Annotated in this window: 103 protein-coding genes, 2 tRNA genes and 2 pseudogenes (2 of these 107 running past the window's edge); 53 read left to right on the top strand and 54 right to left on the bottom strand. The window is 64.4% G+C overall.

Features of this window, described 5'->3' with window-relative positions:
- The 10 genes from accB to PSEEN_RS22510 all read left to right on the top strand — a co-directional run.
- Positions 1-373, top strand: the 3' portion of a protein-coding gene (accB, locus tag PSEEN_RS22465; RefSeq protein WP_011535871.1) for an acetyl-CoA carboxylase biotin carboxyl carrier protein. The gene continues 95 nt to the left of window position 1, outside the view; 373 of the gene's 468 nt are visible here — the last part of the coding sequence; its start codon lies beyond the left edge, outside the window; its stop codon occupies positions 371-373.
- 17 nt (positions 374-390) lie between these two features.
- A complete protein-coding gene (gene accC, locus PSEEN_RS22470) occupies positions 391-1,746 on the top strand; it encodes an acetyl-CoA carboxylase biotin carboxylase subunit (RefSeq protein ID WP_011535872.1) in 1,356 nt (451 codons plus the stop codon).
- A gap of 308 nt (positions 1,747-2,054) precedes the next feature.
- A complete protein-coding gene (gene prmA / locus PSEEN_RS22475; RefSeq protein WP_011535873.1) occupies positions 2,055-2,933 on the top strand; it encodes a 50S ribosomal protein L11 methyltransferase in 879 nt (292 codons plus the stop codon).
- A 43-nt stretch (positions 2,934-2,976) separates the two neighbouring features.
- On the top strand, positions 2,977-4,305 hold the full coding sequence (locus tag PSEEN_RS22480) for a DUF3426 domain-containing protein (protein WP_011535874.1): 1,329 nt from the start codon (positions 2,977-2,979) through the stop codon (positions 4,303-4,305).
- Positions 4,306-4,616: 311 nt separating this feature from the next.
- Complete coding sequence (gene dusB / locus PSEEN_RS22485) at positions 4,617-5,630, top strand: tRNA dihydrouridine synthase DusB (protein WP_011535875.1); 1,014 nt, start codon at positions 4,617-4,619, stop codon at positions 5,628-5,630.
- Positions 5,627-5,947: a DNA-binding transcriptional regulator Fis gene (fis, locus tag PSEEN_RS22490; RefSeq protein ID WP_011535876.1), complete on the top strand. Its 321-nt coding sequence runs from the start codon at positions 5,627-5,629 to the stop codon at positions 5,945-5,947. The genes dusB and fis overlap by 4 nt, the downstream gene beginning before the upstream one ends.
- Before the next feature lie 79 nt (positions 5,948-6,026).
- Positions 6,027-7,634, top strand: a complete 1,608-nt coding sequence (purH, locus tag PSEEN_RS22495) for a bifunctional phosphoribosylaminoimidazolecarboxamide formyltransferase/IMP cyclohydrolase (RefSeq protein WP_011535877.1) — start codon at positions 6,027-6,029, stop codon at positions 7,632-7,634.
- Between the two features lie 133 nt (positions 7,635-7,767).
- Positions 7,768-9,063 (top strand): phosphoribosylamine--glycine ligase, encoded by a 1,296-nt coding sequence (gene purD, locus PSEEN_RS22500; RefSeq protein WP_011535878.1) that lies wholly within the window; start codon positions 7,768-7,770, stop codon positions 9,061-9,063.
- A 135-nt stretch (positions 9,064-9,198) separates the two neighbouring features.
- On the top strand, positions 9,199-11,973 hold the full coding sequence (locus tag PSEEN_RS22505; protein WP_011535879.1) for a hybrid sensor histidine kinase/response regulator: 2,775 nt from the start codon (positions 9,199-9,201) through the stop codon (positions 11,971-11,973).
- Positions 11,974-12,102: 129 nt separating this feature from the next.
- Positions 12,103-12,699, top strand: coding sequence for a MarC family protein (locus PSEEN_RS22510; RefSeq protein ID WP_011535880.1), 597 nt, complete (start codon positions 12,103-12,105; stop codon positions 12,697-12,699).
- 10 nt (positions 12,700-12,709) lie between these two features.
- Here PSEEN_RS22510 and PSEEN_RS22515 read toward each other — a convergent pair whose 3' ends face one another.
- The 5 genes from PSEEN_RS22515 to cobG form a co-directional block, all read right to left on the bottom strand.
- On the bottom strand, positions 12,710-13,396 hold the full coding sequence (locus PSEEN_RS22515; RefSeq protein WP_011535881.1) for a hypothetical protein: 687 nt from the start codon (positions 13,394-13,396) through the stop codon (positions 12,710-12,712).
- Positions 13,397-13,494: 98 nt separating this feature from the next.
- Positions 13,495-15,186 (bottom strand): precorrin-3B C(17)-methyltransferase, encoded by a 1,692-nt coding sequence (cobJ, locus tag PSEEN_RS22520; protein ID WP_011535882.1) that lies wholly within the window; start codon positions 15,184-15,186, stop codon positions 13,495-13,497.
- A complete protein-coding gene (locus PSEEN_RS22525) occupies positions 15,183-15,914 on the bottom strand; it encodes a precorrin-2 C(20)-methyltransferase (RefSeq protein ID WP_044488494.1) in 732 nt (243 codons plus the stop codon). Before PSEEN_RS22525 ends, cobJ begins: the two co-directional genes overlap by 4 nt.
- Positions 15,914-16,540, bottom strand: coding sequence for a precorrin-8X methylmutase (locus PSEEN_RS22530; RefSeq protein ID WP_011535884.1), 627 nt, complete (start codon positions 16,538-16,540; stop codon positions 15,914-15,916). The genes PSEEN_RS22525 and PSEEN_RS22530 overlap by 1 nt, the downstream gene beginning before the upstream one ends.
- On the bottom strand, positions 16,533-17,858 hold the full coding sequence (gene cobG / locus PSEEN_RS22535) for a precorrin-3B synthase (RefSeq protein ID WP_011535885.1): 1,326 nt from the start codon (positions 17,856-17,858) through the stop codon (positions 16,533-16,535). Before cobG ends, PSEEN_RS22530 begins: the two co-directional genes overlap by 8 nt.
- A 216-nt stretch (positions 17,859-18,074) precedes the next feature.
- Here cobG and PSEEN_RS22540 point away from each other — a divergent pair, with 216 nt between their 5' ends.
- From PSEEN_RS22540 to cycA, 13 genes are all read left to right on the top strand, one after another.
- Positions 18,075-19,286 carry a bifunctional cobalt-precorrin-7 (C(5))-methyltransferase/cobalt-precorrin-6B (C(15))-methyltransferase gene (locus PSEEN_RS22540; RefSeq protein WP_011535886.1) on the top strand — a complete coding sequence of 404 codons (1,212 nt, stop codon included), beginning with the start codon at positions 18,075-18,077 and terminating at the stop codon, positions 19,284-19,286.
- Positions 19,279-20,373, top strand: a complete 1,095-nt coding sequence (locus tag PSEEN_RS22545; protein WP_011535887.1) for a cobalt-precorrin-5B (C(1))-methyltransferase — start codon at positions 19,279-19,281, stop codon at positions 20,371-20,373. Before PSEEN_RS22540 ends, PSEEN_RS22545 begins: the two co-directional genes overlap by 8 nt.
- On the top strand, positions 20,370-21,098 hold the full coding sequence (locus PSEEN_RS22550) for a cobalt-precorrin-6A reductase (protein WP_011535888.1): 729 nt from the start codon (positions 20,370-20,372) through the stop codon (positions 21,096-21,098). Before PSEEN_RS22545 ends, PSEEN_RS22550 begins: the two co-directional genes overlap by 4 nt.
- An 82-nt stretch (positions 21,099-21,180) precedes the next feature.
- Positions 21,181-21,411, top strand: a complete 231-nt coding sequence (gene vapB, locus PSEEN_RS22555) for a type II toxin-antitoxin system VapB family antitoxin (RefSeq protein WP_011535889.1) — start codon at positions 21,181-21,183, stop codon at positions 21,409-21,411.
- Positions 21,411-21,821 (top strand): type II toxin-antitoxin system tRNA(fMet)-specific endonuclease VapC, encoded by a 411-nt coding sequence (gene vapC / locus PSEEN_RS22560; protein WP_011535890.1) that lies wholly within the window; start codon positions 21,411-21,413, stop codon positions 21,819-21,821. Before vapB ends, vapC begins: the two co-directional genes overlap by 1 nt.
- A 73-nt stretch (positions 21,822-21,894) precedes the next feature.
- Complete coding sequence (locus PSEEN_RS22565; protein WP_011535891.1) at positions 21,895-22,332, top strand: NfeD family protein; 438 nt, start codon at positions 21,895-21,897, stop codon at positions 22,330-22,332.
- A 27-nt stretch (positions 22,333-22,359) separates the two neighbouring features.
- Positions 22,360-23,214, top strand: a complete 855-nt coding sequence (locus tag PSEEN_RS22570) for an SPFH domain-containing protein (RefSeq protein WP_011535892.1) — start codon at positions 22,360-22,362, stop codon at positions 23,212-23,214.
- Between the two features lie 257 nt (positions 23,215-23,471).
- Positions 23,472-23,861 (top strand): DUF2946 domain-containing protein, encoded by a 390-nt coding sequence (locus tag PSEEN_RS22575; RefSeq protein ID WP_011535893.1) that lies wholly within the window; start codon positions 23,472-23,474, stop codon positions 23,859-23,861.
- Between the two features lie 47 nt (positions 23,862-23,908).
- Positions 23,909-24,391 carry a copper chaperone PCu(A)C gene (locus tag PSEEN_RS22580; RefSeq protein WP_011535894.1) on the top strand — a complete coding sequence of 161 codons (483 nt, stop codon included), beginning with the start codon at positions 23,909-23,911 and terminating at the stop codon, positions 24,389-24,391.
- A gap of 24 nt (positions 24,392-24,415) precedes the next feature.
- The gene (locus PSEEN_RS22585) at positions 24,416-24,847 is read left to right on the top strand and encodes a DUF2946 domain-containing protein (protein WP_011535895.1); all 432 of its coding nucleotides are present in this window, start codon (positions 24,416-24,418) and stop codon (positions 24,845-24,847) included.
- Between the two features lie 69 nt (positions 24,848-24,916).
- The gene (locus PSEEN_RS22590; protein ID WP_011535896.1) at positions 24,917-26,983 is read left to right on the top strand and encodes a TonB-dependent copper receptor; all 2,067 of its coding nucleotides are present in this window, start codon (positions 24,917-24,919) and stop codon (positions 26,981-26,983) included.
- Between the two features lie 58 nt (positions 26,984-27,041).
- The gene (locus tag PSEEN_RS22595) at positions 27,042-28,406 is read left to right on the top strand and encodes a PepSY-associated TM helix domain-containing protein (RefSeq protein WP_011535897.1); all 1,365 of its coding nucleotides are present in this window, start codon (positions 27,042-27,044) and stop codon (positions 28,404-28,406) included.
- Between the two features lie 374 nt (positions 28,407-28,780).
- Entirely contained in the window at positions 28,781-30,196 is a 1,416-nt protein-coding gene (cycA, locus tag PSEEN_RS22600; protein ID WP_011535898.1) for a D-serine/D-alanine/glycine transporter, read from the top strand.
- A gap of 180 nt (positions 30,197-30,376) precedes the next feature.
- Here the strand turns inward: cycA and PSEEN_RS22605 are convergent, their stop codons facing one another.
- Positions 30,377-30,676 (bottom strand): hypothetical protein, encoded by a 300-nt coding sequence (locus PSEEN_RS22605; protein WP_011535899.1) that lies wholly within the window; start codon positions 30,674-30,676, stop codon positions 30,377-30,379.
- A gap of 516 nt (positions 30,677-31,192) precedes the next feature.
- Here PSEEN_RS22605 and urtA point away from each other — a divergent pair.
- The 7 genes from urtA to PSEEN_RS22640 all read left to right on the top strand — a co-directional run bounded on the left by urtA (position 31,193) and on the right by PSEEN_RS22640 (position 37,941).
- Complete coding sequence (gene urtA / locus PSEEN_RS22610; RefSeq protein WP_011535900.1) at positions 31,193-32,458, top strand: urea ABC transporter substrate-binding protein; 1,266 nt, start codon at positions 31,193-31,195, stop codon at positions 32,456-32,458.
- 141 nt (positions 32,459-32,599) lie between these two features.
- Positions 32,600-34,087 (top strand): urea ABC transporter permease subunit UrtB, encoded by a 1,488-nt coding sequence (urtB, locus tag PSEEN_RS22615; RefSeq protein ID WP_044488496.1) that lies wholly within the window; start codon positions 32,600-32,602, stop codon positions 34,085-34,087.
- Positions 34,087-35,166, top strand: coding sequence for an urea ABC transporter permease subunit UrtC (urtC, locus tag PSEEN_RS22620; protein ID WP_011535902.1), 1,080 nt, complete (start codon positions 34,087-34,089; stop codon positions 35,164-35,166). The genes urtB and urtC overlap by 1 nt, the downstream gene beginning before the upstream one ends.
- The gene (gene urtD, locus PSEEN_RS22625; RefSeq protein ID WP_011535903.1) at positions 35,163-36,020 is read left to right on the top strand and encodes an urea ABC transporter ATP-binding protein UrtD; all 858 of its coding nucleotides are present in this window, start codon (positions 35,163-35,165) and stop codon (positions 36,018-36,020) included. Before urtC ends, urtD begins: the two co-directional genes overlap by 4 nt.
- Positions 36,021-36,147: 127 nt before the next feature.
- Positions 36,148-36,846: an urea ABC transporter ATP-binding subunit UrtE gene (gene urtE, locus PSEEN_RS22630; protein ID WP_011535904.1), complete on the top strand. Its 699-nt coding sequence runs from the start codon at positions 36,148-36,150 to the stop codon at positions 36,844-36,846.
- A 31-nt stretch (positions 36,847-36,877) separates the two neighbouring features.
- Positions 36,878-37,402, top strand: a complete 525-nt coding sequence (locus tag PSEEN_RS22635; protein ID WP_011535905.1) for a GNAT family N-acetyltransferase — start codon at positions 36,878-36,880, stop codon at positions 37,400-37,402.
- A gap of 5 nt (positions 37,403-37,407) precedes the next feature.
- Positions 37,408-37,941 carry a GNAT family N-acetyltransferase gene (locus tag PSEEN_RS22640; RefSeq protein ID WP_011535906.1) on the top strand — a complete coding sequence of 178 codons (534 nt, stop codon included), beginning with the start codon at positions 37,408-37,410 and terminating at the stop codon, positions 37,939-37,941.
- Between the two features lie 177 nt (positions 37,942-38,118).
- Here the strand turns inward: PSEEN_RS22640 and PSEEN_RS22645 are convergent, their stop codons facing one another.
- Complete coding sequence (locus PSEEN_RS22645; protein WP_011535907.1) at positions 38,119-38,424, bottom strand: chaperone modulator CbpM; 306 nt, start codon at positions 38,422-38,424, stop codon at positions 38,119-38,121.
- Positions 38,425-38,426: 2 nt separating this feature from the next.
- The gene (gene cbpA / locus PSEEN_RS22650) at positions 38,427-39,392 is read right to left on the bottom strand and encodes a curved DNA-binding protein (protein ID WP_011535908.1); all 966 of its coding nucleotides are present in this window, start codon (positions 39,390-39,392) and stop codon (positions 38,427-38,429) included.
- Positions 39,393-39,555: 163 nt separating this feature from the next.
- On the opposite strand from cbpA, the gene PSEEN_RS22655 reads away from it, so the two are divergent.
- Positions 39,556-40,827, top strand: a complete 1,272-nt coding sequence (locus tag PSEEN_RS22655) for an Hsp70 family protein (protein ID WP_011535909.1) — start codon at positions 39,556-39,558, stop codon at positions 40,825-40,827.
- 120 nt (positions 40,828-40,947) lie between these two features.
- On the opposite strand, the gene PSEEN_RS22660 is transcribed toward PSEEN_RS22655, so the two are convergent.
- From PSEEN_RS22660 to PSEEN_RS22670, 3 genes are all read right to left on the bottom strand, one after another.
- A complete protein-coding gene (locus tag PSEEN_RS22660; protein WP_011535910.1) occupies positions 40,948-41,955 on the bottom strand; it encodes an AI-2E family transporter in 1,008 nt (335 codons plus the stop codon).
- A 70-nt stretch (positions 41,956-42,025) separates the two neighbouring features.
- Positions 42,026-42,319: a PsiF family protein gene (locus tag PSEEN_RS22665; RefSeq protein WP_011535911.1), complete on the bottom strand. Its 294-nt coding sequence runs from the start codon at positions 42,317-42,319 to the stop codon at positions 42,026-42,028.
- A 63-nt stretch (positions 42,320-42,382) separates the two neighbouring features.
- Positions 42,383-43,171: an AraC family transcriptional regulator gene (locus PSEEN_RS22670; RefSeq protein ID WP_011535912.1), complete on the bottom strand. Its 789-nt coding sequence runs from the start codon at positions 43,169-43,171 to the stop codon at positions 42,383-42,385.
- 204 nt (positions 43,172-43,375) lie between these two features.
- On the opposite strand from PSEEN_RS22670, the gene PSEEN_RS22675 reads away from it, so the two are divergent.
- A complete protein-coding gene (locus PSEEN_RS22675; RefSeq protein WP_011535913.1) occupies positions 43,376-44,248 on the top strand; it encodes a DMT family transporter in 873 nt (290 codons plus the stop codon).
- A gap of 134 nt (positions 44,249-44,382) precedes the next feature.
- Here PSEEN_RS22675 and PSEEN_RS22680 read toward each other — a convergent pair whose 3' ends face one another.
- Positions 44,383-45,273, bottom strand: a complete 891-nt coding sequence (locus tag PSEEN_RS22680) for a lipase family alpha/beta hydrolase (protein ID WP_011535914.1) — start codon at positions 45,271-45,273, stop codon at positions 44,383-44,385.
- A gap of 123 nt (positions 45,274-45,396) precedes the next feature.
- On the opposite strand from PSEEN_RS22680, the gene osmE reads away from it, so the two are divergent.
- Complete coding sequence (gene osmE / locus PSEEN_RS22685; protein ID WP_011535915.1) at positions 45,397-45,738, top strand: osmotically-inducible lipoprotein OsmE; 342 nt, start codon at positions 45,397-45,399, stop codon at positions 45,736-45,738.
- Between the two features lie 27 nt (positions 45,739-45,765).
- The gene (locus tag PSEEN_RS22690; protein ID WP_011535916.1) at positions 45,766-46,293 is read left to right on the top strand and encodes a ferritin-like domain-containing protein; all 528 of its coding nucleotides are present in this window, start codon (positions 45,766-45,768) and stop codon (positions 46,291-46,293) included.
- A gap of 111 nt (positions 46,294-46,404) precedes the next feature.
- Here PSEEN_RS22690 and PSEEN_RS22695 read toward each other — a convergent pair whose 3' ends face one another.
- Positions 46,405-48,465 carry an AsmA family protein gene (locus tag PSEEN_RS22695; protein ID WP_011535917.1) on the bottom strand — a complete coding sequence of 687 codons (2,061 nt, stop codon included), beginning with the start codon at positions 48,463-48,465 and terminating at the stop codon, positions 46,405-46,407.
- A gap of 341 nt (positions 48,466-48,806) precedes the next feature.
- Here PSEEN_RS22695 and PSEEN_RS22700 point away from each other — a divergent pair, with 341 nt between their 5' ends.
- The 4 genes from PSEEN_RS22700 (at position 48,807) to PSEEN_RS22715 (ending at position 51,653) form a co-directional block, all read left to right on the top strand.
- Positions 48,807-49,307 (top strand): hypothetical protein, encoded by a 501-nt coding sequence (locus PSEEN_RS22700; RefSeq protein ID WP_011535918.1) that lies wholly within the window; start codon positions 48,807-48,809, stop codon positions 49,305-49,307.
- Between the two features lie 122 nt (positions 49,308-49,429).
- Positions 49,430-50,062 (top strand): TetR family transcriptional regulator, encoded by a 633-nt coding sequence (locus tag PSEEN_RS22705; protein ID WP_011535919.1) that lies wholly within the window; start codon positions 49,430-49,432, stop codon positions 50,060-50,062.
- A gap of 150 nt (positions 50,063-50,212) precedes the next feature.
- Positions 50,213-51,301: an AGE family epimerase/isomerase gene (locus PSEEN_RS22710; protein WP_044488499.1), complete on the top strand. Its 1,089-nt coding sequence runs from the start codon at positions 50,213-50,215 to the stop codon at positions 51,299-51,301.
- 73 nt (positions 51,302-51,374) lie between these two features.
- A complete protein-coding gene (locus PSEEN_RS22715; protein WP_011535921.1) occupies positions 51,375-51,653 on the top strand; it encodes a hypothetical protein in 279 nt (92 codons plus the stop codon).
- A 49-nt stretch (positions 51,654-51,702) separates the two neighbouring features.
- On the opposite strand, the gene PSEEN_RS22720 is transcribed toward PSEEN_RS22715, so the two are convergent.
- The 6 genes from PSEEN_RS22720 to PSEEN_RS22745 form a co-directional block, all read right to left on the bottom strand.
- Positions 51,703-52,470, bottom strand: a complete 768-nt coding sequence (locus PSEEN_RS22720; RefSeq protein WP_011535922.1) for an SDR family oxidoreductase — start codon at positions 52,468-52,470, stop codon at positions 51,703-51,705.
- A gap of 625 nt (positions 52,471-53,095) precedes the next feature.
- A complete protein-coding gene (locus PSEEN_RS22725) occupies positions 53,096-53,812 on the bottom strand; it encodes an ABC transporter ATP-binding protein (protein WP_011535923.1) in 717 nt (238 codons plus the stop codon).
- Complete coding sequence (locus tag PSEEN_RS22730) at positions 53,809-54,684, bottom strand: ABC transporter ATP-binding protein (RefSeq protein WP_011535924.1); 876 nt, start codon at positions 54,682-54,684, stop codon at positions 53,809-53,811. The genes PSEEN_RS22725 and PSEEN_RS22730 overlap by 4 nt, the downstream gene beginning before the upstream one ends.
- Positions 54,681-55,982 carry a high-affinity branched-chain amino acid ABC transporter permease LivM gene (gene livM / locus PSEEN_RS22735; RefSeq protein ID WP_011535925.1) on the bottom strand — a complete coding sequence of 434 codons (1,302 nt, stop codon included), beginning with the start codon at positions 55,980-55,982 and terminating at the stop codon, positions 54,681-54,683. Before livM ends, PSEEN_RS22730 begins: the two co-directional genes overlap by 4 nt.
- A 2-nt stretch (positions 55,983-55,984) precedes the next feature.
- A complete protein-coding gene (locus tag PSEEN_RS22740) occupies positions 55,985-56,899 on the bottom strand; it encodes an ABC transporter permease subunit (protein WP_044488501.1) in 915 nt (304 codons plus the stop codon).
- A gap of 157 nt (positions 56,900-57,056) precedes the next feature.
- Complete coding sequence (locus PSEEN_RS22745; RefSeq protein WP_011535927.1) at positions 57,057-58,193, bottom strand: branched-chain amino acid ABC transporter substrate-binding protein; 1,137 nt, start codon at positions 58,191-58,193, stop codon at positions 57,057-57,059.
- A 469-nt stretch (positions 58,194-58,662) separates the two neighbouring features.
- Between PSEEN_RS22745 and pncB the strand changes: the two genes are divergently transcribed.
- Together pncB and nadE are read left to right on the top strand one after the other, a co-directional pair.
- Positions 58,663-59,868 carry a nicotinate phosphoribosyltransferase gene (gene pncB, locus PSEEN_RS22750; RefSeq protein ID WP_011535928.1) on the top strand — a complete coding sequence of 402 codons (1,206 nt, stop codon included), beginning with the start codon at positions 58,663-58,665 and terminating at the stop codon, positions 59,866-59,868.
- 3 nt (positions 59,869-59,871) lie between these two features.
- Positions 59,872-60,699 carry an ammonia-dependent NAD(+) synthetase gene (gene nadE, locus PSEEN_RS22755; RefSeq protein ID WP_011535929.1) on the top strand — a complete coding sequence of 276 codons (828 nt, stop codon included), beginning with the start codon at positions 59,872-59,874 and terminating at the stop codon, positions 60,697-60,699.
- Between the two features lie 129 nt (positions 60,700-60,828).
- Here the strand turns inward: nadE and azu are convergent, their stop codons facing one another.
- On the bottom strand, positions 60,829-61,278 hold the full coding sequence (gene azu, locus PSEEN_RS22760) for an azurin (protein ID WP_011535930.1): 450 nt from the start codon (positions 61,276-61,278) through the stop codon (positions 60,829-60,831).
- A gap of 348 nt (positions 61,279-61,626) precedes the next feature.
- On the opposite strand from azu, the gene PSEEN_RS22765 reads away from it, so the two are divergent.
- Positions 61,627-62,214, top strand: coding sequence for an LOG family protein (locus tag PSEEN_RS22765; RefSeq protein ID WP_011535931.1), 588 nt, complete (start codon positions 61,627-61,629; stop codon positions 62,212-62,214).
- Between the two features lie 129 nt (positions 62,215-62,343).
- Here the strand turns inward: PSEEN_RS22765 and PSEEN_RS22770 are convergent, their stop codons facing one another.
- The 8 genes from PSEEN_RS22770 to rnr all read right to left on the bottom strand — a co-directional run bounded on the left by PSEEN_RS22770 (position 62,344) and on the right by rnr (position 72,069).
- Positions 62,344-64,641: a YgiQ family radical SAM protein gene (locus PSEEN_RS22770; RefSeq protein ID WP_011535932.1), complete on the bottom strand. Its 2,298-nt coding sequence runs from the start codon at positions 64,639-64,641 to the stop codon at positions 62,344-62,346.
- A gap of 256 nt (positions 64,642-64,897) precedes the next feature.
- Positions 64,898-66,295, bottom strand: coding sequence for a replicative DNA helicase (gene dnaB / locus PSEEN_RS22775; protein WP_011535933.1), 1,398 nt, complete (start codon positions 66,293-66,295; stop codon positions 64,898-64,900).
- Between the two features lie 113 nt (positions 66,296-66,408).
- Positions 66,409-66,855 carry a 50S ribosomal protein L9 gene (rplI, locus tag PSEEN_RS22780; RefSeq protein WP_011535934.1) on the bottom strand — a complete coding sequence of 149 codons (447 nt, stop codon included), beginning with the start codon at positions 66,853-66,855 and terminating at the stop codon, positions 66,409-66,411.
- A gap of 20 nt (positions 66,856-66,875) precedes the next feature.
- Positions 66,876-67,742 carry a hypothetical protein gene (locus tag PSEEN_RS22785; protein ID WP_011535935.1) on the bottom strand — a complete coding sequence of 289 codons (867 nt, stop codon included), beginning with the start codon at positions 67,740-67,742 and terminating at the stop codon, positions 66,876-66,878.
- A gap of 35 nt (positions 67,743-67,777) precedes the next feature.
- Positions 67,778-68,008, bottom strand: a complete 231-nt coding sequence (gene rpsR, locus PSEEN_RS22790; protein ID WP_003249563.1) for a 30S ribosomal protein S18 — start codon at positions 68,006-68,008, stop codon at positions 67,778-67,780.
- A 28-nt stretch (positions 68,009-68,036) separates the two neighbouring features.
- On the bottom strand, positions 68,037-68,462 hold the full coding sequence (rpsF, locus tag PSEEN_RS22795) for a 30S ribosomal protein S6 (RefSeq protein ID WP_011535936.1): 426 nt from the start codon (positions 68,460-68,462) through the stop codon (positions 68,037-68,039).
- A 293-nt stretch (positions 68,463-68,755) separates the two neighbouring features.
- Positions 68,756-69,499 (bottom strand): 23S rRNA (guanosine(2251)-2'-O)-methyltransferase RlmB, encoded by a 744-nt coding sequence (gene rlmB / locus PSEEN_RS22800; RefSeq protein ID WP_011535938.1) that lies wholly within the window; start codon positions 69,497-69,499, stop codon positions 68,756-68,758.
- On the bottom strand, positions 69,496-72,069 hold the full coding sequence (gene rnr, locus PSEEN_RS22805; protein ID WP_011535939.1) for a ribonuclease R: 2,574 nt from the start codon (positions 72,067-72,069) through the stop codon (positions 69,496-69,498). Before rnr ends, rlmB begins: the two co-directional genes overlap by 4 nt.
- 271 nt (positions 72,070-72,340) lie before the next feature.
- Here rnr and PSEEN_RS22810 point away from each other — a divergent pair.
- The 4 genes from PSEEN_RS22810 (at position 72,341) to PSEEN_RS22825 (ending at position 75,452) form a co-directional block, all read left to right on the top strand.
- Positions 72,341-72,427 (top strand) — tRNA-Leu (locus PSEEN_RS22810).
- Between the two features lie 87 nt (positions 72,428-72,514).
- Positions 72,515-72,601 (top strand) — tRNA-Leu (locus PSEEN_RS22815).
- 272 nt (positions 72,602-72,873) lie between these two features.
- On the top strand, positions 72,874-73,887 hold the full coding sequence (locus tag PSEEN_RS22820; protein ID WP_011535940.1) for an extracellular solute-binding protein: 1,014 nt from the start codon (positions 72,874-72,876) through the stop codon (positions 73,885-73,887).
- The gene (locus tag PSEEN_RS22825; RefSeq protein WP_011535941.1) at positions 73,887-75,452 is read left to right on the top strand and encodes an ABC transporter permease; all 1,566 of its coding nucleotides are present in this window, start codon (positions 73,887-73,889) and stop codon (positions 75,450-75,452) included. Before PSEEN_RS22820 ends, PSEEN_RS22825 begins: the two co-directional genes overlap by 1 nt.
- A gap of 65 nt (positions 75,453-75,517) precedes the next feature.
- Here the strand turns inward: PSEEN_RS22825 and PSEEN_RS27410 are convergent, their stop codons facing one another.
- From PSEEN_RS27410 to hflC, 5 genes and pseudogenes are all read right to left on the bottom strand, one after another.
- Positions 75,518-76,402, bottom strand: coding sequence for a methyl-accepting chemotaxis protein (locus tag PSEEN_RS27410; RefSeq protein ID WP_420806631.1), 885 nt, complete (start codon positions 76,400-76,402; stop codon positions 75,518-75,520).
- Between the two features lie 21 nt (positions 76,403-76,423).
- A pseudogene (locus PSEEN_RS27415) lies at positions 76,424-77,572 on the bottom strand (methyl-accepting chemotaxis protein); the annotation flags it as partial.
- Positions 77,573-77,715: 143 nt separating this feature from the next.
- Positions 77,716-79,008, bottom strand: a complete 1,293-nt coding sequence (locus tag PSEEN_RS22835; protein WP_011535943.1) for an adenylosuccinate synthase — start codon at positions 79,006-79,008, stop codon at positions 77,716-77,718.
- Between the two features lie 56 nt (positions 79,009-79,064).
- On the bottom strand, positions 79,065-80,252 hold the full coding sequence (locus tag PSEEN_RS22840; RefSeq protein WP_011535944.1) for an ATP phosphoribosyltransferase regulatory subunit: 1,188 nt from the start codon (positions 80,250-80,252) through the stop codon (positions 79,065-79,067).
- Positions 80,253-80,521: 269 nt separating this feature from the next.
- Positions 80,522-81,391, bottom strand: a complete 870-nt coding sequence (hflC, locus tag PSEEN_RS22845; protein WP_011535945.1) for a protease modulator HflC — start codon at positions 81,389-81,391, stop codon at positions 80,522-80,524.
- Between hflC and mprA the strand changes: the two genes are divergently transcribed.
- Complete coding sequence (mprA, locus tag PSEEN_RS27420) at positions 81,384-81,464, top strand: MprA protease, GlyGly-CTERM protein-sorting domain-containing form (protein WP_353620507.1); 81 nt, start codon at positions 81,384-81,386, stop codon at positions 81,462-81,464. The genes hflC and mprA overlap by 8 nt on opposite strands.
- A gap of 43 nt (positions 81,465-81,507) precedes the next feature.
- Here the strand turns inward: mprA and hflK are convergent.
- From hflK to PSEEN_RS22885, 8 genes and pseudogenes are all read right to left on the bottom strand, one after another.
- Positions 81,508-82,569 (bottom strand): annotated as a pseudogene (gene hflK / locus PSEEN_RS22850) (FtsH protease activity modulator HflK); the annotation flags it as partial.
- Positions 82,570-82,665: 96 nt separating this feature from the next.
- Complete coding sequence (gene hflX, locus PSEEN_RS22855; RefSeq protein WP_011535947.1) at positions 82,666-83,967, bottom strand: ribosome rescue GTPase HflX; 1,302 nt, start codon at positions 83,965-83,967, stop codon at positions 82,666-82,668.
- Between the two features lie 18 nt (positions 83,968-83,985).
- Positions 83,986-84,246 (bottom strand): RNA chaperone Hfq, encoded by a 261-nt coding sequence (hfq, locus tag PSEEN_RS22860; protein ID WP_011535948.1) that lies wholly within the window; start codon positions 84,244-84,246, stop codon positions 83,986-83,988.
- Positions 84,247-84,339: 93 nt separating this feature from the next.
- Positions 84,340-85,311 carry a tRNA (adenosine(37)-N6)-dimethylallyltransferase MiaA gene (miaA, locus tag PSEEN_RS22865; protein WP_011535949.1) on the bottom strand — a complete coding sequence of 324 codons (972 nt, stop codon included), beginning with the start codon at positions 85,309-85,311 and terminating at the stop codon, positions 84,340-84,342.
- Between the two features lies 1 nt (position 85,312).
- Positions 85,313-87,211, bottom strand: a complete 1,899-nt coding sequence (mutL, locus tag PSEEN_RS22870) for a DNA mismatch repair endonuclease MutL (RefSeq protein WP_011535950.1) — start codon at positions 87,209-87,211, stop codon at positions 85,313-85,315.
- Positions 87,208-88,638 (bottom strand): N-acetylmuramoyl-L-alanine amidase, encoded by a 1,431-nt coding sequence (locus PSEEN_RS22875; RefSeq protein ID WP_011535951.1) that lies wholly within the window; start codon positions 88,636-88,638, stop codon positions 87,208-87,210. Before PSEEN_RS22875 ends, mutL begins: the two co-directional genes overlap by 4 nt.
- Before the next feature lie 12 nt (positions 88,639-88,650).
- On the bottom strand, positions 88,651-89,124 hold the full coding sequence (tsaE, locus tag PSEEN_RS22880) for a tRNA (adenosine(37)-N6)-threonylcarbamoyltransferase complex ATPase subunit type 1 TsaE (protein WP_011535952.1): 474 nt from the start codon (positions 89,122-89,124) through the stop codon (positions 88,651-88,653).
- Complete coding sequence (locus tag PSEEN_RS22885; protein ID WP_011535953.1) at positions 89,112-89,963, bottom strand: NAD(P)H-hydrate dehydratase; 852 nt, start codon at positions 89,961-89,963, stop codon at positions 89,112-89,114. The genes tsaE and PSEEN_RS22885 overlap by 13 nt, the downstream gene beginning before the upstream one ends.
- A gap of 65 nt (positions 89,964-90,028) precedes the next feature.
- On the opposite strand from PSEEN_RS22885, the gene queG reads away from it, so the two are divergent.
- Positions 90,029-91,093 carry a tRNA epoxyqueuosine(34) reductase QueG gene (gene queG / locus PSEEN_RS22890; RefSeq protein WP_011535954.1) on the top strand — a complete coding sequence of 355 codons (1,065 nt, stop codon included), beginning with the start codon at positions 90,029-90,031 and terminating at the stop codon, positions 91,091-91,093.
- Between the two features lie 306 nt (positions 91,094-91,399).
- Here the strand turns inward: queG and PSEEN_RS22895 are convergent, their stop codons facing one another.
- The 3 genes from PSEEN_RS22895 to orn all read right to left on the bottom strand — a co-directional run bounded on the left by PSEEN_RS22895 (position 91,400) and on the right by orn (position 94,449).
- On the bottom strand, positions 91,400-92,578 hold the full coding sequence (locus PSEEN_RS22895; RefSeq protein ID WP_011532562.1) for an integrase core domain-containing protein: 1,179 nt from the start codon (positions 92,576-92,578) through the stop codon (positions 91,400-91,402).
- 624 nt (positions 92,579-93,202) lie between these two features.
- Positions 93,203-93,814, bottom strand: a complete 612-nt coding sequence (locus PSEEN_RS22900; RefSeq protein ID WP_011535955.1) for a trimeric intracellular cation channel family protein — start codon at positions 93,812-93,814, stop codon at positions 93,203-93,205.
- Between the two features lie 92 nt (positions 93,815-93,906).
- On the bottom strand, positions 93,907-94,449 hold the full coding sequence (gene orn, locus PSEEN_RS22905; RefSeq protein WP_011535956.1) for an oligoribonuclease: 543 nt from the start codon (positions 94,447-94,449) through the stop codon (positions 93,907-93,909).
- A gap of 271 nt (positions 94,450-94,720) precedes the next feature.
- On the opposite strand from orn, the gene rsgA reads away from it, so the two are divergent.
- On the top strand, positions 94,721-95,752 hold the full coding sequence (gene rsgA, locus PSEEN_RS22910; protein ID WP_011535957.1) for a small ribosomal subunit biogenesis GTPase RsgA: 1,032 nt from the start codon (positions 94,721-94,723) through the stop codon (positions 95,750-95,752).
- Between the two features lie 211 nt (positions 95,753-95,963).
- Entirely contained in the window at positions 95,964-96,443 is a 480-nt protein-coding gene (locus PSEEN_RS22915) for a hypothetical protein (protein ID WP_011535958.1), read from the top strand.
- Positions 96,444-96,569: 126 nt separating this feature from the next.
- Here the strand turns inward: PSEEN_RS22915 and motB are convergent, their stop codons facing one another.
- Together motB and motA are read right to left on the bottom strand one after the other, a co-directional pair.
- Positions 96,570-97,595 (bottom strand): flagellar motor protein MotB, encoded by a 1,026-nt coding sequence (gene motB / locus PSEEN_RS22920; protein ID WP_011535959.1) that lies wholly within the window; start codon positions 97,593-97,595, stop codon positions 96,570-96,572.
- 3 nt (positions 97,596-97,598) lie between these two features.
- Positions 97,599-98,450: a flagellar motor stator protein MotA gene (gene motA / locus PSEEN_RS22925; RefSeq protein ID WP_011535960.1), complete on the bottom strand. Its 852-nt coding sequence runs from the start codon at positions 98,448-98,450 to the stop codon at positions 97,599-97,601.
- 130 nt (positions 98,451-98,580) lie between these two features.
- Here motA and PSEEN_RS22930 point away from each other — a divergent pair, with 130 nt between their 5' ends.
- The 3 genes from PSEEN_RS22930 to asd are packed head-to-tail and all read left to right on the top strand — an operon-like array spanning position 98,581 to position 101,844.
- Positions 98,581-100,116 carry an HDOD domain-containing protein gene (locus PSEEN_RS22930; protein ID WP_011535961.1) on the top strand — a complete coding sequence of 512 codons (1,536 nt, stop codon included), beginning with the start codon at positions 98,581-98,583 and terminating at the stop codon, positions 100,114-100,116.
- A gap of 45 nt (positions 100,117-100,161) precedes the next feature.
- Positions 100,162-100,971, top strand: coding sequence for a rhodanese-like domain-containing protein (locus tag PSEEN_RS22935; RefSeq protein WP_044488505.1), 810 nt, complete (start codon positions 100,162-100,164; stop codon positions 100,969-100,971).
- Between the two features lie 9 nt (positions 100,972-100,980).
- The gene (gene asd, locus PSEEN_RS22940) at positions 100,981-101,844 is read left to right on the top strand and encodes an archaetidylserine decarboxylase (protein WP_011535963.1); all 864 of its coding nucleotides are present in this window, start codon (positions 100,981-100,983) and stop codon (positions 101,842-101,844) included.
- Positions 101,845-101,979: 135 nt separating this feature from the next.
- Here asd and serB read toward each other — a convergent pair whose 3' ends face one another.
- Positions 101,980-103,194, bottom strand: a complete 1,215-nt coding sequence (serB, locus tag PSEEN_RS22945; protein WP_044488506.1) for a phosphoserine phosphatase SerB — start codon at positions 103,192-103,194, stop codon at positions 101,980-101,982.
- A 136-nt stretch (positions 103,195-103,330) separates the two neighbouring features.
- Between serB and PSEEN_RS22950 the strand changes: the two genes are divergently transcribed.
- Complete coding sequence (locus PSEEN_RS22950; RefSeq protein ID WP_011535965.1) at positions 103,331-104,782, top strand: histidine kinase; 1,452 nt, start codon at positions 103,331-103,333, stop codon at positions 104,780-104,782.
- Positions 104,783-104,930: 148 nt separating this feature from the next.
- Here PSEEN_RS22950 and PSEEN_RS22955 read toward each other — a convergent pair whose 3' ends face one another.
- The 7 genes from PSEEN_RS22955 to cpdA all read right to left on the bottom strand — a co-directional run.
- Complete coding sequence (locus PSEEN_RS22955; RefSeq protein WP_044488508.1) at positions 104,931-105,641, bottom strand: PqiC family protein; 711 nt, start codon at positions 105,639-105,641, stop codon at positions 104,931-104,933.
- A 175-nt stretch (positions 105,642-105,816) separates the two neighbouring features.
- Positions 105,817-108,072, bottom strand: a complete 2,256-nt coding sequence (parC, locus tag PSEEN_RS22960; protein WP_011535967.1) for a DNA topoisomerase IV subunit A — start codon at positions 108,070-108,072, stop codon at positions 105,817-105,819.
- Between the two features lie 10 nt (positions 108,073-108,082).
- Entirely contained in the window at positions 108,083-108,601 is a 519-nt protein-coding gene (locus tag PSEEN_RS22965; protein WP_011535968.1) for a retropepsin-like aspartic protease family protein, read from the bottom strand.
- Positions 108,598-109,584 (bottom strand): esterase-like activity of phytase family protein, encoded by a 987-nt coding sequence (locus tag PSEEN_RS22970; RefSeq protein ID WP_011535969.1) that lies wholly within the window; start codon positions 109,582-109,584, stop codon positions 108,598-108,600. The genes PSEEN_RS22965 and PSEEN_RS22970 overlap by 4 nt, the downstream gene beginning before the upstream one ends.
- On the bottom strand, positions 109,581-111,485 hold the full coding sequence (gene parE / locus PSEEN_RS22975; RefSeq protein ID WP_011535970.1) for a DNA topoisomerase IV subunit B: 1,905 nt from the start codon (positions 111,483-111,485) through the stop codon (positions 109,581-109,583). The genes PSEEN_RS22970 and parE overlap by 4 nt, the downstream gene beginning before the upstream one ends.
- A gap of 33 nt (positions 111,486-111,518) precedes the next feature.
- Entirely contained in the window at positions 111,519-112,127 is a 609-nt protein-coding gene (locus PSEEN_RS22980) for a YqiA/YcfP family alpha/beta fold hydrolase (RefSeq protein WP_011535971.1), read from the bottom strand.
- A 182-nt stretch (positions 112,128-112,309) separates the two neighbouring features.
- Positions 112,310-113,065, bottom strand: partial view of a 3',5'-cyclic-AMP phosphodiesterase gene (cpdA, locus tag PSEEN_RS22985; RefSeq protein WP_011535972.1) — the 3' portion only. The gene runs 48 nt beyond the window's last position; the window shows 756 of its 804 coding nt (coding positions 49-804); its start codon lies beyond the right edge, outside the window; its stop codon occupies positions 112,310-112,312.

Raw genomic sequence — 113,065 nt, forward strand, 5'->3', positions numbered from 1 at the left:
CAGCCGTCACAGCAAGACCCCGGCCGGCGCCCAGTACTTCGCCGCCCCGGCGCCGATGGCCGCTCCTGTCGCCGCCGCTGCCCCGGTTGCCGCTGCCGCCCCGGCCGCTGAAGCCGCTGCCGCCGCGCCCGCCCTGAGAGGCACCGTGGTTCGCTCGCCGATGGTCGGCACCTTCTACCGCAAGCCTTCGCCCACTTCGTCGAACTACGCTGAAGTCGGCCAGACCGTGAAGAAGGGCGACACCCTGTGCATCGTCGAAGCCATGAAGATGATGAACCACATCGAAGCCGAGCTCAGCGGTGTGATCGACGCCATCCTGGTGGAAGACGGCCAGCCGGTTGAGTTCGACCAGCCGCTGTTCACCATCGTTTGATTCGCGGAGAACCAACGATGTCTGGGAAGCTTGAAAAAGTCCTGATCGCCAACCGCGGGGAAATTGCCCTGCGGATCCTGCGTGCCTGCAAAGAGCTGGGCATCAAGACCGTCGCCGTGCACTCCACGGCCGACCGTGAACTGATGCACCTGGGCCTGGCGGACGAGTCGGTCTGCATCGGCCCGGCATCGTCCAAGGAATCGTACCTGCACATCCCGGCGATCATCGCCGCCGCCGAAGTGACAGGCGCCACCGCTATCCACCCAGGCTACGGCTTCCTCGCGGAAAACGCCGACTTTGCCGAGCAGGTGGAAAAATCCGGCTTCGCCTTCATCGGCCCGAAAGCCGACACCATTCGCCTGATGGGCGACAAGGTCTCGGCCAAGGACGCAATGATCAAGTCGGGCGTGCCGACCGTACCAGGCTCCGACGGCCCGCTGCCGGAAGACGAAGAGGTTGCCCTGGCAATCGCGCGTGACGTCGGCTACCCGGTGATCATCAAGGCCGCCGGTGGCGGTGGTGGTCGCGGCATGCGCGTGGTGCACAAGGAAGAAGACCTGATCGAGTCGGCCAAGCTGACCCGTACCGAAGCCGGTGCCGCCTTCGGCAACCCGATGGTCTACCTCGAGAAGTTCCTGACCAACCCACGCCACGTGGAAGTGCAGGTACTGTCCGACGGCCAAGGCAACGCCGTGCACCTGGGCGACCGTGACTGCTCGCTGCAGCGCCGCCACCAGAAGGTGCTGGAAGAAGCCCCGGCCCCGGGCATCGACGAGAAGGCCCGCCAGGAAGTCTTCAAGCGTTGCGTCGACGCGTGCATCGAGATCGGCTACCGCGGTGCCGGCACCTTCGAGTTCCTGTACGAGAACGGCCGCTTCTACTTCATCGAGATGAACACCCGCGTCCAGGTCGAGCACCCGGTCTCGGAAATGGTCACCGGCATCGACATCGTCAAGGAGATGCTGAGCATCGCCGCTGGCAACAAGCTGTCGTTCCGCCAGGAAGACGTGGTCATCCGTGGCCACTCGCTGGAGTGCCGGATCAACGCCGAAGACCCGAAGAAGTTCATCCCGAGCCCAGGCAAGGTGAAGCACTTCCACGCCCCGGGCGGCAACGGCGTGCGCGTCGATTCGCACCTGTACAGCGGCTACTCGGTTCCGCCGAACTACGATTCGTTGATCGGCAAGCTGATCACCTACGGCAAGGACCGCGACGAAGCCATGGCGCGCATGCGCAATGCCCTGGACGAGATCGTCGTCGACGGCATCAAGACCAACATCCCGCTGCACCGCGACCTGGTGCGTGATGAAGGTTTCTGCAAAGGCGGCGTCAACATCCACTACCTCGAGCACAAACTGGCCAACCAGGAGTGATCGCGTTAGCGTGATGAAAAAACCCCGGCCCCGTGCCGGGGTTTTTTATTGCCCTTCAGAAGGCTTTCCCGGTCGCTGTGGGAGCGGCCTTGTGTCGCGAAAGGGCTGCAAAGCAGCCCCGGCAAGCCATGCATCGACTTTGAAATCCTGGGGCTGCTCCGCAGCCCTTTCGCGACACAAGGCCGCTCCCACATGGCGTGCGGCATCTTCAGCCCCACCGTTCTCTACAAACCCCCCGCACTCGAGTAAACTGGCGGCCTTTCGCGCAGCCTCGGGCTGCCCCTGTCGATTTACCAAAGGTGCCCGCCATGCCCTGGCTGCAAGTACGCCTGGCCATCAGCCCGGAACAAGCCGAAACCTACGAAGACGCCCTGCTCGAAGTGGGCGCCGTCTCGGTGACGTTCATGGACGCCGAAGACCAGCCGATCTTCGAACCCGACCTCAACACCACCCCGCTGTGGTCGCACACGCACCTACTGGCGCTGTTCGAGGCCGATACCCAGCCTGAAGCGGTGTTCGCCCACCTGCAGTTGCTGACCGGCCACGACCTGCCCGAACACCAGGCCGAAGTGATCGAGGACCAGGATTGGGAACGCAGCTGGATGGACAACTTCCAGCCCATGCGCTTCGGCCAGCGCCTGTGGATCGTACCGAGCTGGCACGAGGCACCGGAGAAGGACGCGGTCAACCTGCTGCTCGACCCGGGCCTGGCCTTCGGCACCGGCACCCACCCGACCACCGCGCTGTGCCTGGAATGGCTCGATGGCCAGCAGCTCGAAGGCACACAAGTGCTGGACTTCGGCTGCGGCTCGGGCATCCTCGCCATTGCCGCGCTGCTGCTCGGCGCCCGTGAAGCGGTCGGCACCGACATCGACGTACAGGCCCTGGAGGCCTCGCGTGACAACGCCCAGCGCAACGGTATCGCCGACGACCTGTTCGCCCTGTACCTGCCCGAGCACATGCCGGCGATGCAGGCCGACGTGCTGGTCGCCAACATCCTGGCCGGCCCGCTCGTGTCGCTGGCGCCGCAACTGTCCGGCCTGGTCCGCCCCGGTGGCCTGCTGGCGTTGTCGGGCATCCTCGCCGAACAAGGTGAGGAAGTGGCCGCCGCCTATGCCGCCGACTTCGAGCTGGACCCGATCGTCGTTCGCGATGGCTGGGTACGCATCAGTGGCCGCCGCCGCTAAGCGCGCCTAGACTCAACTCCTGCACAGCTCCCCGGATCGCCGCATGACCGACAGTTTCGTCACCCAGTGCCCGCATTGCCAGACCAGCTTTCGCGTCACCCATCATCAGTTGAGCGTGGCCCGCGGCGTGGTGCGCTGCGGCAACTGCCTGCAGGTGTTCAATGCGGCGAAGCAGCTGCTGGAGCAGAACCGCACCGCCAGCGACCGGGGCAGCGCGGCGCCCGCCGAGCCTGCACCCGCTGCGCACCCGCTGCCCGTGGCACCGCCGGTCGCCGAACCTCCCGCAGCGGGCGAAGACGACTGGGCCGTGACCGCCGAGGAGCTGGACGCCCTCGACCTGGACTCGGAACTCGCGCGCCTGGAGCGTCGCAGCCCGGCCGAGCGCCAGGCGGCGATCACCGCTGGCACGCTACATGCCCGCCGTGACGACCAAGGCAGCGAGGAACCGGCAGACGAGCTGTTCGGCACCGCCACCGACGACGACCTCGCCCCGACACCCGAGCGCGAAACGGCCCCAGTGCTGGTGGAACAGGCGCCACTTGAGCTGGAACCGGACATCGACGAACGCACCGAACCTACCCTGGGCACGACGGATCTCGACCTGGACGACGAGCCACCGGTACGCCACCAGGCGCTGGATGACGACCTCGACACGCCGAGCACGCCGCTCTCCACTCACGATGAGCCGCTACCTGAAAAAGGCTTGTCCGCAGTGGACGATGAGGTGCGTGGCGAGCGCCTGTCGGCCCATGACGAAGACGAGCTGGACGATCACCCCGTCGAGCGCCTGGAACCCAGCCTGCTGGGCAAGCCCGAGCGCCCGAACAAGGAGCCGCTGGTCGATGTGGTCGACGACCCGTTGCAATTGGCCTGGGAAAAACCTGCCCCCAACTGGGGCAAGCGCCTGCTGTGGGGCTTCCTGACCCTGCTGGCCGCTGGCCTGCTGGCATTCCAGTACGTCTGGTTCCATTTCGACGAGATGGCCCGCCAGGACCAGTACCGCCCCTGGTTCCAGCAGCTGTGCCCGATGGTCGGCTGCCAGGTGCCGACCCGTGTCGACATCTCGCGAATCAAGAGCAGCAACCTGGTCGTACGCAGCCACCCAGACTTCAAGGGCGCGCTCATCGTCGACGCGATCATCTACAATCGCGCGCCCTTTGCCCAACCCTTCCCCCTGCTGGAGCTGCGCTTCGCCGACCTCAACGGCCAGCTGATCGCCAGCCGGCGCTTCAAGCCCAGCGAGTACCTGTCGGGTGAGCTGGCGGGCCGTGGCGAGATGCCCAGCCAGACGCCGATCCACATCGCCCTGGACATCCTCGACCCGGGGCCGAAGGCGGTGAACTACAGCCTGAGCTTCCGTTCGCCGGAGTAGCCGACGGACGGCAAGGCCCCGGGTAACAACGCGCTCTGTAGGAGCGGCTTCAGCCGCGATGCGGGTATCACGCTGCCGAGCACCCGCTTCGCGGGTGATCGCGGCTGAAGCCGCTCCTACAGAGGTCGCGTCAGGCCAGTGGGGCCCCGGATGCGCATGAGCGGCTGAAAACCCAGGCCCACGCCCTCGTGTCATAACGCCGCAACTGTTCAGATTTTATCCAGATTCATCTTTATCCGGTCATCGAGAGCGGGTATCATGCCATCCCTTTTTCGAACTCCAATGATTCGGCCCCACAACAGGGAACACCTATGTCGGCGGTACGCATCGGCCCATACACACTGCAGAACAACCTGATCCTCGCGCCCATGGCCGGGGTCACGGACCAGCCTTTCCGCACACTTTGCAAACGCCTCGGGGCGGGCATGGTGGTGTCGGAAATGGTGACCAGCGACATGAGCCTGTGGAACAGCCGCAAGTCGAGCCTGCGCCGCATCCATGAAGGCGACGCGGAGCCCCGCTCGGTGCAGATCGCCGGTGGCGACGCGCAGATGATGGCGGCGGCGGCCCGGGCGAACGTCGAAGCCGGCGCGCAGATCATCGACATCAACATGGGCTGCCCGGCAAAAAAAGTCTGCAACAAAGCCGCAGGCTCTGCTTTATTGAGAGATGAAGCCTTGGTCAGCGAGATCCTCCACGCCGTGGTCGGCGCAGTGGAGGTCCCGGTGACGCTGAAGATCCGCACCGGCTGGGACCGGGCGAACAAGAACGGTCTGAACGTGGCGAAGATCGCCGAACAGGCCGGTATCCAGGCGCTGGCGGTGCATGGCCGCACACGCGCCGACCTGTACACCGGTGACGCCGAGTACGACACCATCGCCGCGATCAAGCAGGCGGTGTCGATCCCGGTGTTCGCCAACGGCGACATCACCTCGCCACAAAAGGCCCGGGCGGTGCTGGACGCCACCGGCGCCGACGGCCTGCTGATCGGCCGCGCCGCCCAAGGGCGGCCGTGGATCTTCCGCGAGGTCGAGCATTACCTGCGCACGGGCGAGCACCTGCCTGCACCGGCGCTGGACGAAGTGGAACGCATTCTGCTGGAACACCTGGCCGCGTTGCATGCCTTCTATGGCGATGTGATGGGCGTGCGTATCGCCCGCAAGCACGTTGGCTGGTACCTGGCGACCCGACCCGGCGGCAAGGAGTTCCGCAGCCGGTTCAACGCCTTGGAAGACACACAAGCGCAGTGCGCCAACGTTCAGGCCTTTTTCGCCGAGCGTCGACAGAGCCTTGGGACAGAGGACGAACAAGGGGTGGCCGCATGACGATGATGACCGAGACATTAGTGAGTGGAACAACGCCCGTGAGCGACAACGCCAACCTCAAGCAGCACCTGAACACGCCGAGCGAGGAGGGCCAGACGCTCCGCGACAGCGTCGAGAAGGCGCTGCACAACTACTTCGCCCACCTGGAAGGCGCCACCGTCACGGACGTGTACAACCTGGTGCTCTCGGAAGTCGAGGCGCCCTTGCTCGAATGCGTGATGAACTACGTCAAGGGCAACCAGACCAAAGCCAGCGAGATGCTCGGGCTCAACCGAGGCACGCTGCGCAAGAAGCTCAAGCAGTACGATCTGTTGTAAGGCCAGAACCCCAACCAGAAAAGGCGCTCATGCAAAGAGGCGCCTTTTTTGCTGACTCCACCGCGTTATGGAATCTGAAATGACCGACCAGACTACCCGCCTGCCGATCCGCCGCGCCCTGATCAGCGTCTCCGACAAGACCGGTATCCTCGAATTCGCCCGTGAGCTGCAACAGCTCGGTGTCGAGATCCTGTCCACCGGCGGCACCTACAAGCTGCTCAAGGATAACGGCGTAAACGCGGTGGAAGTGGCCGACTACACCGGCTTCGCCGAAATGATGGACGGCCGGGTCAAGACCCTGCATCCGAAGATCCACGGCGGCATCCTCGGCCGTCGCGGCACTGACGACGCCATCATGAACGAACACGGCATCAAGCCGATCGACCTGGTCGCGGTCAACCTGTATCCGTTCGAAGCCACCATCAGCAAGCCGGGCTGCGACCTGCCCACCGCCATCGAGAACATCGACATCGGCGGCCCGACCATGGTCCGTTCGGCGGCGAAGAACCACAAGGACGTCGCCATCGTGGTCAACGCCAGCGACTACGCCGGCGTCGTCGAAGGCCTGAAAGCCGGTGGCCTCACCTACGCCCAGCGCTTCGACCTGATGCTCAAGGCCTTCGAGCACACCGCCGCCTACGACGGCATGATCGCCAACTACATGGGCACCATCGACCAGTCTAAAGAGTCCCTGTCGACCGAAGACCGCAGCGAGTTCCCGCGCACCTTCAACAGCCAGTTCGTCAAGGCCCAGGAAATGCGCTACGGCGAGAACCCGCACCAGAGCGCGGCGTTCTACGTCGAGGCGAAGAAAGGCGAAGCCAGCATCTCCACCGCCATCCAGCTGCAGGGCAAGGAGCTGTCGTTCAACAACGTGGCCGACACCGACGCCGCGCTGGAGTGCGTGAAGAGCTTCGTCAAGCCGGCCTGCGTGATCGTCAAGCATGCCAACCCGTGCGGCGTTGCGGTCGTCCCCGAAGACGAAGGCGGCATCCGCAAGGCCTACGACCTGGCTTACGCCACCGACACCGAATCGGCGTTCGGCGGCATCATCGCCTTCAACCGCGAGCTGGATGGCGAAACCGCCAAAGCCATCGTCGAGCGCCAGTTCGTCGAAGTGATCATCGCCCCGAAAATCTCCCAGGCCGCCCGCGAAGTCGTGGCCGCCAAGCAGAACGTGCGTCTGCTGGAGTGCGGTGAGTGGCCAGCCGAGCGCGCCGCCGGTTGGGACTTCAAGCGCGTCAACGGTGGGCTGCTGGTGCAGAGCCGCGATATCGGCATGATCACTGCCGATGACCTGAAGATCGTCACCAAACGCGCACCGACCGAACAGGAAATCCACGACCTGGTGTTCGCCTGGAAAGTGGCCAAGTTCGTCAAGTCCAACGCCATCGTCTACGCCAAGAACCGCCAGACCATCGGTGTCGGCGCCGGCCAGATGAGCCGCGTCAATTCCGCGCGCATCGCCGCCATCAAGGCCGAGCATGCCGGCCTGCAGGTGCAGGGCGCGGTCATGGCCTCGGACGCGTTCTTCCCGTTCCGCGACGGCATCGACAATGCGGCTAAAGTGGGTATCAGCGCCGTGATCCAGCCGGGTGGCTCGATGCGTGACGCTGAAGTCATCGCCGCCGCTGATGAGGCTGGCATCGCGATGGTATTCACCGGCATGCGCCACTTCCGCCACTAATCAGATACCAGGCCGGTCCCGGGCCCTGTAGGAGCGGATTCATCCGCGATTGCGATGCTGGATTCTCCGCCGCCATCGCGGATGAATCCGCTCCTACAAGGGCCGGGGATCGCCGCCACACAGAGGTTTTGACATGAAAGTTTTGATCATCGGCAGCGGCGGCCGCGAGCACGCCCTGGCCTGGAAAGTCGCCCAGGACCCCCGCGTCGAGAAAGTCTTCGTCGCCCCGGGCAACGCTGGCACCGCCATTGAAGCCAAGTGCGAGAACGTCGCCATCGACGTTACCGCCCTGGAACAACTGGCCGATTTCGCCGAGAAGAACGTCGACCTGACCATCGTCGGCCCGGAAGCACCGCTGGTGCTCGGCGTGGTCGACCTGTTCCGCAGCCGTGGCCTGGACTGCTTCGGCCCGACCAAGGGCGCGGCCCAGCTGGAAGGTTCAAAAGCCTTCACCAAGGACTTCCTGGCTCGCCACAAGATCCCCACCGCCGACTACCAGAACTTCACCGAGATCGAGCCGGCCCTGGCCTACCTGCGTGAAAAAGGCGCCCCCATCGTGATCAAGGCCGACGGCCTGGCCGCGGGCAAGGGCGTGATCGTCGCCATGACCCTGCAGGAAGCCGAAGACGCCGTGCGCGACATGCTCGCCGGCAACGCCTTCGGTGAGGCCGGTTCGCGCGTGGTCATCGAGGAATTCCTCGACGGCGAGGAAGCCAGCTTCATCGTCATGGTCGACGGCCACAACGTACTGCCCATGGCCACCAGCCAGGACCACAAGCGCGTCGGCGACAAGGACACCGGCCCGAACACCGGCGGCATGGGCGCCTACTCGCCCGCACCGGTAGTCACCGCAGACGTGCACCAGCGTGTGATGGACCAGGTGATCTGGCCGACCGTGCGCGGCATGGCCGAGGAAGGCAACGTCTATACCGGCTTCCTCTACGCAGGCCTGATGATCGACAAGGCGGGCAATCCCAAGGTCATCGAGTTCAACTGCCGCTTCGGCGACCCCGAGACGCAACCGGTCATGCTGCGCCTGGAGTCGAGCCTGGTGCTGCTGGTGGAAGCCGCATTCGCCAAGGCCCTGGACAAGGTCGAAGCCCAGTGGGATCCGCGCCCGAGCCTGGGCGTGGTGCTGGCCGCCGGTGGCTACCCGGGTGACTACAATAAAGGCGACGTGATCAGTGGTCTGGACGCTGCCGCCAAGCTAGAAGGCAAGGTGTTCCACGCCGGTACCGCACTGAAGGACGGCCAGGTAGCCACCGCAGGTGGTCGTGTGCTCTGCGCCACTGCCATGGGTGACACCGTCGAGGCCGCCCAGCAGCAGGCCTACCGCCTGGCCAAGGAAGTGACCTGGAACGGCAGCTTCCACCGTACCGACATCGGCTACCGGGCCATCGCCCGCGAGCGCGGTGAACACCAGCAGTAATACTGCGCCGAATGGCCGCCGCGCCCGGTGCGCGCGGCCTTCGGCTCGTCGACAAGGCCCTTCGGGGCCTTGCCTTCGCCTTGGCGCGCCGCGCATAGTTGTTACCCGGCACATTAGCTAAGAAGGGATTTCGTCGTGCGTCGGCTTCGGATTGCCACTGCCCTGATCGTCAGCCTGCTGACCCTGCTCTGCCTGCTCCCGGCCCACGCCGACCAGGCCGGGGGCTGGTCCGCGCTGCTCGATGAACAGGCCAACCTGCAGCTGTCCGACGTACGCTCCGAGCGTTACCGCAACCAGTTCAGCCCACTGGCCCTCGAAGAACTGGATGCCGCCCTCCCCGACCAGGCCCTGTGGCTGCACTACCGCCTGGAACCGAACGACCAGGAGCAACTGGTCCGTATTTTCGCCCCCGACCTGTCACGCCTGGACCTCTACGCCCTCGAAGGCGGCAAGCTGCTGCGCCAGCTGCATCACGGCAGGCAGGGTGATGGTGTCAGCCCCACCCAGCGCGGCAGGGACCATGTGCTGCCACTGCCGCACAGCAATCAACCGCTGGACATCTACCTGCGGTTGGTCTCCGAGCACCAGTTGCGTCCGGCCATCAGTGTCGAGTCCACTGCCCACGCTGCTGCCGACCAGCGCCAGTCGCTGCTGTTCGGCCTGCTGTTCGGCGGGCTGGTGATGCTGATCCTGCACAACCTGATCCGCTTCGCCTACACCCGCTCCAACACCACCCTGGTGCTGGCGCTGTACCATGCCCTGATGCTGCTCAGCGCGCTGATCCTGCTCAACCTCAGCGGCCCCTGGTGGCACCTGTGGTACAGCGCCCAGACCCCGGCCGCCTATCTTACGCTGGTGCTGGCGGGCCTGGCCGGCCTGTACTTCACCGTGCATTTCTTCTCGCCATGCGGCTCGGCACGGCTCACCCGCTTACTGCACCTGGAAATGCTGGTGGCGGGTGTCAGCGGCCTGGTGTTGCTGTTCGTCGATACATTGCCGCTGAACCTGATGACCTATGCCCTGCTCGCCATCGGCAGCCTGAGTATGTTGCTGGTCAGCTGCTATCACTGGCACCGGGGCTACACGCCAGCGCGCTTGTTCGCCGTGGCCATGCTGGTCTACAACCTCGGCGGCTTGGTGCTGCTACCGGCACTGCTGGGCCTGACCCGCACCCCGACGCCGTGGCTGCTGTGCATCCTGATGGCCTTGACCGTGGCCAGCGGCCTGCTGCTCAACCTGGCCGTCAGCGAACGCCTGCGGCGCATCAGCGAGGAACGCTTCCGTGCCAGCCGCGCCCTGGCCGCCAGCGATGCCGAAATCAACGCCAAGGCCGAGTTCCTGGCCAAGATCAGCCACGAAATCCGCACCCCCATGAACGGCGTACTGGGCATGACCGAGCTGCTGCTGGGCACGCCGCTGTCGGTCAAGCAGCGCGACTACGTGCAGACCATTCACAGTGCCGGCAACGAACTGCTCACCCTGATCAATGAGATCCTCGACATCTCCAAGCTCGAGTCGCGGCAAATCGAGCTGGACGATGTGCAGTTCGACCTCAACGCCCTGATCGAAGACTGCCTGAACATCTTCCGGGCCAAGGCCGAGCAGCAGAACATCGAGCTGATCAGCTTCACCCAGCCACAGGTACCACGGGTGGTCAGCGGCGACCCGACGCGCTTGCGCCAGGCCCTGTCGAGCCTGCTCGACAACGCCTTGAAGAACACCGACCAGGGCGAGATCCTGCTGGTGATCGCCCTCGATCAACGCGGCGACGCTCCGCGCCTGCGCATCGCCGTGCAGGACAGCGGCGAGCCCATGCCACCGGCCGAGCGCGACGCCCTGCTGCAAGCCGAACTGCACAGCCGCCACTTCCTCTCCAGCAACAAGCTCGGCGGCCACCTCGGGCTGGTGATCGCCAAGCAACTGATCGGCCTGATGCAGGGCGAGTTCGGCATCAAGACCAGCACCAGCATGGGCAACACCCTGTGGCTGACGCTGCCGCTCGACCCGCTGCGTCTGGAGCAACCGCCCACCGACCTCGACGGCCCGCTGCGCGACGCGCGGGTGCTGGTGGTCGACGACAACGACACCTGCCGCAAGGTGCTGGTGCAGCAATGCAGTGCCTGGGGCATGAACGTCAGTGCCGTGCCGTCGGGCAAGGAAGCGCTGGCGCTGCTGCGTACCAAGGCGCACCTGCGCGACTACTTCGATGCCGTGCTGCTGGACCAGAACATGCCCGGCATGACCGGCATGCAGCTGGCGGCCAAGATCAAGGAAGACCCGAGCCTGAACCACGACATCCTGGTGGTCATGCTCACCGGCATCAGCAACGCGCCCAGCAAGGTCATCGCACGCAACGCCGGGGTCAAGCGCATCCTCGCCAAGCCGGTGGCCGGCTACACGCTCAAGACTACCCTCGCCGAAGAGCTGGCCCTGCGCGGTCGCGAACAAGTACCCCCGGTTTTGCCGGGCAGCATCCCGCAGCCATTGGACCTGCCCAGCGACTTCCGCATCCTGGTGGCAGAGGACAACAGCATCTCGACCAAGGTCATCCGCGGCATGCTCGGCAAGCTCAACCTCGAGCCGGACACCGCCAGCAATGGCGAGGAAGCCCTGCAAGCGATGAAGGCCAGGCGCTACGACCTGGTGCTGATGGACTGCGAGATGCCGGTGCTCGATGGCTTTTCCGCCACGCAACAGTTGCGCGCCTGGGAATCCACCAATGGCCGACCGCGCACGCCAGTCGTGGCATTAACCGCGCATATCCTCAGCGAACACAAGGAACGCGCGCGCCTGGCAGGCATGGACGGACACATGGCCAAGCCGGTGGAGTTGTCGCAGTTGCGTGAGCTGATCCAGTTCTGGGCAGGACAACGCCAAGTGGTGTCCGACGACACCACGCAGATCCTGTAGGAGCGGCTTCAGCCGCGATCACCCGCAAAGCGGGTGCCACGCACCGAGATGGCTGCTTCGCGGCTGAAGCCGCTCCTACAAGTTCCGTGCTATACAGGTGCCACCCATTCCCGCCGCGGACTCAGCGCCATGCTCCATGAGTTGTTCAGCGTCTACCTGAAGATGCTCGTGCTCTACAGCCCATTCTTCGTGCTGTCGTGTTTCATCGGCCTCACCCGTGGCCACTCAAGCAAGGAACGCAAGCAACTGGCTTGGCGCGTGGCCATCGCCACGTTGGTGGCCAGCGTGCTGCTCTATCTGTTCGGGCGGGTGATCTTCGGCGTATTCGGCATCACCGCCGACGCGTTCCGCATCGGCGCCGGCTCGGTACTGTTCATCTCGGCGCTGGGCATGGCCCAGGGCAAGTCGGCCGTGCAAACCGACAACGTGCAGCAGGATGTGACCATCGTGCCACTGACCATCCCGCTGACCGTCGGCCCCGGCACCATCGGCGCGCTGCTGGTGATGGGGGTGGGCCAGCCGCATTGGGACGACAAGCTACTGGCCATCGTCAGCATCGCCCTGGCCAGCTTCACCGTCGGGTTGGTGCTGTACCTCTCGCACCGCATCGAGCGACTGCTGGGTGACCAGGGCTTGCAGATCGTCAGCCGGCTGATGGGGCTGTTCGTCTGCGCCCTGGCGGCGCAGATCATCTTCACCGGCATCAAGGGTTACCTGGTGCCTTGAGAACAGCGCTTCAGATTTCGTACTCGCTGACATTCTTGCGCGTCAGGTCACCCAGGCGAGTGGCCACATCTTCGCGCACACGGGCGTAATGCTCGGTGTTGAAGCTCAGCAGCGCGGCACCGGAGTAGCTGTAGGCCCCGGTATTCTTCCATTCGAACACCAGGGTGTCCGTGTTCTTTTCCATGCCATCGGTGCTGACTGCGGTCAGCAACATGAGCACTTCGCCCTCCGAGTTCTCAAGGCAGGTCACCAGGCCGATGGAACCGGTCTCCCTTTCCTCAAGGTTGCGCTTCAACACTTCCTGAGGCTCGGTGATACTGCCGAGCGACTCCAGGGCATCGCCCGCCAGCTTGCCCAGCGCCTCACTGACAGGACCACCAAATGCAGCCTGACCTACTGCCTTCATGGCCTTGAAGGCGATGCTGCCTAGGGTGAGCGACTGGGACTCGGAGTGCTCGCGTTCATAGGTGCGGCGGATGGTCAGCCAGCCCAGGTCTTCCATGACCTCGAGCGCCCTCTTGTACCACTCCTCGCTCTGCTCCTTGGTGGGGAACTGCTTGGATGCCACTCGAGAAGCAAACTGGTACGAGTGCAGGATGTCGGAGCGTGTTTGCGCCTTAATGCCCGCAGCAAAGGCCATCAGCGATTGCTCGACGACGGCGGCGGAATTGGTCTCGGTCACTAGAATGTTGCTCATGGTGTATTCCTTCAAGTCTGCCCCGGCATAAGCGCCGGGTGAGACTTAAAGCTATACGGTTGAGCAATATGTATAAGCGGGCCGGTTTTCCCTTACGGTCAGGCTTTCACCGGGTACCAGCGTGGTGTGTACACCCACTCGGCGCCGTCGGCACGAGGGAATGTGCAGGTGGTCGAGGAGCCAACCAGCACCATGGTGCGCATGTCGACCATCGTCGGCTCCAGCTCCCCAAGGGTGACCACACGCAGCGTCTGCCCCGGCCGTCCGATGTCACGGCCCAGGACCACCGGCGTGCTGGCGTCGCGATGCCGACGCACCACCTCCAACGCCTGCCCCAGTTGATGAGGCCTGGCCTTGGAGATCGGGTTGTAGAAGGCCAGGACCAGGTCAGCCTCGGCGGCCAGGTCCAGACGCTTCTCGATGATCGACCACGGCTTGAGGTTGTCCGACAGCGACATCACGCAGAAGTCATGCCCCAGCGGCGCCCCCGCTTGCGCGGCGGTAGCCAGCGAGGCCGACACGCCTGGCAGGATCTCCAGGTCGACGCGCTGCCAGGCCGGATCGCGAGACTCATGAAGCGCTTCGAGTACCGCGGCGGCCATGGCGAACACGCCCGGATCACCCGACGACACCACCACCACCGAACGGCCCTGAGCCGCCAGTTCGAAGGCATGGCGGGCACGCTGCATCTCTTCGCGGTTATCAGTGCAGTGCAGCACCTGGTCCGCCCGGAACGGGCCTGCCATGCGCACGTAGGTTTCGTAGCCGAGCACATCCTGGGCCCGCGCCAACTCAGCCTTGACCACCGGCACCATCAGCTCGGCTGCGCCGGGGCCCAGACCGATCACGGCCAGGCGGCCGCGGCGACGGCCGATGCGCTCGACGTCGACAGGCGCGACGGTAACGGCATGGGCAAGCCCCGTAGACGAGCCTACGCACGCTTGCGGCAGTGCATCGGCCAGCATTTGCTCGAGGCTCTCGGCGGCTGGAACAAAACGCAGGGCAACGTTCAACGCCTGCGCGGCCTCGTGCAGGGCGGGCTCCGCCATCTCGCCCTCGCTTGCCAGCAAGCACGCCAGCGCCGGCTCGGCGATGTTCGCCCGCAGCAATTCCTCACGCACCTGTTGCACCAGGTCTGGGGCACCGACCGTGACCGCCACCACCACGCAACGCGCATGGATCAGCAGCTCGTCACGGCTGGCCGGGCGCAGCGCGCTCCCCACATGGATGGTGCGTTGCGCATCGTCGCTGGCGGGCAGTTGCGCGTGCTCGAGCCACGGCGCGTCGCCTTCGACACGCACCGCTTCGCCGGCCAGCAGGTCGGAAACGAAGCGCTTGCCCTGTTCGAGATCCGCCAGCGCATAACCCTCGGGCGGGTTGAGCAGGCAGGTGCCGAAGCGCAGCTCGCCACTGGTGGTGATCGCCGCGTTCACGCCCAGCACTTCGCCGATTTCGCGGGCCATGACATTGACCCCACCCAGGCCACCGAGCAGTGGCACCACGGCACTGCCGTCCTCGGCCACCGCCAGCACCGGCGGCTCGACGCCTTTTTCGTTCAGCAACGGCGCCAGGGTGCGGATGACGATACCCGCCGCGCACAGGGCGATGATCGGCGTGTCCTGCTGATAGAGCGCGCGCAAGGTATCGCCGAAGGCCGCGTAGTAACGGTCAGCCCCCTCCACGCGCCCTTGCAGGCCATGGATCACGGCCTGTGGATAACATTGCTGGACACGCTGCGCGGTGGCCAGGCTGCCCGGGCCGAGAATGACGATTGCCGGTGCGTTGTTCATCCCTGCCATTTCTCACCCGGCACGATGATCAGCGAGAAGTACGGCGAGGACTGCGGGTCGACTTCGTCCAGCGCGACGATCTTCTGGTTGGCCATGGTCGCCCGCTCCACATAGAGCGCACGCCCATCCAACCCCAGATCCGCCAGCACCTGGCGGACCTTGGGGAAATTGCGGCCCAGCTTCATGATCACCGCCGCGTCGGCGTCGGCCAGGCGACGCTTGAGTTCCTCGTGGGGCAGTACGCCGGAGAGCACGGTGAGGGTCTGGTTGCGGTACACAAGTGGCGCACCAAGCACCGAGGCGCCACCAAGCATCGAACACACGCCGGGGATCACCTGGGCCTCGTAGCGCGTGGCCAGGCGGTCGTGCAAGTACATGTAGGAGCCGTAGAAAAACGGATCACCTTCGCAGATCACCGCCACGTCGCGGCCGGCGTCCAGGTGCGCCGCCACCTGCAGGCTGGCTTCGTCGTAGAAGTCGCTGATCACCTGTTCGTAGGAGAGCGGCGCGGGCAGTGCCTCGGTGGTCACCGGGTACACCAGCGGCAGCAAGGTCTGCTCGGCTTGCAGATGCGCTTCGATGATGCCGAAGGCGTTGCCGCGCTTGCCCTTGGCCACGAAGTACGCCACCACGGGCGCCTCGCGCAGCAGGCGCAAGGCCTTGAGCGTAATGAGTTCAGGATCGCCAGGGCCGACACCCAGGCCCAGCAGTCTTCCGCGCGCGTGCATCATTCCACCTCCGTGGCCAGGGCGTTGACCGCGGCGGCGGCCATCGCACTGCCGCCCAGGCGGCCCTGCATGATCACGAACGGCACGCCACGGCTGTCGGCGGCGAGCATCGCCTTCGATTCGGCGGCGCCGACGAAGCCGACCGGGAAGCCGAGGATCAGCGCCGGTTTCGGTGCACCGGCATCGAGCATTTCCAGCAGGTAGAACAAGGCGGTCGGCGCGTTGCCAATCACCACCACACTCCCTTCCAGGTGCGGGCGCCACAGCTCCAGGGCCACCGCCGAACGGGTGTTGCCCTCAGCCTTGGCCAGGTCCGGTACGCTCGGGTCGCGCAGGGTGCAGATCACCGGGTTGTTCGCCGGCAGCCTGGCGCGGGTAATGCCCTCGGCGACCATGTGCGCGTCGCAGAGGATTGGCGCGCCCTTGGCCAGGGCTTCGCGACCAGCGGTACCCGCGCCTTCGGAGAACTGCAGGCCATCGATGGCCTCGACCATGCCGCAGGCATGGATCACGCGCACGGCGAGCTTTTCAAGATCGGCGGGGATCCGCTCGAGCCGGGCCTCCTCGCGGATGATCCGGAAGGAATTGCGATAGATCTCCTGACCATCGCGGATGTAGTCAATCATCAAGGTGCTCCGTCGGCAGGTCGAGCATGGCGCCTGCTTCTTCTGGGGTGAGGTCGGCTGCGCGCAGCCTGCCGAAGCCCGGCAAGCGCGCGTCGCGCAAGTAAAGGTCATAACGGCCCGGGGCGCGGGCCAGCAGGGTGGCTGGGGCGGCATGGGCCATGGCGCAGGAGCGTGGGCAGGCTGTCAGGTGCACGCTGCCCGGGGCACCGTGGTGCAGCAGGGCGGCCAGGGCAATGGCGTCGGCCTTGGTGTCGGCCTGGGCCTTGGCGCAACCGCTGGAGCCGGTGCAAGCGACGACCCGCGCCAGTGGATGTTCGTTGTGGCAGAGCATGCCGGATGCCGTCAGTTGCGCGCGTGCGTTTTCCAGCTCGGTCGGCTCGAGGGAAGTCAGCACCAGGCTCTGCCAAGGCGTCAGGCGCAAGCTGCCATCGCCCCATTGCCGGGCGATGCGCGCGGCACAGCGAAGCATTGCGGCCGTCAGGCGCCCGAGGGGCGGCGCGACGCCCAGGGCCACGCCCTGGCGCTGGGGCAGCACGCCCAACCAGGGGCTTGTCGTCGCCAGGCGTTGCCAGGCCATCGACGTGGTATCGATCTGAATCGCCAGCCCTTCCAGGAAGTGCTCAACCGGGCACACCTGCAGCAATTGACGCATGCGCGACTGCTCGGGTGTCGCCAGATCAAGGAAGCGCTCCAGCACCGCGCGCACCAACGCCGGCCCCTGCTCCATCGGTACCGCACCCAGCGCCTGGCCATTCGACAGGCTGCTCGCGAGGCCGAACCGCAACCAGATGCGCCCTTCGCGCTGCATCGCGGACAACCACAGGTCGTGGGGGTGCTCGAGCATCGCCAGGCTTTCGCCGCCATCGAGTTGCACGGCGAACTTGGCCGACAGCTTGTGGAACCTGGGAGTGCTCTCCAGCAGCGCGAGGATCTGCCCGGCCAATGGCCGGGTGTCGAACAGCATGGCCGGGTCGAGACCGGCCAACGGACTGAGCATGAGGTTGCGCACATCGTCACCTGCCGCGTCACGCGGGCCAAGTCCTGCGGCCAGCAGATGCTCGACCAGGCCACGGTGGTTTTCACCGATGCCTCGAATCTGCAGATTGGCCCGGTTGGTCGCCTCGATCACTCCACCGGCGAAGCGCTCGGCGGCGTCGGCCACGGCATCGGCCTGGTCGGCCAGCAGCAGGCCGCCGGGCAGCTTGATCCGGCAAATGCCACCGTCACGCGCGGCAACGATGCGCCACAACCCCGGACAGGCCGAGGGACGGGGCGAAACTTCGGGGGACGGGGGCTGCGTCAAGGGGGCATCCGGCAATCGTGAAAGTGCGCTTCTAGTGTAGAAGGCGCGGTATTATGCCTGCTTTGTCCGGCGGCATGAAAAACCGGTGGTCGAACGTTCAATTTCGGGGTTGCTGCGCAGCCCTTTCGCGGCGCAAGGCCGCTCTCACGGGGTTTGCGCTGTACCTGTAGGAGCGGCCTTGCGCCGCGAAAGAGGCACGCAGTGCCCCCATGCGGTGTTGAAGAGGACACGATGGCCCCCTGGCTGACAGTAATAGGCATCGGCGAAGACGGCTTCAGCGGCCTGGGCAAACAGGCCCGCCGCGCCCTGCTATCGGCCACGCGAATCATCGGTGCCCCACGCCAACTGGCGCTGCTGCCCCGCTGCGTGACCGCCGAGCAATTGCACTGGCCCAGCCCTTTCTCCCTGGCCCCGGTCATGGCCCTGCGCGGCGAGCCGGTGTGCGTGCTGGCCAGCGGCGACCCGATGTTCTACGGCGTCGGCGCCAGCCTGGCGCGCCAGCTGCCCGCCGAGGAACTGCAGGTGCTGTCGATGCCCTCCTCGTGTGCACTCGCGGCCGCCCGTCTTGGCTGGCCGCTGCAAGATGTGCAGGTGGTCTCGGTGGTGGCCCGTCCGCTGGCCGCGCTCAATGCCCACCTGTATAGCGGTGTGCGCCTGCTGGTGCTGAGCAACGATGAAAGCAGCCCGGCCGCCATTGCCGCGCAGTTGCGCGAGCGTGGCTTCGGCCCCAGCCGTCTCCAGGTGTTCGAACACCTCGGCGGCCCACAGGAGCGAACGCTGAGCGGCACCGCCGACGACTGGCCACGCACCGACATCGCCACGCTCAACCTGGTCGCCATCGAATGCCAGGCCTCGCCCGACACCCCACGCCTGCCTCGCGTGGCTGGCCTGCCCGACAGTGCCTTCCGACATGACGGCCAACTGACCAAACGCGACGTGCGCGCCATCACCCTGGCCCGCCTCGCCCCGCAACCCAGTGAACTGCTGTGGGACGTGGGCGCCGGCTGCGGTTCCATCGGCATCGAGTGGATGCGCGCCCACCCCAGCTGCCGCACCCTGGCCATCGAAGCCGACGAAGGCCGCCAGGGCTTCATCGAACACAACCGCGACACTTTGGGCGTACCCGGCCTGCAACTGATCCGTGGTAAAGCGCCCGACGCGCTGACTGGGTTGGAGCGCCCAGACGCAATTTTCATCGGCGGCGGCGTCACCCGCGAAGGCGTGCTCGACCTGTGCTGGGAGCGCCTGCTGCCGGGCGGGCGCCTGGTGGCCAACGCCGTCACGCTGCAGAGCGAGGTCGCCCTGGCGCAGTTCCGCGACCAGCATGGCGGCGAGCTGACCCGCATCCACATCGCCCACACACAACCGCTGGGCAGCTTCGACACCTGGCGCCAGGCCCTGCCGATCACCCTGCTCGACGTGGTGAAGCCCTTCGATGCGTGAAGAAACCCGCGAACAGGCCGCGCCGCTGCGCAGCGGCCTGACCACCGGCAGTTGCGCCACCGCCACCAGCCTGGCGGCGGCGCGCCTGCTGCTGACCGGGCAACGGCACGACGCAGTGGAGATCACTCTGCCCAAGGGCAAGGTGGTGCAGATGCGCCTGGAGTTCTGCCACCTCAAGGGCGACATGGCCGAGGCCGGCACCTTGAAGGATGCCGGCGACGACCCCGATGTCACCCATGGCGCACTGCTCTTCAGCCAGGTGCGCCTGCGCGCCGAGCCCGGCGTTCGCTTCGTCGCGGGCGCGGGCGTGGGTACCGTGACTCGCCCGGGGCTGGTGCTGGCGGTCGGTGAACCGGCCATCAACCCGGTACCACGCAAGATGATCAGCGACCATCTGCTGCAACTGGCGGGCGATTGCGGCTACCACGGCGGTTTCGAAGTGACGGTCAACGTGCAGGGCGGCGAACAGCTGGCCCTGAAGACCATGAATCCGCGCCTGGGCATCCTCGGCGGGCTGTCGATCCTGGGTACCAGCGGTATCGTCCGGCCGTTTTCCTGCTCGGCCTACATCGCCTCGATCCACCAGGGCATCGACGTCGCCCATACCAACGGCTACACCCATATCGCCGCCTGCACCGGCAACGCCAGCGAAGACACCATGCGCCGGGTCTACAACCTGCCGGAGATCGCCCTGATCGAGATGGGCGACTTTGTGGGCGCCGTGCTCAAGCACCTGCGCAAGGTACCCGTGCCGCGCCTCACGCTATGCGGCGGCTTCGGCAAGATCAGCAAACTGGCCGCCGGGCACATGGACCTGCACAGCCGCCATTCGAGCATCGACCTGCCGCAGCTGGCGGGCTGGGCGGCGGCCATTGGCGCGGACACGGCGCTGCAACAGGCGATCATCGCCGCCAACACCAGCCAGCAGGCCCTTGCTCTCGCGCATGCCGCCGGCATCGCCCTGGGTGATGAGGTGTGCCGCCATGCCCTGGTTTTCGCCCGCAGCGTGGTGCCGGCCCAGGTGCAGGTGGAAGTATTCGCCATCGACCGCCAGGGCGGCATCGTCGGCAAGGCAGGCGTGGCATGAACGGCCGCATCCTGCTCCTCGGCGGCGTCACAGAAGCCCTGGCTATCGCCCGCCAGCTCGGTCCGCAGCATGTCTACAGCCTCGCCGGCATCGGCCGCATTCCCCAGGACCTCGCCTGCCAGGTGCGGGTCGGCGGCTATGGCGGCGCCGAAGGCCTGGCCGAGTACCTGCGCGCCGAAGGCATCGACCTGCTGATCGACGCCACCCATCCCTATGCCGCGCAGATCAGCCGCAACGCCGCCCTCGCCGCACGCAGCGCCGGCATTCCCTGCTGGGCCCTGCGCCGCCCGGCGTGGCAGGCGCAGCCCGGTGATGACTGGCGCGAAGTCGAGGACTGGGCCGGGCTGATCGAGGCGCTGGCCCCGTTCCAACACCCCTTGTTCACCCTCGGCCGCGAACCCCTGCAACATCTGGACGAAATCCCGCCACACCAGTTCTGGACCCTGCGCGCCCTCGAGGCGTGCCCCGGCAATGACCGCTGCGAGGTGATCGGTGCTCGCGGGCCATTCCTCATAGACGATGAACGTGCCCTGTTCGAACGTCGGCAGATCGACGTGCTGGTGAGCAAGAACAGCGGCAGCACGGCCACCGAGCCGAAGCTGGAAGTGGCGCGGGAGCGTGGGGTTCCAGTGCTGGTGCTCAAGCGACCGGTGCTGCCGGAGGTGAATCAGGCGTTTCAAGATACAGGGTTACTGCTAGAGGCGCTCGGCCTGCCCAAGGCCTGATCTCGCCACGTATATCCCATTGACATATCCATTCCCGGAATTAAACTCCGGACATACATTTGCGCTTTCAAGGAGGCCCATCATGGAGCAAGGTGCAGTCTTCAAAAGCAACCGCAGCCAGGCTATCCGCATGCCAAAAGCCCTCGCCCTTCCAGAAGACGTCACCCGCGTGGACATCGTCGCGGTGGGCCGTTCCCGTATCATCTCGCCTGCCGGCGAAAGCTGGGACAGCTGGTTCGAGGGTGACGATGTGAGTGCGGACTTCATGGCGAGCAGGGAACAGCCAGCCGACCAGGAGCGCGAAGGATTCTGATGCTCAGGTACATGCTCGATACCAACATCTGCATTTTCACCATCAAGAACAAGCCACAGGTAGTGCGCGAGGCGTTCAATCGCTACCACGGCCAGCTGGCCATCAGCACAGTAACCCTGATGGAGTTGATCTACGGTGCGGAAAAATCCGCCGCGCCGGAACGTAACCTGGCCATTGTCGAGGGGTTCGCCGCACGGCTCGATGTGCTTGACTACGACATTCAGGGCGCCGCTCACACTGCGCAGCTACGTGCGGAGCTGGCCAAGGCCGGCACGCCCATCGGCCCCTACGACAGAATGATTGCCGGCCACGCCCGCGCTCGCGGCCTCACACTGGTGACCAACAACCTGCGCGAGTTCCAGCGTGTTCCGGGGTTGCGTGTGGAAGACTGGGTGACGTCCCCACGCTGACCGTCACGAGATGGCCCTGTGCCTTGCTCCTGCCGTAGAATTACCTCTCCCCCTTCTGGAAGGCTCCACCCATATGGAAATGCAATGGTGGATCTGGCTCGTCTTCGGCGTGGCCCTGATCCTGCTGGAACTGGTGCTCCCCACCTTCTTCATCCTCTGGTTCGGTATTGGCGCCGTGCTGGTGTCGCTCGTCTCGCTGCTCGCCCCCAGCCTGCAACTCGATATGCAAGGCCTGCTGTGGATCGTGTTCTCATCGATCACCACTGCGCTCTGGTTCAAGGTGTTCCGCCGCAAGAAGCCGGACGTGCGCTGGACCGCCGACAGCGTGATCGGTGAAGTCGGCCTGTTGACCGCCAACGTGTCGCAGTTCCAGAAAGGCCGGGTGCGCTTTCAGAAACCCATCCTCGGCAACGAGGAGTGGACCTGCGTCTCGGACAACGACATCCCCGCCGGCGAGCGCGTGCGCCTGGCCGCCATCGAAGGCAACACCGCCCGGGTCACCCGGGCCTGAATCCGCACTAAAAGGAAGTTCGCAAGCATGACCAGCCTCATCGTCATCGGCACCCTCGCCGCATTCGTACTGATCACCGTGTTCAAGGGGGTACGCATCGTGCCCCAGGGCGAAGAATGGATCGTCGAGCGCCTGGGCCGCTACCACAGCACCCTCAAGCCAGGCCTGAACATCGTCATCCCGTACATGGACGTGGTCGCCTACCGCCTGCCGACCAAGGACATCATCCTCGACGTGCAGCAGCAGGAGATCATCACCAAGGACAACGCGGTGATCGTCGCCAACGCCCTGTGCTTCGCCAAAGTCGTCGACCCGCAGAAAGCCTCGTACGGCGTGCAGAACTTCTCGTTCGCCGTCACCAGCCTGACCATGACCTCGCTGCGCGCCATCGTCGGCGCCATGGACCTGGACGAAGCCCTGTCCAGCCGCGAGCAGATCAAGGCGCGCCTGCGCGAGGCGATGTCCGAACAGACCGAAGACTGGGGCGTGACCGTGCGCTCGGTGGAAATCCAGGACATCAAGCCCTCGCCGAGCATGCAGAGCGCCATGGAGCGCCAGGCGGCCGCCGAGCGTGAGCGTAAAGCCGACGTGACCCGCGCCGAAGGCAACAAGCAGGCGGCGATTCTCGAAGCAGAAGCGCGCCTGCAGGCAGCCAAGCTGGATGCTGAAGCCCAGGTCAACCTGGCCGAAGCGTCGGCGCGGGCGATCACCTTGGTCAAGGAAGCGGTGGGCAGCGAGACCGTGCCGGCCATGTACCTGCTGGGTGAGCGCTACATCGGGGCGATGGAGAACCTGGCGGCCAGCGACAATTCGAAAGTCGTGGTGTTGCCGGCCGACCTGCAAGAGACCGTTCGTGGGTTGCTGGGCCGCGGCAAGGCCTGATAGCGCCCGCTCCGACAACCGTAGGAGCCAGCCTTGCTGGCGAACCGAGCGACGCGGTGCATGGCACCGGCTGCGCCGGTGTTCGCCGGCAAGGCCGGCTCCTACGTCGATCGCGCCAGTTTTCAAACATTGGATAAGGCAGTTGCTCCACTTGGCGCGACGTGCTCTGCCCCAGGTGCGGCACTTCACCGCACCCCGGCATTTTTACCTATACTCCACCGTACAATAGCCACCACGATTCCTGACCGGATCTCTCCATGCCCCCACGTCGGCACATCGCCTGGATAGCCTGCTTCGCTGTGCTGTTCAACCTGCTGGCCATGCCGCTGTCTTCTGCCGCGCCGAAAGGCCCGGCCGAACAGCTGCTGTGGGGGGCTTTCTGTTCCAGCATGGCCAACAAGGCCAAGGTCGATGTCCAGGCCCTGGCCAAGATCGACCTGGGTACACAAAGCGACGACAGCGCCAGCATGATGAACTGCTGGTGCTGCCTGGGCGCCGCGCCCCTGCTGGCCCTGCCCGGCTACCCGCCGCAGTTGCACAACCCGCCCGTGCTGCCTGCGGACCACTCGCCACAACTCGCCGACTACCAGCCCACGCCGCGCCAGCTATGGCCCGCGCTCAATCCCCGTGCCTCTCCCCTGGCCTGAGTTCACTACGCTGTCTGCCTGAACCTCAACAGATCGGAGACTCACCCATGCTCAAGCAAGCCCTCGTCCTGGCCGCCCTGCTGCTGCCCGGCGCCTATGCCAACGCCCACGAATACAGCAAAGGCGACCTGCACATCGCCCACCCCTGGTCGCTGGAGCTGCCGCCGAACGCGCCCAACGTCGCGGCCTACTTCGTCGTGCACAACAACGGCAAGACCGACGATCGCCTGCTCTCGGCTGACACGCCGATCAGCGCCGACGCCCAGTTGCACGAGCATACGATGAGCGCAGCCGGCGCCATGAAGATGCAGCAGGTGCAAAGCGTGGTAGTGCCCGCCGGCAAGGACCTGACCTTCGCCCCCAGCGCCTACCACGTGATGATCATGCAGCCCAAGGACCGCAGCCTGCTGACCGACGGCAAGCGCTTCCCGCTGACCCTGCACTTCGAGAAGGCCGGTGACATCACAGTCGAGGTCGCCGTGCAGAAGCAGCCGCCCGCCGACCAGGCGCAGCACGAGCACACGCACTGATCCGATAGCTGACTGGCGCTCGCCATGAGCCTGCCGCGCTACAGCTCCGTCCGCACTACCCGCCCTGATCGCAGGCGCGTCGGTGGCGGCTGGCTGAGCCTGTTCGCCATGTGGATGATCTTCATCGGCCCGCTGGTTTCCCAGTCGATGCCGATGGAGCACCACGCCGGCATGTCCATGCCCATGGACATGTCGATGAGCATGCCCATGGCGCACGGTCACGACGAGCACCACGGCCACGGCAACGATGGCCAGCTGCATGTCATGTGGGAAAAGTGCGGCTATTGCAGCCTGCTGTTCAACTGCCCCGCCCTGCCCCAGACCCTCAGCCCGCTCAGCGCAGGCAGCGTCACCCCACCCAGCCACCTCACCGTCGCCACGCGCCAGGGCCATGCCCGGCAGGCTGTATTCCCCGGCGCCCGCAGCCGCGCGCCGCCCCGTTCGATCGTCGCCTGAACACCACACGTTAAACGCCCGAAGCCAGGAGGCTTCGCGCTGACTCACGACTGATCGACTGGAATCATTATGTCCGGCTGCACCCCTGTTTTTGCCCTTTCCCTGCGTGGCACCATCGCCGTGCTCTGCGGCTCGCTGCTCGCGCCACTGGCCTTTGCTGCCGAAACCGGCCATGAAGGCCATGTTCATGACCCGGCCGAACTGAGCCCGACGGTGATCACCGCCATCGCCCCAAGCTCGCCGCTGACCGTCGTCACCAACCCTAAAGATCCACGCCAGCCCGTACCGGCCAGCGACGGCGGTGACTACCTCAAGACCATCCCCGGCTTCTCGGTGATCCGCGCTGGCGGCACCAATGGCGACCCGGTGCTGCGCGGCATGTTCGGCTCACGCCTGAACATCCTCACCAATGGCGGCATGATGCTCGGTGCCTGCCCTGGCCGCATGGACGCCCCGACCTCATATATCTCGCCGGAAACCTACGACCGCCTCACGGTGATCAAAGGCCCGCAGAGCGTGATCTGGGGCCCGGGTGGCTCCGCTGGCACCATCCTGTTCGAGCGTGAGCCGGAGAAATTTGGCGAACTGGGCAGCCGGGTCAACGGCAGCGTGCTGGCCGGCTCCAACGGCCGCTTCGACAAGGTGCTCGACGCCGCAGCCGGCAACCAGCTCGGCTACGTGCGCTTCATCGGCAACCAGTCGCACTCGGACGACTTCGAGGACGGCAACGGCGACACCGTGCCTTCGCGCTGGGACAAGTGGAACGGCGATGTCAGCCTCGGCTGGACCCCGGACGCCGACACCTTGCTGGAACTGACCGCCGGCAAGGGCGACGGCGAGGCCCGCTCCGCCGGGCGCGGCATGGACGGCTCGCAGTTCAAGCGCGAAAGCCTGGGGCTGCGCTTCGAGAAGTCCAACCTCGGCGAAGTGCTCGACAAGGTCGAGGCGCAGGTCTACTACAACTACGCCGACCACGTGATGGACAACTACACCCTGCGTACCCCATCGGGCACCGGCATGATGGGCATGCCCATGGTCAGCAACGTCGACCGCCGCACCATGGGCGCGCGGATCAAGGCCACCTGGCGCTGGGCCGACGTGCAGTTGATCAGCGGCATCGACGCGCAGACCAACGAGCACCGCCAGCGCGGCGGCATGGGCGTCAACGCGCACAAAGGCAAACCCTGGACGAAGGACGCCGACTTCCACAACTACGGTGCCTTCGGCGAGCTCACCTGGTATGCGACCGGCGAGGACCGCCTGGTCACTGGCGCCCGCCTGGACCGTGCCTCGGCCCGAGACTTCCGCAAGGGCAGCGCCACCGAAGGCGATACCCGCGCCGACACCCTGCCCAGCGGCTTCGTGCGCTACGAGCACGACCTGGCGGCGATTCCGGCCACCACCTACATCGGCCTGGGCCACACCCAGCGCTTCCCCGACTACTGGGAGCTGTTCTCGCCCAAGCGTGCCCCGGCCGGCTCGGTAAACGCCTTCGACGGCATCAAACCGGAGAAGACCACCCAGCTCGACTTCGGCATCCAGTACCACGACGAGCGCCTGGAAGCCTGGGCCTCGGGTTATGTCGGCCAAGTGCGCGACTACATCCTGTTCGACTACCAGCGCAACATGATGGGCTCGCTCACCTCCCAGGCACAGAACATCGACGCCCGCATCATGGGCGGCGAACTGGGCGCGGCCTACAAGCTGACCGAGAACTGGAAGGCCGACGCCACCCTGGCCTACGCCTGGGGCAAGAACAGCAGCGACGGCAAGGCCCTGCCACAGATGCCGCCGCTGGAAAGCCGCCTGGGCCTGAGCTACAGCCGCGACACCTGGAGCGTCGGTGCCCTGTGGCGCCTGGTCGCCGAGCAGAACCGTATTGCCAAAAACCAGGGCAACGTGGTCGGCAAGGACTACGACACCAGCTCGGGCTTCGGCGTGTTCTCGCTCAACGGCGCCTACAAGATCAACAACAACCTCAAGCTCAGCGCGGGCGTCGACAACCTGTTCGACAAGGCCTACGCCGAGCACCTGAACCTGGCCGGGAACGCCGGGTTCGGCTACCCGGCCAACGCCACGGAACCGGTGAACGAGCCAGGCAGGACCTTCTGGACCAAGGTCGACTTCAGTTTCTGACAACAACAAACGGGCGCGGGACCTGACCGCGCCCACTTAAGGTCTACGGGAGGCTCCCATGAGCAAACCAAACGTTTCCTTCTACAACCTTGCGTGGCGCTGGCATTTCTATGCCGGGCTGTTCGTGGCACCGTTCATGATCCTGCTGGCGATCACCGGGATCATCTACCTGTTCAAGCCGCAGCTCGATCCGTTGATGTACCGCGAGCTGATGGTGGTCGAGGCCGGCCATCACCGGCAAAGCGCCGACAAGCTGCTGGCCAACGTGCGCCAGGCTTATCCACAGGGCCATGTCGGCCAGTACCTGCCGCCGCTGAATGCCGAACGCAGCGCGCAGTTCGTCGTGCACGATGGCGGTCGCGAGCTGAACGTGTTCGTCGATCCGTACAGCGGCAAGGTGCTGGGCGAACAGGACGGCAAGCAGAACCTGCAGGCCATCGCCCGCGCCCTGCATGGCGAACTGATGGTCGGCACAGTCGGTGACCGGCTGGTGGAACTGGCGGCCGGCTGGGGCATCGTCCTGGTCGTGTCCGGCCTCTATCTCTGGTGGCCACGCGGGCGCAACAGCGCGGGCGTGCTGTGGCCACGTTTCAGCGCACGCGGCCGGGTGCTGTGGCGCGACCTGCATGCCGTCACCGGCTTCTGGGGCTCGGCCTTGTTGCTGTTGATGCTGATCAGCGGCATGACCTGGACCGGGCTGTGGGGCAAGCAGTACGCCGACCTGTGGAACCGGTTCCCGGCGGCCATGTGGAATGACGTGCCCAAGTCCGATAAACAGGCACGCGAACTGAATGAAGCTCATCGCCAGACCGTGCCGTGGGCCATGGAGAACACCCCGATGCCGGTGTCCGGTGCCCATGCCGAGCATGCCGGGCATCACATGATGGATCACGCCCCCGCGGCGCCGCAGGTGAGCCTGCAGCAGGTCGAGGATGTCGCCACCCTGCGCAAGGTCGCGCCGGGCTACAGCATCACCCTGCCGACCAGTGCCGACGGGGTATTCACCATCGCGGTGTTTGCCGACGATCCGCGCAACGATGCCACCCTGCATGTGGACCAGTACACCGGAAAAGTGCTGGCCGATGTGCGCTGGCAGGACTACAGCCCGGTGGCCCGTGCCACGGAACTGGGGGTGATGCTGCATGAAGGCAAGATGTTCGGGCCGTTGAACCAGATTGTCATCCTGCTGGTGTGCCTGATGATCCTGCTGGGCTCGGTGAGCGGGCTGGTGATGTGGTGGAAGCGCAAGCCGGCCGGTGGGCTGGGCGTGCCGCCGCTGCGTCATGACTTACCGCGCTGGAAGACGGCCGTGGGGGTGATGGTGGTGCTGGGGGTCGCCTTCCCGCTGGTTGGGATCTCGATGGTGGTGATGTGGGTGGTGGATAGCCTGGTAGTGAGACGCCGAGTTCTGGTTCGGGCTTGAGATTGCCGGGGGCGCGTTGCGCCCCTTTCGCGACACAAGGCCGCTCCCACATGGACCGCGCCAAGCCTGAGCTTCACTGCAAACCTGTAGGAGCCAGCCTTGCTGGCGATGCCCGGCAAGGCCGGGCCAGCGTCCACAAAGAAGACAGTTGTTCCCACAGGAGGTCGCATTCCCCTGTGGGAGCGGCCTTGTGTCGCGAAAGGGCTGCGCAGCAGCCCCAGGATGTGTGATCCATCCATTGACCGCGATCATGTCCCCGCCCCCGCTGCACCGCCAAGATCGTGTCGATCTGCCACGCCCGTGATCGGAACACGACGTGATAGCCTACGCGGCTTTCGCTCACAAAAAGACTGACCCTCAATGGAATGCAGCCTATGACCCGGACCTCCCAGACACCCTCTGAAGAGCAGCACCTGCAACGCAACCTGACCAACCGCCACATCCAGCTCATCGCCATCGGCGGCGCCATCGGCACCGGCCTGTTCATGGGCTCGGGCAAGACCATCAGCCTGGCCGGCCCATCGATCATCTTCGTCTACATGATCATCGGCTTCATGCTGTTCTTCGTCATGCGCGCCATGGGCGAGCTGCTGCTGTCGAACCTCAACTACAAGTCGTTCATCGACTTCTCCGCCGACCTGCTCGGCCCCTGGGCCGGCTACTTCACCGGCTGGACCTATTGGTTCTGCTGGGTGGTCACCGGCATCGCCGACGTGGTGGCGATCGCCGCCTACACCCAATTCTGGTTCCCCGACCTGCCCCAGTGGATACCGGCGCTGAGCTGCGTGGCCCTGCTGTTGTCGCTGAACCTGGTCACGGTGAAGATGTTCGGCGAAATGGAATTCTGGTTCGCCCTGATCAAGATCATCGCGATCATGGGCCTGGTCGCCACCGGCCTGTACATGGTCGTCACCGGCTTCCAGTCGCCAGCAGGCCACACCGCCACCCTGGCCAACCTGTGGAATGATGGCGGTATGTTCCCCAACGGCATGCTGGGCTTCTTCGCCGGCTTCCAGATCGCCGTGTTCGCCTTCGTCGGCATCGAGCTGGTGGGCACCACCGCCGCCGAGGCGAAGAACCCCGAGCGCACCCTGCCGCGGGCGATCAACTCGATCCCGATCCGCATCATCGTGTTCTACGTGCTGGCGCTGATCGCCATCATGGCGGTCACCCCATGGCGCGACGTGGTGCCGGGCAAGAGCCCGTTCGTCGAGCTGTTCGTGCTGGCCGGCCTGCCGGCGGCGGCGAGCATCATCAACTTCGTGGTGCTGACCTCGGCGGCCTCGTCGGCCAACAGCGGCGTGTTCTCTACCAGCCGCATGCTGTTCGGCCTGGCCCAGGAGGGCGATGCGCCCAAGGCGTTCGAGAAACTCTCGCGCCGCGCGGTGCCGGCCAACGGCCTGTACTTCTCCTGCACCTGCCTGCTGCTGGGCGCGGTGCTGATCTACCTGGTACCCAATGTGATCGAAGCCTTCACCCTGGTGACGACGGTGTCGGCGGTGCTGTTCATGTTCGTGTGGACGCTGATCCTGCTGTCGTACCTGAGCTACCGCAAACAGCGCGCGGCGCTGCATGAGCAATCCACCTACAAGATGCCTGGCGGGCGCTTCATGTGCTATGTGTGCCTGGTGTTCTTTGCCGGCATCCTGGTGCTGTTGAGCCTGGAGGCGGATACGCGCTCGGCGCTGGTGGTGACGCCGATCTGGTTTGTGATTCTGGCGGTGACCTATCAGTTCGTGCGCAGCAGGCGTCAGCCGCGTGCGGCGGTGCGTGAAGCGTCTAACAACTGATCCGGCCAATGGGGCCGCTGCGCGGCCCTTTCGCGACACAAGGCCGCTCCCACAGGAAATTGCGATCCCCTGTGGGAGCAACTGTCTTGCTCAATTTTTTCAAACTGACGCGTCAGCCTGTGGGAGCGGCCTTGTGTCGCGAAAGGGCTGCGCAGCAGCCCCAGGATTTTCAGTCAGGCACTAAGCCTGCTCCAATCCCTCGAGCACCGCCTCGGCCAGCGCCAGGCCTTTCTCCAGCGAGTTCTCCGTCGCCGTCAGCAAGCTGCGCAACGGCTCCCCCGCCTTCTCCAACGCGGCAGCATTGGTCTCATACGCCGCCTTCAACGCCGCCACCGCGCACACCAGCGCATCCTCGCTATCAACGCCAGCACGTACCGAGAGAATCGGATCATGGGCGTGATTGCAGGTGCCAAAGTGGGAACAAGCGGTGACGGGACGGGATTTGCGGGGACTGTGGTTGACCAGCGATTCCTGGTTCATGGCTGCACCTCTCGATGAAAGGTGGCGATCTCGACAAATGCGAACGGTGGATCTGGAACGATCTTCTTGAGCATGGTGCGACTCCTTGCAGCCTTCTGAAGTGTCTCTCCGTGCCCATACGCCAATATGGGTGGACGGAGCCGTGCGGGTTGGCGTTGCCGGTCAGAAGGTCCGGTGAGCCCGAAGGCTCCCACACACGGCTCCGCCCATAACGGGTGCAACCATGCAGGACACGCTATCGCAGGTGCGATGTGCCCGGTTCTGACAGCGGGACGCCAATCCCGAACCGCAGAAACTACTGCGGTGCGGCACGGTACTCAAGTAGCGCTTTTGTGTCAAAAGTGTTCATCGCCCCCGGCCCCAATCCTGTGCAGGCCCAACCTGCAAGCACCATCCTGGCCCCACCTCGCGCCCCGATTCGTCGCACAACCGCTCTACCAAGCACCTTCCACCGCTCGGCACAGCCCTTGCAATCTCCGACCTGGCCAACACCCACCATCACATCGGAGTGAGCACATGAAGCGACGCAGTCTGATCAAGGCCTTCACCCTCAGCGCATCGATCGCCGCGATGGGCCTGAGCTGGAGCATCCAGGCCGCCGAGACCATCAAGGTCGGCATCCTGCATTCGCTGTCCGGGACCATGGCGATTTCCGAGACCTCGCTCAAGGACATGGCGCTGATGACCATCGACGAGATCAACGCCAAGGGCGGGGTCAACGGCAAACAGCTCGAGGCGGTGGTGGTGGACCCGGCGTCCAACTGGCCGCTGTTCGCCGAGAAGAGCCGCCAGCTGCTCACCCAGGACAAGGTGGCGGTGGTGTTCGGCTGCTGGACCTCGGTGTCGCGCAAGTCGGTGCTGCCGGTTTTCGAGGAGCTCAACGGCCTGCTGTTCTACCCGGTGCAGTACGAGGGTGAAGAGATGTCGCCGAACGTGTTCTACACCGGCGCGGCGCCCAATCAGCAGGCGATCCCGGCGGTGGAGTACCTGATGAGCGAGGACGGCGGCGGCGCCAAGCGCTTCTTCCTGCTGGGCACCGACTACGTCTACCCGCGCACCACCAACAAGATCCTGCGCGCCTTCCTGCACAGCAAAGGCGTGGCCGACAAGGACATCGAAGAGGTGTACACGCCGTTCGGCCATGCCGATTACCAGACCATCGTCGCCAACATCAAGAAGTTCTCCGCGGGCGGCAAGACGGCGGTCATCTCCACGGTCAACGGCGACTCCAACGTGCCGTTCTACAAGGAGCTGGCCAACCAGGGGCTGAAGGCCACCGACGTGCCGGTGGTGGCGTTCTCGGTGGGCGAAGAGGAGCTGCGCGGCATCGACACCAAGCCGCTGGTGGGGCACCTGGCGGCGTGGAACTACTTCGAGTCGGTGGATAACCCGGTCAACCAGAAGTTCGTCGCCGACTGGAAGGCCTATGCCAAGGCCAAGAACCTGCCGGGGGCCGACAAGGCGGTGACCAACGACCCGATGGAAGCCACCTACGTGGGCATTCACATGTGGGCGCAGGCGGCGCAGAAGGCCGGCAGCACCGATGTGGACAAAGTGCGCGAGGCGCTGGCCGGGCAGAGCTTCAAGGCGCCGTCGGGCTTCACCCTGACCATGGACAAGAGCAACCACCACCTGCACAAGCCGGTGATGATCGGCGAGATCCAGGATGACGGGCAGTTCAGCGTGGTGTGGCAGACCGAGGAGCCGCTGCGGGCGCAGCCTTGGAGCCCGTTCATTCCGGGAAATGACAAGCGGCCGGATTATGCGGTGAAGGGTAATTGAGTGCATTGGGGCCGCTTTGCGGCCCTTTCGCGGGACAAGCCCGCTCCTACAGGATCCCCACTGCCCTCTGGACCGGTGAAAAACCTGTAGGAGCGGGCTTGCCCCGCGATGAATCCACCGCCGATTTCCAGGACTGCCCGCATGCTCAGACTCCTGCTCACCCTCATGTTGTTACTGCCCCTGGCCACCCAAGCCAGCGAAGGCGAGTTCTTCCTCACCGCCAAACCCGCCGAACAGGCCAACCTGCTCGAAACCTGGGCCGCACAACCCGATGCCGCCCGCCTGCCGCTGCTGGAAAACCTGCGCCAGGGCCGCATCGCCGAAAATGACACCCGCAAGCTGCGCCTGAACAACCGCCTGCGCGGCCTGATCGACAACGCCCTGGCCAGCCATCAGTTGCTCAGCGACCAAGCCAGCGTGCGCCTGGCCGCCGCCCAGCAACTGCAAAAAACCGCACAACCGGCGCAGATGGCCTTCCTCGACCGCCGCTTCGCCAGCGAGCCGGACGCCGCCGTGCACGCCGCCCTCGGCCTGGCCCTGGCCAACCTGCAACTCGGCGCCAGCGAGCCTGCGGTACGCCTGGCCGCCGTGCGCCTGCTCGGCGAAACCGGCGACCCGCTGGCCCGCACCCGCCTCGAAGCGCTGCTGCAACCCGACGCCGAAACCGACGCCGCCGTGCGCACCGCCGCTGAAACCAGCCTGGCCCAGGTACAGCGCAAGCTGCTGGTCGGCGAACTGCTCGGCCAGGCCTTCAGCGGCCTGTCACTGGGCTCGATCCTGCTGCTGGCGGCGCTGGGCCTGGCAATCACCTTCGGCCTGCTCGGGGTGATCAACATGGCCCACGGCGAGATGCTGATGCTCGGCGCCTACAGCACCTACATGGTCCAGGTGCTGCTGCAGCGTTATGCCCCGGGCGCCATCGAGTTCTACCCACTGATCGCCCTGCCGGTGGCCTTCGCCGTCAGCGCGGGCGTCGGCATGGCCCTGGAACGCACGGTAATCCGCCACCTGTATGGCCGCCCGCTGGAAACCCTGCTGGCCACCTGGGGCATCAGCCTGATCCTGATCCAGGCCGTGCGGTTGATCTTCGGCGCGCAGAACGTCGAGGTGAGCAACCCGGCCTGGCTGTCCGGCGGCATCCAGGTGCTGCCCAACCTGGTGCTGCCGTACAACCGCCTGGTGATCATCGGCTTCGCCTTGGCCGTGGTGGTGCTCACCTGGCTGCTGCTCAACCGCACGCGGCTGGGCCTGAACGTGCGCGCGGTCACCCAGAACCGCAACATGGCGGCCTGCTGCGGGGTGTCCACCGGGCGCGTCGACATGCTCGCCTTCGGCCTCGGCTCGGGCATCGCCGGGCTTGGTGGCGTGGCCTTGAGCCAGGTCGGCAACGTCGGCCCTGACCTGGGCCAGAGCTACATCATCGACTCGTTCCTGGTGGTGGTGCTCGGCGGCGTCGGCCAGCTGGCCGGTAGCCTGTGGGCGGCCTTCGGGCTGGGTATCGCCAACAAACTGCTGGAGCCGCAGATCGGTGCGGTGCTGGGCAAGATCCTCATCCTTGCGCTGATCATTCTGTTCATCCAGAAGCGCCCGCAAGGCCTGTTCGCCCTCAAGGGACGGGTAATCGACTGATGAACCAGCCATTGATTGTCACTGCCACGCGCAGGGCCGGCACACGGGTGTCGCTGGCCGTCGGCGCCGTTGTCGTCCTGGTGCTGCTGGCCCTGCCGCTGCTGTCGCTGCTGCCCGACGGGCACGCCTTGCAGGTCTCGGCCTATACCCTGACCCTGGTCGGCAAGATCCTCTGCTACGCCATCGTCGCCCTGGCCCTGGACCTGGTCTGGGGCTACGCAGGCTTGCTGTCTTTGGGCCACGGCCTGTTCTTCGCCCTGGGCGGCTATGCCATGGGCATGTATTTGATGCGCCAGGCGGCTGGCGACGGCCTGCCCGGATTCATGACCTTCCTGTCGTGGAGCGAGCTGCCCTGGTACTGGGCCGGCACCCAGCATTTCGCCTGGGCGCTGTGCCTGGTGGTGCTGGCGCCGGGGCTGCTGGCGCTGGTGTTCGGCTTCTTCGCCTTCCGCTCGCGGATCAAGGGCGTGTACTTCTCGATCATGACCCAAGCCCTGACCTTCGCCGGCATGCTGCTGTTCTTCCGCAACGAAACGGGCTTTGGCGGCAACAATGGCTTTACCAGCTTCCGCACCATCCTCGGCTTCGACATCGCCGCCCAAGGCACCCGGGCCGTGCTGTTCCTGCTGACGGTCGGCCTGCTGCTGGGCAGCCTGTTCCTGTGCTGGCGCCTGACCCAGAGCAAGTTCGGGCGCCTGCTCACTGCGGTGCGTGACGCCGAGAACCGCCTGATGTTCTGCGGCTACGATCCGCGCGGCTTCAAGCTGCTGGTGTGGGTGCTCAGTGCCGTGCTGTGCGGCCTGGCCGGGGCGCTGTACGTGCCGCAGGTGGGCATCATCAACCCCAGCGAGATGTCGCCGACCAACTCCATCGAAGCCGCCGTGTGGGTGGCGCTCGGTGGGCGCGGCACGCTGATCGGGCCGCTGCTTGGCGCAGGCGTCGTCAATGGCATGAAGAGCTGGTTCACCGTGGCGTTCCCCGAGTTCTGGCTGTTCTTCCTCGGCGCGCTGTTCATCCTTGTCACCCTGTACCTGCCCAAGGGCGTGGTCGGCCTTGTGAAGAAAAGGAGCCAGCCATGAGAAGCGTGCCACCGGTGCATCCGGAATTCATGCTGGAACCGATCTTCGACCAGATCGGCAGCGGGCGCGAGGCGATCGGCCTCGGTCGGCGCCGCGAGGCCGGGCTCGACACCCGCCACGGCACCGTGCTGAGCCTGGAGGGCATCAGCGTCAGCTTCGATGGCTTCAAGGCGCTCAACGACCTGAACCTGTACATCGGCGTCGGCGAGCTGCGCTGCATCATCGGCCCCAACGGCGCCGGCAAGACCACGATGATGGACGTGATCACCGGCAAGACCCGACCCGACAGCGGCACGGCGTATTTCGGCGACACCCTCGACCTGACGCGCATGAGCGAGTGCCAGATCGCCCAGGCCGGCATCGGCCGCAAGTTCCAGAAGCCCACGGTGTTCGAGGCGCTGACGGTGTTCGAGAACCTGGAGCTGGCGCTCAAGGCCGACAAGTCGGTGTGGGCCAGTTTGGTGGCGCGGTTGTCCAGCGAGCAACGCCTGCGCATCGAGGAGGTGCTGACCACCCTGCGCCTGCTGCCCCTGGCACAGCGCCAAGCGGGGTTGTTGTCCCACGGGCAGAAACAGTTCCTGGAGATCGGCATGCTGCTGGTGCAGGAGCCGAGGTTGCTGCTGCTCGACGAGCCGGTGGCGGGGATGACCGATGCCGAGACCGAATTCACCGCCGAACTGTTCCGCTCGCTGGCAGGCAAGCATTCGCTGATGGTGGTGGAACATGACATGGGCTTCGTCGGCAGCATCGCCGACCATGTGACGGTGCTGCACCAGGGCAGCGTGCTGGCGGAAGGGTCGCTGGCGCAGGTGCAGGAGGATGAGCGGGTGGTCGAGGTGTATCTAGGCCGATGAATTCCAGGTGGCTGCACGGGCCTGTTCGCCGGCAAGCCGGCTCCTACGGAAGATCGCGCCCTCCTGTAGGAGCCGGCTTGCCGGCGAAAGGGCCGGTGCAGTCACCCCAAGCCTTCAGGAACAACACATGCTGAAAATCGACACGTTGCACCAATACTACGGCGGCAGCCACATCCTGCGCGGCCTGTCATTCGAGGCCAAGGTCGGCGAGGTCACCTGCCTGCTGGGCCGCAACGGCGTGGGCAAGACCACCCTGCTGCGCTGCCTGATGGGCCTGCTGCCGGCCCGCGAGGGCCGCGTGGAATGGGAAGGCAAACCCATCACCACGCTCAAGCCCCAGCAACGGGTCCAGGCCGGCATCGCCTACGTGCCCCAGGGCCGCGAGATCTTCCCGCGCCTGACCGTCGAGGAAAACCTGCTGATGGGCCTGTCGCGCTTCCCCGCCCGCGAGGCACGGGAAGTGCCGGCCTTCATCTACGAACTGTTCCCGGTGCTGGAGCAGATGAAACAACGCCGGGGCGGCGACCTCTCCGGTGGGCAGCAGCAACAGCTGGCCATCGGCCGCGCCCTGGCCAGCCGCCCGCGCCTGCTGATCCTCGACGAACCCACCGAAGGCATCCAGCCGTCGGTGATCAAGGAGATCGGCGCGGTGATCCGCAAGCTCGCCGACCGGGGCGACATGGCCATCCTGCTGGTGGAACAGTTCTACGATTTTGCCGAGGAGCTGGCCGACCAGTACCTGGTCATGGCCCGCGGCGAGATCGTCCAGCGCGGCCAGGGCGAAAACATGCAGGCCGAAGGTGTGCGCGGCCTGGTTACCATTTAATCTGCAACCACTTCCCTTGCGAGACGCTGTCATGAGTTACCAGATCCGCGACGCCCTGATCGACGACGTGCCGGGCATCCTCGACATCTACAACGACGCCGTGGCCAACACCACGGCGATCTGGAACGAAACCCCCGTGGACCTGGGCAACCGCCTGAACTGGTTCGAGGCCCGTGCGCAGCAGGGCTACCCTATTTTGGTGGCAGTGGACGACAGCGGCGTGCTGGGCTATGCCTCATTTGGCGACTGGCGGCCGTTCGAAGGCTTCCGGCATACCGTCGAGCACTCGGTGTACGTGCGTGGCGACCAACGCGGCAAGGGCCTGGGGCCGGTGTTGATGGACGCGCTTATCGAGCGCGCGCGCCACTGCGACAAACATGTGATGGTCGCCGCCATCGAGAGCGGCAACGCCGCATCGATCCGCCTGCACGAACGCCTGGGTTTCAGCATCACCGGGCAGATGCCGCAGGTGGGGGTGAAGTTCGGGCGCTGGCTGGACCTGACCTTCATGCAGCTGTACCTGGATGACAACACCCTTCCCCCTTCAAGGACCTGAAGCCCATGAACACCGCCCAACTGCACCGCGTGACCCACGAAGGCCTGGCCTACTATCGCGACGGGCTGGTGGCCCTTTTGCTCGATGCGGTGCGCCAGGGCGCGTCGGTGGGGTTTCTGGCCGATATCGACGAGCAGCAGGCCAAAATCTACTTCGATGAGGTGAAGGCAAAGCTGGCCAGTGGCGAGCAGCTGCTCTGGGTCATCGCCCAGGGGCAGGAGGTGCTGGGTAGTGTGCAGCTGGGGTTGTGCCTGAAGCCCAATGGGCTGAACCGGGGCGAGGTGCAGAAGCTGCTGGTGCACAGCGATGCACGGCGGCGTGGGCTGGGGCAGCAGTTGATGAACGCGCTGGAGGCCGAGGCGCGGCGGATCGGGCGGGGGATGCTGTTTCTCGATACCGAGGCGGGGTCCGAAGCCGAGGCGTTTTATCGGGCGCTGGGGTACAGCAAGGCGGGGGAGATTCCGGACTATGCCTGTGGCCCGGAAGGGGTTTATCGGGCGACTGCGTTGTATTTCAAGGTCATCGCGAAAGTCTCGTGAACCTGGGGGCGCTTTGCGCCCCTTTCGCGACACAAGGCCGCTCCCACAGAGGAACATGATCTGCTGTGGGAGCAACTGTCTTGCTCAAATGCCAAAAGCTGGCGCAATTCCTGTGGGAGCGGCCTTGTGTCGCGAAAGGGCTGCGCAGCAGCCCCAGGATCTAACAGGTAATACCCGTCACATCTGGGTAAACCTGCCCAATCGCTGCTTCAACATGCTGTTCTCACTGCGCAACTGCTGCACCTCTTCCAACAGTTCCAACGCCAGCGCCACCCCTTCCCACTCCAGCTCCAGCTCCTGATGCAGCTTCACCGCGCGTTTCAAGGTCACCGGCGCACGGTCATCGAACACCCACTCTTCGGGCGTTCGCCCCGACGGTTCGACAATGCCGTGCTCGACGATCTCGATCACCCAGTCGGCCGACACATCGGCTTCCTGGCACAGGGTACGCATGTCCAGTTGAACGATCAGGGTGCTGCTCATGATCACTTACTCCATTGAGTCCTCGGGTTGAACGCGGCTTTCTCGGAGAGCTGGGTCCACAGTTCGCGCGCGGCGGCGTCGGACTGGGCGGGCATGACCACCTTGAGCTGGGCGTACAGGTCGCCGCGCTCGCCTTGCTTGTTCAACAGACCCATGCCCTTGACCCGCAGGCGCTGGCCGCTCTGGCTGTCGGGGCGGATGGTCAGGTTGATCTTGCCGGTCAGGGTGGGGACGGCCACCTTGGCGCCGAGCGCCGCTTCCCACGGTGCCAGGGGCACGGTGATGATCAGGTCATGGCCTTCGACATCGAACAGCGGGTGCGGTGCCATGCGGATGGTCAGGAACAGGTCGCCGTTGGCACCACCGCCCACGCCCGGCGCGCCCTGGCCCTTGAGGCGGATGCGCTCGCCGTCGGTCACCCCGGCGGGGATCTTCACGTTCAGCGTCTTGGTGGTGAAGCCGGTACGCTGCCCGGCGCCGTTGGTCTGCGGCACCTGGAAACTGATCTGCTTGGATTCCTTGTTCAGGGTCTCTTCGAGGAAGACCGCCAGTTCCAGTTCCACGTCCTGCCCTCGCCTGCCGGCACTGCGTTGCTGCCGGCCACCGCCGCCACCGAAGGGGTTGCCACCCCGGGCGCCGAAGATCGAGCTGAAGAAATCGGAAAAATCGCCCCCCTCGAAGCCACCGCCGCCGCCATTGCCGCCACGGGACTGCCAGCCAGGCGGCGCCTGGAACGGCCGGCCGTGCTGGCCGCCGTACTTGCGGATCTCGTCGTACTCGGCGCGCTTGTCCTTGTCGCCAAGCACCTCGTAGGCCTCGTTGGCCTCCTTGAATTTGTCCTCGGCGTCACGCTCCTTGCTGACGTCGGGGTGATACTTGCGCGCGAGCTTGCGGTACGCGGCCTTGATCGCCTTCTCGTCCGCGCTCGCCTCGACGCCGAGTATCTTGTAATAGTCTTTGAAGTCCATCTATGGATCACCAGTGTGAATGTACGTATTGCCAATGAAGATTGGGGTCAAGCATAGCCTTTCAAGGTTCACCCGGGGTTGCGCTATCGCAGACGGCCGGTCTTGATTTAGCCGCAGACTGGCATAAACTGCGCGGCCGTTTTGCCTCCGGAAGCTCTCCCCCATGTCTGACGTATCCCCGGCCCGCGCCCTCGGCATCGACTTCGGCACCTCCAACTCCACGGTCGGCTGGCACCGCCCGGGCGTCGAATCGCTGATCGCCCTGGAAGACGGCAAGATCACCCTGCCGTCGGTGGTCTTCTTCAACATCGAGGAGCGTCGCCCGGTGTACGGCCGCCTGGCCCTGCACGAGTACCTGGAGGGCTACGAAGGCCGCCTGATGCGCTCGCTCAAGAGCCTGCTGGGCTCCAAGCTGATCAAGCACGACACCAGCGTGCTGGGCAGCGCCCTGCCGTTCAAGGACCTGCTGGGCATGTTCATCGGCGAGCTGAAAAAGCGCGCCGAAGCCGATGCCGGCCGCGAATTCGACCAGGTGGTGCTGGGCCGCCCGGTGTTCTTCGTCGACGAAGACCCGGCCGCCGACCAGGAGGCCGAGGACACCCTCGCCGACGTGGCGCGCAAGATCGGCTTCAAGGACGTGTCGTTCCAGTACGAACCGATCGCCGCGGCATTCGACTACGAGTCGGGCATCAGCCGTGAAGAGCTGGTACTGATTGTCGATATCGGCGGTGGTACCTCGGACTTTACCCTGATCCGCCTGTCGCCGGAGCGCCACCTGGTGGCCGAGCGCCAGAGCGACATCCTGGCCACCGGCGGCGTGCACATCGGCGGTACCGACTTCGACAAGCAGCTGAGCCTGCAGGGCGTGATGCCGCTGTTCGGCTACGGCAGCCGGATGAAGAGCGGCGCGCTGATGCCCACCAGCTACCACCTCAACCTGGCCACCTGGCACACCATCAACGCCCTGTACGCACAGAAGTCGCAGCTGGCCCTGGGCAGCATGCGCTACGACATCGAGGACACGCTCGGTATCGACCGCCTGTTCAACCTCATCGAACAGCGCGCCGGGCACTGGCTGGCGATGGAAGTGGAAGCCAGCAAGATCGAGCTGACCGAGCGTGACAGCCGCCGCATCGACTTCAGCCGCATCGAGCCTGAACTGTCGGCGGAGCTGACCCGGGCGCTGTTCGAAGACGCCATCGACGGGCTGCTGGAGCGGGTGCGCGGCAGCGTGACCGAGCTGCTGGCCAAGGCCGGTGTGAGCGAGGGGCAGGTGGACACGGTGTTCTTCACCGGTGGTTCCAGCGGCATCCCGGCGCTGCGCAACAGCGTGGCGGCGATGCTGCCCAATGCGCGGCATGTGGAAGGCAATATCTTCGGCAGTATCGGTAGTGGCCTGGCGATCGAGGCGCGCAAGCGTTACGGCACCGCCTGAGCCATCCCGGGGCCGCGTTGCGGCCCTTTCGCGACACAAGGCCGCTCCCACAGAAGAACGCGTCCCCTGTGGGAGCGGCCTTGTGTCGCGAAAGGGCTGCAACGCAGCCCCAGCAATCTGTCAGACCAACTCCGCCCGCTTCAACTCACTCTTCAGGTAGGCGTAATAAATCGGCCCCGCCACCACCCCAGGCAGCCCGAACGCCGCCTCGAACACCAGCATCGCCAGCAACAGCTCCCACGCCTTGGCACTGATCTGCCCCCCCACGATCCGCGCGTTGAGGAAATACTCGACCTTGTGGATCACAATCAAATACCCCAGCGCCGCCGCCGCCACCCAGATCGACAGCGACATCCCGACGATGGTGATCAGGGTGTTGGACATCAGGTTGCCGATCACCGGCAACAGCCCGAGCAGGAAGGTCAGCACGATCAGCGTCTTGGTCAGCGGCAGGTGCACCCCGAACAGCGGCAGCACCACGGCCAGGAAGATGCCGGTGAACACCGTGTTGAGCAGCGAGATCTTGATCTGCGCGAAGACGATGTTGCGAAACGCCTGCACCAGCAGGCTCAGGCGCTCGAACAACGCCGCCGCCAGGGGCTTGCGCCGGGAGATGTCGGGGATGCGCTGCAGGGCGACGATGGCGCCGAGGATCATGCCGATCAGCAGGGTCACGAACATGTGCGCCATGCCCTTGCCCACCAGTTGCAGGTCGCTCAGGTGGCTCTTGATCCAGTCGCCGATGGCCACCTTGAACTCGGCGGCGCTGGCCGGCAGGTAGGCTTCGATAAATGGCGGCAGCTGGCCACGGGCGCGCTCGACCAGGGCCATGAACTTGTCCAGCGAGGCACCAGGGTTCTCGGCCTCGTGCAGCAGGAAACTGAAGGCGCCGGCGATCAGCAGCGTGAGCGTGCTCACCACCAGGGTGCCGAGCAGCGCCACCGCCAGCCAGCGCGCGCGTTGCCCGGCAATCAGCGGCTGCAGCCGCGGCGTGAGCATGTTGACCAGCTCGAAGACCAGCAGGCCGGCCAGCAGGCTGGGCAACAACTTCAGGGGCAGCGCCAGCAACAGGCCGGCCATGACGATGACCCAGCTGGCGAGGGTGATCTGACGGGGGGTGAAGGTCATACAGCCTCGGCGGCAGACAGCGGAAAGTCCCGCAGTCTGCCAGCCTTCAGCGCACAGGCATAGGCGCAGGTCATTTCTTCTTCAGGCAGTCGCTCATGAAGGTCTTGCGCTCATCGCCCTTGAGCGCCTTGGCCTTGGGGTCGGCGTTGCACGCTGTCATGCGTTCCTGTTGCGTCATCGGCTTGGCCGGCTCGGCCTTTTTCAGGCAGGTGCTCATGAAGGCCTTGCGCTCGTCACCCTTGAGCGCCTTGGTGGTGGCGTCGGCATTGCAGGTTTTCATCTTTTCCTGTTGCGCGGTGGCGGCGAATCCTTGCCCGGCGATCAACATGCCCAACACCAGCAGAGGTACGTGCAGCAGCTTCATGGAGTGGTCTCCTTGTCTGCGCGCCCGATGCGCGCTCGTCGAGCAGAGTGTAGACAAGATTTTTTACATATCCGTGCGGGCGCGGCGCCGGTACTGCTCCGGCGTGCACTGGGCCTGGCGCTGGAACATGGCGATGAAGGCCGAGGCGCTGCTGTAGCCGAGGTCGAAGGCGATGGCCTGGATCGGCAGCCCCGCTTCCAGCGCCTCAATGGCGCGCAGGAAACGCAGGCGCAGGCGCCACTCGCCGAAACTGATCCCCAGTTCGTGGAGGAAGTGCCGGGCCAGGGTGCGCTCGCTGACATGCACCTGGGCCGCCCAGTCGGCCAGCGGGCGGTTGTCCCCTGGCTCGGCGTGCAGCGCTTCGAGCACCTGGCGCAGGCCCTCGCTGCGGGCGAAGGGCAGGTAGCAGGTCTGGGTCGGGGCCAAGTGCAACTGATCGATCAGGACCTGTACCAGGCGCTGGTCGCGCGCGTCTTGAGCCACATGCAGATCGCGGCGGGCGAAGTCGCCGAGGATCGCCTTGAGGATGTCGCTGATCACCAGGCTGCAGGGCTGCGTCGGCAACTCGGCGCACAGGCTGCGGTCCAGGTAGACCGAACGGTAGATGATGGCCTGGGGGTTGTAGCAACCGTGCTCGGTACCGGGCGGCACCCAGACGGCGTAGTGCGGCGGCGAGATGAAGCGCTGGCCCTCGACGTCCAGGTGCATCAGGCCATGGGAGGCATAGTTGAGCTGGCCCCACGGGTGACGGTGTGGCGGGCTGTGGGTATCGGCGCCGAACTCGTCGTAGCGGAAGTAGACCGGCGCGGGGAGCTGGTCGAACTGGGGGATGTCGAGGTACTTGCGGGCCATGTTGTCTGCTTCGCGAGGCGGGTTGTCTGGATGGAAGTATAGGGTTTTATACAGACAGTCGATAATACCGAGCCATCAGGGGCTGCTGGGCAGCCCTTCGCGGGTAAACCCGCTCCTACAGGATTTGCACCGTCTCTGTAGGAGCGGGTTTACCCGCGAAGGGCCGCCCAGCGGCCCCACTCTGTCACTGTGAGTACCCGTTGCATGAACTACCTCTTCCCCCTCATCGCCATCCTCATCTGGGCCGGCAACACCGTGGTCACCAAGATGTCCGCCGGCGCCATCTTCCCCGCCGAGATCGGCTTCTACCGCTGGCTGCTGGCCGGCCTGCTGTTCACGCCCTTCCTGCTGCCCCAGGTCTGGCGCAACCGCGCGGCCATCCGCCCGCACCTGGGCAAGGTCTTCGTGCTGGGCGTGCTGGGCATGGCCATCTACCAGAGCCTGGCGTACTTTGCCGCGGGCATCACCAGCGCCACCAACATGGGCATCATCCTGTCGCTGATGCCGCTGATGTCGCTGGCCCTGTCCATCGCCTGGCTCGGCCAGCGCCTGAGCTATGGGGCATTGCTGGGCGCTGTGGTGTCTTTTTTCGGCGTGCTGGAGGTGGTCTCGGCCGGACAACCCGGTGTGCTGCTGCACCAGGGGCTGAACGCCGGCGACCTGATGATGCTGGTGGCCACCCTCGCCTATGCGCTGTACAGCTTCCTGCTGAAGAAATGGCAATTGCGCCTGCCGCCGCTGCAGTTGCTGTACCTGCAGGTGCTGGTGGCGATCCTGGTGTTGTTGCCGCTGTTCGTGTTGTCGCCGAAGACCGGGCTGAACGGCCACAACATTGGCCTGGTGCTGTATGCCGGCCTGCTGGCCTCGATGGTCGCGCCGCGGGTGTGGATGCAGGCAGTGCACCGCCTCGGGCCGAGCCGGACCACGCTGTTCTTCAACCTGCTGCCGGTGGTGACGGCGGTGATCGCGGCGGTGGTGCTGGATGAGCAGTTGGCCAGTTATCACCTGGTTGGCGGCTTGCTGACGTTGGTCGGCGTGCTGCTGGCCGAGCGCTGGACCACGCCGGTACGGCGTTGACCGATGGGAGCGCTACGCGCTCCTTTCGCGACACAAGGCCGCTCCCACAGGCCATGCGCATGATTCAAGGCCAGCACTGCTCCTGTGGGAGCGGCCTTGTGTCGCGAAAGGGCTGCGAAGCAGCCCCTGGCGTCTCACACCCCCGCCGCCTTGAGCCGGGCAGCATGCTCGGTGAACAGCCGCACCGGCTGGGCTCCCTTGCCCACCGCGCCCAGCGACTGGTTGACGATATCCAGGTGATCGAGCGGATAGTCGTCGCCGATCACCTGCCCCAGGTGCGAACTGAAACGCCCGACCATGCCGTCGCATTGCCCCGTCTCCCTGACGAAGCTGCGGGCGAACAAGCGACAGAAGTAATTGCTACCGTCGAGGCGGTTCAACCCCTGGTCGGTGCGCCCTGGCTGCAGGGTGCCGGACCAGGAGTAGTAGCGCACCCCGTTCACCTCGGGCGGCCCCTCGCCACCCCAGACCTCCGGCAGCCCCTGTGGATAAGCCTGGTTGAACAGCGCCACCCCGGCACTGGTCAGCGACTGGTGCGACGCATGCACATCAATTGGCAGCGGTTCCCGGCGCCAACCGGTCTCCAGCCAGCCCAGCAGCACGGCAACGCCATGCAGCAGCGCCTTGAGAATGCGCCCCTGGGGTGAGTCGCCCGGCGCCGTACGCTCCAGGTGGTCAGCCAGTTCCGAGCCATGGTTGGGGCCGGCCACCGAGGTCACCGAGGCCACCCGGTCGGGTCGTTTCGCGGCCGCGTAACGCGCGCTCAACGCCCCCTGGCTATGCCCGATCAGGTTGACCTTCTCGGCCCCCGTGCGCTGGCAGATCTCCTCGATGATGACCAGCAGCTGTTCGCCCCGCACCTCGCTGGAATGCAGCGGCGACACCTGCACCGGAATCACCTGCGCGCCGCCCCGGCGCAACGCCGGCACGATGCCGAACCAGTAGGGATACACCACTGCCCGCACGAAGCCGAGCATGCCCGGCACCAACACCAGTGGATAACGCGTGGCCAGTTCCTGACTCATTACCTTGCCCTCATCCGTGAACAGACCAGCCCACCCTACAGCGCGCTCGAAGACAAGCGCAATCGAACTCCCGGCGCGCCGCGCGGTTCCAAGCAGAACAGACACTGAGCAAGGAGCGGGACCATGCACAAGCGAACCCTGGCCATCCTGCTGGCAAGCGCGACCCTCGCCGCCTGCGGCAGCCGCCCGGAAAACCCGGTGGACTACGTCACCTACCGCGACGAGCCGCTGGTCAAGCAGGTCGAGCACGGCATGACCATGCAGAAGGTCATCGCCATCGGCGGCAGCCCGTCGAACGTCATCGACCTGCCCCACGGTGGCACCTGCAACGACTACATCCTCAACCACGATGGCCACCAACAGCCCTACTACGTGCGCTTCGACGCCACCGGCCATGTCGACGCCAAGGGCTTCAAGACCTGCAAGCAACGCCAGCAAGACAGCGACGCCGTGCACGGCGCCTGACCCCACCTGATGCCTACGGAGATGAACATGAGCGTTGAACTGACCGATGTGAAGACCCTGCGTGCCAATGCCCGCAAGCATGTCGAGCAAGGGGCGGTGACCGAGGGTTACCACGCCGACCGCGAGAAGATCCTGCGCCTGCTCAACGAGTCGCTGGCCACCGAGCTGGTCTGCACCTTGCGCTACAAGCGCCACTACTTCATGGCCAGCGGCATCAAGGCCAGCGTCGCCGCCGAGGAATTCCTCGAGCATGCCAACCAGGAAAGCGAACACGCCGACCGGCTGGCCGAACGCATCGTGCAACTGGGCGGCGAGCCGGACTTCAACCCGGACAACCTGAGCAAGCATTCCCACGCCCAGTACGTGGCGGGCGACTCGCTGAAGGAGATGGTGCTGGAAGACCTTGTGGCCGAGCGCATTGCCATCGACAGCTACCGCGAGATCATCCAGTACATCGGTGACAAGGACCCGACCACCCGGCGCATCTTCGAGGACATCCTGGCCCAGGAAGAGGAGCACGCGGACGATATGTCCGACCTGTTGAAAGGGTTGTGATTGCCGGCGCGATCCTTACGATCCCTGTAGGAGCGGCTTTAGCCGCGAACACCGGCCTAGCCGGTGCCAATCACCGCGTCGCCTGCTTCGCGGCTGAAGCCGCTCCTACAGTCACCTCTTCACCGCCGCTGGTGCCTTGCCGGCCTTCATCTGCTGCAACAACGGCGTGCACTGGTTAGGCGCATCGCCACTGCTGGGAGCAATCAACGCCAGCAACCCGGCCGCCGGCCCGACCACCACCCCCAACGCCACCATCCCCGCCCCGCGCAATGCCAGCGGCACCGCCTGCACGCCGGCGCTGGGCTTGGCGAACGGCCCACGCACATACAACGGCGAGCGCAGCGAGAACAGGCGCAGGCCCTTGGATTCGGGGGTGATCTTCAGGTCCAGTTGCTCACTGGCGAAATTGGCCGTGCCGTTGATATAGATGATCGCGTTCTCGGTATCGAAGACGAACAACCGCGTGGTCGCCAGGCCATCCTTGATCCCCACATCAGCCGCAGCGCAATTGATCTTCACGTCCTCGTCACCGAACAGCTTGCCGACCACGTAGTTACCCACGTTTAGCCCGGCGATCTCCATCAGGCCACGGCTGATCGCACCATCGTTCATCAACAGGCGCAGATCGCCGTTGGCAGTGCCCAGCAAGGCCGCCACCGAGTTGCCGCGGCCGCTGATGTCGGCGTCGCCGTTGAGCTCGCCGAAGCTGGTCTGCATCGGCGCGAAGCCGGGGAACAGCTGCTTGAGCTTGAAGCCGCGCGCGGTCAGCCGGGCACGGCCCTGCAACGGCGCGTTGCGCCCGTCCAGGCGGATGTTGGAATCTAGGTTGCCACCGGCCACGCCAAAACGCAGCGGCTCCAGGCGCAGTAGGCCGTCTTCGAGGATCACGTGGGCGGAGAGGTCCTTGAACGGCAGTTTCTCGCTGTGGACGATGCGCTTGCCGGCAAAACTGACGTCGGCATCCATGGCCCGCCAGCGTTCGGTGCGGAACTCCTCCACCGGCAGCACCTTGCCCGCCGGCTGCTTGCTGGCGCCACCGCGCGCCTTCTGCGCACTGTTGGAGTCGGCGCCGATCAGCGGTGCCAGGTCCTTGAACAGCAACTGGTTCGAGACCAGCTTGCCCGACAGTTTTGGTCGCGGCTGGCTGGCGACAAAAGCCAGGTCGCCGTGGATATCACTGTCACCGATCTTGCCGTTGAAACCCTCATAGCGGAACTGCGCGCCTGCTGGATCGTGCAGGTTGGCAGTCAGGTGGCCGTCGGTGGAATAAGCCGGGGTGTCCGGCAGGGTCACGCCGGTCAGCGGGTAGAGGTTGCCCAGGCTGCTACCGGAGAGCGCCAGGCGCAGGTCCAGGGCGCCCAGGTTGCGGGGATCGGTCAAGGTGCCCGCCAGGACCACGCGGGTATCGCCGATGCGTGCATCGGCCTGCAGCGGGAAGGGCTGGCTGGCGTCCTGCAGCGCCAGCAACCCGCCGATCTTGCCGGTGGCGGCCACCGCCTGGCCTTTGTAGCGCCCCTGGGCCTTGAAGCCGAAGGCGTAGTCCTGGGCCTTGCCGACTTTCTCGGCGCGCTCCTTGCCAACGATGTCGCTGAACGGGATCGGCTTGCCCAGCGGGTCGACCTGCACCTTCATGCTGGTTTTCAGGGTCTGGTCATCGAAACTGACATTGCCTTGGTCGAAGCCGATGGCACCGATGTCCAGCTCCCATTTCGACGGTGGCGCGTTCTCGTCCTTGGGCCCGAAGTCGAACACCCAGTTGGCGCGGCCATCGGCCAGGCGTACAAGGCTGGCGCTGGGCTTGACCAGGTCGATGCGCGGGATGCTGATGCGCTGGACGATCAGCGGCAGCGGCGACAAGCGGAATTCCACGCGCTCCAGCCCGACCATCCGTGGCTCCTTGAGCCAATCAGGGTTGCCGAGCGTCAGGTCCTCGGCGATGAAGTGCGGCCAGGGCACGAAGGCCCGCCAGCCTCTCTCTTCCGGCTCGGTGCGCCAGTTCACCGCCAAGTTGCCATTGATCGCGAAGGGGCGATGCAGGGCTTCGGACACTTTCTCGTTGAGCAGTGGTTTGACCCGGTTCCAGTCGAAGGTGGCGATCACCACCACCAGGATCGCCAGCAGCGTGGCCAGGGTGGCGAAGGTCCAGAGGAGGATTCTGGCGGGGCGCGTCATGCGGGGCTCTCCTGACTGCATGGCTCGAAGCGGATGTGGCAATGGCACTTAGTATGTCGGACTGATGAAAACCCGCCGGGTTTAATCCGGGTGGCCATGATAGCGAAGTTTTTCCTGACACTTTTCTCAGCTTTTGCTCGACGAACGGCCATGGTGTTACCAGGCCAAAGCCCCGCGCACATGTAGCCATCACCTCCAGAAGTGCCGCTATAGAGCCATTGCAATCCAGTATCAATCCCGTCGATTGTCACCATTATCCCGATGAACTTCTTTCTGGCGTTACCGAGCGTAGCATTGGCTCCGTACCCACTTTCCCAGCCCCCCAGAGGAGCACCGAGATCATGAAACGCCATCTGCTGCTGAGCCTGACCCTGTCCGTCCTTGCCGCCAACGCCTTCGCCCTGCCGGCCGAAGACCAGCACCTGAGCGCCGAATCGCGCTCCAGCGCCGCCACCGTCAGCCAACCGCTGAACACCCTGGCAGAAGGTGGCGCCGAGCGCCTGCAGGAACGTGCAGGCCGCCTGGCCGAAGGCGGTTCCGAGCGTCTGCTCGAACGTAACAACCGTGTCGCCGAAGGTGGCTCCGATCGCCTGATCCAACGCAATGACCGCGTTGCCGAGGGTGGCTCCGATCGCCTGATCCAACGCAATGACCGTGTTGCCGAAGGTGGCTCCGATCGCCTGATCCAACGCAATGACCGTGTTGCCGAAGGTGGCTCCGATCGCCTGATCCAACGTAACGACCGTGTCGCCGAAGGTGGCGCCGATCGCCTCAACGAACGCAACAACCGTGTTGCCGAAGGTGGCTCGGATCGTCTGGTCGAACTCAGCCGTGTGAGCTGATCGCCATGGCCGAGAACAACAACCCGCTCCACTGCGCCTGCTACCCTCCAAGCCCGGTCCATTGACCGGGCTTTGTTTTTTTATCCAGAATGCCCAGCCGTACCGTCAAAGAATCCTGCCCCATGCTGCCGCGCGCCGAACAGAAGCTACAGACCCGCCAGGCCCTGCTGGATGCCGCCTGCCTGCTCATGGAGAGTGGCCGTGGCTTCGGCAGCATCAGCCTGCGCGAGGTGGCCAAGGCCGCGGGCATCGTGCCCACCGGTTTCTACCGCCACTTCCCCGACATGGATGCCCTGGGCCTGGCCCTGGTCGCCGAGGTCGACACCACCTTCCGCCAGACCATTCGCCTGGTACGCCAAAACGAATTCGAACTGGGCGGCATCACCGATGCCTCGGTGCGCATCTTCCTCGACGTGGTCGTCGCCCACCGGGCCGAGTTCCTGTTCCTCGCCCGTGAGCAATACGGCGGCTCGCAGCCCGTGCGCCAGGCCATCGCCCGCCTGCGCCAGGACATCAGCAACGACCTGGCCACCGACCTTGCGCGCATGCCGCGCTGGCAGCACCTGGACGGCGCCGCGCTGGCGGTGATGGCCGACTTGGTGGTCAAGACCGTGTTCGCCACCTTGCCCGAGCTGATCGACAGCCCCGAGCCGGGTTATCCACAGGCGTTATCACCGCAGGAAAAGATCACCCAGCAACTGCGCTTCATCTTCGTTGGTGCGCGGCATTGGCAGGGCCTGGGCAATCCCGGCTAGGCACACCGGCCTCTTCGCGGGCAAGCCCGCTCCCACAAGGACCCGCCGCCCCCGTAGGAGCCGGCCTTGCCGGCGAATGGGCCGGCACGAACAACCCACAACCCCACTTCTGCTACCATGGCGCCCTGCCCGACCGTCACGAGCGCCACCATGTCCGACCCCCGCCCCGCACTGACCCGTTTCCACCAGCACTTCGCCGAACGCATCGTGCCGCTGTGGCAGGGCCCTGGCTGGAACGCCGACATGGCGCTGCCCTACGAAGCCCTGGACGCCCAGCACCGGCCGCTGCCCGTGCAGCGCTACCGGGCCATGGCCTGCGCCCGCCAGCTCTACCTCTTCAGCAGCCGCATCGAGCAGCCCGGCGCGGCCGAGCGTGCAGCGGCGCTGTTCCGCTCGCTGCAACGGCACTTTCACGACGCCGAGCACGGCGGCTGGTTCTACAGCATCGACGCCGACGGCAAGCCGCTGGATCGGCGCAAGGACCTCTACACCCACGCCTTCATCGTCTTCGCCTGCGCCCATTACTGGGGCAAGGTGCGCGAAGGCCTGGTGGAATCGGCCCTGAACGCAGCGCTGGAAATCGTTGCCGAGCAGTTCGCCCGCGATGATGGCCTGTACGAGGCCAGCCTCGGCGAAGACTGGTCGGACCTGGGCAGCGGCCCGTTGCAGAACCCGCAGATGCACCTGGCCGAGGCGTTTCTCCAGGTACTGGCCGTGCGCGAAGACGAGCACGTTCGCGATGCATTGCTGGACCTGTGCGAGGGATTGCAGGCGCAGTTCATCGAATCGGCCCACGGCCTGATGCTGGAGAAGCCACGCGGGGCTGTGGATAACTGGTTCGAGCCAGGCCACCAGTTCGAATGGTTCTACTTGCTGGACACCTCGCCGCTGCTGCGCGGGACAGCGCTGCACGCCTCCATCACCCGCGCCTTCGACTATGCCGAGCAGTGCGGTGTGAAAGATATGGCGGTGCTGGCGATGCTCGATGTGGACGGCAAGGTCATCGATGCGACCCAACGGATCTGGGCCCAGGCCGAGTACCTGCGGGCGCTGGCCTTGCGGCCAGGAAGCGAGGTGAAGTTACTGGCGCAGCTACAGGCCCTGGAGTCGCGGTTCCTGCATGACGGTGGCTGGCATGAGTGCCGCGACGGTAATGGCACGGTCAGCCGCCACGACATGCCTTCGACTACGCCGTATCATCTGGCGACTTGCCTGAAAGGCATGGCCGCATTCAGGTGACCTAGCATTTTTATCAGTATCAACCAGTAGACTGACGCACTAGATTAAAGGCTCAACAACCTGGAGCCTTATCATGGACAAATCAGCATTCAAGGACTTTCTGGAAGAACAGATCAACGCAGCAGCCAAGCAAATCCAGGACAAGAAAAAAGCTGACCTCGACCATATCGCCCACGGCCAACTCGGCTACCTCCTGAGCTTGCGACGAGTCGTAGATGGCGCGGCCACCAAAGAGGACTTGGGCGTACACGATGCAATCAATGATGTCCTGCAACAGTTGGGGGTCATTTCGTTGCTCGAGGAACAAGGCAAACTGCCCAAGGGCAAGAGCTACCTACACCTCTTAAGCTGATACCAGCATGCCAGGCGATCACCTTCCGAGCGCCTGGTATGCTTCGCGATCAACCCTTGGCCGAGCGGTCGATCGAGAACCCCGCCCAGTCCTGGCTCACCGGCATCAGCTCGAGGCTGTTGATATTGATGTGTACCGGCTGGTTGAGGATCCAGAAGATCGTCTCGGCGATGTCCTGCGGCTGGATCGGGTCCGCCCCGGCGTAGGTGGCATCGTACTTCGCCTGGTCACCACCGAAGCGCACCAACGAGAACTCGCTCTCGCACAACCCCGGCTCGATGTTGCTCACCCGCACGCCAGTACCGCGCAGGTCGCAGCGCAGGCTCAGCGAGAACTGCCCGACGAAGGCCTTGGTGCCGCCATACACGTTGGCGCCCGGGTACGGATAGTTGCCCGCCACCGAACCGACGTTGAGAATCGACGCCCCACGCCCGTGGGCGATCAGCCGTGGCAGCAGCAGGCGGGTGGTGTACATCAGCCCCTTGATGTTGGTGTCGACCATGGTTTCCCAGTCGTCCAGGCTGCAGTTCTGCGCGGCATCCACCCCCAGCGCCAGGCCGGCGTTGTTGACCAGGCCCTGGAGCTTGTCGAAGCTCGGCGGCAGGCTGGCGATGGCCGCTTCCATCGCCTGGCGATCACGCACATCGACCACCAGGCCATGCACCTCGGTCTTGGCCGACAGTTCGGCGCACAGCGCGTCCAGGCGCTCCTGGCGACGGCCGGTCAGCACCAGCTTCCAGCCGGCATCGGCAAAACGGCGGGCGGTGGCCTCGCCGAAACCGGAAGTCGCGCCAGTGATAAATACGGTGGACGTCATGCTCTTCTCCTTGGGGTGTGATCGGCAGGTTTTGCAGCATGCCCGGCGCAAGCGTTGTCGACAACCGTTTCAGCAGCTGCTCAAAAAATAAACAACACCGGGAAAGCCCCGTCATAGGGGGCTCTCGTGAGGCTATGCGCATCTTATCCACAAGCCTTTCCCCACGGATTGGGGGCAACTCGTCGGACGAAGGGAACCAATTGGATGGAAAAGGTCCTGTGGACATCTCCCAATGATGGCGCAACGCTTTCAATCATGCCGCTTGCAGCAGTCTGTCCAAAGTTTTTTCACAGACTTATCCACAGAAATGCAGGTTGCTTGCCTTGCGCCCCGAGTGAGCAGGAAAGTGCAGTGAAATCATGCACAACCGTGGTTTGATCAAAAAACAGACAACCCTTTACAGGCTACGAAAATAAAGGGCTCGAGCGAGGTGCCACCATGTTTTCCACAGGCGGTTCCACACAATCCGTGGAAAGTTTTCAGCTTGTGGAAACAAGGGGTTGCGATGGGATTGTGGAGTGCTTCCAGAAAGATATGCGACAAGTTGTCCACATGCGTTCGCCGGCAAGCCGGCTCCTACGAATTTCCCTGTAGGAGCCGGCTTGCCGGCGAACAGCGTACTCAATCAGTGCCCGCCCAAATAGGCGTTACGCACCTCCTCATTCACCAACAACTCCTGCCCCGTCCCGGTCATGCGAATCTGCCCGTTGACCATCACGTACGCCCGGTCCGACAGCTTCAGCGCATGGTTGGCGTTCTGCTCCACCAGGAAGATAGTCATCCCCGTCTGCGCCAGCTCGCGCAGCGTGGCGAAGATCTGCTTGACCACGATCGGCGCCAGCCCCAGCGATGGTTCATCCAGCAGCAGCAGCTTGGGCCGGCTCATCAGCGCCCGGGCGATGGCGAGCATCTGCTGCTCGCCCCCGGACATGGTCATCGCGCGCTGGTTGCGCCGCTCCTTCAGCCGCGGGAACAGCTCGTACATGCGCTGCATGTCCTCGGCCGCATGCTGGTCGCCGATGGGGATGGTGCCCATCATCAAGTTCTCCTCGACGGTCATGTCGGGGAATACCCGGCGCCCTTCCGGGGACTGGGCGATGCCGTTGGAGGCGATGTAGTGCGACGACTTGCGGGTAATGTCGGTGCCGCGATAGACGATATGCCCCGACGCCGCCCGCGGCTGGCCGAAGATCGACATCAAGAGTGTGGACTTGCCCGCGCCGTTGGCGCCGATCAGGCTCACCGTCTCGCCTTCGTTGATGTGCATCGAGACTTTCTTCAGGGCCTGGATCGGCCCGTAGAACACGTCCAGGTCCTTCAGTTCGAGAATGGGTGCACTCATACCAGCTCCTCTTCGTCGGCACCCAGGTAGGCGGCGATCACCGTCGGGTTGTGGCGGATATCCTGCGGCGCGCCTTCGGCGATCACGTTGCCGTGGTCGAGCACGACGATGTGGTCGGAAATGCTCATGACCATGCCCATGTCGTGCTCGATCAGCACCACGGTGATGTCATGCTCGTCGCGCAGCACGCGGATCATGCGGCTCAGGGCCTCGGTTTCCTGCGGGTTGAGGCCGGCGGCCGGCTCGTCCAGGCAGATGATCTTCGGCCGCGTGCACATGGCCCGGGCGATCTCCAGGCGGCGCTGCTGGCCGTACGAGAGTTCACCAGCCAGACGGTTGGCGCAGTCGACCAGGTCGACCACCTCCAACCAGTAGAACGCATGGTCCAGCGCCTCGCTCTCGGCCTGGCGATAGGCCTTGGTATTGAGCACCCCGGCCAGCAGGTTGCGGTTGACCCACATGTGCTGGGCCACCAGCAGGTTCTCCACCACGGACATTTCCCTGAACAGGCGAATGTTCTGGAAGGTCCGCGCCAGCCCTGCGCGGTTGACCAGGTGGGTGCCGCCAAACATCTTGTAGTACATGCGGTTGGCGAAGCGCGCGGGCGAAACGAAGTCCGCCGGCTGGAAGCGCTCGCCCAGCAGTTGGATGACGTTGGTGCTGCTACCACGCACGTTCAGCTCGATACGCCCGCCGCTGGCCTTGTAGAAGCCGGTCAGGCAGTTGAACACGGTGGTCTTGCCGGCACCGTTGGGGCCGATCAGGGCGAAGATCTGGTTGCGCTTGACCTTCAGGCTGACATCGCTGAGCGCCTTGATCCCACCGAACTGCATCATCAGGTTGTCGACCGACAGAATGATATCGTCGCTCATGGCGCCACTCCTTTACGCGGGACCACGCCGGTGCGGCTGATGCGGATCAGCCCGCGCGGTCGCCAGATCATCATCAGCACCATCAGCACGCCGAACAGCAGCACCCGGTACTCGGAGAAGCTGCGCAGCAGCTCCGGCGCCACGGTCAGCACGAAGGCCGCGATCACCACGCCCACGGTCGAGCCCATGCCACCCAGCACGACGATGGCCAGGATCAGCGCCGACTCGAAGAAGGTGAACGAAGACGGGTTGACGAAGCCTTGGTACGAAGCGAAGAACACGCCTGCCAGGCCAGCGGTGGATGCACCCAGGGTGAACGCCGAAAGCTTGACCAGCACGTGGTTCAGGCCCATGGAGCGGCAGGCGATTTCGTCTTCACGCAGTGCTTCCCAGGCGCGGCCCACTGGCATGCGAGTCAGCCGGTGCTTGATGTACAGCACCGCCAGCACCACCAGGAACAACACGGCGTAGATGAACACGAACTTGAGGTTGGCGTTGTACTCGAAGCCGAAGAACTCGTGGATCGGCACGCCACCGTCTTTCGCCCGGCGGCCGAACTCCAGGCCCATGAAGGTCGGCGACGGCACCGGCATGCCGTTCGGGCCACCGGTGAACGACAGCCAGTTGTTCAGCACCAGACGAATGATCTCGCCGAAGCCCAGGGTGACGATCGCCAGGTAGTCGCCGTGCATTCGCAATACCGGGAAGCCGAGGATGCACCCGGCCAGCGCCGCGGCGATCGCAGCCAGTGGCAGCACGCTCCAGAAGCCCAGCCCGAGGTACTGGTAGCCCAGCGCCAGGCCATAGGCGCCGATGGCGTAGAACGCCACGTAACCCAGGTCGAGCAGGCCGGCCAGGCCCACCACGATGTTCAGGCCCAGGCCCAGCAACACATAGATCAGCCCGAGGATGACCACGGTCAGCAGGTACTTGTTGGCGAACACCGGGAACACGATGGCGATCACGATCAATGCCGGGATGATGTAGCGCAGCCGCGACTTGTAGTCCGGCGCCAGCACATGCACGCCCGAGCCACCGCTGTCGAAGCCCTGCAGCATGCGCAGGCCGGTGCCGGTCTGCAGGAACAGGCTGAGCAGGAAGCGCCCGAGCATCACCCCGCCGACCAGCCAGGCGACACGGGTGGGCTCGGCATTGAAGCTGTAGCCGTCGAGCACCACTCCGACGACCGGGCCAAACACGATAAGGGCCAGCAGGCCGGCGACGATGGTCTCCAGCAGGCTGCGTTTGAGGTCGAAACCCTTGGTTTCGGGTACAGAGGCAGTTTTGGCAGAGGACATGTTCACACCTTAGCCACGAGCGGGCGACCCAGCAGGCCTTGCGGACGGAAGATAAGGATCATCACCAGCAGCGAGAAGCTGAACACATCCTTGTAGTCGGAGTTGATCAAACCGGAGAACAGCGATTCGGAGATACCCAGGATGATGCCGCCGAGCATCGCGCCAGGCAGCGAGCCGATCCCGCCGAGCACCGCGGCGGTGAACGCCTTGATGCCGATGATGAAGCCGGCGTAGAAGTCGAAGGTGCCGTAGTTCATGGTGATCAGCACGCCGGCCAGCGCCGCCATCACCGCGCCGATGACGAACACGTAGGAGATCACCCGGTCGGTGTTGATCCCCAGGATCGAGGCCATCTTGCGGTCCTGCTGCGTGGCGCGGCACATGCGGCCGAGCTTGGTGTACTTGATCACGTAGGTGAGCAGGCCCATGCCGACGAACGCGGCCACCAGGATGAAGATCTTGGTGTAGGTCAGTTGCACGAAACCGCTGCCCACCTCGACGCGCCAGGCGCCTTCGAGCAGGGTCGGTACGCCTTGCTGGCGCGCGCCCTGGCTGATCTGCGCGTAGTTCTGCAGGATCAGCGAGATGCCGATGGCGCTGATCAGCGGTGCCAGGCGGGTGGAGTTGCGCAGGGGCTTGTAGGCGATGCGCTCGATGGTGAAGCCATAGACGCCGGTGACGACCACGGTGAACAACAGCGTGCCCAACATCAGCAGGGGGAACGACTCGACGCCGAAGTAGGCCAGCAATGCCAGGCTGATCGCCGCGAGGTACGCGGAGATCATGTACACCTCGCCGTGCGCGAAGTTGATCATGCCGATGATGCCATAGACCATTGTGTAGCCGATGGCGATCAGGCCATAGACCGACCCGAGGGTCAGGCCGTTGACCAGTTGCTGCAGGAAAATACCATCCATAACGCAATCTCACCTGATTGAGATTGCACGAGCGCCGACCACGGCAGGCCACGGATGAAGCGGCCCTCGCGGCGCAGAACTGTGCAGATCTACGGATAAAGACGGGTACCGCGGGGCAGCGGCCCGAACGTTGTGGCGCCCGGGCCGGATGCCGTTGTTATTTTTGTTTTTCCAGCTGGTGGTATTTGCCGTCCTTGTCCCACTGGTAGACCACGTAGTCCGATACGGTCAGGTCACCCTTGCTGTCCCACTTCTTCTCGCCCATGACGGTCTTGACCGGGTTGGCCTTGAGCCACTTGGCGGCGTCCTCGCCCTTGTTCGACTTGGCGCCGTTGAACGCGGCGGCCAGGGCCTGGACCGAGGCATAGGCGTACAGGGTGTAGCCTTCGGGCTCGGTACCGGCCTTGCGGAACTCTTCCACCACCGCCTTGCTGTCGGGCAGCAGGCGCGGGTCGGCACCGAAGGTCATGTACACGCCGTCGACATACTGGGCGCCGCCTGCGGTGGCCACCAGTTCGTCGGTGACGATGCCGTCGTCGGACATGAACTTGACATCCTTCAGGCCCTGCTCGCGCAGCTGGCGCACCAGCGGGCCGGCTTCCGGGTGCAGGCCGCCGAAGTAGACGACATCGGCACCGGCGGCGCGGATCTTGGTGACCACGGCGCTGAAGTCCTTCTCGCCACGGGTCAGGCCTTCATACAGCACCGGGGTGACGCCACGCTTGGTCAGCTGTGCCTTGGTCGCATCGGCAAGGCCCTGGCCGTAGGTGTCCTTGTCGTGCAGCACCGCCACTTTCTTGCCCTTGAGCACATCGACGATGTAGTCACCGGCAACGATGCCCTGCTGATCGTCACGGCCGCACATGCGGAACATCGCACCCAGGCCACGCTCGGTGACCTGCGGGTTGGTCGAGCCCGGGGTGATGGCGATCACGCCGGCCTCGTCGTACACCTCGGAGGCGGGGATGGTGTTGGAGGAGCAGAAGTGACCGACCACACCGATGACCTTGTCCTGGTCGACCAGGCGGTTGGCCACGGCCACGGCCTGCTTCGGCTCGCACGCATCATCACCCTTGACGAGAATGATCTTCTCGCCGTTCACCCCACCGGCGGCGTTGATCTTGTCGGCCGCCGCCTGGGCACCTTTCATGTACTGCTCGCCAAACGCTGCGTTGGCCCCGGTCATGGGGCCTGCGACGCCAAACTTGACGTCGGCCTGAACATACGAAGAAACACCCAGTGCCGTGGCCACGGCCAGTGCCAGGAAACCTTTCTTGTAAAACGTCTGCGACATGAGGTGGTGCTCCTAGAGTATTTTTTTTGGTTGGCACTACAACTTCTCAGCCCTGTGCTCCGAGCAAGGGCCGTGCCAGTGGTTTTGTCTTCCGGGAAAACACACGACGGGGTGTTGTGACAGGCGACCGACGGCCTTTTCTTTATTGAGCGTGCAACCGTCTACCTCGGAGCAAGCGCTACCGAAACGCCTAGACAAGGAGCAACCTGCGAGCGCCATCATTGCAACCCTTGCGAGTGTTAACGTGCAACCGACCTGTAACAGCGGACGTCACCGAAGTGCACACCGCTGGTGCGTGACTGCTACAGGGGGCACCGTTTAAAGGCTAGTCGGTGCACGGAAAAACACCTGTTCTGGCGGGTTCGCCGGCAGCAAAACCTGTAGGAGCCGGCTTGCCGGCGAACCAGGCACATCAACCCCGCAAAGGCTGGCACAATAGCCACCATTCGACGCCCTGGAGCCCCACCTGATGAGCGAGAGCGCATTCGCCGAGCGCATCGTGCACAACCTGCTCGACACCGACTTCTACAAGCTGACGATGATGCAGGCGGTGCTGCACAACTACCCGGACGCCGACGTCGAATGGGAGTTCCGCTGCCGCAACGGCGAGGACCTGCGCCCCTACCTGGGCGAGATCCGCAACCAGCTCGAGCTGCTCAGCGAACTGACCCTGGAAGATGAGCAACTGGCCTTCCTCGAACGCATCAGCTTCCTCAAGCCCGACTTCCTGCGCTTCCTGCGCCTGTTCCGCTTCAACCTGCGCTACGTGCGCGTGGGCATCGAGCACGACCAACTGTTCCTGCGTATCCGCGGCCCCTGGCTGCACGTGATCCTCTTCGAGGTACCTTTGCTGGCGATCATCAGCGAAGTGCGCAACCGCCACCTGCACCCGCGCATGCGCCTTTCTGAAGCGCGCGACCAGCTGCATCGCAAGTTCGACTGGCTGAGTGCCCATGCCAGCGACGACGAGCTGGCCCACCTGCAGGTGGCCGATTTCGGCACGCGGCGGCGCTTCTCCAGCCGCGTCCAGGAAGAAGTGGTGCGCGTGCTGCGCGACGACTTCCCGGCCCGATTCGTCGGCACCAGCAACGTCGACCTGGCATGGAAACTGGATATCAAGCCCTTGGGCACCATGGCCCACGAGTGGATCATGGCCCACCAGCAGCTCGGCCCGCGGCTGATCGACAGCCAGATCGCCGCGCTCGACTGCTGGGTGCGTGAATACCGCGGCCTGCTGGGGATCGCCCTGACCGACTGCATCACCATGGATGCGTTCCTGAAGGACTTCGACCTGTACTTCGCCAAGCTCTTCGATGGTTTGCGCCACGACTCGGGCGAGCCGGTGGCCTGGGCCGAGAAGGCCATCGCCCACTACCAGAAGCTGGGCATCGACCCGATGACCAAGACCCTGGTGTTCTCCGATGGCCTGAACCTCACCCGCTCACTGGAAATCTTCCGTGCCCTGCGCGGGCGCATCAACGTCAGTTTCGGTATCGGCACCAACCTGACCTGCGATATCCCCGGTGTGGCGCCGATGAACATCGTGCTTAAAATGACCGACTGCAACGGCTCGCCGGTGGCGAAGATCTCCGACGAAGCCGCCAAGACCCAGTGCCGCGACGAGAACTTCGTCACCTACCTGCGTCATGTCTTCAAAGTCCCCAGCAAGGAGTAACCCATGCAAGCCGTTCAGCAAGAGATTGCCCAGGCGCTCAAGGTGCAGCCACCGTTCGAAGGCGCCGCCGCGCTCGAGCAGGAAGTCGCCCGGCGCGTGGCCTTCATCAAGGGGTGCCTGAACAACGCCCGGCTCAAGACCCTGGTGCTGGGCATCAGCGGCGGTGTCGATTCGCTGACTGCCGCCCTGCTCGCCCAGCGCGCCATCAACGAGCTGCGCAGCGAGACGGGCGATGCCGGCTACCGCTTCATCGCCGTGCGCCTGCCGTACCAGGTGCAGCACGACGAGCACGACGCCCAGGCCTGCCTGGAGGTGATCAAGGCCGACGAGGTGCACACCGTCGACATCGCCCCGGCAGTACGCGCACTGGCTGCCGAAACCGAAGCGTTGAAGGGGGGCTCGCCAAGCCTGGTGGACTTCGTCGTCGGCAACATCAAGGCGCGTACGCGCATGGTCGCCCAGTACACCATCGCCGGCGCCCGCGCGGGCCTGGTGATCGGCACCGACCATGCCGCCGAGGCGGTGATGGGCTTCTTTACCAAGTTCGGTGATGGGGCGTGCGACCTGGCGCCGTTGAGCGGGCTGGTGAAGAACCAGGTGCGGGCGATTGCGCGCAGTTTCGGCGCGCCGGAGTCGCTGGTGGAGAAGGTGCCGACCGCGGACCTGGAAGACCTGGAGCCGGGCAAGCCGGACGAAGCGTCACACGGGGTGACCTACCAGCAGATCGATGCGTTCCTGCATGGCCAGCCGGTGAGCCAGGAAGCGTTCGACATCATCGTCGCCACCTACCGCAAGACCCAGCACAAGCGCGAGCTGCCGTTCGCGCCTTGAGGCCTGCCGGGGCCGCTTTGCGGCCCATCGCGGCACAAGGCCGCTCCTACAGAAGATATGTAATCCCCTGTGGGAGCGGCCTTTTGCCACGAAAGGAGGGCAACGCCCTCCCCCGATTTCAAATCGTCATTACTTGACGACGACCTTGCCCTTCATCATCGAGATGTGGCCCGGGAAGGTGCAGAAGAAGCTGTAGTCGCCACCGGCCTCCAGCTTGGTCGCATCGAATTTCACTTCGGTTTCTTTCTCAGGCGCGCCGATCATCTTGGTGTGGGCGATGATCGCGGCGTTGTCGGCCTTGATGTAATCCTTTTCCAGGCCCTGGGACATGCCTTCGGTGGCGATGCCCTGCATGTCGGCGGTCTTGCTGATCACCAGGTTGTGGCCCATGACGTTCTTCGGCAGGTTGCCGGAGTGGGTCAGTTTGACGGTGAACTCCTTGCAGCTCTTGTCGACCGTGATTTCCTTGGTGTTGAACGACATCTGGTCGGTCGAGTCGACAGTCACCGAACACTCGGCTGCGAAGACAGAGGCGCTGGCGAGGGTCAGCAGGGATACCGCTACAGCTTTCGCAAACATCATGAATCTCCTTGGCAGGGGTTTATCAATTGCGAGACTGCCTGAAACCGGAACGCCCGTCCCTGATGTGGATCAAGGGGTGTCAAGTGGCCAGGCAGTAGATTTGTTCAATGGATTGTATACAACCAATCAAAGTGCACATCATGCCCTCTTACTAGACGATGGGACAACCTCTCATTTAGGAGTAATTGCCATGACCTTGAACAGCCTGATGCGCAGCCTGCTGGCTGCCTATGCCAGCGGTGCCAGTGGCGCGGCGGTCTGCGAGTTCGCCCGCCCCGAGTAATCCCCCTTGGAAGCGACAGGCATGCGCCTTACCCTGTGCGCGCATGTAAAGGGAGATAAGCAATGCCTGTACGTTCCGTTTGTGTCTTCTGTGGCGCCAGTATCGGCGCCAACCCCGCCTACCGCGAAGCCGCCGTCGCCTTGGGCCAGGCCATCGCCCGTCGTGGCCTGACGCTGGTGTATGGCGGTGGCGCGGTGGGGCTGATGGGCACCGTCGCCGACGCCGCGCTGGCGGCCGGTGGCGAGGTCATCGGCATCATTCCCGAAAGCCTGATGAACGCCGAGATCGGCCACAAGGGCCTGACCCGCCTGGAAGTGGTGGATGGCATGCACGCGCGCAAGGCGCGCATGGCCGAGCTCAGCGATGCCTTCATCGCCCTGCCGGGCGGCCTGGGCACGCTTGAAGAGCTGTTCGAAGTGTGGACCTGGGGCCAACTGGGCTATCACGCCAAGCCGCTGGGGCTGCTGGATGTGAACGGGTTCTATGAAAAGCTGGGCGGGTTCCTCGACCATATTGTCGAGGAAGGTTTCGTGCGGCCGCAGCACCGGGCGATGCTGTTGCTCGGTCAGCAGCCGGAGGCGCTGCTGGAAGGGATGGATCGGTTCGAGTCGCCGCTATTGCCGAAGTGGGTCGACAAGCAGCCTGATTGAAAGCTGAAATCCTGGGACCGCTTTGCGGTCCTTTCGCGGCACAAGGCCGCTCCTACAGAAGATCGCATTCGCCTGTAGGAGCGGCCTTGTGCCGCGAAAGGGCTGCAAAGCAGCCCCAAGAAAGATCAATCAACGCGGAATGACAGGTTGGCGCGGCTTCTTGCCCTTACCACCCTTGGCCGCTTCCTTGCGCTCCTTGGCCGCCTGCTGGTTGCGGGCGAACGCCTCGGCCTTGGCCTTCTCGCGCTTGTCCCACGGCTTGCTGCCGTCGCTGGCGCGCGGTGGCAGGCCGGTGTGCTGGGTGAGGATCTTCTGGTCCTTGCCCACCTTGTGGCTGCCGGCCGGGGTCGAGTTCTTGCGCCGCGCACTCTGGTAGCTGTCGGTCTGCGGCTGGTGCAGCGGGATCAGCTGGTGCTTGCCCGGCCCGATCAGGTCGGCACGGCCCATGCGCTGCAGCGCTTCACGCAGCATCGGCCAGCCCTTCGGGTCGTGGTAGCGCAGGAACGCCTTGTGCAACCTGCGCTGCTCCTCGCTCTTGACGATCTCCACCCCTTCGCTCTTGTAGGTGACCTTGCGCAGCGGGTTCTTGCCCGAATGGTACATCGCGGTGGCCGAGGCCATCGGCGAGGGGTAGAACGCCTGCACCTGGTCGGCGCGGAAACCGTTGCCCTTGAGCCACAGCGCCAGGTTCATCATGTCTTCGTCGGTGGTGCCCGGGTGGGCGGCGATGAAGTACGGGATCAGGTACTGCTCCTTGCCCGCCTCTTTCGAGAACTTCTCGAACATGCGCTTGAAGCGGTCGTAGGTGCCGATGCCCGGCTTCATCATCTTGTCCAGCGGGCCACGCTCGGTGTGCTCCGGGGCAATCTTCAGGTAGCCACCGACGTGGTGGGTCACCAGTTCGCGCACATACTCAGGCGATTCCACTGCCAGGTCGTAACGCAGGCCCGAGGCGATCAGGATCTTCTTCACACCTGGCAAGGCGCGGGCCTTGCGGTACAGCTCGATCAACGAGCTGTGGTCGGTGTTGAGGTTTTCGCAGATGCCCGGGAACACGCACGACGGCTTGCGGCAGTGCTTCTCGATGTCGTGGCTCTTGCAGGCGATGCGGTACATGTTGGCGGTCGGGCCGCCGAGGTCGGAGACCACGCCGGTGAAGCCCGGCACCTTGTCGCGCATCTCCTCGATCTCGCGGATGATCGAGTCGTGGGAGCGGTTCTGGATGATCCGGCCTTCGTGCTCGGTGATCGAGCAGAAGGTGCAGCCGCCGAAGCAGCCACGCATGATGTTCACCGAGAAGCGAATCATCTCGTAGGCCGGGATGCGCTCCTTGCCATAGGCCGGGTGCGGGACGCGCGCGTAGGGCATGCCGAACACGTAGTCCATCTCTTCGGTGGTCATGGGGATGGGTGGCGGGTTGAACCACACATCCACTTCGCCATGCTTCTGCACCAGGGCGCGGGCGTTGCCCGGGTTGGTTTCCAGGTGCAGCACGCGGTTGGCGTGGGCGTAGAGCACCGGGTCGTTGCGTACTTTCTCGAACGACGGCAGGCGGATCACCGACTTCTCGCGGGTAACGCTCGGGCTGTCGAGAATCTGCACCACTTTGGCTTCGTTCGGGTCTTCCTGGTCGCCCTTGGCCTGCTCGATGGCACAGGCCTGGGTGTCCTGGGTGTTCACGTACGGGTTGATGATCTTGTCGACCCGGCCCGGACGGTCGATGCGGGTGGAGTCGATTTCGAACCAGCCCTGCGGCGTGTCGCGGCGAATGAACGCGGTGCCGCGCACGTCGGTGATCTGCTCGATGCTTTCACCTTGGGACAGGCGCTGGGCGACCTCGACAATGGCACGCTCGGCGTTGCCGTACAGCAGGATGTCGGCACTGGCGTCGACCAGGATCGAGTGGCGAACCTTGTCCTGCCAATAGTCATAGTGGGCGATACGGCGCAGCGAGGCCTCGATGCCACCCAGCACGATCGGCACGTGCTTGTAGGCTTCCTTGCAGCGCTGGCTGTACACCAGGCTGGCGCGGTCCGGGCGCTTGCCGGCCATGCCGCCGGGGGTATAGGCGTCGTCGGAACGGATCTTCTTGTCCGCGGTGTAGCGGTTGATCATCGAGTCCATGTTGCCGGCCGCGACACCGAAGAACAGGTTCGGCTCGCCGAGCTTCATGAAGTCGTCTTTCGACTGCCAGTTCGGCTGGGCGATGATGCCCACGCGGAAGCCCTGGGCTTCCAGCAAACGGCCGATGATCGCCATGCCGAACGAGGCATGGTCGACGTAGGCGTCGCCGGTCACGATGATGATGTCGCAGGAGTCCCAGCCGAGCTGATCCATCTCCTCCCTGCTCATCGGCAGGAACGGTGCCGGCCCGAAGCATTCGGCCCAGTACTTGGGATAGTCGTAGAGTGGTTTGGCTGCTTGCATGTCAGTGACCGGTTCTAATGTGCAGGAAAATCGCGGGCGCGGAATATAGCACAAATTTTGACCAAATCCGACGGTGGTGGTCGGATTCATGGAGCGGACGAATAACGCGACGGGCGCAGTCTCTGTAGGAGCGGCCTTGTGCCGCGAAAGGGCTGCGCAGCGGCCCCAGCAATTCAGTGGTGGTGCAAAAATGCTGGGGCCGCTATGCGGCCCTTTCGCGGCACAAGGCCGCTCCTACAGAGTTCCCGAACAGCCTTTATTCGTCGTCGTCGAAGTTGTACATGCCCGGCGCAAGGTTCTCGAAGCGGGTGTACTTGCCGATGAACGCCAGGCGCACGAAGCCGATGGGGCCGTTACGCTGCTTACCGATGATGATTTCCGCAACGCCCTTGTGCTCGGTCTCGGGGTGATACACCTCGTCGCGATACACGAACATGATCACGTCGGCGTCCTGCTCGATCGCACCCGATTCACGCAGGTCGGAGTTGACCGGGCGCTTGTTGGGGCGCTGCTCCAGGGAGCGGTTGAGCTGCGACAGGGCGATCACCGGGCAGTTGAACTCCTTGGCCAGCGCCTTGAGCGAGCGGGAGATCTCGGAAATCTCGTTGGTCCGGTTGTCGCCGGCGGACCCCGGAATCTGCATCAGCTGCAAGTAGTCGACCATGATCATGCCGATCTCGCCATGCTCACGGGCCAGCCGGCGGGTCCGCGCACGCATTTCCGAAGGGCTGATGCCAGCGGTGTCGTCGATGAACAGCTTGCGGTCATTGAGCAGGTTGACCGCCGAGGTGAGCCGCGGCCAGTCGTCGTCGTCCAGTTGGCCGGAACGCACCTTGGTCTGGTCGATGCGCCCGAGGGACGAGAGCATACGCATGATCAGCGACTCACCTGGCATCTCGAGGGAGAACACCAGCACCACCTTGTCACTGCGCAACACGGCGTTTTCCACCAGGTTCATGGCGAAGGTGGTCTTGCCCATCGAGGGGCGGCCAGCGACGATGATCAGGTCGGCGGCCTGCAGGCCACTGGTCTTCTCGTCGAGGTCGGTATAACCAGTGGAAACCCCGGTGATATCGCTGTCGGAGTTGAACAGCGTGTCGATCCGGTCGATGGCCATGGTCAACAGCTCGTTGACCCCCACCGGGCCGCCGGTCTTCGGCCGCGCCTCGGCGATCTGGAAGATCTGCCGCTCGGCGTCGTCGAGGATCTCTTCGGCATTGCGCCCCTGGGGGTTGAAGGCGTTGTCGGCGATGTCGGTGCTGATGCTGATCAGCTGACGCAGCGTGGCCCGCTCGCGGATGATCGCGGCGTAGGCCTTGATGTTGGCCACCGACGGGGTGTTCTTGGCCAGCTCGGCCAGATACGCCAGGCCACCCACTTGCGTGGACACGCCCTCCTTGTCCAACTGCTCGTGCAGGGTCACCACGTCGAACGGCTGGTTGGCATCCACCAGCTTGTGGATGGCGCGGAAGATCAGGCGGTGGTCATGCCGGTAGAAATCGCCATCCGACACTTGGTCCAGCACCCGCTCCCAGGCACTGTTGTCCAGCATCAGGCCACCGAGCACGGCCTGTTCGGCCTCGATGGAATGCGGCGGCACCTTCAGGGCAGCGGTTTGCAGGTCGAGCTGTTCGGGATGGGTGATCTCGTTCATGGCCACGAAAGAATTCTGGAAGATGAAAAAGACAAAGGGCACGGCCTGTTCAGAACAGGACCGTGCCCGATGTTAACCGCCCGGCCCGCAAGGGGCCAGCCGATCAGCGCAGCTTAGGCAGCTACGACAACCACGCGTACGGTGGCTTCAACGTCGCTGTGCAGGTGCACGGCTACGTCGTATTCGCCAACCTGACGGATGGTGCCGTTCGGCAGACGAACTTCAGCCTTGGCCACTTCAACGCCGGAGGCGGTCAGGGCGTCAGCGATGTCGTGGGTGCCGATCGAACCGAACAGCTTGCCTTCGTCGCCAGCGGTGGCAGTGATGGTCACTTCCAGCTCGGCCAGTTGGGCAGCGCGGCTTTCAGCCGAAGCTTTCTTGTCTGCTGCGGCTTTTTCCAGCTCGGCACGGCGCTCTTCGAACGCAGCCAGGTTGGCGGCGTTGGCAACGGTGGCCTTGCCGAACGGCAGCAGGAAGTTACGGCCGTAACCGGCCTTAACATTTACTTTGTCGCCCAGGTTACCCAGGTTGGCGACTTTTTCCAGCAGGATCAGTTCCATTTGGTAAAACCTCTTAACTTTTAACCTTCACCGTTCGCGGAGTCGTCACCCTGTGAAGGGGACTTGCGACCGCGAAAATCAAACAGGCTGTCGACAATGGCCAAAACCACGAGCAACGGATAAATCAGCTGCATGAGCAGCGGCAGCGTCACGTACAGCCCCACCAGCCAGAACCCGGCCAGTCGCCCTTGTGCCACCAGCCCATGAACCAGGGCGAGGGCAGCGAGCAGCAGTACCAGGCTTGATGCCGATGCCAGCACGATGAACTGTGACCCGAGGAACGGGCCCAGCACCATCAGCGACACCAGCGCCAGCATCGATACTGGCGGCAGCCTCACGTCGCGGAACTCGCGACCGAAACCGCCGGGGTTGTACAACTCGGCTTGCCAATAGCGCGCCAGCATCAAAGCCACCACGCTGAACAACTGCAGCATCACCGCACTGGAAGCGACCAGCAAAGGGCCGATCAGCTCACCAGGCAACACTGGCTTGCCTTCGAACTGCGGCAGGGCTTTTTCAAGCGCCTTGGCCAGCACTTCGAAAGTCTCGCGCAGCGCCACGTCCAGGATCAGGCCGTAAACCAGGCCTAATACGATGCTGGACAGCAGCACCCGGTTCCAGGAATGCCCGGCACGCAACAAAGCGGCCAGCCCCAGCGTCCCCAGCAGCACCAGCAAGGTGCTCGGTTCGCCGAAGAACCACATGGCCAGCGCCGGCAAAAGGCCCCAGGCGATGACCGATGACGCGTCCTTGAACCCACGCCGCAGGAACACCAGGCTCCCGGCGGCGGCACTCAACCAGAACAGCAGCGGCAGTACCGCGCTGATGACCACCACGAGGGTGGCCTGCATACGACCGCGCATGATGAAACTAGCCAACGCTCGCATGCTTATCCCTTGCTACTTAAGTCGACGACCCGGTCTCAGCGGCCGTGGCTGTCGGTGTAGGGCAGCAGGGCCAGGAAGCGGGCGCGCTTGATAGCGGTGGCCAGCTGACGCTGATAACGAGCTTTGGTACCGGTGATGCGGCTTGGAACGATCTTGCCGGTTTCGGATACGTAAGCTTTCAGGGTGTTGAGATCTTTGAAGTCGATCTCTTTCACGTCTTCAGCAGTGAAGCGGCAGAATTTACGACGACGGAAGAAACGTGCCATGTGATTGGCTCCTCAAAAGGTCCGTGGATTACTCGTCAGCGTTATCGCTGTTGTCGCTGTCATTGCTGTCGTCGCCTTCGGCGCCATCAGCATGCTCAGGACGTTCGCGACGCTCACGGCGCTCGCTGCGGTTCTCTTCGGCCTTGAGCATCTCGGACGGGCCGGTAACGGCTTCGTCGCGACGGATGACCAGGTTACGGATCACGGCATCGTTGTAGCGGAAGTTGTCTTCCAGCTCGGCCAGGGCCTTGCCGGTGCACTCAACGTTCAGCATCACGTAGTGAGCCTTGTGAACATTGTTGATTGCGTAGGCCAGTTGACGACGGCCCCAGTCTTCCAGGCGGTGGATCTTGCCACCGTCTTCTTCGATCAGCTTGGTGTAACGCTCAACCATGCCGCCGACTTGCTCGCTCTGGTCCGGGTGAACCAGGAAGATGATTTCGTAATGACGCATGAATGCTCCTTACGGGTTAGTAGTCTGCCAGTAACCTGGTCAGACAAGGAGTGAATGACACTGTCTGTCTTGCCCAAGCGAGAAGGCACATGCGCGCCTGCCAGCTCGGCAAGGGGCGCAATTGTAGAGAAGGCCGGAGGGACAAGCAAGGAGATTGGTGAATATTTGAACAATCAAGCGTCGGGGGTTCATGTAGGAGCGGCTTAAGCCGCGATCACCTGCAAAGCGGGTGCCAGGCACCGCGATGCCCGCATCGCGGCTAAAGCCGCTCCTACACGAGTTGACGCCGGCGTTCAGACTTTCTGGCGCTGGCGCACAGCCTCGAACAGGCACACCCCGGTCGCCACCGAGACGTTGAGGCTGCTGACGCTGCCCGCCATCGGCAGCTTGACCAAGAAATCACAGTGCTCGCGGGTCAGGCGGCGCATGCCCTTGCCTTCGGCACCCATGATCATCACCAGCGGGCCGGTCAGGTCCTGCTGGTAGATCTCCTGCTCGGCCTCGCCGGCAGTGCCGACCACCCAAAGGCCACGCTGCTGGAGCTTTTCCAGGGTGCGGGACAGGTTGGTCACGGCCACCAGCGGAATCACTTCCGCGGCGCCGCAGGCCACTTTGCGCACCACAGCGGTCAGGCTCGCGGACTTGTCCTTGGGGATCACCACGGCGGTGGCACCGGCGGCATCGGCAGTGCGCAGGCAAGCACCGAGATTGTGCGGGTCGGTGACACCATCGAGCACCAGGATCAGCGGCGGGGTTTCGGTGCGTTCGAGCAGTTCCTCGAGCATCAATTCGCCCCACACCTGGCTCGGGCTCACCTCGGCGACCACGCCCTGGTGCACGCCCTCGACCCAGGCGTCGAGCTCACGGCGCTCGGCCTGGCCGACCTGGACGCGGTTTTCCGCGGCCAGGGCCAGCAAAGCCTGGATGCGAGGCTCGCTGCGCCCTTCGGACAGCCAGATCTGCTTCACGCGCTTGGGGTGGTGCTGCAGCAGTGCCTGCACGGCATGCACACCGTAGATCTTTTCCAGCTGACTCATGACTTGCTCTTGCCCTTACGTGGCGCGCCGGACTTCGACGGCCCCTTGCGATGCTTGGTCTTGCCCGAAGCCTTGGCGCCCTTCTCCGCCTTGCCGCCAGCGTGGGCACTGTGCTTGGCATCGCTCATCAAGGCCTTTTTCATCTCGCGGCTCTTGCGCACCTCGGCATTACGCTGAACGGCGTCTTTCGGGAAATACGCCTCGGCGGTTTCGCCCTTGCGGCTGCGCGGCTTGGGCGAGATCTTCGCTTCGGTCGCGGGCGCGGCCTGTGCTGCCGGCTCGCCGGATGCCGCGCGCGGTTTGCGGCCGACCGGCGCATTGACGGCGGCTTCGGACATCTCGAAGTCGATCTTGCGCTGCTCGAGGTCGACGCGCATGACCTTGACCTCGACCGTGTCGCCCAGGCGGAAACTGCGCCCGCTGCGCTCGCCGGACAGGCGGTGGTGCACAGGGTCGAAGTGGTAGTAGTCGCCCGGCAGGGCACTGACGTGCACCAGGCCTTCGACATAGATGTCGGTCAGTTCGATGAACAGGCCAAAACCGGTCACCGCAGTGATCACGCCCGGGAAGGTTTCGCCCACACGGTCGCGCATGTACTCGCACTTGAGCCAGTTGACCACGTCGCGGGTGGCCTCGTCGGCACGGCGCTCGGTCATCGAGCACTGCTCGCCCATCTGGTCGAGGGTGTTCTCGTCGTACGGGTAGATACGCGCCTTGGGGATGCTCATGGCACCGGCGCGCTTGACGTGCGGGGTGTCGACCTTCGAGCGGATCACGCTGCGGATGGCGCGGTGCACCAGCAGGTCCGGATAACGACGGATCGGCGAGGTGAAGTGGGTGTAGGCTTCGTAGTTCAGGCCGAAGTGGCCATTGTTCTCGACGCTGTACACCGCCTGGCTCAGCGAACGCAGCATGACGGTCTGGATCAGGTGGAAATCCGGGCGCCCGGCGATGCTCGCCAGCAGTTGCTGGTAGTCCTTTGGCGATGGATCCTTGCCCTTGTGCAGGGTCAGCCCCAACTCGCCGAGGAAGGCACGCAGCTTTTCCAGGCGCTCAGGCGGCGGGCCGTCGTGCACGCGGTACAGCGAAGGCACGTTGTGCTTCTGCAGGAACTCGGCGGTGGCGACGTTGGCCGCCAGCATGCATTCCTCGATCAGCTTGTGGGCGTCGTTGCGCACAGTCGGGCGAATTTCGTCGATCTTGCGGTCTTCGCCGAAGATGATGCGGGTTTCCTGGGTCTCGAAATCGATGGCGCCACGGGTGTGACGGGCATCGACCAGCACCTTGTACAGGTTGTACAGGTTCTTCAGGTCCGGCAGGACTTCCTTGTACTCCTCGCGCAGCGCCTTGCCCTCACGGGTGCGAGCATGCTCGAGCATGCTGCTGACCTTGTTGTAGGTCAGGCGGGCATGGGAGTGGATGATCCCTTCGTAGAACTGGTAGTCGACCATCTGGCCGGCCTTGTTCATGGTCATTTCGCAGACCATGGCCAGGCGATCGACGTGCGGGTTCAGCGAGCACAGGCCGTTGGACAGCTCCTCCGGCAGCATCGGTACCACGCGCTCGGGGAAGTACACCGAGTTGCCGCGCTGCTGAGCTTCGACATCCAGGGCCGAGCCCAGGCGCACGTAGCTGGACACGTCGGCGATCGCCACGTACAGGCGCCAGCCACCGGAGAACAGGCGCAGCTTGCCCAGGGGTTCGCAGTAGACCGCGTCGTCGAAGTCGCGGGCGTCCTCGCCGTCGATGGTGACGAAGGGCAGGTGGCGCAGGTCGATGCGCTTCTCTTTATCCTTCTCCTCGACTTCGGAGCGGAACTTGCGCGCCTCCTTGATCACCTCCTGCGGCCAGACATGCGGGATGTCATAGCTGCGCAGGGCGATGTCGATCTCCATGCCCGGCGCCATGTAGTTGCCGATGACCTCGACCACGTCGCCCTGGGGCTGGAAGCGTGGGGTCGGCCAGTGGGTGATCTTGATCGACACGAACTGGCCGATCTTGGCGCCGCCATTGCGACCGGCAGTCACCAGCACTTCCTGCTGGATCTTCGGATTGTCCGGGGTCACATAGCCGATGCCGCCCTCTTCGAAGTAACGGCCGACCACGCTTTCGTGGGCACGGGAGATGACTTCGACCAGCACGCCTTCGCGGCGGCCACGGCGATCGACGCCGGAAACCCGGGCCAGGCCGCGGTCGCCGTCGAATACCAGGCGCATCTGCGCCGGGCTGAGGAACAGGTCTTCGCTGCCGTCGTCGGGAATCAGAAAGCCGAAGCCGTCGCGGTGGCCGGAGACACGGCCGCAGATCAGGTCGAGCTTGTCTACCGGGGCATAGGTGCCGCGCCGGGTATAGATAAGCTGGCCATCGCGCTCCATGGCACGCAGGCGGCGGCGCAGGGCTTCGATCTGGTCTTCTTCGTAAAGACCGAACTCTTCGGCCAGCTGTTCGCGCGCGGCCGGTTCACCACGGTCGGCGAGGCGCTGCAGGATCAGCTCACGGCTGGGGATGGGGTTGTCGTATTTTTCCGCTTCGCGAGCGGCCTCGGGATCGAGGGATTGCCAATCGGCCATCAGAAGGGGTTCACCTTGGGGTATATAGATATGAATTCTGGCATAGGCGTATTGAAACCGGAAATGTCAGCCTTGGACAGCCCCGGCAGCACGTCCATCGCGCGGCAATAGGCCCACGGAATCAACAAGTTGAATTTTTTGAAATTTTTTTCGTTCGGGGGCTTTACAGCCATCAGGAGCGTCCGTATAGTGCGCACCACAACGACGGACAACCCCGAAGTTGTAGTAGAGATGAACGGCGCTGTAAAGCATCTTGTAATCTCGAATGTGTGCCCAGGTGGCGGAATTGGTAGACGCGCTGGTTTCAGGTATCAGTGACTTAACGGTCGTGGAAGTTCGAGTCTTCTCCTGGGCACCAAGATTTTCAAGTAATAGATGACCAAGGATCTGTTACTACTGTGTGAAAGCGAACGATGATCGCCTTCAGCAGATGATTCAAAGCTTTGCCCAGGTGGCGGAATTGGTAGACGCGCTGGTTTCAGGTATCAGTGACTTAACGGTCGTGGAAGTTCGAGTCTTCTCCTGGGCACCATACAAAAACCCACTAGCTTGCTAGTGGGTTTTTTCTTGCCTGCGATTTTTTGCAGCCACCCGACGCGCCCCCCTGTAGGAGCCGGCTGTGCCGGCGAACACCGGCACAGCCGGTGCCATGCTCCGCGGCGCCTGGTTCGCCAGCAAGGCTGGCTCCTACGGGTTGTGCTGCGCGCGCACCCGCCCATGAATTTCCCGTCACGCGCCCATTTGAGAAACAATTTCGTTTACCATTGTTTCCAAATATGTAGCCGTAAGCGAGGAAGTACCCGCATGACGATCCGCCCGCAACCGCTGATGCGCACCCTGGCCGCTGCCCTCCTGAGCCTGGTGATCGGCGCACCGGCCGCCCTGGCAGACGAACCGGTCACGTTGACGATGTACAACGGCCAGCACAAGGAAATCGGTGACGCCATTGCCAAGGCCTACGAGGCCAAGACCGGCATCCATATCAATATCCGCAAGGGCAGCAGCAACCAGCTGGCCAGCCAGATCATCGAGGAAGGCGAGCGCTCGCCGGCCGACATCATCTACACCGAGGAATCCCCGCCCCTGAACAACCTGGGCGAGCTGGGCCTGTTGGCGAAGATCGACGATGCCACCGCGAACATGATGCCCAAGGAATACGTGGGCGCCAATGGCACCTGGATGGGCATCACCGCCCGCACCCGCATCGTGGTGTTCAACCCGAAGAAGATCGACGAGAAAGACCTGCCGACGACCGTGATGGACTTCGCCAATCCTGAATGGGAAGGGCGCGTCGGCTACGTCCCCACCAGCGGCGCTTTCCAGGAACAGGCCGTGGCCATCCTCAAGATGCACGGGCGCGAGGCCACCGAAGAATGGCTGACGGGCCTGAAAGCCTTCGGCAAGGTCTACACCAACAACATGGTTGCGCTGAAGGCCGTGGAAAAAGGTGAAGTCGCCGCCGTGCTGGTCAACAACTACTACTGGTATGCCCTGGAGCGCGAACGCGGCAAGCTCGACTCCAAGCTGTATTACCTGGCCGATGGCGATGCCGGCAACCTGGTGACCATCTCCGGCGCCGCCGTGGTCAAGGCCAGCAAGCACCCGAAAGAAGCCCAGGCCCTGCTCAACTGGATGGCCAGCGAAGAAGGCCAGCGGGTGATCACCCAGACCACCGCCGAGTACCCACTGCACAAGGGCATGGTTTCGGATCGCGGCCTGAAGCCGTTCGAGGATCTGCGCCCGCCGAAGATCTCGCCGGCCGACCTGGGCAACGCCGAGGAAGCCATCGAGCTCGAACGTGAGGTTGGCCTGCTCTGATGACCGCCGCCCTGCCCTCGCCCACCTTGTCGCACTTCGTCCCGAAACGCAGGCGCCCGTCCATCTGGGTGGTACTGCCCGTGCTGTTCCTGGTGGCGATGAGCCTGTTGCCGTTGCTCTACGTCGGGCTCAAGGCCTGGGAAGCGGGCTGGCACGAAGCCCTGCGCCTACTCTGGCGCCCCTTCGTCTGGGGGCTGCTGCGCAACACCCTGCTGCTGATGGTCGGCGTCACCGTGCTGTGCCTGCTGGCGGGCGTGGCCCTGGCCTGGCTGCTGGAGCGCAGCGACCTACCAGGGCGCCGACTGTGGGGCGTGGTGCTGTGCCTGCCGTTTGCCGTGCCGTCGTTCATCAGCAGTTTCACCTGGGTGTCGCTGAGCTCGGACTTCGAAGGGCTGGGCGGGGCAATCCTGGTCATGGCACTGTCGAAGTACCCGCTGGTGTTCCTGCCGGTGGCCGCCACCCTACGCAACCTCGACACCTCGCTTGAGGAGTCGGCGCGCACCCTGGGCTGCAGCCGCTGGGGCGTGTTCCACAAGATCACCCTGCCGCTACTATGGCCGTCAATGCTCGGCGGCGCGCTGTTGATCGCCCTGCACATGCTGGTGGAGTTCGGCGCCCTGTCGATCCTTGGGCTGCAGACGTTCACCACGGCGATCTACCAGCAGTTCGAGCTGGAGTTCAGCAACGCCAACGCAGCCATGCTCTCGGCAGTGCTGCTGGCGCTGTGCCTGTTGATGCTGTGGCTGGAATTGCGGGTACGCGGCAAGGCACGGCATGTACGTATCGGCCAGGGCGTGGCGCGTCGTGCGCAGCCGGTACGCCTGCGAGCCTGGATGCCACTCGGGCAACTCTTCTGCCTGGCGCTGGCAGTGCTGGGCAGCGGTATTCCACTGGCCATGCTCGGCTATTGGCTGAGCGTGGGTTCGTCGGCGGCCTTCCCGGTGGCGGCGATCAGCAAAGCGTTGCTGACCTCGCTGTCGGTGTCGCTGGGCGGTGCCGGTTTCTGCGTGCTGCTGGCCCTGCCGATCAGCTTCCTGGTGGTGCGCTACAAGGGCCGCCTGGCGATCTGGGCCGAACGCCTGCCATACCTGCTGCATGCCCTACCCGGCCTGGTAATCGCGCTGACGCTGGTGTTCTTCGCCCTTCACTACGTGCCGGCGCTGTACCAGACCACCGCGTTGCTGATCCTGGCCTATGCCCTGCTGTTCCTGCCGTTGGCGCAGTCACCGGTGCGCACCGCGCTGAACAAGGCCTCGCCGACCCTGGAAGAGGCTGCTCGCACCTTGGGCGCCAGCAGCTTCGCGGCGTTCTGCCGGGTCACCTTGCCCATCATCTTCCCGGCGATGGCTGCGGCCTTTGCCCTGGTGTTCCTGGATGCGATGAAAGAGCTGACCGCCACCCTGCTGCTCAGCCCGACCGGCATGACCACCCTGGCCACCGAGGTGTGGGCGCATACCGCCAACGTCGAGTTCGCGGCGGCGGCGCCTTATGCGGCGTTGCTGATCGTGGTGTCGGGGTTGCCCGTATATCTGCTGACCACGCGGATGTATCTGAACAAGGCGTGAGCCCCCTGTTCGCCGGCAAGCCGGCTCCTACGGGTTTCGTGTAGGAGCCGGCTTGCCGGCGAACCTCAGGCCCTGAACTGCCCCAGGCTCGCCCGCAACTGCGCCGCCAGGTCATCCAGCACCTTGCTGCTGGCCGTGGTCTGCATCACCACTTCGGCTGAACGCTCGGCCTGGGCATGAATGGTTTCCACCCGCCCACGCACCGCCTGCGCGCCATGGGCCTGCTGCTCGGCTGCACGAGTGGCCAGGCCGATCGCCGCATGCACCTGCTCCACCGCCGCCTGCACCGATTGCTGGCGCCGCTCGTTGTCGCGCAGCACCAGCAAGCCTTCACTGGCCTGGCGCCCGGCCTGGCTGATGGTCGCCACGGCCTCCTTGGCGCCCTGCTGCAAGGCGACGATATGCGACTGGATATCCCCGGTCGAACTCTGGGTCTTGCTCGCCAGCGCCCGCACCTCGTCGGCCACCACGGCGAACCCACGCCCGGTCTCACCCGCCCGCGCCGCCTCGATGGCCGCATTGAGCGCCAGCAGGTTGGTCTGTTCGGCGATACCATGGATCACCGTCAGCACGACTTCGATCTGCTCGCTCTGCTTGGCCAACCGTTCGATCACTTGCGAGCCGGTTTCCACCTCACCCGCCAGGTTCTCGATCAGGCGCGCCAACTGAGTGGAGGCGCGACTGTTCTCGTCGGTGGCCTGACGGATGTCCACCACCTGCTGCAGCGCGGCCTGCATCGCATGGCTCTCGGCCTGAGCTTCGTCCGCCATGCTCGACAGGTCGCGCAGGCTGGCGGCCACCTCATCACGCTGCAAGGCCGCAGCAGCATCGGCCCCAGCATTGCGCTGAGCCATGCTGCCGATCTCCACGCCGGTGCGCTGCGCCACTTCACCGGCCTCACGGACAATAGGCTGCAGCTTGTCGACGAAGCGGTTCACCGCCGAGGCCATGTCACCGATCTCGTCACGGCTGTCCAGCTTCACGCGCTTGGTCAAGTCGCCCTCCCCGGCGGCCAGGTCATTCAGGGCGGCGATCAGCAGGCGCAGCTTGCTCACCACCCGATGGCCCAGCACCACGGCCACCACCAGCAGTACACCCAGCCCGACCAGGACCAGGCCCAGGCCGATGCGCCAGCGCAGCTCGCCGGCTGCATCACGCACGGTCTGCGCAGTGTTGGCCTGCATTGCCGTGGCGCTGTTCTGCGCGGTTTCCAGGCGTGCCCGCAGTGCCTTGCCGCTGTCGGCGGCAGCGGCCACCAGGCTGTCGCCGACCAGCTGCTCGCCACTGGCGATCAGTGCCGCGAAACGTTGGTCGAGGGCCTTCAGTTCCTGGTCGACACCGGCCGTGGAAACGCCCATCAGCACCTTGCCGATCTCGGCACCGTTGGGGCTGATCGAGGCTTCGACGAAGTACACCGAAGCATCCTTGCGCGCCGCGTCCAGCACCTTGTCCAGCGCCCGCTCGCCCTGACCCTTGTCCATCAGCGCCTGGTTGATCGGGTTCTGCCGGTTCAGGTAACGGGTCAGGTGCTGGCCCTGAGCGTCGTCGTAGATCACGAACAGCACATTGGGGTTGCGCTGGGCGCGCCGAGCGAAGTCCGAGAGCGTCGGCACATCGTTGTCCCAGATGGCACGCGGCGCCACGGAGGCAAGCAGTTCGGCCATGTCGTTGGCCGAATCCTTCAGGTTCTTCTCCAACGTCGCGCGCAGTTGCTGCTGCTCGCTCTGCAGGCGCTCGGAAAGACCGGCGCTCAGGCGTTGACGGGTGCTGGCCGACAAGCTGTCGAGCCCGGCGCGCACATCTTGCCCGGCTTGCTCAAGCTCGGTGGCCAGTTTGCGACTGTCATTACCCAGCCGCTCGCCCAGATCGGCCTCCAGGGCCGTGACCGTGCTCCGCGTCAGTGCAACGGCAACCAGCACCTGCACCAGAAGAGCGATACCAAGCGCAACAAACACAGGCCGCAAGAGGCGGCTTCGTAACAATGAAAGGATGGCAGACACGTTGTAACCCTCGTGTTTCCGGCGCCATTGCTTTGATGGCATCTTCAGAATCTTCTTACAGCAAGGGTTGTGCCTGAGGCAGCAGGTATAAACGCCAATCCAGGTAACAAGGTGAGGCATTTATGCATTTCGACCCGGTAGGAGCCAGCCTTGCTGGCGAAGCAGGCAACGCGGCGGATGGCCCCCACCTGGACAGGGCACATACGAAAACGCCGCGCCCCCTTGCGGGAGCGCGGCGTTCAATCAGCTACCGAAGTGGCTGATCAGGCGAACGGATGACGCAGCACGATGGTCTCGTTGCGGTCCGGGCCAGTCGAGATGATGTCGATCGGCGCGCCGACCAACTCCTCGATGCGCTTGATGTAAGCGCGCGCGGCTTCTGGCAGCTCTTCCAGGGTTTTCACGCCCAGGGTCGACTCGCTCCAGCCTGGCATCTGCTCGTACACCGGCTCCAGGCCGATGTAGCTGTCGGCATCGGAAGGCGCGTCGATGACGGCACCGTTCTCGTTCTTGTAGCCCACGCAGATGTTGATGGTTTCCAGGCCGTCCAGTACGTCCAGCTTGGTCAGGCAGATGCCCGAAATGCTGTTGACGTCGATGGCGCGACGCAGGATCACGGCATCGAACCAGCCGCAACGACGGGCACGGCCGGTGGTCGAACCGAACTCGTGGCCACGCTTGGCCAGGGTGGCGCCAGTCTCGTCGAACAGTTCGGTCGGGAACGGACCGGAACCGACGCGAGTGGTGTAGGCCTTGGTGATGCCCAGGATGTAATCCAGGTACATCGGGCCAACGCCGGAACCGGTGGAAATGCCGCCAGCGGTGGTGTTCGAGCTGGTGACGTACGGGTAGGTACCGTGGTCGATGTCCAGCAGCGATCCCTGGGCGCCTTCGAACATGATGTCCTTGCCGGCGCGGCGCAGGTTGTGCAGTTCGGCGGTGACGTCGAGCATCATCGGCTTGAGCTGCTCGGCGTAGGCCATGCACTCGTCCAGGGTCTGCTGGAAGTCGATGGCCGGCTCTTTGTAGTAGTTCACCAGCTGGAAGTTGTGGTAGTCCAGCAGCTCACCGAGCTTGGCGGCGAAACGCTCGCGGTGGAACAGGTCGCCGACGCGCAGGCCGCGGCGTGCAACCTTGTCTTCGTAGGCTGGGCCGATGCCGCGGCCGGTGGTGCCGATCTTGGCTTCGCCACGGGCTTTTTCACGGGCCTGGTCGAGGGCCACGTGGTACGACAGGATCAGCGGAGCAGCCGGGCTGATGCGCAGGCGCTCGCGCACCGGCACGCCTTTCTCTTCCAGCTTGGTGATTTCACGCATCAAGGCGTCCGGTGCAACGACCACGCCGTTGCCGATCAGGCACTGCACGCCTTCACGCAGGATGCCCGAAGGAATCAGGTGCAGAACGGTCTTCTCACCGTTGATCACCAGGGTGTGGCCCGCGTTGTGGCCACCCTGGTAGCGCACTACGGCGGCAGCATGTTCGGTCAGCAGATCGACGATCTTGCCTTTGCCCTCATCACCCCACTGGGTGCCCAGGACGACGACATTCTTACCCATAACACTTGTCCTCATTCACGCAAACTTGGTTGCCGGCCCACTGCCGGCGAAGAATCTCAATGGGTCAGCGGCAGAACCTGCCAGCGCCCGTCTTGCTGAATCAATTGCCGATCACAATCCGCCTCGAGAGCAGCACTCAGCGGTTGGCCAGGCAGGGCCTGGACCACACGCTGGCCCTCGTTGCGCAACTGGCAGACATGCTGCCAGAGGGCCGCATCGCTGCTGTCGGGCATCCAGATGCCGCCAGCAGGCAATACGACCTCCGCTCGCCCCAGTGTGACCAGGGTCTTCAAATCCGTGGAGAAACCGGTGGCCGGGCGTGCCCGGCCAAAATCAGCGCCGATGTCGTCGTAGCGGCCGCCCTGGGCGATCGATTGACCTTCGCCAGGAACGAACACGGCGAACACCACGCCGGTGTGATAGTGATAGCCGCGCAGCTCGCCGAGGTCGAAGTACAGCGGCAGGTCCGGGTAGCGCGACGCCAGGCGATCGGCGATCGCCAGCAGGTCGTCCAGCGCCGCCAGCACGCTGGCCGGGGCACGGCCCAGGCGCACGCGGGCCTCGGCCAGCACTTCGCGGCCACCGCACAGCTCGACCAGGGCGCGCAGCATGTTGCCCAGGTCCTTTGGCAGGTCGGCGGTGAGCGTCTGCACTTCGTCGACCGCCTTGCGCTGCAGGGCGTCGAACAACTGCTGCTCCACGTCGCCGGACAGGTTGGCGGCACGGGCCAGACCGCGGTAGATACCGACATGGCCGAGGTCCATGTGCACATCCGGCACATCGGTCAGCTGCAACGTGGCGAGCATCAGGCTGATGACTTCGACATCGCTGGTTGGGCTGGCATCGCCGTACAGCTCGGCGCCCAATTGGATCGGGCTACGCGAAGTGGACAGGGCTCGCGGTTGCGCGTGCAGCACGCTACCGGCATAGCACAGGCGGCTCGGGCCTTCGCGGCGCAGGGTGTGGGCGTCGATACGCGCGACCTGCGGGGTGAAGTCGGCACGGAAGCCCATCAGGCGCCCGGATTGCGGGTCGACGACCTTGAAGGTGCGCTGGTCCAGGTCCTGGCCGGCGCCGGTGAGCAGCGACTCCAGGTACTCGATATGGGGTGTGACAACCAGCTCGTATCCCCAGCTCTGGAACAGGTCCAACACCTGCCGACGCGCGATCTCGATGCGCGCAGCCTCAGGTGGCAGTACTTCCTCGATGCCATCTGGCAAGAGCCAGCGGTCTACCGTTGCCATTACGCCATTTCCCCTTTGGTCCGGGCGGCCTGCCTGGCGGCGAGCCTTGAGTGAAACGGATCCTGGCGGACAGCAGCGGGCAGGACCGAGCCCAGCGCAGCCACCGTTACCAGCACCCTCGAATACCTTGCGCCGGGGCCGCTCTTGGGCCAATGAACCTTACAGACGCAAAAAAGCCGGGAATTTCCCGGCTGACTCATCATACACCCCTTTTCGCTCGGGATGCACCCCGCCTGGCATTTTAGCAGCCGGGCGGGGCGCTCCTCGCGTCAGGGCTTGCTCTTGTCCAGGTAGCGGAAGAACTCGTTCTTCGCATCCAGGACCAGCACGTCGCTCTTGCTGGAGAAGCTTTCGCGGTAGGCCTGCAGGCTACGGTAGAACGCGTAGAAGTCAGCGTCCTGCGTGTAGGCTTTAGCGTAGATGGCAGCCGACTGGGCATCGCCGTCACCGCGGGTCTCTTCCGCTTCACGATACGCCTCGGCCAGCAGCACACGGCGCTGACGGTCGGCGTCGGCACGAATACCTTCGGCCAGCTCGTTACCCTTGGCGCGGTGCTCGCGGGCCTCACGCTCACGCTCGGTGCTCATGCGGTCGAACACGCTGCGGTTGACCTCCTTGGGCAGGTCGATGGCCTTGACGCGAACGTCGACCACTTCGATACCCAGCTCCTTGCTGGCCATGCGGTTCAGCGAGGCGGTGATGTCGCTCATCAGCGCGTCACGCTCACCGGAAACCACTTCGTGCAGGGTGCGCTTACCGAACTGGTCACGCAGGCCGCTTTCCAGGCGGCGCGACAGACGCTCGTCGGCGATCTGCTTCATGCCCGAGGTCGCGGTATAGAAGCGCTCGGCGTCCTTGACCCGCCACTTGGCGTAGGCGTCGACCATCACCGCCTTCTTCTCCAGCGTCAGGAAACGCTGGGTCGGGGCATCGAGGGTCATCAGGCGGGCGTCGAACTTGCGCACCTGGTTCACGTACGGGACCTTCACATGCAGGCCAGGCTGGACATCGGCCTTGACCACGCGACCGAACTGCAGCAATACCGCGCGCTCGGTTTGCGAGACGATGTAGAAGCAGTTCCAGGCGACGACGCCCAGCACCACGGCGCCGATCAGGGCGAACAGCGATTTATTGCTCATCAGCGGCTCTCCCTGGAACGCAGCGGCGGTTGTTGTTGCAGGTCTTGCGCGCTACGCGCGGCGGCGTCGTTGACCGACGGCGATACGCTGCTGACCGGCGCTGCACTGCTGCGGCTGCCTTCGACCATCTTGTCCAGTGGCAAGTAGAGCAGGTTGTTCTGCCCGTCCTTGGCCGTTACCAGGACCTTGCTGGAGTTGCTGTAGACCTCCTGCATGGTTTCCAGGTAAAGACGCTGGCGAGTGACCTCCGGTGCCTTGCGGTACTCGGCGACCAGCTTGGTGAAGCGGTCGGCCTCACCCTTGGCGCGAGCGATGACTTCGTCGCGGTAGCCGTTGGCGTCCTCGATGATGCGTTGCGCCTGACCACGGGCTTCGGGCACCACGCCATTGGCGTAGGATTCGGCCTGGTTGCGGGCACGCTGCTCGTCTTCGCGGGCGCGGATCACGTCGTCGAAGGCTTCCTGCACTTCACGCGGGGCGGCCGCACTCTGTACGTTCACCTGGGTGACGGTGATACCGGTGCGGTACGTATCGAGGAAACGCTGCAGGCGCTCGCGGATGTCCACGGCCATCTGCTCGCGGCCTTCGGTCAGCACCTGGTCCATCGAGGTGGAGCCCACCACGTGGCGCAGGGCGCTGTCGGTGGCATGCTGCAGGCTGACTTCCGGCTGGTCGACGTTGAGCACGAAGTCCTGCAGGTTGCTGATGCGGTATTGCACGGTCAGCGGCACCTCGACGATGTTCTCGTCTTCGGTGAGCATCTGGCCCTGCTTGGTGTAGGCCCGCTCGCGGGTCACGTTTTCCATGTACTTGCGGTCGATCGGCGGGAAATAGATATTCAGGCCGGGACCGACGGTTTCGTAATACTTGCCGAAGCGCAGCACCACGGCCTGCTCCTGCTCGTCCACCACGTACACGGCGCTGTACAGCCAGATCGCCGCCAGCACCGCCAGGCCAACGCCCAGCAGGCCAAAGCCGCCACCCTTGCCGATATTGCGGTCACCGCCGCTGCGTTTCTTGCCACTGCCGAACATGCCGTTCAGGCTGTCCTGCAGCTTGCGGAAGGCCTCGTCGAGATCCGGTGGACCTTTCTTGTCGCCACCACCGCCGCCGCCGTTACGGCGACCGCCCCAAGGATCCTGATTGTTCGAGTTGCCACCCGGCTCGTTCCAAGCCATAGCGCTCTCCATCTGATAAAGCAAAGACGCGCCCACGGCGCGCCGTCCAATGCTACAGAATGCCTGTCACCGCTGCCCGACGACCTCGACGGGCATTTATTGCAAAGTGTGTTGCTCGACAAACACTTGCGGCTCCATGCCCTCGCGGCTGACCAGGCGATTCAACTCGACCCTGGGCAGTCGCACGCTCAGCAAGCTGCGCCCTTCTTCATCATGCTCTTCACTCTGCACGGCGCCCAAGGCAAAGAATTGCGCGCGCAGGCGGGCAAACCGTTGCTCCAGGCACAGGGTTCCGACATACAGGTCGTCCCCCAGCAACTCGGCGATTGCCTGGCCAACCAGCTCCAGGCCACGTCCATCACGCGCCGATACCCAGACCCGCTGCGGCTTGCCATCGGCATCGCGCTGGATCTGCGGCTCGACATCTTCAAGCAGGTCGAGTTTGTTATAGACCTCGAGGATCGGCAAGCTCTCGGCCCCGATCTCCCCCAGCACCGCCAGTACCTGCTCGATCTGTTCCATACGATCAGGCTCGTGAGCATCGATCACATGCAGCAGCAGGTCGGAGTTGCTCGACTCTTCGAGCGTAGCCCGAAATGCCTCGACCAGCTTGTGCGGCAGGTGGCGGATGAAGCCCACGGTGTCGGCCAGCACGATCGGCCCCAGGTCGGCCAGCTCGAGCCGGCGCAGCGTGGGGTCGAGGGTGGCGAACAGCTGGTCCGCGGCATACACCTCGGACTGGGTCAGGGCATTGAACAGGGTCGATTTGCCGGCGTTGGTGTAGCCCACCAGCGACACCGACGGGATGTCCGCGCGCTTGCGCCCGCGACGGGCCTGTTCGCGCTGGCTGCGCACCTTCTCAAGGCGTGCCTTGATCTGGCGCAGGCGCACCCGCAGCAGGCGGCGGTCGGTTTCAAGCTGGGTTTCACCCGGGCCGCGCAGGCCGATACCACCCTTCTGGCGTTCAAGGTGAGTCCAGCCGCGCACCAGCCGCGTGCTCATGTGCTCGAGCTGGGCCAGTTCGACCTGCAGCTTGCCTTCGTGAGTACGCGCCCGCTGGGCGAAGATGTCGAGAATCAGCCCGGTGCGGTCCAGCACGCGACACTCGAAGACGCGTTCGAGGTTGCGTTCCTGGCTGGGCGTGAGGGTGTGATTGAAAATCACCAGGTCGGCTTCGGCGGATTTGACCAGGTCGCGCAACTCCTCGACCTTGCCGCTGCCGATCAGAAACTTGGCGGTGGGCTGATGCCGCGCCACTGTTACCAGCGAAACGATATCGGCGCCGGCCGACAGCGCCAGCTCCTGAAACTCCTGCGGGTCTTCGCGCGCCTCAGGGTTCTGACCTTCCAAGTGAACGAGCAACGCTCGCTCACCACCACCGTGGCGCTCAAAGAACAATGCAGGCTCCTACTTTTTTCAAGCGTTGCCTGGCTCGCTGTCGCCGTGCTCGGCATCGGACGGGCTTGGCAGACGAACCGGACGGGCAGGTACGACGGTCGAAATGGCGTGCTTGTAGACCATCTGGCTGACGGTGTTCTTCAGCAGCACGACGAACTGGTCGAAGGATTCAATCTGACCCTGCAGCTTGATCCCGTTGACCAGATAGATCGAAACCGGGACTTTTTCTTTTCTCAAGGTGTTCAAGTAAGGGTCTTGTAGCGAATGCCCTTTTGACATATGCCGCACTCCTGTAAGGATCAATAGTAGAAAAACAAGAAATTCGATGATTCATGCCGCCTTTCGTAAGAATAGACGGCTATAAGCAGGGACTCAGCTCAATATGGAGACGGCCCCAAGGTATTTCAAGGTGCGGGACAGATTGTCGCAGGCCAGGCTATCCAGCCAGTGCACGCCGTCCCAGCCGCGCAACCAGGTGAACTGCCGCTTGGCCAGCTGGCGCGTGGCAATGATACCGCGTTCTTGCATCTCATTCTCAGTCAGATGACCGTCGAGATAGTCCCAGACCTGCCGATAGCCCACTGCTCGTATAGACGGCAGCCCCGCATGCAAGTCACTTCTGGCACGCAGCGATCGGACCTCGTCGACGAAGCCCTGTTCCAGCATCTGCGAAAATCGTAGCGCAATTCGCTGATGCAAAATGTGACGATCTGTAGGAGCAATCGCCAAACTCGCGACAGTATAGGGCAAATGCCCGTTCGCGCCTGCGTCTGCGCCGCGACTTTCCGCGAATTGACGCTGGCGGTGGGCGGTCATGCTCTCGCCGCTTACCCGGTATACCTCAAGCGCACGGATCAGGCGCTGCGGGTCATTCGGATGGATGCGCGCGGCCGACTCAGGGTCGACCTCGGCCAATTGACGATGCAGTTCACCCAGCCCCAGCGCACTCGCCTGCGCTTCGAGCTCGGCACGCACGGCGGCGTCGGCCGGTGGCATGTCGGCCAAGCCTTCGACCAGCGCCTTGTAATAAAGCATGGTGCCGCCCACCAGCAGCGGGATCTTGCCGCGCGCGGTGATCTCGGCCATGGCGTCGAGGGCGTCGGTGCAGAACTGCTTGGCCGAGTAGCTCTCGACCGGGTCGAGGATGTCGATCAGACGATGCGGGTGGGCGGCCAGGATCTCTTTCGAGGGTTTGGCGGTACCGATATCCATGCCGCGATAGACCAGCGCCGAATCGACGCTGATCAGCTCGCACGGCAGCACCTTGGTCAACTCGATGGCCAGGTCGGTCTTGCCGGCCGCGGTCGGCCCCATGAGGAATATCGCCGGGGGTTTGCCACTCATTTCATCGCCCCCGCAGGAACAGCTTGTCCAGATCATCCAGGCCCATCTGGGTCCAGGTCGGCCGGCCATGGTTGCATTGGCCGCTGCGCTCGGTGTTTTCCATGTCGCGCAGCAGCGCATTCATTTCCGGGATGGCCAGGCGCCGGTTGGCGCGCACGGCGCCATGGCAGGCCATGGTCCCGAGCAGTTCGTTCAGGTGCGCCTGGATGCGGTCGCTGGTGCCGTACTCCATGAGATCGGCGAGCACGTCCTGCACCAGGCGGTTGGCCTCGGCTTGCTTGAGCAGTGCCGGGATCTGGCGGATTGCCACGGTTTCCGGGCCCAGGCGCTGCAGCTCGAAGCCCAGGCGCTGGAACCACTGGGCGTGCTCCTCGGCGCAGTCCGCCTCGCGCTGGCTCAGCGCCAGCGACTCGGGCACCAGCAGCGGCTGGCCACTCAGGCCTTCACTGGCCATGGCCACCTTGAGGCGTTCATACATGATGCGCTCGTGGGCGGCGTGCATGTCCACCAGCACCAGGCCGACGGCGTTCTCGGCCAGGATGTAGATGCCTTTGAGCTGGGCCAGGGCGTAGCCCAGCGGCGGAATATCGCCTTGGCTCTCTGGCAGGGAAGCAGGCGCGGTACCGTCCAACGGCGCGTAGAACTCGCGGTACACCGCCTGGGTCTCGGCGACCGGCAGCGGCTGCGATGGACGCGGCGTGTATTGATACTGGTAACCCGATCCAGCACCACTGCCCGGCGTGAACGACTGACGCGGCTCGGCCTGCGGCTGCTCCAGCACAGGCGAAGCCAGGCGCATTTCACCCTGCGGACCGAACTCGCCAACCTGCTGCCCGCTGGGGCGGACGATCTCACTGGCAGCGGCAGGCGCCGCCAGCTGATCTTCCGGCCGCACGTCGGCCAGCGCACGGTGCAGGGTGCCATAAAGGAAGTCATGGACCATCCGCCCTTCGCGGAAGCGCACTTCGTGCTTGGTCGGGTGCACGTTGACGTCGACACCGGTCGGGTCGCACTCAAGGAACAGCACAAAGGTCGGGTGTCGGCCGTTGAACAGCACGTCGCGGTATGCCTGGCGCACCGCGTGGGCCACCAGCTTGTCGCGCACGGCGCGGCCGTTGACGAAGAAGTACTGCAGGTCGGCCTGGCTGCGTGAGAAGGTCGGCAGGCCAACCCAGCCCCACAGGCGCAGGCCATTGCGCTCGACATCGATCGGCAGCGCCTGCTCGAGGAAGCCCGGCCCGCAGATGGTCCCCACACGCCGAGCGCGGGCCATCTCGTCGGTGGCTTCGTGCAGGCTGAAGATGGTCTTGCCGTTGTGGCGCAGGTGGAAGCCCACGTCGAAGCGCGCCAGCGCCAGGCGCCGGATCACTTCCTGCAGGTGATCGAATTCGGTCTTCTCGGCCTTGAGGAACTTGCGCCGGGCCGGCGTGTTGAAGAACAGGTCGCGCACTTCGACGGAGGTGCCGACCGGGTGCGCGGCTGGCTGCACGCGCGGTGTCATGTCACGGCCTTCGGTTTCCACCTGCCAGGCTTCGCCGGCGTCGGCGGTGCGCGAGGTCAGGGTGAGCCGTGCCACCGAGCTGATCGAGGCCAGGGCTTCACCACGAAAGCCCAGGCTGAGCACGCCTTCGAGGTCTTCCAGCTCGCGGATCTTGCTGGTGGCGTGGCGCGCCAGCGCCAGCGGCAGGTCGTCCGGCGCAATGCCGCCGCCATTGTCACGCACACGCAGCAGCTTCACACCGCCCTGCTCGACTTCGACCTCGATACGCCGAGCGCCGGAGTCCAGGCTGTTTTCCAACAGCTCCTTCGCTACCGAGGCTGGCCGCTCGACCACTTCGCCAGCGGCAATCTGGTTGGCCAGCCGCGGGCTGAGCAGCTGGATACGCGAACCGCCGCTCATTGCTGGGACGCCAGGGTGGTGGCCGGGATGTCGAGGTGCTGGCCGACCTTCAGCTCGTCAGTCTTCAGGTTGTTGCTGCTGCGCAGGGCCGTGACGCTGACCTGGTAGCGCACGGCGATCATCGCCAGCGTCTCGCCCGGGCGCACCGTGTGGTCACGCGGCCCCTGGGCAATCTTGCCGCTGTCGCGCAACCAGGCAATGTAGGTGCCGGGCGGCGGGTTTTGCTGGAAGAACTGGCGCACGCCAGTGTGGATCGAGCGCGCCAGCGCCTGCTGGTGGCTCTTGGTTGCCAGCTTCGAAGCTTCGTTGGCGTTGGAGATGAACCCGGTTTCAACCAGGATCGACGGAATGTCCGGCGACTTCAGCACCATGAACCCGGCCTGCTCCACCCGCTGCTTGTGCAGCGGCGTCACCCGGCCCATGTTGCCCAGCACCTTCTGCCCGACATTGAGGCTGGAGCTGAGGGTGGCGGTCATCGACAGGTCGAGCAGCACGCCGGCGAGCATGCGGTCCTTGTCATCGAGGCTGACGTTGCCGGCACCGCCGATCAGGTCGGAGCGGTTTTCCGTGTCAGCCAGCCAGCGCGCGGTCTCAGAGGTCGCGCCACGATCGGACAGGGCGAACACCGACGCACCGAAGGCGGCCGTGGACGGCGCGGCATCGGCATGGATCGAGACGAACAGATCGGCGCCCTTCTTACGAGCGATCTCGGTGCGCTTGCGCAGCGGGATGAAATAGTCGCCCGTACGGGTCAGCTCGGCGCGATAACCCTTTTCAGTGTTGATCTGGCGCTGCAGCTCCCTGGCGATCTCCAGCACGATGTCTTTTTCATGCTGGCCGCGCGAACCCGAGGCGCCCGGGTCTTCACCGCCGTGGCCGGCGTCGATGGCGACGACAATGTCACGCTTGCCAGCGGGTGCCGGCGGCAGCTTGATGGCGGGTTGCGCTGGCGTCACCGGCACCGCAGGCGTGGTGGCTGGCGGCTGCGGCGTGGGCGGCGGCGTCGGGTTGCTGGCGGCGATGGCATCGGCTTCCTGATCGTACAGGTCGACCACTAGGCGGTTGCCGTACTGGGCATTGGGGGCCAGCACGAAGCTTTTCGGTGAGACGGCCTTCTTCAGGTCGACCACCACGCGCAGGTCGGTAGGTGTGCGCTGGGCCGAACGCACGCTGGTGATCGGTGTGTTCGAGGTGGAAACGTTCAGCGGCGCGCCCAATGTGGCGCCATTGATGTCGATCACCAGGCGATCGGGTGCGGTCAGGGTGAAGACGCTGTGCTGCACAGGCCCGGACAGGTCGAAGACCAGCCGCGTGTTGTCCGGAGCGCGCCACAGGCGCATGCTCTTGACTTGAGTGACGGCCATGGCGTCGACGGTCACCGCGGTCAGCAGCAGCCCAAAGACGGCGACCAGTGCGCGTATGCGCATACCTTTCCCCACTTACTGTTTGAATGCTTCGGCCAGAACGGCACACCAGGATTCGCCGCGAGCCCCCTGCGGCGACAGGTTCAGCGAACGTCCGCCCGCTTGCGGGCTTATGGTAATGGTCAGGTCGGGCTTTGGCAAAACGCCCGCACCTTTATCGGGCCACTCGAACAGGCACAGCGGATCGCCCTCGAAATAGTCACGGATGCCCATGAACTCGAGCTCTTCCGGGTCGACCAGGCGGTATAGGTCGAAGTGGAAGGCGCGAATGTCGCCGATTTCATAGGGCTCGACGACGGTAAAGGTTGGACTTTTCACCGGCCCGGTGTGACCAAGGCCACGAATCAGGCCACGGGACAGCGTGGTCTTGCCTGCCCCCAGGTCGCCCTCTAGAAAAATCACGCCACGACCGCCGGTCACTTCGGCCAGCTTCGTGCCAAAGGCGACGGTGGCTGGCTCGTCGGCCAGAAACAGGGTTAAACCTGACACGCTGAATGCTCCTCCAATAACGCTCTAATGACCGGGGCCAGATCGCTGGCCGCCAGCCCTCTACCTTTCATTCCCAGGCGCTCGCCGGCACAGGCGTGCAGCCATACTCCCAGGCACGCGGCCTGCCACGCGTCCAACCCTTGGGCCAGCAGCGCCGCCAATACGCCAGTCAGCACATCGCCCAGGCCTGCTCCGGCCATGGCAGGATGCCCACGCCCGCACAGCGCCAACTGCCCGGCAGGGTCGGCCACCAGCGTGCCCGCGCCCTTGAGCACGCAGACGCTGGCATGACGGCGCGCCAGCTTGCGCGCTGCCCCAGGCCGATCAGCCTGCACGGCCTCGGTGGAGATGCCCAGCAGGCGCGCCGCCTCCCCTGGATGCGGCGTCAGGATGCTGCCGCTGGGCAGCGCCAGTGGCGCACCCGCCAGCAAGTTGAGCGCATCGGCGTCCCAGACCTGCGGCACGTGCACATGACTCACCGCCGACAACAGGCTGCGCCCCCAGGACGCCTGTCCCAGGCCTGGGCCGACCACCAGGACCGAGGCCCTTGCGAGTGGGCCCATCAGTTCATTGGCCGAGGTTATGCCCAGCCACATGACCTCCGGCAGGCGGGCCAGTCCGGCGCCGACATGCTCGGGGCGGGTGGCCACACTGATCAGGCCGGCGCCGCAACGCAGCGCCGCCTCGCTGCTGAGCATGACCGCGCCACCGGTGCCCAGGTCGCCACCCACCACCAGCACATGGCCGAAATCGCCCTTGTGGGCGTCGGCGGCGCGTGGCGGCAACCTGGCCAAGGTCAGGCTGCTGAGCGGCATTGTGGGGTGTTTGGTCTGAGGCATGGGGTCAAAGGCTCCGATGTCTGGCAGAATTATACGCACCTGTGCCCGTAATGCCTTATCCATCCATGCCCGCCAATACTCCAGACATCGCCACACTGGCCCAATCGATCAAGGATTGGGGCCTCGAACTCGGTTTTGCCCATGTCGGCATCGCCGGGGTCGACCTTGGCGAGCACGAACAACACCTGCAGCGTTGGCTCGCCGCGGGCTACAACGGTGAAATGGAGTACATGGGCGACCATGGCCACAAGCGCTCGCGCCCGGCCGAACTGATCCCCGGCACCTTGCGGGTGATCTCGCTGCGCATGGACTACCTGCCCGGCGACACGCAGATGGCCAAGCGCCTGGCGGAGCCGGAAAAGGCCTATATCTCGCGCTACGCCCTGGGCCGCGACTACCACAAGCTGGTACGCAAGCGCGTGCAGCACTTCGCTGACCGTATCCAAGAGGCCATCGGCCCGTTCGGCTACCGCGCCTTCGTCGACAGTGCCCCGGTGCTGGAGAAGGCCCTGGCGCAAGAAGCGGGTCTGGGCTGGATCGGCAAGAACACCTTGCTGCTCAACCGCAAGGCCGGCAGCTACTTCTTCCTCGCCGAACTGTTCGTCGACCTGCCATTGCCGATTGATGGCATACAGGGGAGCGATCATTGCGGGCGCTGCCAGGCGTGCCTGGACATCTGCCCGACCCAGGCCTTCGTCGGGCCCTACCAGCTCGACGCGCGGCGCTGCATCTCCTATCTGACCATCGAGTTGCGCCATGCCATCCCGGTCGAACTGCGGCCGCTGATCGGCAACCGGGTGTTCGGTTGCGACGACTGCCAGATCGTCTGCCCGTGGAACCGCTTTGCCAAGACCACGACCGAGGACGACTTCATGCCGCGGCGTGGCCTGGACAACATCGAACTGGCCGAGCTGTTCCTGTGGGACGAGCCGCGCTTCCTCGCTCGCACCGAGGGTTCGCCGTTGCGGCGGGCGGGGTATGAGCGGTTCCTGCGCAACCTGGCAGTGGGGTTGGGCAATGCGCCGTCGACCATTCCGGTGCTGGAGGCGCTGAATGCACGGCGGGATGATCCTTCTGATCTGGTGCGTGAGCATGTGGAGTGGGCGCTGGCGCGACACGGCGCGCTTTGACCTTCTCGCTTCTGCTTCTGCTTCTGCGATCGAATGATTAACCACCAAGCCCGCCAGCGACAGCTGCGCCCGTCCAGGCGCCGCCCGTAACTTCGCGACTTCAGGAGGCTGAGCGCAGGCGTCTGGAGGGCCAGGTGCGCAGCACCCTTCGGCGTTAGCCGAAGGCGCGAGATGTAGACTTGCGCAGCAAGTCGTAGGCCGCGCGGGCCTGGAAGGCGCCGGAGCGAAGGGACCCGGAGCGTAGCGGAGGGCCGTATGAATGGAGCGCATGTACGGGTCACCCACATGGGTTACACAAAAGTTCACTCACATAGGTGACAACACCTTGAGTGTTACATAACCATCAGTGGCATCCCGCACATCGACCCGGCCAAGAATGATGGGACCGAAAATAACATCCCAAACGCCATCCCCGACCTGCTCCAGGCCAATGGTCTGGTGCTTGAGCACATAACCTACGTAGATCCTCAAGCCACGGCGGTTGATGATGCCGCAGCTATCCGCTGGCAAGCTCTCGATATGGCTGGGATAGGTCATCTCGGGGAGTTTTTCAGGGAATGGGCGTGGCGAGGGTTGGTAGCAAGACGCCGGTGTTTTCTGCTTCAACGCTTCATGCAAGCGCTCGTGATTATAGTGCTGCCGAAAGCGATCAAAGTGCCATTGTTGAGCCTCCCAGGCCACTGCCGGCGGCGATGGCAGCGTGCTCTTGAGCGTTCGATGCATGCGTTCGTGGCGGCCATTTTGCTCAGGCCGACCAGGCGCAATGCGCTCGGGAATGATGCCTAGACGCAGCCACCAGATCGACAACTGGGAAAGTCCCGCACGCCCCTTGCTGGCAAACGGCACACCGTTATCGGTACGAATCCGCTCAGGCAGGCCATTCTCCCGGAACACTTGGGTGAAAACGGCCTGCGTTTCCAGAAGATTGGTGTTGGGCATGCTGTGGCAGGCGAGCAGGAAGCGACTGGCGTGATCCATGATCGTCAGCGGATAGCACCAGACGCCTGCACCTGTCAGAAATTGGCCTTTGTAGTCCGCACTGAACAGTTGGTTAGGCAACTCTGCCTTCTCCAGGGGCTTGGGATAGACCGCTACCCGCTGACGTAAGCGGCGTGGTTTGACCAACTCGGCCTTCTTGAGGATGTTGTAGATCGCTGTCTTCGAGGGCGGCGCCTGATCAGGGAAACGCTCCTGCAGCGCCGCCTGGATCTTTTTCGGACCCGGTTCCGTTTCGCCTCGACTGCGCAGTTCGATGATAGCTTCGCGAACTGCAGCGGGTACAACCCAGTCCTGGGTCAACCGGCGGCGGCTGCGTTCTTCCAGCCCCGAAGGCCCCTCTTTCTCATATCGCTCGACCCATTTGTAGCCGGTCTTTCGGCTGATCTCGTAGGCCTGGCACAGGGCACTGAAACTGGGTGCCCCCTGCAGGTAATCCGCGATGAAAAGCATTTTCAGGTCCATAGGTTTCAGCTCTCGCCAAGGCATGGTCAGATCCTCGAAAACCGACCCTGCCAGTTAAAGACTGTTACCTATGTGCATGAACTGATTTGTAACCCATGTGGGTGAGTCATACCCGCAGCGTTTTTTGGTTACTTTTTGTCGCGTTTGACAAAAAGTGACCCGCCGTAAGGGCGGAAAGGTGACTGCGAGTCGCTATCGCAAATGGATATACACATAACTGTAGAGACCTACTGTGTTTTGACTTTGACTTTGACTTTGACTTTGACTTTGACTTTGACTTTGACTTTGACTTTGACTTTGACTTTGACCTTCAGAGTATTGGCCCTGAAATTCGTGAGCATATCCATTCACGATGGAGGCGCTAACTCACCTTTTCGCCTTTACGGCGACCTTCTTTTGCTCGCGGGCAAAAGAAGGCAAAAACCGCTGGCTCCGTTCATACGGCCCCTGCGCTTCGCTCCGGGGTTCCCTCACTCCGGCCTCCTGAAGTCGCATTTGGCGGCGCCTGAACTATCGCGCACTTAGAAGCAAGATCAAGATCAAGATCAAGATCAAGAGATATGAACTAATTATGTGGTGGCAGCTTCGCCGGCAAGCCGGCTCCTACAGATCGAGCAATAGGCCTAGAGCATACGGCTCCAACGTGAATCAATGCTGATCGTTGTAGTGGAACTTGGGCATTTCCCAGTGGAACCTGATCGCCAGCAGCCGCACCAGGAACCCACCGAACAAGGTCAGCAACATCGCCTGCTCCGCCGGCACCTTGAAGTACACGCACCCCAGGTAGAACCAGGCCGCGGCGAACGACACGCTGGCATACAGCTCACGCCGGAACACCAGCGGAATGTCGTTGCAGAAGATATCCCGCAGGATCCCGCCGAACACCCCGGTGATCACCCCGCTGATCGAAGCGACCAGGAACCCCTGCCCCATCTCCAGCGCGGTCATGCAGCCGATCAACGTGAACGCCACCAACCCCAGCGCATCGAGCACCAGGAACAGCGAGCGCAAATGGCGCATCAACGGGGCGATGAAGATGGTCAGCAACGCCGCGAAACTGGTCAGCACCAGGTACTCCGGGTGTTTCACCCAGGTCAGCGGATAGTGCCCAAGCAGCACGTCACGCACCGAACCGCCACCCAGCGCGGTGACACAGGCAATCAGCACCACGCCGAACCAGTCCATGCCTCGACGACCGGCGGACAGGGCGCCGGTCATGGCTTCGGCGGTGATGGCGATGAGGTAGAGCATCAGCAACATGGTGCAGGTCCGTGCGGGAAAGGCGCGCAGTCTACCCAGTCAGGCGGGGCACCAAAAGGGGGCGCGCCGACGATCGTCGGCGCACGGCAAGCTCAGAACTTGATGAAATGCTCGCGGTAGTGACGCAGCTCGGCAATGGACTCACGAATATCGTCCAGCGCAAGGTGAGTGCTGCCCTTCTTGAAGCTGTCACGCACATCCGGCGCCCAGCGGGCCGCAAGCTCCTTGAGGGTGGAAACGTCGAGGTTGCGGTAGTGGAAGTAGTTTTCCAGCCCGCGCATGTGGCGGTACAGGAAACGGCGGTCCTGGCAGATGCTGTTGCCGCAGATCGGCGACTTGCCCTTCGGTACCCACTGCTCGAGGAAGGCGATGGTCTGCGCCTCGGCCTCGGCCATGCTCACCTTGCTCTCGCGCACCCGTTGAGTGAGGCCCGAGTTGCCATGGGTACGGGTGTTCCATTCGTCCATGCGCGCCAGCACTTCGTCGCTATGGTGGATGGCGATCACCGGGCCTTCGGCCAGGGTGTTCAGCTCACTGTCGGTGACGATGGTGGCCATCTCGATGATGACGTCGCTGTCCGGGTCCAGGCCGGTCATTTCCAGATCGATCCAGATCAGGTTCTGTGGGTTCTGCATGAAAAGGCTCCTCTGATAGGCCGTCATATTAGCCTAGTGTCCTGCCTCGGAAATACGTTCTCTTTTGGCGAGTGGCTTGGGTGTTCGGCCAAGGCACCGCGACGAGTCATAGCAGGGCTATGGCGAGGAGTGGCAACGCCGGCCGGGCGCCCAGGACGCCGCCAAAAGTGAACAGCTTATTTTCGAGACAGGACGCTCGCGAGGTTGGTCGTGGGCGGGCCGTGCTAAACTGCCTGCCGTTTTCTTTCTGCCTCGCCGACACGGAACCTTCATGGCCAAACGCCAGCTCAACCGCCGCCAGAACTGGCGCATCGAAAAGATCCAGGGCGAGCGCGCCGCCCGCGCCGCCAAACGCGAGCAGCATGTGCTGCAAGAGCTGGAGGGCGGCGACCTGGGGCCGGAGCAACTGGGCCTGGTGATCGCTCACTTCGGTGTGCAGGTCGAGGTCGAGGCCCAGGACGGCGAAGCGGCCGGCCAGGTCTTCCGCTGCCACCTGCGTGCCAACCTGCCGGCGCTGGTCACCGGCGATCGCGTGGTATGGCGCGCCGGCAACCAGGGCATCGGCGTGATCGTCGCGCAGATGCCGCGCAGCACCGAGCTGTGCCGGCCGAACAACCATGGCCAGCTCAAGCCCGTGGCAGCCAACGTCGACCTGATCGTCATCGTCTTCGCCCCGGCCCCCGAGCCGCACCCCAACCTGATCGACCGCTACCTGGTGGCCGCCGAGCACGCCGGCATTCGCCCACTGCTGCTGCTGAACAAGGCCGACCTGATCAACGAAGAAAACGCACCGACCCTCAACGCCATGCTCGAGGTGTACCGTAACCTCGGCTATCCGTTGCTGGAAGTCTCCGCCCATCAAGGCGACGGCATGCAACGCCTGCAACAGATGCTGGATGGCCATATCAGCGTGTTCGTCGGCCAGTCGGGCGTGGGCAAGTCGTCGCTGGTCAACAGCCTGTTGCCCGACGCTGGCACCCGTGTCGGCGACCTGTCGGAATGGTCGGGCCAAGGCACGCACACCACCACCACGGCGCGGCTGTACCACTTCCCCAACGGCGGCGACCTGATCGACTCGCCGGGTATCCGCGAATTCGGCCTGGGCCACGTCAGCCGTGACGATGTGGAAGATGGCTTCATCGAGTTCCGCGAGCTGATCGGCAACTGCCGCTTCCGCGACTGCAAGCACGACCGCGAACCGGGCTGCGCACTGCTCAAGGCATTGGAAGACGGCCAGGTTTCGCAGCAGCGCATGAGCAGTTACCGCTCGATCATCGCCAGCCTGCCGGAAGATAGCTACTAAGGCTTTTCTGTAGGAAGCTTTACCGAGAGCCGTAGGACGGCTCTCGTTTTTTCGTCAGCTCTTGTTGATTACCTGACCTTTCACCGATTGTTCCGCCCAGGTTTCGTCGCCAACCAGCGACTTCCCCTGCACGGCTCAAGGAAGGTCACACAATGACAAGATCAGCTACCTGCCTGCACTGCGCCTACCTCCCACAAGGAGAACAGGACTGATGCCGGTCTTCATCAGCTACCTCCATGGCGACCGCCTGGCCGCCTTCATCCTCAACGAGCGCATGCTGCTCGAAGGCATTCCCACCCAACTGGTACTGTTCGATTGCGACGGGCAGACCTTCGACGACCTGCATGGCAGCTTTTGCCAGCAAATGAGCGATGCCACCCACTGGATCGGCGTGGTGTCCGACAGCAATGGTGGCGATTGGTGGACTGCCTGGCTACTCGGGGCCGCAACCATTAGCAACCGGCGAATAAGCTTCTACCACACGGGCGAGGGAAGCCCGCCGGAACGCTTGGGCAAATGGCCGGTGATGCGCGAACGCAGCCATATCGATCTGTTTGTATTGGCGTATCACGATGAACAGACGTTCGGGCGGGGGATGTCGTCGTCCACGGGACGGCGGGGTTTCAGCGATCGGGACAACGCCGACTTCTTCCATGCCGATCTCAAGGCCAAGATCCGGCGGGGGTTCTGAGGGGTAGGGGGTAATCCTGTAGGAGCGGCTTTAGCCGCGATGCAGCCGACGCGGTGCCTGCACCCGCTTCGCGGGTGATCGCGGCTAAAGCCGCTCCTACAGGGGCCGCATTGCGACCCTTATCGGTTACTGCCCCTTGGCCTCGTCCATCTTCAACACACCCTCCTCGAAGATGTTCAGTTTCTGGCGCAGCTCGCGCGGCTGCATCGGCTCCGGTACCGCTTCGGCCCCCGCACCCGGCGCTGCGGCGCCGGGGGTAGCATTGGCGGGCGGTGTCGCCGCAGGTGGTGCATCCGGCGAACCTTGCTCGCCCTCGATGTTGCGCTGGGCCTTCTTGGTCAGCACGATGATGTCGATCCGCCGGTTGACCGGGTTGAACGGGTTCTCCCGGTCGAACAGCGACGACGACGCGTAGCCGACCACGCGGGCCACCTGGCCGTCCGGATAGCCACCGGCAACCAGCGCGCGGCGCGCGGCGTTGGCGCGGTTGGCCGACAGCTCCCAGTTGCCGAAGTCGCCGGTGCCGGCATACGGCTTGGCGTCGGTGTGGCCGCTGATGCTGATCTTGTTCGGCACCGCCTTGATGGTGTCGGCCATGGCCAGCAGGATGTCTTCGAAGTACGGCTGCAGGCGTGCGCTGCCCAGGTCGAACATCGGCCGGTTCTCGGCGTCCATGATCTGGATGCGCAGGCCGTCCTGGGTGATCTCGAACAGGATCTGGTCCTTGAACTTCTGCAGCTGCGGGTTTTCCTCGACCTTGTTCTGCAGCTCCTGCAGCAGCAGCTCCAGGCGCTCGCGCTCGACCTGCTCGGCCATGGTCTCGACCTGGTCCTTGTCCAGCTGGATGCTGGTGTCAGGCGTAGGTTCAGACTTGGTTTCCGGGTTGATGGTCTTTTCCGGCGCCAGCTGCGGCGAACCACCCAGGTCGATGATGTACGGCGTGCCGCTCTCGGAGAACCCGATCGGGTCCTTGAAGTAGCCGGCGATGGCGATCTTCTGCTCAGGCGTGGCGGTGGACAGCAGCCACAGCACGAGGAAGAACGCCATCATCGCCGTGGCGAAGTCGGCGAAGGCAATCTTCCAGGCACCGCCATGGTGGCCGTCGCCAAAGCGCTTGACGCGCTTGACGATGATGGGCTGATTGTTCTCCATGGCTTAGCGACCGCGTACTGCTTGTTCCAGCTCGGCGAAGCTCGGGCGGTGGCCCGGGTACAGCACCTTGCGACCGAACTCGACCGCCAATGACGGCGGCATGCCGGAGGCCGAGGCCACCAGCGAAGCCTTGATCGCCTCGTAGACGTTCAGCTCTTCCTTGGCGTCGTGACGCAGGGCGTTGGCCAGCGGGCCGAAGAAGCCATAGGCGGCGAGAATACCGAAGAAGGTACCGACCAGCGCCGCACCCACGTGCAGGCCGATGGACTTCTGGTCGCCATCACCCAGCGAGGCCATGGTCACCACGATGCCCAGTACCGCCGCGACGATACCGAAGCCAGGCATGCCGTCGGCGATGCCGGTCACCGCGTGGGACGGGTGCTCCAGCTCTTCCTTCATGCTCAGCAGTTCCATGTCGAACAAGCCTTCGAGCTCGTGAGGCGCCATGTTGCCGGTGGACATGATGCGCAGGTAGTCGCAGATGAACGCAGTCATGCGCTCATCGCCCATGACTGCGGGGTATTTGGCGAAGATTGGACTGGCCGCCGGGTCCTCGATGTCGCCCTCGATGGCCATCATGCCTTCACGACGGCTCTTGTTGAGGATCTCGTACACCAGGCCCAGCACTTCGAGGTAGAAGGTGTGGGTGAAGCGGGTGCCGAACATCTTCAGCGACTTCTTGATCACATGCATGGTCATGTGACCCGGGTTGGCCTGGAGGAACGCACCGAAGGCCGCGCCGCCGATGATCAGCACCTCGAACGGTTGGATCAGTGCCGCGATCTTGCCGTGGGAAAGCACGTAGCCGCCGAGCACACTCGCGAATACGACGATGATGCCGATAATTTTAGCCATAAGTTGAAAGCACTTGCTGTCGTGGTCAGGGTAGGGAGCGGGAGCTTGAAAACTCTTCTTCTACTTATCGGCAGAACTGCGCCAGACTATAGCCACTCAATGCGAAAAGCCAGTTCGGACTGATGTCAATATGCCAATTGAAACCAAGGTGCCAAGTCAGGTCCCGTCGAGTCTAGAGGCCTGGGTAAAGCTGCTCGACGGAATTCGCGTGCCGATTCCGAAGGACAGCCACGACCGTGTGCTGCAGGCCATCAACGACAACCGCCGCTCCCTGCGCGACATCGCCGAACTGATGCAGGACAGCCCCGCGCTGGTGCTCTGCGTGATGCGCGAGGCCAATCATCCGGCCAACGCCAGCCAGGCGGAGCCCGCCGAAAGCCTGGAAATCGCCCTCAATCGCCTGGGCCTGGCGCGCACCAGCCAGTTGCTGGCCCGCCTGCCCGCCGTGCCAGATGACGAGACCCCACCGGTGCTGCGCCAGTTCCTGCTGATCAGCCAGCACGCCACCCAGCAGGCCAACGGCCTGTTCGCCAGCCGCCTGGCACGCCTGTGGCAAGAAATCCACTGGGGCAGCCTGCTGTTCCTTTCGCCGCTGTGGCCATTGGCCCTGGCCTACCCCAAGCTGCTCGATACCTGGGAGCTGCGAGTTATCCACAAGGGGGAGAACGCCGGCGAAGTCGAGCAGGAATTGTTCGGCGTGCGCATCATGCAGCTGTGCCAGGCCATGGCCCAACACTGGCGATTGCCCGAGTGGGTGACCCAGGGTTACCGCCTGCTGATGGACGAGCGCGAGCAACTGGCGCAGGTATTGAGCATCGCCCGCGAACAAGACCCACTGGTCCAGCAGCAACGCCTGGACGAGGAGCCGGCCTTGCGGCGCTGGTTCAACCAGCCGCCGAACACCGTGCTGCTGGCCAACGGCCTGGCGCTGGCCGCGCAGGTGGGTTGGGACAACCCGCACCTGCTGCGCTGGCAACTGCTCACCGCGCTATATCTGCAAACCACGCTGGATGACGTCCAGCAGCAGGTCCACCAGCAGGCTGCGGCGAGCGCCCGTCATCACGCGCAGCATGCCTTGTTCCACCCGGCCGAGGCACTGATCTGGCCCTGGCACCAGCGTCGTCCACACCCGGACATGCTCACCCCGCCGCCACCCGCGCATCAGGATCTCGAACGCTGGCGCAAGCTGTGCGCCGAACTGCTGGCCCAACCGAGCCCGTTCAGCAACGCCGTGCACCTCGCCACCCAGGCTTGTGAAGCCCTGCGGGCCTGCGGCATGCAGCGGGTGATGCTGCTGATGCTGGACAAGCCCAATGAATGCCTGCGCGTACAGCAATTGGCCGGTTTGCCGAAGGAGGCCGCCGCGCAGGTCCTGCCGCTGGCCGGGAGCAAGTTGTTGCAGCGCCTGTTGAGCCAGGCCACGCAACTGCGCCTGACACCCGAAAACCATGCGCAGTTCGCGGCCCTGATGCCCGGGCCACTGCGGGCCTTCTTCAAGGGCGAACACCTGCTGCTGCGCTCGCTGGCGGTCAATGGCCAACCCTTGATGCTGATGGTCGCCGACCAGGGCGGCAAGCCCTTGGCCGATGTCGGCGTACAGGCCTTCGGCAAGACCGCACAGTGCGTGGAACGTGCCCTGGCCACCTTTGGCGCCCGCCATTCATAGCCGCCTTGCGCTACAATCGCCCTCTTGCCACCCTGGAGATCGTGGATGACTGATTTTTCCGGCTTGCCCCTGGTGATCGAGCCTGCGGACCTGCTGCCGCGCCTGGATTCGCCACAGCTGATCCTGGTCGACCTGACCAGCGTCAACCGCTATGGCAGCGGGCATATCCCCGGGGCCCGCTTCGTCGACCCGAAACGCACCCAGCTGGGCCAACCGCCAGCGCCGGGGCTGCTGCCAGCGCGTGCCGACCTGGAAAAACTGTTCGGTGAGCTCGGCCACCGCGACGACGCGGTCTATGTGGTCTACGACGACGAGGGTGGCGGCTGGGCCGGACGCTTCATCTGGCTGCTCGACGTGATCGGCCACAAGGGCTACCACTATCTCAATGGCGGCATTCAAGCCTGGCCGGCGGACAAGCTGTCCACCGACACACCTGATATCGCCAATGGCCCGGTGAGCCTGCACCTGCATGCCGAACCCACCGCCACCCGCGAATACCTGCAAAGCCGCCTGGGCGCCGCCGACCTGGTCATCTGGGACGCCCGCGGGCCGCTGGAATACAGTGGCGAGAAAGTCCTGGCGGCCAAAGGCGGGCACATCCCCGGCGCGATCAACTTCGAATGGACCGCCGGCATGGACCTCAACGACCACCTGCGTATCCGCAAGGACATCGCCGATGTTCTGCAAAACCTGGGCATCACCCCGGACAAGGAAGTGATCACCCACTGCCAGACCCACCATCGCTCCGGCTTCACCTACCTCGTGGCCAAGGCCCTCGGCTATCCACGGGTCAAGGGTTATGCCGGTTCCTGGGGCGAATGGGGCAACCACCCCGACACGCCTGTCGAAGTTTAAGGACGCTCAATGAAATCCCGCTTGTTCATCATCAGCCAGTACCTGCTGCCGCACCACCTGCTGTCGCGCCTGGCCGGCTGCGTCGCCGAGTGCCGTGCGCGCTGGTTCAAGAATGCCTTCACCGCCTGGTTCGCCAAGCGCTACCAGGTGAACATGTCCGAGGCGCTGGTCGAAGACCTCAGCGCCTACGAGCACTTCAACGCGTTCTTCACCCGCGCCCTCAAGCCGGGTGCCCGCCCGCTGGACGAGACCCCTGGCGCGATCCTCTGCCCAGCCGATGGCGCCGTCAGCCAGCTCGGCCCGATCGAGCATGGCCGTATTTTCCAGGCCAAGGGCCACGGCTACAGCGCCCTGGAGTTGCTGGGCGGTGATCCGGCCCTGGCCGCACCGTTCATGGGCGGCGAGTTCGCCACCATCTACCTGTCGCCCAAGGACTACCACCGCGTGCACATGCCGCTGGCCGGCACCCTGCGCGAGATGGTCTATGTGCCTGGCCGGCTGTTCTCGGTCAACCAGACCACCGCGGAAAACGTCCCTGAGCTGTTCGCCCGCAACGAACGCGTGGTCTGCCTGTTCGACACCGAACGCGGCCCGATGGCCGTGGTGTTGGTGGGCGCGATGATCGTCGCCTCGATCGAAACGGTCTGGGCTGGCCTGGTCACCCCACCGAAGCGCGAACTGAAGACCTTCCGCTACGACGAAGCCAGCCGTGCGCCGATCCATCTGGAGAAAGGTGCCGAGCTGGGTCGCTTCAAGCTAGGTTCCACCGCTATCGTGCTGTTCGGGCCCGAGCAGGTGAAGTGGGCCGAGAGCCTGGGTGCTGGTTCCGCGGTGCGCATGGGTGAGATGCTGGCAGTGCCCGCCCAGGCCTGAAACCTGGCACCATGCAAAAGGCCCTGCATATGCAGGGCCTTTTCGCTTGTACTGTTCGCCGGCAAGCCGGCTCCTACGGGTGTATTACGAAACCCGTAGGAGCCGGCTTTGCCGGCGAACCAGGCGATGCGGTCTTCAACCGCGCGCTTCGCGATCACGCACGCCAAGCAGGTACAGCACGCCGTCCAGGCCCAGGGTGGAGATCGCCTGCTTGGCCGACTGGCGTACCAGCGGCTTGGCGCGGAAGGCCACGCCCAGGCCAGCCAGCGACAGCATCGGCAGGTCGTTGGCGCCATCGCCGACGGCGATGGTCTGCTCGAGCTGCAGGCCCTCTTCACTGGCCAGCTGTTGCAGCAGGTCGGCCTTGCGCTGGGCGTCGACGATCGGCTCGACGGCCACGCCGGTCACCTTGCCGTCGACCACTTCCAGTTCATTGGCGAACACATAGTCGATGCCCAGGCGCGCCTGCACCTGCTTGGCGAAGTAGGTGAAACCGCCCGAGAGGATTGCGGTCTTGTAGCCCAGTCGCTTGAGCTCGGCGAACAGGTGCTCGGCGCCTTCGGTCAGGCGCAGGGAGGCACCGATCTGATCGAGCACGCTCACATCCAGGCCCTTGAGCAGCGCCATGCGCTCCTTGAAGCTGGCGCGAAAATCCAGCTCGCCCCGCATGGCCCGCTCAGTGATCGCCGCCACCTGCTCGCCGACGCCTGCGGCCTTGGCCAGTTCATCGATCACTTCGGCTTCGATCAGCGTGGAGTCCATGTCGAACACCGCCAGGCGGCGGTTGCGACGGAACAGGTCGTCACGCTGGAAGGCGATGTCGATGTTCAGCTCCTCGGACAGGGCGAAGAAATCGGCGCGCAGGGCCTGGGCATCGCTGGCTTCGCCACGCACGGAGATCTCCAGAGCGGACTTGCCCTTCTCGGTCGGGGCATCCAGCGCCACACGGGCGGACAGGCGTTCGATGCGCTCGATGGTCAGGCCGTACTGGCTGATGATCGCGCTGACCCGCTGCAACTGCTGTGGGGTGACCCGGCGGCTGAGCAAGGTGACGATATGGCGCGCTTCGCCCTGGCTGTCGGCCCAGTGCTGGTAGTCGGCCTCGGAGATCGGCGTGTAACGGGCCTGCAAGTCCAGCTCGTGGGCCTTGGACTGTACGCTCTGCAGCAGCGCGGTGGCCACTTCGTTGTCGGGGATGTCGACCAGGATGCCGAACGACAGGGTGCCGTGCATCACCGCCAGGCCGATGTCGAGGATGTTCACACCGCCCTGGAGCAGGACGCCGGTGATGGCCGCGGTAAGACCCGGACGGTCTTCACCAGTGATGTTGATCAGGACGATTTCGCGCAAGACCGGGCTCCGACTTCGATGAAAAATGCGCATTCTACCGATTTTCCATGACCATCGGGCACCAACGATACTTTGCCGACAAAACGCGTATCGCTATACTGCGCAGCAACTTTCTCGCCATAAAGAGCCGCGCTCTGTGAACCGGCCCACGCCCGTCAAACCCGACAATTTCTTCCTGATGATCTACCGAGCCCTGAGCCAGCGCCGAATTCCCCTGGCCCTGCGCATTGCCAGCCACAACATCTTCCTGGTGGCCCTGGCCCTGGTGATCTACGCCTGCGTCATGGGCCTGCAGTTCAAGCAGGCCATGCATGAGCAGGCCGACGCCGTCGGCCAGAGCCTGACCACCCAGACCGCCACGTCGGCGACCGAACTGCTGGTGTCCAACGACATCCTCAGCCTCAACGTGCTGCTGGGCAACCTGGTGAAGAACCCGCTGGTGGCGCATGCGGCCATCTACAGCGTGGACAACCGCATCCTCGCCGAAGCCGGCCAGCGCCCGAAGAACAGCTTGCTGGGCGAGGCCGAAGGCCTGTACCAGACCAAGATCACCTTCCAGGACGTGACTGCCGGCCAGTTGCGCATCAGCCTGGACATGAACCAGTTCCAGCAACCCATGCTGATCAGCCTGCAGAGCATGGGCATCCTCGCCGCCATCCTGCTGGCGCTGGCGCTCACTCTCAGCCTGCGCCTGGGCCGTTTCATTTCCACCCCGCTGTTGCAACTGCGCGTCTGGCTGCGTGACCCGCACCCCTACACCCCGGGTACCGACCGCCACGACGAGATCGGCGACCTGGCCCGCCAGCTGCACGCCCGCCTGGCCCCGCCTCCGCCTCCGGAGCCGGAGGTGGAAGACGAGGAAGACGACTTCGACGACCTGCCCGTGCCCAAGGCCGCACCACGCGCGAAAGCCGTGGCACACGTGGCCGAGCATGACGATGACGACGACGCCTTTGCCGGCCTGATGGACGAAGAAAGCGCCCCGGTCAAACCCGTTGTCGTCGAGTCCGACGAGCCGCAGTACAGTGCCGTGCTGGCCGTGCAGTTGGGCTCCCAGGAGCAACTGCGCCGCCTGCCACGCACACGCCTGACCGAGCTGCTGGAGCGTTACCGCGACTGCCTGGACCAGGCCGCCTCGCTGTACGAAGGGGAAGTCCACACCTTGAACGATGGCAGCACCCTGCTGCTGTTCCACAGCCGCGACAGCGGCGAGGACTACCTGACCAACGCCATCTGCTGCGGCGAACTGCTGCGCGCCCTGGGCCATGCCCTGCAGATCGAGGTGGCCGACAGCGGCATCACCTTGCAACTGCAGCTGGGCCTGGTGCTGGCCGACGACCTGCAAGGCATGGATCAGGTCGACCTGCTGATGACCGAGCAGGCCCAGGACGCCCTGGCCCTGTCGCAGCACAGCCGCAACCTGCTGCTGGTAGAGCGTCGGATCAGCGATGACACACTGATCCGCCAGCGTGCGCGCATCCGCCCGATCGCCAGCCCCGAGGGCGCTTGCTGCGTGGAGCGGCTGATGGAGCCATACCCATCGATGCTGGAACGCCAACTGGCGCGGATGCACGAACGCCGCGCCTGACGCCTTGTCGGGACCTGTAGGAGCGGCTTCAGCCGCGATCACCGGCACAGCCGGTGCCAGACACCGAGTCGCCTGCATCGCGGCTGAAGCCGCTCCTACAGAGCAAAAAAAAGCCCGCATCGCTGCGGGCTTTTTCATGTCTGGTACTTCAGAACCGGAACACTTCCATGTCAGTACGGATTGGCGAAGCCATCGGAATTTTTGGCTTCTCCGGCTCCTTCTTCACCTGCACCGGAGCCGCCTGCTTACGCGGCGCCTCCTCGGCAACAACCGGCTGGTTGGCCAATGGCTTGACCGCGACGCTGAGCTGTTCGGCCAGCTTCTGCAGCAGCTGCCCCTGGGCCTGCACCTGGGCCGACTCGCTGCCCGCATGGGGCTGTTCAAGGTGCACGATGCGGTTGTCACGCACCTGGCCACGACGGTCCAGCAAGCGCCACTGGGCGTCGAGAATGGCCGGTTGGTTCTTCCCCGAATCCAGGCGGGTGATCGACAACAGCACCTGCACATCCGGCGTGAACCCGGTACTGGCCGGGGCCAGCACCACGCGCTGGCTGTCCAGGCGCCAGGCCAACTGACGAACCAGCAACTGATCGATATCCGACGAAAGACTGCCCGCCCAACGACCGTCGGTCGCCGCGGTCAGGCTGCCATCGGTCTGGCGCTGCAGGAAGGTTTCGCGTTGCAGGTAGTCGGCCACCGAAACGGGGCCAAGCACCACCGCCATGCCCGCCGCCTGGGAAGGCTGGGCGGGATCACCGCTGTCGAGCTGGTACAGGGCGACCGGCTGGTGCATGCTGCACCCGCTCAGGCCCAGCAGGCCAGTCATCAGCAGCGCAAATGGAAGGCGCAGAAATTTCATTCATCCCATCCAGGCGGTCGTCACCAGACGGACCGCAGTGATACTCATGTAGATTCATACGGGCACTCGGCCACGCCGGCGCCACAAGCGCACTATCATCCGCGAAATGGCCGCCAGACTCCAGCATTTCCGCCTGAAGCGGCGCCGAAAGCGCCGCAGCAGACAGCCCATGCACTCAGGCGGGTGTCTCCACCATCAAGCTATCCACGCGCTGGAAACCACGTGGCAATTTGCTACCGCGACGGCCGCGCTCACCCTTGTAGTGCTCGAGATCATCCGGCTTCAGAGAAAGGGTACGCTTGCCAGCTTGTAATACAAGGGTCGACCCCTCGCTGATCACTGCCAGGTCAGTGACGAATTCTTCACGACTGGCCACTCGGTCGCCCGGCACGCCGATGATCTTGTTGCCCTTGCCCTTGCCCAGCTGCGGCAGGTCGGCAACCTTGAACACCAGCAGGCGGCCTTCGGTGGTGACGGCTGCCAGCCAATCCTGCTCGCGGCTGGCCACCGGGCGCGGGGTCATGACCTTGGCGCCGTTGGGCAGGCTGAGCAGGCCCTTGCCCGCCTTGTTCTTGGCCTGCAGGTCCTCGCCCTTGACCACGAAGCCGTAACCGGCGTCGGAGGCCACCACGTACAGGGCCTCGTCCTCCGGCAACAGCACGCACTCGAAGGTGGCGCCCGGCGGCGGGGTCAAGCGGCCGGTCAGCGGCTCGCCCTGGCCACGGGCCGACGGCAGGCTGTGGGCAGCCAGCGAGTAGCTTCGGCCAGTGGAGTCGATGAGTACGGCAAATTGGTTCGAACGGCCAGCGGCAGCGGCCTTGAAGCCGTCGCCCGCCTTGTACGAAAGCCCGGTGGCGTCAATGTCGTGGCCCTTGGCGCAACGCACCCAGCCCTTCTCCGAGAGCACCACGGTGACCGGTTCGGTGGGCATCAGCTCGTTTTCCGACAGGGCCTTGGCCTCGGCACGCTCGACGATCGGCGAGCGACGGTCGTCGCCATAGGTTTCGGCGTCTTCGAGCAATTCGCTGCGGACCAGCTTGCGCAGCTTGGCGTCGCTGCCCAGCAGGGTGGTCAGGCGCTTCTGCTCCTTGAGCAGTTCGTCCTGCTCGCCACGGATCTTCATCTCTTCCAGGCGAGCCAATTGGCGCAGGCGCGTTTCGAGGATGTAGTCGGCCTGGATCTCGGTGAGGTCGAAGCGGGCGATCAGCGCCTGCTTGGGGTGCTCCTCGGTACGGATGATGTGGATCACTTCATCCAGGTTGAGGAACGCGGTGAGCAAACCGTCCAACAGGTGCAGACGCTTCTCGACCTTGTCCAGGCGATGCTGCAGGCGGCGGCGGACAGTACCGATGCGGAACTCCAGCCACTCCAGCAGCAACGCGCGCAGGCTCTTCAACTGCGGACGGCCATCAAGGCCGATGATGTTGACGTTGACCCGGTAGGTGCTCTCCAGGTCGGTGGTGGCGAACAGGTGCTGCATCAGTTCGGCGGCATCCACGCGGTTGGAACGCGGGATGATCACGATGCGGCACGGGTTCTCGTGGTCCGACTCGTCGCGCAGGTCAGCCACCATCGGTAGCTTCTTGGCCTGCATCTGCGCGGCGATCTGCTCCAGCACCTTGGCCCCGGAAACCTGGTGCGGCAGTGCGGTGACGATGATGTCGCCATCCTCGACGCGGTACACGGCGCGCATGCGAATCGAGCCTTTACCCGTCTCGTAGAGCTTGAGGATGTCAGCGCGCGGGGTGACGATCTCGGCCTCGGTCGGATAGTCCGGGCCCTGGATGTGCTCGCACAGCTGCTCGAGGGTGGCCTTGGGCTCATCCAGCAGGCGCACGCAGGCGCTGGCCACTTCGCGCAGGTTGTGCGGCGGCACGTCGGTGGCCATGCCCACGGCGATACCGGTGGTGCCGTTGAGCAGGATGTTCGGCAGCCGCGCCGGCAGTACCGCGGGCTCCTGCAGGGTGCCGTCGAAGTTGGGCACCCAGTCGACGGTGCCCTGGCCCAGTTCGCTGAGCAGCACCTCGGAGTAGCGCGACAGGCGCGCTTCGGTGTATCGCATGGCGGCGAACGACTTCGGATCGTCCGGCGCACCCCAGTTGCCCTGACCATCGACCAGGGTGTAGCGGTAGCTGAACGGCTGGGCCATCAGCACCATGGCCTCGTAGCAGGCCGAGTCGCCGTGGGGGTGGAACTTGCCGAGCACGTCGCCGACGGTACGCGCCGACTTCTTGTGCTTGGAATCGGCGTCGAGACCCAGCTCGCTCATGGCATAGACGATGCGGCGCTGGACCGGTTTGAGGCCGTCGCCGATGTGCGGCAGGGCGCGGTCCATGATCACGTACATGGAGTAGTTGAGGTAGGCCTGTTCGGTGAAGTCGGCCAGGGAACGGCGTTCGACGCCTTCGAGACTGTCCAGTAAGTCGCTCATGCGAGCCTCGTCATTTCAGGTTCTGGCGCAGCAGCATGGTGCCGCCGCGCTGGGTGAATTCAAGTTGTTTCAGGGCACTCATGCCCAGCAGCACGGCCTGGCCGTCCAGGCCGGGCACCACCAGCGCGCGCACGTCGCGCAGGTGAATGTCGCCCAGCTGCAAGCTGTTGAGCCGGGTGCGGTAGCCTTCGGTGCGACCGTTGGCAGTGCTCAACTGCACCGGCGGGCCACGATCCAGGTCCAGGTCGCGGGCCAACGCCTCGGGGATTGCCACGTCGGTGGCGCCGGTGTCGAGCATGAAATGCACCACCCGGCCGTTGATCGCGCCGTCGGCGACGAAATGGCCCTGGCCATTGCTCAGCAGGCGCACTTCGATGAAGCCATCACCCTGCTGGCTTTGCACCACGGTATTGGGGTTCTGCTGGCGCTCCTCCCACTGGCCGAAAAAGCGCGTGGCAAGGAACATCGCGGCCGCCCAGGCGACGATCATCAGCACCCTGCCCGCGCGCTTGCCCGGTGGCTGGCTCATGGGTTGGCGCTCCAACCGCCGGCCGGCGCGTCGAAGCGCCAGACGATCGGCCGCGCTTCGCCATCCACCCGCGGACGATCATTGTTGTCGATACCGATCCAGGCGCCGCGCTTGTCGATCACCAGCGCCTCGGCTAGGCCGTAAGGTTGCGTGTAGCGCCGCGACTCGACCAGGGCATCGGCGGCGAATGACCAGCAGCGTTCGACTTCACCTGTTTCAGTATCGCGGCGGCAGATCCGGTAAGCATTGCGTTCGAGGGTGAACAGCTTGCCTTCGAACCAGGCCAGGTCGGCAAAGTCCCGCGATACCGGGCGGGCTTCCGGAAATTGCGGTGGCTGCATCTCGACGCCAGCTTCACTGAGCAGCACGCAACTGCGCCCGCAGGTCCATACCGATTGCTGACGCTGTACGGCAAGCAGGCCGCGCCTCTCACGCTCGGCGGCCAGCCACAGGCGGTCGCCCGCCGGGTTGATCGCCAGCCCTTCGAACAGTGCATTGAAGTGCAGCAGCATGCCGCTGCCCCGCGCTTGGCGGACCATGGCCTGGTCAATCCTCAGCCAATTCGGCTCGCCGTCGACCGGCAATTGCAGCACGGCGGCATGGGCCTCGCTGACCACATAAAGGTTGCCGACCTGGTCACAGGTGATGCCCTCCAGGTCCAGAGAGCCACCGCGAATAAACGACGCAGCCCAGTTGCGCGACTTCAACCCCCATGGCAGGCCGGTGTCCGGCACGTCTGGCGGGGTGAAGACCAGCGGCTGGGCACTCCAGGTCGCATTGTCCTGGTCCAGCCGATAGATGCGCTCGTCATCCCGGTCAGAGACCGCCCACAGCGCACCTCGGCACGAAGCCAGGCCCGACAGGTTGCCGCCACGCATGCCATCGACCGCGTGCTCGCTGGTGAGCTTGAGCTCCGGCCAGTTGCCCGCCTGGGCCTGCAGGGCGAACAACGCCAGGCAGGTTGCCAGGAACAGACGAATCAAACCAGGACCTCGGCCAGGTTACCCTTGGTCTCCAGCCAGTTCTTGCGGTCGCCCGCGCGCTTCTTGGCCAGCAGCATGTCCATGATTTCGGTGGTGCCCTGCACGTCGTCCAGCGTCAGCTGGACCAGGCGCCGGGTGTTCGGGTCCATGGTGGTCTCGCGCAGCTGCGGCGGGTTCATCTCACCCAGGCCCTTGAATCGGGTGACCTGGGGCTTGCCGCGCTTCTTCTCGGCGACCAGGCGGTCGAGGATGCCGTCGCGCTCGGCTTCATCCAGGGCGTAGTAGATCTCCTTGCCCAGGTCGATGCGGTACAGCGGCGGCATGGCCACGTAGACATGGCCGGCCTCGACCAGCGGGCGGAAATGCTGGACGAACAGCGCGCACAGCAGCGTGGCGATGTGCAGGCCGTCGGAGTCGGCGTCGGCGAGGATGCAGACTTTGCCGTAGCGCAATTGCGACAGGTCGGTGGCACCCGGGTCGACGCCGATGGCCACGGCGATGTTGTGCACCTCCTGGCTGGCCAGGACTTCACCGCCGTCGACTTCCCAGGTGTTGAGGATCTTGCCGCGCAGCGGCAGGATCGCCTGGAATTCCTTGTCCCGCGCCTGCTTGGCGGAGCCACCGGCCGAGTCACCCTCGACCAGGAACAGCTCGGCGCGCATCGGGTCCTGGCCGGCGCAGTCGGCCAACTTGCCGGGCAGCGCCGGACCCTGGGTAACGCGCTTGCGCTCGACTTTCTTGCTTGCCTTCAGGCGGCGGCCGGCGTTGCTGATGGCCAGTTCCGCCAGTTGCATGCCCAGCTCGGGGTGGGCATTGAGCCATAGGCTGAAGGCGTCCTTGACCACGCCGGAGACGAATGCCGCCGCCTCGCGGGACGACAGGCGCTCCTTGGTCTGGCCGGAGAACTGCGGCTCCTGCATCTTCATCGACAGCACGAAGCTGATGCGCTCCCAGACGTCCTCGGGGGCCAGCTTGACGCCGCGCGGCAGCAGGTTGCGGAACTCGCAGAACTCGCGCATGGCGTCCAGCAGGCCCTGGCGCAAGCCATTGACGTGAGTGCCGCCTTGCGCGGTGGGGATCAGGTTGACGTAGCTTTCCTGGATGCTGTCGCCGCCTTCGGGCAGCCACAGCAGGGCCCAGTCGACGGCCTCCTTGTTGCCGGCCAGGCTGCCGCAGAACGGCTCGTCGGGCAGGCGCGGGAACTCACTGACCGAATCGACCAGGTACGAACGCAGGCCGTCCTCGTAATGCCACTCGACCTTCTCGCCGGTGCCCTTGTCCTCGAAGCTGATGGACAGCCCCGGGCACAGCACGGCCTTGGCCTTGAGCACATGTTTGAGGCGGCTGATGGAGAACTTCGGCGAATCGAAGTATTTCGGATCGGGGGTGAAGTACACGCTGGTGCCGGTGTTGCGCTTGCCGACGCTGCCGACCACTTCAAGCTCGCTGGCCTTGAAACCGTCGGCGAAGGTCATCTGGTATTCGTTGCCATCGCGCTTCACACGCACGCGCACCTGGCTCGACAGGGCGTTGACCACCGAGATGCCGACACCGTGCAAGCCACCGGAGAACTGATAGTTCTTGTTGGAAAACTTGCCGCCGGCGTGCAGCTTGGTGAGGATCAGTTCGACACCGGAAACACCCTCCTCGGGGTGGATGTCCACCGGCATGCCGCGGCCATCGTCGCTGACTTCCAGCGAATGGTCGGCGTGGAGGATGACCTGCACCGAGCGGGCATGACCGGCCAGGGCTTCGTCGACACTGTTGTCGATGACTTCCTGGGCCAGGTGGTTGGGCCGGCTGGTGTCGGTGTACATGCCCGGCCGCTTGCGGACCGGGTCAAGGCCCGAGAGGACTTCGATGGCGTCTGCGTTATAGGCGCTAGCGCTGGGATTGGCCATGGGGTCTCGTCGTCAGTCAGGTGAATACAAAAGTCAAAATACAGAAAAATCCAGCGCCGCATACTGCCCGCGGGCAATACCGGCGAACGCCAGCAGGGCCGGCAGCTGTTCGGCGAAACCTTGGTAGCTATGGTCGCCGCCGGCCTGGATGCGCAGGGCACAGGCGCGGTAATAACGTTCGGCCTGGCGATAGTCCAGTGTTTCATCGGCGGTCTGCAACCACACTTGATAGCGGCTGGCGTCCTGCGGAGGTGGCACTTCCAGCTCGGCCAGGGCTTCCACATGGTCGTGGGTCAGCTCCCAGGCCTCGTCGGTATAGAGGTTGCGCTGGGTGCCGAGGTAGCCATCGAACAAGCGATGCGGTGCGACCGCCGGGTTGACCAGCAAAGCCTTGAGCCCGAGGCGCTCGGCCAGATGGGTGGCATAGTAGCCGCCGAGGGAGCTGCCGACCAGCAGCGGCGCACCCAGCTCACCGATGGCCGCCTTCAGCTGGGCGATAGCCTGGCGCGGATGGTGGTGCAGGGTCGGGACGCGCAGTTGGTCGGACAGGCCGAGCTGCTGCATCACCGCCTCGAGCTGACGGGCTTTCTTCGACAGCGGCGAGCTGTTGAAGCCATGGATATAGAGGATGGAACCCGACATGCTGCCCCCGGACGCAAAGATGCGCAGTGTAGCGCGTTCGAAGGGCATTGGCGCAGCGTGGGGATTTTCACAACAAGTAACGGGCGCCGGGAGCGCCCTTCGCCGGCAAGCCGGCTCCTACACGAACCACGCTAACACCTGTAGGAGCCGGCTTGCCGGCGAAGGGTTGCATAGCAGCCCCATCAATACCCCGGGCTATCGAAGTCCAGCTTCACCTCGAAATCGAGCGCCCGTTCCACCCCGGTCTCCAACCGCCCGTCCTCATGCAGCCGCAACCAGCGATACCCCGGCTGCTCCTCGCTCACCTTGAAATCCTCGCTGCCGGGCGCGAACTGGATGCAGGTCGAGGGTGTGGCGAGGTAACGGACACCCTCACGCAGCTCATCCCATTCCTGATGGATATGCCCCCAGAGCACGGCTTTCACCTGTGGATAACGCTTGAGACGCTGCAGCAGTTCGTCGGCATTGCGCAAACCGATCGGCGCGATCCAGGCACAACCGATATCCACCGGCTGGTGGTGGCAGCACACCAGGCAATGGCGTTCGCCAGCATCGGCCAGCGCCTGGTCCAGCACGGCCAGTTGATCGTCCGCCAACAACCCGAACGTGGCGCCGACCACCGCCGAATCGAGCATGACGATGCGCCATTGGCCAATGTCGGTCACCGCCTGCACCAGCTCCGGCGCCACGGCCTGCATGACCTGGGCTTCGTCATGGTTACCCGGTAACCAGCGCGCGGGGGCGCCGAGCACCGCCGTCATTTGACGGAAAGCAGCGTAGGAAGCTTCGCTGGCATCCTGGGAGAGGTCGCCCGTGCACAGCAGCAGGTCGATGCGTGGCTGCTCGCGCAGGACCTGGCCGACCACATGGCCAAGGCTGTCGCGGGTATTGAGGCCCAGCAGGCTGCCTGCCGGGTCGGCGAACAGGTGGGCGTCGGT

It is taken from the genome of Pseudomonas entomophila L48 (assembly GCF_000026105.1).
Taxonomy (GTDB): domain Bacteria; phylum Pseudomonadota; class Gammaproteobacteria; order Pseudomonadales; family Pseudomonadaceae; genus Aquipseudomonas; species Aquipseudomonas entomophila.

Bases quoted from the DNA above. Each gene is read 5' to 3' on its own strand.
- accC (WP_011535872.1), top strand. From the start codon at position 391: ATGTCTGGGAAGCTTGAAAAAGTCCTGATCGCCAACCGCGGGGAAATT.
- prmA (WP_011535873.1), top strand. From the start codon at position 2,055: ATGCCCTGGCTGCAAGTACGCCTGGCCATCAGCCCGGAACAAGCCGAA.
- PSEEN_RS22480 (WP_011535874.1), top strand. From the start codon at position 2,977: ATGACCGACAGTTTCGTCACCCAGTGCCCGCATTGCCAGACCAGCTTT.
- dusB (WP_011535875.1), top strand. From the start codon at position 4,617: ATGTCGGCGGTACGCATCGGCCCATACACACTGCAGAACAACCTGATC.
- fis (WP_011535876.1), top strand. From the start codon at position 5,627: ATGACGATGATGACCGAGACATTAGTGAGTGGAACAACGCCCGTGAGC.
- purH (WP_011535877.1), top strand. From the start codon at position 6,027: ATGACCGACCAGACTACCCGCCTGCCGATCCGCCGCGCCCTGATCAGC.
- purD (WP_011535878.1), top strand. From the start codon at position 7,768: ATGAAAGTTTTGATCATCGGCAGCGGCGGCCGCGAGCACGCCCTGGCC.
- PSEEN_RS22510 (WP_011535880.1), top strand. From the start codon at position 12,103: ATGCTCCATGAGTTGTTCAGCGTCTACCTGAAGATGCTCGTGCTCTAC.
- PSEEN_RS22515 (WP_011535881.1), bottom strand. From the start codon at position 13,396: ATGAGCAACATTCTAGTGACCGAGACCAATTCCGCCGCCGTCGTCGAG.
- cobJ (WP_011535882.1), bottom strand. From the start codon at position 15,186: ATGAACAACGCACCGGCAATCGTCATTCTCGGCCCGGGCAGCCTGGCC.
- PSEEN_RS22525 (WP_044488494.1), bottom strand. From the start codon at position 15,914: ATGCACGCGCGCGGAAGACTGCTGGGCCTGGGTGTCGGCCCTGGCGAT.
- PSEEN_RS22530 (WP_011535884.1), bottom strand. From the start codon at position 16,540: ATGATTGACTACATCCGCGATGGTCAGGAGATCTATCGCAATTCCTTC.
- PSEEN_RS22540 (WP_011535886.1), top strand. From the start codon at position 18,075: ATGGCCCCCTGGCTGACAGTAATAGGCATCGGCGAAGACGGCTTCAGC.
- PSEEN_RS22545 (WP_011535887.1), top strand. From the start codon at position 19,279: ATGCGTGAAGAAACCCGCGAACAGGCCGCGCCGCTGCGCAGCGGCCTG.
- PSEEN_RS22550 (WP_011535888.1), top strand. From the start codon at position 20,370: ATGAACGGCCGCATCCTGCTCCTCGGCGGCGTCACAGAAGCCCTGGCT.
- vapB (WP_011535889.1), top strand. From the start codon at position 21,181: ATGGAGCAAGGTGCAGTCTTCAAAAGCAACCGCAGCCAGGCTATCCGC.
- vapC (WP_011535890.1), top strand. From the start codon at position 21,411: ATGCTCAGGTACATGCTCGATACCAACATCTGCATTTTCACCATCAAG.
- PSEEN_RS22565 (WP_011535891.1), top strand. From the start codon at position 21,895: ATGGAAATGCAATGGTGGATCTGGCTCGTCTTCGGCGTGGCCCTGATC.
- PSEEN_RS22570 (WP_011535892.1), top strand. From the start codon at position 22,360: ATGACCAGCCTCATCGTCATCGGCACCCTCGCCGCATTCGTACTGATC.
- PSEEN_RS22575 (WP_011535893.1), top strand. From the start codon at position 23,472: ATGCCCCCACGTCGGCACATCGCCTGGATAGCCTGCTTCGCTGTGCTG.
- PSEEN_RS22580 (WP_011535894.1), top strand. From the start codon at position 23,909: ATGCTCAAGCAAGCCCTCGTCCTGGCCGCCCTGCTGCTGCCCGGCGCC.
- PSEEN_RS22585 (WP_011535895.1), top strand. From the start codon at position 24,416: ATGAGCCTGCCGCGCTACAGCTCCGTCCGCACTACCCGCCCTGATCGC.
- PSEEN_RS22590 (WP_011535896.1), top strand. From the start codon at position 24,917: ATGTCCGGCTGCACCCCTGTTTTTGCCCTTTCCCTGCGTGGCACCATC.
- PSEEN_RS22595 (WP_011535897.1), top strand. From the start codon at position 27,042: ATGAGCAAACCAAACGTTTCCTTCTACAACCTTGCGTGGCGCTGGCAT.
- cycA (WP_011535898.1), top strand. From the start codon at position 28,781: ATGACCCGGACCTCCCAGACACCCTCTGAAGAGCAGCACCTGCAACGC.
- PSEEN_RS22605 (WP_011535899.1), bottom strand. From the start codon at position 30,676: ATGAACCAGGAATCGCTGGTCAACCACAGTCCCCGCAAATCCCGTCCC.
- urtA (WP_011535900.1), top strand. From the start codon at position 31,193: ATGAAGCGACGCAGTCTGATCAAGGCCTTCACCCTCAGCGCATCGATC.
- urtB (WP_044488496.1), top strand. From the start codon at position 32,600: ATGCTCAGACTCCTGCTCACCCTCATGTTGTTACTGCCCCTGGCCACC.
- urtC (WP_011535902.1), top strand. From the start codon at position 34,087: ATGAACCAGCCATTGATTGTCACTGCCACGCGCAGGGCCGGCACACGG.
- urtD (WP_011535903.1), top strand. From the start codon at position 35,163: ATGAGAAGCGTGCCACCGGTGCATCCGGAATTCATGCTGGAACCGATC.
- urtE (WP_011535904.1), top strand. From the start codon at position 36,148: ATGCTGAAAATCGACACGTTGCACCAATACTACGGCGGCAGCCACATC.
- PSEEN_RS22635 (WP_011535905.1), top strand. From the start codon at position 36,878: ATGAGTTACCAGATCCGCGACGCCCTGATCGACGACGTGCCGGGCATC.
- PSEEN_RS22640 (WP_011535906.1), top strand. From the start codon at position 37,408: ATGAACACCGCCCAACTGCACCGCGTGACCCACGAAGGCCTGGCCTAC.
- PSEEN_RS22645 (WP_011535907.1), bottom strand. From the start codon at position 38,424: ATGAGCAGCACCCTGATCGTTCAACTGGACATGCGTACCCTGTGCCAG.
- cbpA (WP_011535908.1), bottom strand. From the start codon at position 39,392: ATGGACTTCAAAGACTATTACAAGATACTCGGCGTCGAGGCGAGCGCG.
- PSEEN_RS22655 (WP_011535909.1), top strand. From the start codon at position 39,556: ATGTCTGACGTATCCCCGGCCCGCGCCCTCGGCATCGACTTCGGCACC.
- PSEEN_RS22660 (WP_011535910.1), bottom strand. From the start codon at position 41,955: ATGACCTTCACCCCCCGTCAGATCACCCTCGCCAGCTGGGTCATCGTC.
- PSEEN_RS22665 (WP_011535911.1), bottom strand. From the start codon at position 42,319: ATGAAGCTGCTGCACGTACCTCTGCTGGTGTTGGGCATGTTGATCGCC.
- PSEEN_RS22670 (WP_011535912.1), bottom strand. From the start codon at position 43,171: ATGGCCCGCAAGTACCTCGACATCCCCCAGTTCGACCAGCTCCCCGCG.
- PSEEN_RS22675 (WP_011535913.1), top strand. From the start codon at position 43,376: ATGAACTACCTCTTCCCCCTCATCGCCATCCTCATCTGGGCCGGCAAC.
- PSEEN_RS22680 (WP_011535914.1), bottom strand. From the start codon at position 45,273: ATGAGTCAGGAACTGGCCACGCGTTATCCACTGGTGTTGGTGCCGGGC.
- osmE (WP_011535915.1), top strand. From the start codon at position 45,397: ATGCACAAGCGAACCCTGGCCATCCTGCTGGCAAGCGCGACCCTCGCC.
- PSEEN_RS22690 (WP_011535916.1), top strand. From the start codon at position 45,766: ATGAGCGTTGAACTGACCGATGTGAAGACCCTGCGTGCCAATGCCCGC.
- PSEEN_RS22695 (WP_011535917.1), bottom strand. From the start codon at position 48,465: ATGACGCGCCCCGCCAGAATCCTCCTCTGGACCTTCGCCACCCTGGCC.
- PSEEN_RS22700 (WP_011535918.1), top strand. From the start codon at position 48,807: ATGAAACGCCATCTGCTGCTGAGCCTGACCCTGTCCGTCCTTGCCGCC.
- PSEEN_RS22705 (WP_011535919.1), top strand. From the start codon at position 49,430: ATGCTGCCGCGCGCCGAACAGAAGCTACAGACCCGCCAGGCCCTGCTG.
- PSEEN_RS22710 (WP_044488499.1), top strand. From the start codon at position 50,213: ATGTCCGACCCCCGCCCCGCACTGACCCGTTTCCACCAGCACTTCGCC.
- PSEEN_RS22715 (WP_011535921.1), top strand. From the start codon at position 51,375: ATGGACAAATCAGCATTCAAGGACTTTCTGGAAGAACAGATCAACGCA.
- PSEEN_RS22720 (WP_011535922.1), bottom strand. From the start codon at position 52,470: ATGACGTCCACCGTATTTATCACTGGCGCGACTTCCGGTTTCGGCGAG.
- PSEEN_RS22725 (WP_011535923.1), bottom strand. From the start codon at position 53,812: ATGAGTGCACCCATTCTCGAACTGAAGGACCTGGACGTGTTCTACGGG.
- PSEEN_RS22730 (WP_011535924.1), bottom strand. From the start codon at position 54,684: ATGAGCGACGATATCATTCTGTCGGTCGACAACCTGATGATGCAGTTC.
- livM (WP_011535925.1), bottom strand. From the start codon at position 55,982: ATGTCCTCTGCCAAAACTGCCTCTGTACCCGAAACCAAGGGTTTCGAC.
- PSEEN_RS22740 (WP_044488501.1), bottom strand. From the start codon at position 56,899: ATGGATGGTATTTTCCTGCAGCAACTGGTCAACGGCCTGACCCTCGGG.
- PSEEN_RS22745 (WP_011535927.1), bottom strand. From the start codon at position 58,193: ATGTCGCAGACGTTTTACAAGAAAGGTTTCCTGGCACTGGCCGTGGCC.
- pncB (WP_011535928.1), top strand. From the start codon at position 58,663: ATGAGCGAGAGCGCATTCGCCGAGCGCATCGTGCACAACCTGCTCGAC.
- nadE (WP_011535929.1), top strand. From the start codon at position 59,872: ATGCAAGCCGTTCAGCAAGAGATTGCCCAGGCGCTCAAGGTGCAGCCA.
- azu (WP_011535930.1), bottom strand. From the start codon at position 61,278: ATGTTTGCGAAAGCTGTAGCGGTATCCCTGCTGACCCTCGCCAGCGCC.
- PSEEN_RS22765 (WP_011535931.1), top strand. From the start codon at position 61,627: ATGCCTGTACGTTCCGTTTGTGTCTTCTGTGGCGCCAGTATCGGCGCC.
- PSEEN_RS22770 (WP_011535932.1), bottom strand. From the start codon at position 64,641: ATGCAAGCAGCCAAACCACTCTACGACTATCCCAAGTACTGGGCCGAA.
- dnaB (WP_011535933.1), bottom strand. From the start codon at position 66,295: ATGAACGAGATCACCCATCCCGAACAGCTCGACCTGCAAACCGCTGCC.
- rplI (WP_011535934.1), bottom strand. From the start codon at position 66,855: ATGGAACTGATCCTGCTGGAAAAAGTCGCCAACCTGGGTAACCTGGGC.
- PSEEN_RS22785 (WP_011535935.1), bottom strand. From the start codon at position 67,742: ATGCGAGCGTTGGCTAGTTTCATCATGCGCGGTCGTATGCAGGCCACC.
- rpsR (WP_003249563.1), bottom strand. From the start codon at position 68,008: ATGGCACGTTTCTTCCGTCGTCGTAAATTCTGCCGCTTCACTGCTGAA.
- rpsF (WP_011535936.1), bottom strand. From the start codon at position 68,462: ATGCGTCATTACGAAATCATCTTCCTGGTTCACCCGGACCAGAGCGAG.
- rlmB (WP_011535938.1), bottom strand. From the start codon at position 69,499: ATGAGTCAGCTGGAAAAGATCTACGGTGTGCATGCCGTGCAGGCACTG.
- rnr (WP_011535939.1), bottom strand. From the start codon at position 72,069: ATGGCCGATTGGCAATCCCTCGATCCCGAGGCCGCTCGCGAAGCGGAA.
- PSEEN_RS22820 (WP_011535940.1), top strand. From the start codon at position 72,874: ATGACGATCCGCCCGCAACCGCTGATGCGCACCCTGGCCGCTGCCCTC.
- PSEEN_RS22825 (WP_011535941.1), top strand. From the start codon at position 73,887: ATGACCGCCGCCCTGCCCTCGCCCACCTTGTCGCACTTCGTCCCGAAA.
- PSEEN_RS27410 (WP_420806631.1), bottom strand. From the start codon at position 76,402: ATGGCCTCGGCGGTGAACCGCTTCGTCGACAAGCTGCAGCCTATTGTC.
- PSEEN_RS22835 (WP_011535943.1), bottom strand. From the start codon at position 79,008: ATGGGTAAGAATGTCGTCGTCCTGGGCACCCAGTGGGGTGATGAGGGC.
- PSEEN_RS22840 (WP_011535944.1), bottom strand. From the start codon at position 80,252: ATGGCAACGGTAGACCGCTGGCTCTTGCCAGATGGCATCGAGGAAGTA.
- hflC (WP_011535945.1), bottom strand. From the start codon at position 81,391: ATGAGCAATAAATCGCTGTTCGCCCTGATCGGCGCCGTGGTGCTGGGC.
- hfq (WP_011535948.1), bottom strand. From the start codon at position 84,246: ATGTCAAAAGGGCATTCGCTACAAGACCCTTACTTGAACACCTTGAGA.
- miaA (WP_011535949.1), bottom strand. From the start codon at position 85,311: ATGAGTGGCAAACCCCCGGCGATATTCCTCATGGGGCCGACCGCGGCC.
- mutL (WP_011535950.1), bottom strand. From the start codon at position 87,211: ATGAGCGGCGGTTCGCGTATCCAGCTGCTCAGCCCGCGGCTGGCCAAC.
- PSEEN_RS22875 (WP_011535951.1), bottom strand. From the start codon at position 88,638: ATGCGCATACGCGCACTGGTCGCCGTCTTTGGGCTGCTGCTGACCGCG.
- PSEEN_RS22885 (WP_011535953.1), bottom strand. From the start codon at position 89,963: ATGCCTCAGACCAAACACCCCACAATGCCGCTCAGCAGCCTGACCTTG.
- queG (WP_011535954.1), top strand. From the start codon at position 90,029: ATGCCCGCCAATACTCCAGACATCGCCACACTGGCCCAATCGATCAAG.
- PSEEN_RS22895 (WP_011532562.1), bottom strand. From the start codon at position 92,578: ATGCCTTGGCGAGAGCTGAAACCTATGGACCTGAAAATGCTTTTCATC.
- PSEEN_RS22900 (WP_011535955.1), bottom strand. From the start codon at position 93,814: ATGTTGCTGATGCTCTACCTCATCGCCATCACCGCCGAAGCCATGACC.
- orn (WP_011535956.1), bottom strand. From the start codon at position 94,449: ATGCAGAACCCACAGAACCTGATCTGGATCGATCTGGAAATGACCGGC.
- rsgA (WP_011535957.1), top strand. From the start codon at position 94,721: ATGGCCAAACGCCAGCTCAACCGCCGCCAGAACTGGCGCATCGAAAAG.
- PSEEN_RS22915 (WP_011535958.1), top strand. From the start codon at position 95,964: ATGCCGGTCTTCATCAGCTACCTCCATGGCGACCGCCTGGCCGCCTTC.
- motB (WP_011535959.1), bottom strand. From the start codon at position 97,595: ATGGAGAACAATCAGCCCATCATCGTCAAGCGCGTCAAGCGCTTTGGC.
- motA (WP_011535960.1), bottom strand. From the start codon at position 98,450: ATGGCTAAAATTATCGGCATCATCGTCGTATTCGCGAGTGTGCTCGGC.
- PSEEN_RS22930 (WP_011535961.1), top strand. From the start codon at position 98,581: ATGCCAATTGAAACCAAGGTGCCAAGTCAGGTCCCGTCGAGTCTAGAG.
- PSEEN_RS22935 (WP_044488505.1), top strand. From the start codon at position 100,162: ATGACTGATTTTTCCGGCTTGCCCCTGGTGATCGAGCCTGCGGACCTG.
- asd (WP_011535963.1), top strand. From the start codon at position 100,981: ATGAAATCCCGCTTGTTCATCATCAGCCAGTACCTGCTGCCGCACCAC.
- PSEEN_RS22955 (WP_044488508.1), bottom strand. From the start codon at position 105,641: ATGAAATTTCTGCGCCTTCCATTTGCGCTGCTGATGACTGGCCTGCTG.
- parC (WP_011535967.1), bottom strand. From the start codon at position 108,072: ATGAGCGACTTACTGGACAGTCTCGAAGGCGTCGAACGCCGTTCCCTG.
- PSEEN_RS22965 (WP_011535968.1), bottom strand. From the start codon at position 108,601: ATGAGCCAGCCACCGGGCAAGCGCGCGGGCAGGGTGCTGATGATCGTC.
- parE (WP_011535970.1), bottom strand. From the start codon at position 111,485: ATGGCCAATCCCAGCGCTAGCGCCTATAACGCAGACGCCATCGAAGTC.
- PSEEN_RS22980 (WP_011535971.1), bottom strand. From the start codon at position 112,127: ATGTCGGGTTCCATCCTCTATATCCATGGCTTCAACAGCTCGCCGCTG.